Source organism: Dissulfurimicrobium hydrothermale (assembly GCF_022026155.1).
In the GTDB taxonomy this organism is placed as follows: domain Bacteria; phylum Desulfobacterota; class Dissulfuribacteria; order Dissulfuribacterales; family Sh68; genus Dissulfurimicrobium; species Dissulfurimicrobium hydrothermale.
Genome location: NZ_CP085041.1, coordinates 57,672 through 173,014, shown reverse-complemented (window position 1 = coordinate 173,014; position 115,343 = coordinate 57,672). Strand labels below are relative to the sequence as shown.

The following is a 115,343-nucleotide window of genomic DNA, read 5'->3' as shown; positions in this document are numbered from 1 at the left end:
AAGCATCTGCAAAATAACTTCTGGGGGATGTTGTAGATCGGCATCAAAAGGAATAACAGCATCTGTATCTGCATCTACATAGTCAAGCCCTGCGCTTAAAGCTATCTCTTTGCCAAAGTTTCTAGAAAAGTCTATTATTTTTACATTAGAATCAGATTTGTGTAGATTTATAAGTTTTTCTAAGGTATTATCTTTGGAGCCATCGTTAACAAAGATTAAATCATATTTACAATTTGTCTGATTTAGAATATTTACTAAGCTATTATAGCAAGCTTCAATATTTTTTTCTTCATTGTAACAGGGTATAACTACAGCAATTTTTGGATTATTTTTGTTTTCCATAGTCTAGTTTCGCTTATTAAGCTAAAATTTTTAACTTTTTTATCCTCATTTATAGTCCCTCATTTATATACATCTATCCACAGTCCAGGAGTTTAGGAAACCCCTAAAGTAAGGATTGGTTTTAATGATCTCCAAAGGAGCACTATCACACCCTTTTAGTCCCTCAGACATCATCTTACAAGCAGCTTGAGGACTTGCTTTCTCGGAGTATTTAGCTTTATCTCCCCAACAGAGCATCTCTTAGGGAGGTTTTTGTAAAATTGCTGTCCTTAAACATCTGCCACGGTTTACTAATAGTAAGCTACTCCCCATTGTCAAGACAAAAAATCGAGGGGTATTTAGTGGATCAGGCAGCCTGTCTTTGTTTTAAAGGCAGCCCCTTTTTATAAACCTCAGCCGGTGTTGCATAACCGAGGGATTGATGGAGCCGTTCATTATTATAAAAATCGAAATACCGTCTTAAGCCATCCCTGGCAGCCCTTACGTCCTGATAGTCGTTAAGATAAACCTCCTCATATTTAACACTCCTCCAGAGACGCTCAACAAATACATTGTCCAACGCCCTGCCCCGGCCATCCATGCTGACCCGTACCCCCAATGATTCAAGGCGTGAGGTAAAATCCATGCTTGTAAACTGGACACCCTGATCCGTATTGAATATCTCAGGCAAGGCTATCTTAAGGGCCAGATCAAGGGCGTTCATGCAAAACTCCTTGTCCAGCCCAGTCGATATCTCCCAACTCAGGACATACCGGCTGTACCAGTCAATAACAGCCACCAGATAAATAAAACCATGTCTAAGCCTTATGTATGTTATATCCGCGCTCCATACCTGATCAGGACGGATAATCGTTAACCCCCTCAAAAGATAGGGATATTTCTTATGCTCCTGATCGCTGACACTTAACCGAGGCTTGGGGTATATAGCCTCAAGGCCCATGAGCCGCATTAAACGCCGTGTCCGCTTCCCATTTATTCCATGGCCCTCTTTCCTTAACCACGCCGTCATCCTCGCTATCCCATAAAACGGCGTCTCTGTAAACTGCTCGTCTATAAGCCTCATAAGCTCAAGGTTATATCTGTCTTCTTCCCTCGCCTCGTAATAGTAAGACGCCCTTGATAGATCAAGCAAATCACATTGGCGACATACAGGTATCATGGAATGCCCCGGCTCTATCATGCCCCGCTTCTCGTTTAACTGAGCAGTCGAGACTTTTTTTTAAGCCACTCCAATTCCACACTGAGCTGCCCTATCTGCCGGTAAAGCTCGTCTTTAAGCCCCTCTCCCTCTTCCTCGGATTTTTTCCTCTTATCAGAAAAAAGCGTAGGGAGTCCCTCGATAAGATGCTTCTTCCATTGTCCTATCTGATTTGCGTGTACCCCATATTCACTTGAAAGCTGGGCGATGGTTTTTTCCTGTTTGACCGCTTCAAGCGCTACCCTGGCCTTAAAAACCGCATCGTGATTCCTGTGCAACCTGCTCATCCTGCCTAACCTCCTGAAGTCTCGGCAGGCTACTTTACCACTAAGTTACTCTGTCTAAAATTTGGGGAGTATTATACTCCACAACAATTTGGTAAGATATGCATCCTCCTATTTCTGATCGGCGTCCAGCTAGTATCAAAGCTACCGGCTTTAGCCGGTACGTAGTTTACTTTTTACCTTCGGCCCCCATCACAAACTCTTTTGGGAATACCATCAGCAGCAGTCCTTTGGTATCAGAGGGAATTGCTTTATTAGGCTCATATTTCGTCGGATAAGGAAAAAATATCTCCCTTACATCGGCCTTGTATCTCTCAAGAACCGGTTTTATCTCCTCAAAGGAACCGCTCAGGCCCACACCTATCTGATTCTTGTTTCCCCACATGCCCAGCCAGCCGTCCTGATGGGTCCAGTTATAGTTCGGGGCGGGCCTTTCATAGCCTCCGTATCCTTTATCAAGGCAATCAGCACTTTCGGCAGTCAAAGGATAAAGCTCCTTCACATCGAGCCCTTTATCGATGTAGCACTTTGTAGCTTTCAGAAGATCTTCAAACTGGGTTAGATTCTTCTTCACCACATCCTGAGGTTGAGACACACCAGCAGGTTGTACCTTACTACTGGCTTTTTCTTGTGCTTCCTTTTTTTGGCCACTGTCTCCACAACCGGATAGAGCAAACATTGCCACCACAACCATTCCAACCACCAAGCCCTTTGCCAAATGCTGAATGTTCATTGACTTATCCTCCTATCGTGGTCTATACTAATGTTTAATTTTTCCGTTACAAACCCTCTTTCTTCAAACCAGGTAACACCTTCCTGCACAAGGGTCAATTCCAAGGTATATTCTCCAGCCTGCTTAAGGGCTTCTACCATTGCTGTGGCCTGAACAAGCTCCCCGGGTTGAATTTCATTGCACGGAAGCGGTGTTCTAAAGCCGTCAAAGATTACAGGCTCGGCCTCTTTGTTCAGCCAATGATAGCTGAGATAGACAGGCTTGTTCCCTTCGAGATACCAGATCTGCTGACTCTGGTTCATGACCTCCACAGTTATGGCAATCTGCTGACCAGGTCTCAGTTCCAGGGTCTCAATCCTCGGCATGCAGCGAATAAATCCTCTGCAGTCCGATATGGGAGGCGTGTCATAGCCGATACGTTGCACCCCCTGAACCGAAGTCTGTTCCCACTCAAGCCGACCTTCTCCACTCATCAAACCCGCTGACATGGAAGGCATCAGTCGCACCAGGCCTTCAAAAAGCACATCGGCGAAACCGTTCACGTCAAAACTGGCAACCTTCTCCCGCCAGAGATAGCAGCGCTCCAGATGAGTCAGTCCGGAATGGGCGCTGATGTTCACAAAGTACTTTCCCAGCCCGAGGTTTACAGGGAAGAGAAAATCCACGTAGTATTCTCCACCTGCCTTTACCGAAAGCTTTTTCCCCAGAAGCCGCGTGTTAATGCCGAAAATATGCAGCCCTGAGTCATGATGGATGCTGTAGCCTACTGTCAAATCGTCTATATCCTTGACGGCTCGAAAGGCTATGCGAAGGAATGCCCGCTCCCCCGGCAGAAACGTGGGCATCTGCGGCCTGAGCTGACCGCTCACCGTCACGCTCAAAAGCTCCAGAGATCCATCCCCCTGAATGCCAGCCGGCTCAATAGGACTGGAAACGGAAGAGGCCATTTTGCAGGCCTGGGCTTCGCTCTTCGAGTCGCTGGGGAGTGAGCTCGCATCGAAGTGTTTGGTTTTGTTTTCAAAGAGCTCCTCCGCATACTGCCAGAGCTCCATGTCCACATCCACAAGTTCCAGAATGCGGGCCTGAAGTGAAGACGGCAGGTCAGAGAATCTTTCCCGCCTGGATGTAACATTGTAGCGTTTCAGCCTAACTTCTTCAGGAATATTGAATACCTTCTTCAACACCTCCACAAGCTCTTCCAGCCGTTCGGTTATGCCTACAAGATGGTATTGCTCAAGCCCTTTCTTTGCCAGGCGTAAAAACTCTGCTCTGTCAAGCTGCCATGGTGTGGAATGAAAAAAGGATGCGAAGTGAACGCTCTGGTAGTTTCGAATTCGGTCGCAAAACTCTGAGTCATGAAGTGCCTCCTCCAGGGACATGGACTTGATACGGCGTTCTATCGGCCCGCCGCCTGTATCCGGCACATCGTTAACGATATAGAAATATTCTGAAAGGGTTCGCTCTCTTGGATCCCTTAAAACCGTTGCCCATACATACCCTTCAGGCAGGCTTTCTTCGCAAGTGAAGTAGAAATGGCCAGTAATGACCTGTCGATTCGCATAGACAGATAGGGCGTGCTGATACTTTAATCCCCTTAAGGTTTCTGTCACCTTTTCTTTTCCGAAGGCCTCCACAAAAAACTGCTGCAGACTGGTTCCGGCGGTCTTTGGAATGTGGTCAAAAAACAACTTTCTATTCACTGTTTCGGCCTCCTTGTTGTGCTGATAGTATTACGAATTCTTTCAAAGCAATTGCGAGCATCCTCGAATCGGCATTATTCGGTTGCCTGGCATTGGGCAGCCTGAAAAGAAGCCTATTGAGACCTGAACAAAAAGACGCTGTTTCGATAATAAGTTCCCTGTCGACCCCTTCAATCACGCCGCTAAAGCTCAGGCTGTCGTTTAGGCATACTTCCATTTGTTGTTTTCCCAGCGTATTGAGAAGCAGGCGAAACCTTGTGCATTTCGTGACCTCCTCTGGGGCTATATAAAACCTGAGTTTAGCCTCGTGTCCGTCGGTCCAGCGAAAGTGCTTTTCTGGGTTGCTCCAGCCCCCTGACCACTCCAGCCTGTGGCTCTTATGATTACAGATCACACCTGGCCTAATCGTTCCATATGGCATGACCTCATAGGCCCACTTGTTGTTCAATATGATATTCAGAAGGTTTTGAGCGCTTTCCTTCCATGTAAGGTATGGCATTCCTTCGGATTTGGGATGCTTACCTTCCTTGTAAAGTTCAAGCCACTCCATTATGGCCTGGGCCAGCACCTCAGGCGATTTATCGTTCGGGAAATAAAAGGCGTGCTCACCCGCCACCTCTCGAAAGACCGGAATGTCCCGCGCAATGATGGGAAGTTTGTGGCGGGCAGATTCTATGAGCGGAAGCCCGAAGCCTTCGCCCTCGCTTGCCATGATCAAACATGTGGAGGCGGCATAGACCTTCTCCAGATATTCGTCGCTGATGCCCTCGAGCCAAAAGAGGTGCTTGCCAAGTTCAGGATGGGAGCGGATGGTTTGCATGATCTGAGGAATCGTCCTTCGCATAGCCTCTGGGACATCCTTCCACCCCTCTTTACCCACAATGACGAGATTGATATCAACGCCCCTATTCCACAATTGAGTAAACGCTTGCAGAGATTGCAGATAACCCTTTCGAGGCTCGATGGTGCCCACCATAAGGAAACTCGGCCGGTTGGCAAGTTCTTCCAGTACATGCTGTGCACTGTCCGGCATCCCCCGCGAAGGGATAGAATCCTTTATATCTGCGCCATGGTGATTCCAGGCTATTCTAAAGGGTCGATGGCGATGAGGGCCAAGGTTTTTCAACCATTCAACAAGTGATTCTGCCGTTGCTTTTGATACACAAACCGCTCCGTCACAAGACGTAACAGTCTGAAGCCAGGCTTCAAAGCGCGCATTCGCGCCAGGAGGGAAAAATCCAGGAAGGGTTATGGGCAATATGTCATGAACGAGAAAATATATTTTAACCCCCGAAGCCCTGCAGTGGGCAAAAAGGCCTGAACGACCGGCGTGAACAAGCGTATCTCCTGATATGTCCAAGCCAAGCACCACATCACCACTTTGCAGGTCAACTATCTCGTCGTCTAATGCGTTTTGAGGACATCCTAAAGATCCTAACGTATAGCGACGGGCATAGCGATAGTGCCAGAAACCGCCTTCATTCGTCAAATACACAGGCTCAATACGATGATCCGAAGGCGGCGATTCAATAAGTGTTCGAAGGATGGCCCTGGCAACCCTCTCAATGCCGGTTTTGAGATCATTTCGAGCCGTAGCCGTGACATCCAGCAGGATCTGCTTGATTTGGGGCTTTGCACAAATGGATCGAGCGATAGATGTTGCAATCGCAGCCAATTCATCTCTTGTTGGATGATGTCCATCAACGGTCGCAATAGCCTTGACTAAATTACAGATTTCAGTTTGCGACCTGGCATAAAAGTTTTCTATTGCCTCGAAATACTGTCTGGCGCATCCTGAAGGACTATGGCGGGTTAAAATGATCTCCTTTGCCTTTTGCCCCAGCGACCGCCGCAGGTCATCATCCTTCCACAGCGTTTCGAGCGCCTGAACAAGTTCTTTTTCTTCAAATTCATCGGGTAGCATCCATACCGCATCCTTCGGCAATTCCGCCATGCTGCCGTGGGCATTGACGATGGTGGCAAGCCCGTGATTCATGCAGTCCAACACCGTCCCTGATGTTTCTCCGCGGGAGAGCGTGCGCAGTTGCACAGCCACATCCGCCGCCTGTAGATACCGGCGGAAGGTATCGGCGTCTGCCCAACCCGTAATGCGGATACGCCTTTCAAGGCCGCTTTTTTTTATGGTCTTTAAAAGCTGGGCCCCGTAGTCACCGCCGTGATTTTGGCCCACGAACACCAGGTTGCAGCGCCCATCTTTGGACAGGGATGAGGCAAGCCATGCCTGAAGGAGACGATGGTTCAATTTGGTCGGATCGAGCATGCCAAAGCTGCACACTAGAAATGCGTCATGGGCAAGACCTAACTGCCCGCGCGCCTTGAGGCGATCCGCATCGGGCGCAGGGACGCGCAGGAGCGGAATAACAACCCAGTCACAGGCGGCGTTCTCACCATACCATTTTTTCGCCAATCGCTTAGAGTAATCGGAGTGCACTATTATCCCAAGAGCGTTCTGCAGTACCTGAAGATTGCAAGGGTAGCGCAATTTTGCTTGTTCAATCCCATTTTTAGAAAAGCGCATCTGAACAGCATTGTAACCGTGCGACTGATACAGGGCACGTGTCCACATCCCGGGTATGGCCCCTGTCATTTCTTCATGAGCCAGTACGCTGCTCAGAAAAAAGTCGTGCAGGACAACCACGCCTGGATAGGGCTGCAACAGATCAAACATGTGGGTATGAAAAGGGCTATTACCAAAGTGATAGAGCACGCGGTCATAGCTCCATGCGTTCTGCCGGAACCATTCTACGCTGCGCACCGGGCAGTTGGCCTTAATCCATGGGTCAGAAACATCCTTCTGCGCTACAATCACTTCAATGTCATAATACTTGGCAAGCTCGGGGAGGAGCTCTGCGCTGTAGTCACTGATGCCGCTTCTTTCCGGCGGAAGTGGCGAGATATAAGCCAATTTGGGACGGCGGGCAGGTTTGACAAGCACCGGTTGATCTGCTTTCTTGGCATAAAAGGCCTCAAAGGCGGCAATTGCCCACCTTGCCGACTCATCCCATGAAAACCTCTTTGCCTGCTCAATGCCGTGGTGCTGCAATTCCCTTCGAAAGTCCTCGTCAGTAAGCACCAGCTCGAGCTTCTCGGCGATTGCATCGTCCTTGTGCGGGTCAAACAGGGCATCTTCCCGGCCAATCACTTCTGGAATGCTTGTGGTATTCGAGCCAATCACTGCCGCGCCGCAGGCCATGGCCTCAAGCGCCGGCAGACCAAAACCTTCGTGAAGCGAAGGAAAAACAAATACGGTGCACAAATTATAAAGACGGACAAGATCTTCGTCGCTCACATAGCCCGTAAAGATTATTTCATTCGACTTAAGCCCATACTGTTGTGCAAGGGCCAAGAGCCTTCGCCTTTCTCCTTCCGGCATCTTGCCGGCCATGACAAGCTGATAACCGTCTCTCAATTTCTCAGAAAGCCCGGCATAGGCGCGGATCAGTCCTTCGATGTTCTTGCGGTGGTCAATGCCACCGGTATAGAGCACAAAGGGCTTCAGGATACCGAATTTCCGTCGAATCCTCTCCTCCTCTTCTTTGCTTAGAGCCAAAGGCCGGAAACATTCATCAACCGCTGTAGATACATCTACCACCGCATCTTCAGGGAATCCCAAATGCTCTATAGCCTCTTTGCGCGAAGACTCTGATATGGCAAGAAGAAGGGAGGCCTTCTTCAGATGCTCGAGCTTTCGCATGTAATATGCCTTATAAAGCGGATTGGGATCCAGATAAAGGCCGGCATGCAGCAAGGGAATCAAATCATAGAGGGTTACGCTCACAGGGGTGTCGCTGTCGAATAGGCCGATGCTGGTCACCGCATCGTCCACATAGCCCTCGAACAGACTGAAGACATGGATGATATCAGGCCTGAGGCTTGCAAGAAAGGCCTCGCGAATGTGCTCGGCCACCTTACGGCGCCACTCATTTCCGGGCTGACATTCCTGTACCGGGCCGGGTGCCTGCCAGACGCGGATATTCTCTTGCGGAAGAAGCCCGTCGAATTCCGCCCGGATGGGCTCAATGGTCTCGGGAAACAGACCGCTTAAGGCAAGGATGATTTCATGTTCTCCCCGATTGCGCGCAATGGCCTTGGCAAGCGACATGGTATAGCGGCCGATGCCGCGAAAACGGCTTTCAGTCTGCGCCCCTTGCATGTCAAGAACGATGCGCATCTATCTCCCTCTCCTATATGCATGGGCGGGTCTGTGTGTTCGCCTATGCAATTTTTATAATCCCATCAATCTGTCATTTATCGCGCAGGGCGAATCTATCGACAATCATCCCTGCCGTGTCTCTCCATGGCCTCTTTGAGTTGCAGATATATCCTGTGCGCCCGAGGGGAGAGTTGCTGCAACTCGATATCTGTAACCGGCCGTGCTGCTGCGGGCTGCGGCTCCTGCCGCCCGTACATAAAACGCCTGTAGAAGGCCCGGGTGTTATCATACAGACCAAATTTACGGATGAAGTTTATGCAACGGCTCCGGAGGGCCGGATGAGAATCAAAGAAAGTTATGGATCGGACCAGAATCGGTTTTGCAACGGATTTTACAATGGTCTTTGTACGCGCCGCAAATCCTTGACCCTTGATGAGCCTTGCCTGATGGAAGACCAGACGCAATGGCCTTGTGACGCGCCATGAACGGCTATTATAGACAGCATTAAGCTCAAGCTCCAAACGCCCGACGCGCTCCCTTTCCATCTCAGCACGCCTCTCGGAGGCTTCAGCACGCTCCCTTGCAGCCTTTACATCATCCTCTGCACGCTGCAAGCGGGACTCTGTCTCAGCTAAACGCGAACTCAACAATGCTATTGCGTTACTTGCTTCCTCAGCACGCCTCTCGGAGGCTTCAGCACGCTCCCTTGCAGCCTTTACATCATCCTCTGCACGCTGCAAGCGGGACTCTGTCTCAGCTAAACGCGAACTCAACAATGCTATTGCGTTACTTGCTTGATCAAGCTTTTCGGTCAAAGCTTTCAACAGCTGTGATTTTTCGGCTGTTCTGTCTTCATCGTATTTTAAAGCCATTTGATCTATTTTCGTGCCAACCGGTTTGCTAATGTCAAAGATAGAGTCAAATTTAGAGAGCATACCGGCATCGGAGGAACCTTTTTGCGCCACCACGGCATAGTCAGGGCTGACTCCACTAAAGACATTCCATAACGTGGTTTTCGTCGTAAGAACGTCAATGGGTTGCTGGAGTCGCAGGATTTTGTGTCTAAAAAAGCCATGATATTCCACCAGAAAACTCAAAAGCTGAGGAGGAATGGGTCTCAGGTGAGTGGGATCCAAATAAAAATTAGTGGAAGAAACTATGAGGTTTTCAGGGTTGGGCGTTTCAATAATGAGAATACCCCCCGGGACAAGGACCCTTTGAGCTTCCTTAACCAGTTTATCGACCGTCTCGAAAGGCAGGTGCTCTACTAGATGAAACGCTGTGACCACGGCTTGAGAATTATCATTGAGAGCCTCGAGGGCTTCCACGGCGTCCATTTTTTCCACTGAAAATCCGAGGCTACGGGATACCTCAAGCATTCTGTCGTTTATATCGATTCCCTTTGCGTTAAAGCCGTTTTCTGCCATGAGCTCAAGCCATTCACCTCGACCGCATCCAAGATCGACGGCAGAGGGTCGGCTGTAGAATTCCATCAGAGGATTGACAAAAGGAAGATAGATAGACAGGCGGCTTTTGATCAAGGTTCGGGATCCTCTATGGCGTTCTTCGAAGGCGTAATAAAAAGCGTCGTCAGCCATTGCCTTTGCTCCCGGGATCAGAATGTGAAGGCTCATGCCATTTAATACAAATGGGTAGGTTACAGACACCTATGCCTAATGGATGATCTCCAGGTACTACCTGAAACACTAAGGCTCTATCCCACCAGTCGTAATTTCCTGAAACATGGCTGTGGCTTTTATGAAGGGCAACTGTTAGACTGTAACTTCCTGTTCCAAATAAAAGCTGAGGGATTTGAAAGTCCACCCAAATTTGCTGGTTTACGGGAGGCCATTTCGGGGAACAACCATGATGAAAGGTGTTGGTCCCGAAGACGTCATTACCCAAACGATCTCGAAAGAGTATTCCCACGGTCAGATCTTCAATAGGCTTGTGGATTCTGGTGCCAACTCGAACGGTCACCGGTTCCCCGCTTCTTACCGCTCTTACCGCAGTGCCGTTGTTTAATAGCTCGACTGCGGTAATTTCCGCATGTCCGCTTCCGGAGCGCGTTATTTTGTGCCCAGTTTCCATTTCTACTTGGCGGATCTTCAAGTCCTCCTTTGCTTTCACTATTAATGCGTTGTAGTAATCTAGGACGGCATCTGGTGAATCGTCTTTTACCAAAAGTCCGGTGTCAAGCAATAAAGCCCGATCGCACAGAGTTTTAACCATGGCAGGGCTGTGAGAGACGAAAAGCAAGGTAGTGCCTCTGTCACTAAAGCTTCGTATACGGTCAAAACTTTTGTGCTGAAACGCGGCATCCCCCACAGAGAGCGCCTCATCAACGATCAGAATATCTGGCCTCACGCATGTTGCCACAGAGAAGGCCAGCCTCACCTGCATGCCACTGGAATATACACGCACGGGCTGATCGATGTAGTCTCCGATCTCCGCAAACTCCTCGATCTCACGCATCTTCGCCGTCACCTCGTCACGGGTCATGCCCTTTAACTGCGCAGCCATATAGACGTTCTCACGGCCTGTGAAGTCAGGGTGAAACCCCATGCCCAGCTCCAAAAGGGCAGAAACTCGACCTCCAACCTCAACCGTGCCGGTGGTAGACTTCACTGTGCCGGTAACGATCTTAAGTAACGTGCTCTTCCCAGCGCCATTTACGCCCACAATGCCCACGGCCTCGCCGGGCTGCACCTCGAAACTCACGTCCCTAAGCACCCACTTGAGCTCGTGATGTACGCCAAGCCCCAACCACTCCAAAAAACGGCCGGATTTCTTGCGATAGCGTTTATAGGCCTTGCCAATGCCGTTTACACGAATATAGCCCATTTTATAACTCATCCACGATCTCGCCGCTGAGCCTCCAGAATGCGAACATACCCAGATAAACCAGACCAATCGAAAGGACCCCGGGATAGATAAGGCTGGCCCAGTCAGGGAAACGCCCGTCGAGAAATATCGTGTGCATGGCGTTTATCAAAGACCACATCGGGTTCCACTTCAGGAATGCGGCTGCGAAGGGAGGCAGCGTCTTGTTTGCATACACGATCGGCGTCAGCCAGAACCAGAATTGCAGGACGATCCCCATAGTCTGCTCCACATCCCTGTAAAATACGTTTATGGTGCCTAGAAGAATGCCAAGCCCTATGCCAAAAGCGACAAGGATGGCTATGACAGGGATGGCCGCCACGACTGGCAGGCCCGGGAAATTGCCGCTGACGACGAGAAAGGCGATAAAGATGGCCATTACGATCGCGTAATTTATAAGGCTTGAGAAGGTCAGGATAAGCGGCAGGCAGAGCTTGGGGAAACTGATCTTTTTCAAGAGGTTCGCATTCTGCACGAATATGCCCACAGAGCGGCCCAGGAGTTCGCTGAAAAAACCCCAGGTCAGGACCCCTGCGCAGAGATATATGCTGTAGGCGAATCTGGAGTCGTGGCCTGGCAGGGACGGCTTCATGATCTCGGCGAACACCAGCGTGTATATGGTGATCATGGAAAGCGGCTGGATTATGGTCCACAGAAAGCCGAACTGGGTGTTGCGGTACCTTGTATGGAACTCGCGCTTGACGCTTGCCGCGATAAAACCGCGAAAGGCCCAGACATCCCGAAGCATCCCGACAGAGATCATATATTCAGGTTAACGGTGGATAAAATGATAAACTGGCGAAACCGCCAGATGCTTACAAGCATTGTATTCATGTCGTTATAAGCCCCTTTTCTTTAAGAAAATCCATCAACCTCATAATGCATTCATCTTTCGAATCCCGCTCTGTGTCAAGGATTATATCGGGGTTTTGTGGTATTTCATAAAGTGAGTCAATCCCTGTAAAATTTTTAATAAGGCCCTGCCTGGCCTTTTTATAGAGGCCCTTCGGGTCTCTCTTTTCGCATGTCTCAAGCGAGGCCTTTACATAAACCTCTATAAATTGATAACCCTTTGCAGCGACGATCCCTCTGGCCAAGAGTCTTTCCGCCTCAAGGGGCGCAATAAAGGCGGCGATTACAAAAAGGCCGGCATCGAGCAGGATAGCTGAGACCTCTGCCACCCGTCTAATGTTTTCCGTCCTGTGAGAGTCTGAAAAACCGAGGTCTTTGCAAAGCCCCTTGCGGATTATGTCGCCGTCGAGGAGATAAAAATGATGGTTTAATTTTTTAAGCTTTTCGCAAAAAAGGCTGGAAAGAGTAGACTTCCCTGCACCGCTCAGCCCGGTAAACCATATCAGATGAGGGACCATGGCAACCATTTGTTTGTTGTTATTTTTTATGCGCTGCACTATATTTTATAAATAATACCCGGCAAATCAGGCCTCTTCCCTTTTTACCCGCTCCAGATCCGCATCCATCATCATGACATCAGTTCATTTCATTGCCGCAATATAATTTAAGCATGATCAAGATCAAGCCAAAAAGGTATTTATTTTCAGGAGCTGCTTGGGTTTATTAAAGATTATTTTTAAATTTTCTAAAGGTATTTATTTTTTCTCTTTTGTGATATATTTTTAAAATTCAATAGATTTTAAGGGGCTTCATCCGTGTCTGTGATCGAATTGGTGAGAATGTTGGATAAGGTCGAACCCTCGCTTCGTTCCATACTTCTGGGGATCCTTGAGGAGATGGAGCGCCAACAGCGGGATCGTGTCACCAAAAATGAGTTTAACGAACTCAAGGAGGTCGTGCGCGAGCTTGCCGAGGCGCAGAAAAAGACAGAGGAACGGCTGTGCCGTCTGGAGGATACGGTAAGGGAGCTTGCCGAGGCGCAGAAAAAGACAGAGGAACGGCTGTGCCGTTTGGAGGATACGGTAAGGGAGCTTGCCGAGGCGCAGAAAAGGACGGAACAGAGGGTAGGGGAGCTTGCCGAGGCACAGAAAAGGACGGAACAGGAGCTCGGCAATCTAGCCAAACAGGTAGGCGGGCTTTCTGATGCTGTGGGATACGGCATCGAAGACAGGCTCATGCCATACATTCCAGCCTATGCGAAAAGGGTCTTCGGTCTCGAGATATTGAGGGTATCGAGAAAAAATATTGAATACGGCGCCGATAGATATGACGAGGTGAACATCCTGGCCGAGGGTAAGGATGCAAACGGCAATCCTGTATATCTTGTTGGAGAGTGCAAGGCCCAACCAGGGAAGAAGGATGCCGACCGTTTCGCAGCCATGCTGGAGCGCCTTTCTGCAGTGCTTGGTAAAAACATACAGGCAATGCTCATCGGGTACACATTCACCCCTCAAGTCGAGAAATATATGGCCGGACGATATCCAACTATCAAACCGGTCAAGACCTATGAAATTGAGATGGGGGCGATAGGCAAAGGCTTCGCCGGTTGAAGATATGACCGGACGGATCAGGCAAGTTCCCTTTTTACCCGCTCCAGATCCGCATCCATCATCATGACAATCAGTTCATTCAGGCCTGTCCTGGCCTCCCAGCCGAGCCTGGCCTTTGCCTTGGCCGGGTTGCCGATAAGCACATCAACCTCTGCCGGCCTGTAAAATTCTGGGTCGATCACCTTCAAGGCCCCTGAGCGGTGATTCGTGGTTGAAAAGGATGCCTGACGAGCACGGCAATGGCGGCAGTTACCTGAAGGCCCATGCCGCAGAAATCGTGCGTAACCTGTCGGGGCAAGGTGAACCCCTGGTCATCACCTAGAATGGCGAAGCTAAGGTCGTTATGCAGGACATCGAAAGCTATGAGCAGACCCAGGAGACCATGGCCCTTCTGAAGATTCTTGCGCTCGGCACGCTTCAGATTGAGGAAGGCAAGGTCCAGCCTGCCGGTGATGTCATTCAGCGACTTCGAAACCAGAGCAAGGGTCGCTGATGACTTTCCAAATATTTCTGACCGACGATGCGTCCCGGGACCTGGAAGAATTGAATCACACGACGCGCCGGGAAAAGCGGATTAGTTTTCTCTCAAATAGAGAAGGCCTTTTCGAGCCTCTCTGAAAATCCGGAGCGAGGAGCCTATCCGAAGGAACTGCTGGCCGTTGGACTTTGCGAGTACCGTGAGATTTTTTTCAAACCCTACCGCATCATTTACCGCGTCATGGCCGAAAATGTATACGTCATGGTGATTGCCGATGGCCGTTGCGATATGCAGACATTGCTGCAACGACGTCTTTTCAGGCATAACTCCCCCTTGCCCCCTCAATTACCCCGCTACAGCACGGTGGCTCATGGGAACCGCTTGGTGCGGACCAGCATGCTAGAATGATTGCACCTATCGAGGTTATGGTGCGTGGGTGAGAAAATCCAAAGACTGACAGCCAAAGAAGCTGAAAAAATGTTATTTGACAGCGGATTTGTGCTCATTAGACAAAAAGCAGCCATCGTATTTATCTCAAAGGAAACCATCGAATGGTTCTGCCACATCATGCGGGCGGAATCCTTCACCCAAAATCATCAAATAACTTTTAATGTTATTGAAAAGTGCAAATAATCTGTCCTGGCTCACCAGTATAATAAAGGCCTGTCCGTCCTTAGCTTCAAGAAAATAGGATAAAAAAGGACAGGCATTTTTGTGGTTTTTGTGGGGTAAGAGGGGGTAATAGATATGACAGTAGCGCGTAGGGATTTGAAATAGTATAACGTACAAATATAAACTTTAACTTGTAAATTGTACCATTTTTGTTAACTTGGATTTATGATTGAGAGAAAAATTGAGCCAGTATTAAAAAAATTATCTACTCAGTATCCCATTGTCACCATTACGGGGCCGAGGCAGAGTGGCAAAACCACACTGTGCAGAGCTACATTCCCGGATTATCAGTATGTAAACCTCGAAGCCCTGGATGTAAGGGCCTTTGCACTTAGCGACCCGCGAGGCTTTCTCAACCAATACAGCAATCGTGTTATATTAGATGAGATTCAAAGAGTTCCATCGCTACTTTCTTATTTGCAGGTTATTGTCGATGAAAGAAAAGAGCCAGGACAGTTTATAATTACAGGTAGTCAACAGTTTGAGATAATTAGTAACATAAGCCAGACACTTGCGGGTAGGACAGCACTGTTAAAATTGTTACCTCTTAGTATTTCTGAAATTCAGACTCATTATGATATAAGCTCAATCGAAAGTTTAATATTAAATGGTGGTTATCCTCGTATATATGACATGTCCTTAAATCCTAATCAGGCAATGGCTGATTATCTTGTGACATATGTAGAGCGAGACTTAAGACAGCTTGTTAACATTAAGGATTTAAGTCTTTTTGAGAAATTTCTAAAATTATGTGCCGGCAGAATCGGACAGGTTTTAAACCTCAACAGCTTAGCAAATGATGTCGGGGTATCCGGGACCACTGCCAAGGCATGGCTGACACTTCTTGAGGCAAGTTTTGTTGTTTTTCTTTTGCCCCCTTGGTTTGGCAATGTATCCAAAAGATTGATAAAATCACCAAAATTATATTTTTACGATGTGGGCCTGGCCAGTTATCTTCTTGGGCTTGAAAATGAAAATCAGGTGGAGAGAGACCCGTTGAGAGGGAATCTCTTTGAAAATTTAGTCCTGATGGAAATTTTAAAGTACAGATATAATTTGGGCAAAAGAAGTAATCTGTACTTTTATCGGGATAATAAAGGGGATGAGGTTGATATAATTTATGAGTTGGGGAGGGATCTGTTTCCTATGGAGGTTAAAGCCGGTGCCACGGTAGCTGAAGATTTTTTTAAAAATATCAGGAAGTTTTTTAAAATATATAAACATACACCATTTGGAGGTGCGGTAATTTATGGTGGTAAGACACCTCAATTAAGAACAGATATTAAAGTATATACAGTGTGGGATATTGAAAAGATGCTGGAAGGGTTGAAAGCCCCCCTGTAGATACTGTTATCCATGTCAAGTGCCATGATGTAATATAATACCGTTGGTTGAGTCAAAGATTTATCCTATTTTTGAGCCGTAGTGCTTGGGCTTCGAGGCTTATAGATGGAAACATGGCGCCAGTTAAACGCCATGGAGGGCCGGATCGAACGGCTTACCAGACTTGAGGATGCCAAAGGCAACATGGATCAGTTTGCGCATCATGGCGCCAATAATGACCATGGGCGTCTTTCCTGCCGAGGCCAGGCGATCTCTGAACGCACGTCCCCATGCGGTCTTGGTGATGGCGACCATGGCAGGCATATAGAGCGCCTTACGCAAAAGCGTATGCCCCATCTTGGACAGGCGAGGTTTGCCACGGACGCTGCTTCCTGACTCATGTTGACGCGGATCGAGTCCGGCGAAGGCGGCAGCCTGTCTGGCATTTTCGAACCGAGGCGGCCCACCGTAGTACGACAGCAGCACAGGAATGGTTTTCTCGCCCAGACCGGGAATGCTGTCGAGAATCTCACGCTGTTCCTTAAGGTCGGGATCATTGTCGATCTTTTTGCGGATAGAGTCCTCAATCTCAATGATGGCTTTTCAGATACTCAAGATGCCCCTCAATATCTTTGCGTACTGCTTCGCGGGCCACCAGTAGACGATTTTTCTCCTGTGTGCACATGGCGTCCAGCGCCTGACGCCTGGCCACCAATGCCCTGAGTTCCCTGATGGCCGCAGAGGGCGCCTGCCATGGCTCCGGATGGTGAGTCACGCAATACTCGGCGATCAGTCTGGCATCCACACGGTCGGTCTTGGTGCGTACCCCGGAGGCGGCGCCGAACGCCTTGATTCTTGCCGGGTTAACGACACTGACCGTGAAGTCTGTATCGGAGAGGTGCTCGGCCACGGCCTCCCAATATGTTCCGGTCGCCTCCATGCAGACATGAAGGTCAGAAACATCATGCTTGGTCAGCCAGGCTGTAAGGGCCTCAAAACCCTGGACGGTGTTGTCAACGATCCTGCTACGAAACTTGCCCTCTGGAAGACGCAGGGCGCAATCCAGTTTGGCTTTTGCCACATCGATTCCAAGTGTGTGTCTCATAATAATCCCTCGCGCAATCAACCTTGTAAATGCGGGCTTCCGGCTATGCCGGGCCAAAGATACTGTCCGATTTCTCGCAAAAAGAAGGGGAAGACCGGCGCATTATCTACGCGGCGAGCTTTCAGCTCAAGGATGCGCACGGCGTCCGGTCTTCTCTCTCGGTCAAACCCGAGTAAAGCAACAACACGTTCACAATACAAGGATGCGCTGAGGAACGAGGCGCATCGTTGCAGGTTCGGAACCCCTGTTTTTGGACACATTGGGGCTGATGCCTTTTCTAGAAATAGAGAGCTCTTTACCGGCGGTATCGCAATAACCCAATCACAACACGAAGGCTCTATTTCGTGCTGGAAACCTTGTTTTTGGCGAGCTCTTAAAGCACGCGAGCACAGCAGAAGGTGACTCCGCCTGATGTACTATCGGGATGCAGACAAGTTCGAGGTCGATATTTTCGGCAGTCAGCCCTGGTGTTTGACATCTGCCTGCCTGAGCGATACATTCGATGTGAGTATGCTGCTTCAGAAGGGTGAATAGGGTGAACGCCCAGGAGCAGGGCTGTTTAGCTTGCGGTTGCAGGGCGTTTGAATAGTTTTTTTGTCGGGAGGTTTTATGCTGAACACCTTTAAGATATATCAGGAGCTGATGGCCAGAATGGATCAGGCTGCTGCCGAGACCCTTACCAATATTCTGGGGCAGATTTACGAAGACCTGAAAAACACCGTGACTCAGCAGGATTTTGCTCAGCTGAAAGCCGTTGTCGTCGAGCTTGCGGAGGCCCAAAAGCGCACAGAGCAGCGTGTTGCTGAGCTTGCGGAGGCCCAAAAGCGCACAGAGCAGCGTGTTGCTGAGCTTGCGGAGGCCCAAAAGCGCACGGAAGAGCGTTTGGACCGTTTGGAACAGACTGTTGCTGAGCTTGCGGAGGCCCAAAAGCGCACAGAGCAGCGTGTTGCTGAGCTTGCGGAGGCCCAAAAGCGCACGGAAGAGCGTTTGGACCGTTTGGAACAGACTGTTGCTGAGCTTGCGGAGGCCCAAAAGCGCACGGAAGAGCGTTTGGACCGTTTGGAACAGACTGTTGCTGAGCTTGCGGAGGCCCAAAAAGAAACCGAACGTAGATTGCAAGACCTCATAGGTGAGGTGAAGGATATCAAGGTACAATTGGGCGGGCTTTCTATGGCCGTTGGTTATGGTATAGAAGATAAGCTGATGCCTTTCATGCATCGTTTTGTGCCCAGGGTATACGGTGCCATGCCCAAGATTGTGGAGCGGAAAAACGTACGCTATTCCAAAGACAGTTTTGACGAGGTGAACATCTATATGGAGGCCATAAAGGATGGCCAACAGGTGCTGATAGTGGGAGAGTGTAAGGCCCATCCGGGCAAGAAAGACCTGAAGCGGTTCGATGCAATGCTTTCGCGCCTGAGCGACCACTTCAAGATGCCGGTGCAGGGTTTTATCGTTGGCTATGCCTTTTCTCCTGAGATAGAGGACCTGTTGGCCCAAAGGTATTCGCACATCAAGGCCTTCAAGACCTATGAAATAGAACGAATAGCTGCTGAAGAGGTGGTGTAGACACGTGCTCTCCTTACGTATGCTTCGAGATGCCTGGGCCTTGTGTGAGTTTATTTTCGCCAATGTCAAGCTGGACTTTCATGTCCGCTATCGGAATACTCAGTTCGGTCTTGCCTGGACGGTCCTTCAGCCCCTGGCCACGATTCTCATTTACACCGTGATATTGCCGGGCTCATGAAGCCGTCCCTGCCAGACCACGACTCTCCATTTGCCTACAGTATCTACCTCTGCTCAGGCGTGCTCACCTGAGGGACAAGCATATTTGTTTTTATTTTGTCATATTCGGCCATTGATATGGACCTGAGAATATGTAGAATACAATAATGACTTAACTATTTACTGGGTCTATCAAAAGAGGCATGGGTCTTCAATCTCATTTTTGATCCGCAAAAAAGAAAACGTTTAAAACAAAAGAACGAAAGGGGTGTATCATGAAGAGGGCACTGATAACAGGTATTCGAGGCCAAGACGGCGCATATCTTGCCAAACTGCTTTTGGAAAAGGGTTATGAGGTCTATGGCGCGGACAGGCGAAGCGGCGACTCCAGCAACTGGAGGCTCAAGGAGCTGGGCATTGAGTCCCATGTGAAGATAGTCTATATGGACCTTCTGGAGCTCACCAACATTTTGCGCACCATCGAAAAGATCAAACCAGACGAGGTCTATAACCTGGCGGCCCAGAGCTTTGTGAAGGTCTCCTTTGATCAGCCCATTTTGACAGCAGACATAGACGCCATGGGGGTCTTGAGGCTTTTGGAGGCCCTACGCACTTACAACCCATCCGCTCGCTTTTATCAGGCCTCCACCTCCGAGATGTTTGGCAGAGTGCAGGAGGTGCCCCAGAGCGAAAAGACCCCTTTTTATCCGCGCAGTCCCTATGGAGTTTCCAAGCTCTTCGCCCACTGGATGACCGTAAATTACCGGGAATCCTACGGCATGTTTGCCTGTTCGGGCATACTGTTTAATCACGAGTCCCCTTTTCGCGGTCTGGAGTTCGTCACGCGCAAGATCACTCATGCCATAGCGCAGATCAAAAGGGGCAGGCTGGACAAGGTGGTCGTGGGCAATTTGGATTCCAAGCGGGACTGGGGTTATGCCCCTGAATATGTGAATGCTATGTGGCGTATGCTTCAGCAGGAAAGCCCTGACGACTATGTGATCGCCACCGGTGAGACGCACACGGTGCGAGAGTGGATCGAGTGCGCCTTTAAGGCCGTTGAATATGAGATAGCCTGGGAGGGTGCCGGTGTGAATGAAAAGGGTAGGGATGTGAAAACCGGCAAGGTGCTGGTGGAGGTATCGCCCGAATACTTCAGGCCTGCAGAGGTGGAACTGCTCATTGGTGATGCCTCCAAGGCTCAGAGACAACTGAATTGGCGGCCCCAGACCACCTTCAGCCGTCTATTGGAGATTATGGTGGAGGCGGATCTGAGAAGAGAGTAAGGGAGGCAAACTATTTTTATACGTGTTATCTAATTTATGTTATGTCTATCCTTTCTCTTTTTATTCTTGCACCTACGGCTGAAAGTTTTCCCTCCATATCTTCATAGCCCCTGTCAAGGTGATAAACCCTTAAAATTGTAGTTATCCCTTTTGCGGCAAGGCCTGCAAGCACTAGAGATGCGCTGGCCCTCAAGTCAGTAGCCATGACCGGTGCGCCGTTAAGCTCCTTCACCCCGCGTACTATAGCGCTTCTGCCTTCAACTTTTATATCTGCGCCGAGTCTTTGGAGCTCGGCCACGTGCATGAAGCGGTTTTCGAATATGGTCTCTGTTATGACGCTCAGACCCTCAGCCATGGACATCAAGACCATTATCTGCGCCTGGAGATCAGTTGGAAAACCTGGGTAAGGCAGTGTCTTGATATCAACACTCTGAAGCCGTCCCTTCTTTTTGACAAAAATTTGATCTCCGGATGCATTGATTTGAAGGCCTGCACATCTGAGTTTTGAGATGACTGCCTGGAGATGCTCGGCCCGTACGTCTTTAAGTGTAAGTTCTCCGCCTGCTGCACCGACCGCCATCATGTATGTCCCGGTTTCTATGCGGTCCGGAATAATGCGCCATGCCACCGGTCTGAGATCATTTACACCTTCTATTGTTATGGTCGGCGTCCCAAGGCCGCTTATGCGCGCCCCCATAAGATTCAGCATCTCGCCGAGGTGTACTACTTCAGGTTCACGCGCAGCGTTTTTAAGTACTGTTTTGCCTTTGGCTAGGGTGGCGGCCATCATAAGATTTTCCGTACCTGTGACCGTAGGGGTATCAAGATATATCTCTGTCCCTTTAAGTCTGGATGCAGAGGCCTCGACATAGCCGCCTTTGAGTTTGAGACGTGCACCCATCTTTTCAAGGCCCTTGAGATGGAGGTCGATCGGCCTTGCCCCGATTGCGCAGCCGCCGGGAAGCGAGATGCGGGCCTTTCCGGCCCTCGCGACAAGGGGCCCGAGGACCAGTATGGATGCCCGCATGGTGCGGACCAGGTCATAGGCCGCCTCCAGGCCTGAAAGATCTGATGAGTCGATATGAAGCGTACGGATATATTTATATCCGTCTTTCCCGATGTCCTTAGCCGACCGGTCCGAGGACGTTCGCCATTCCCTTTCCTGGCAGTGGGCGTCCTGTGTATCGACTGTACAGGACGAGTAGAGGCCGCCCATGACCTCCTTGTCGGTATAATAGACACCTTCAGACACATGCAAGGGCCTTTCCATTTCAGCGACATGCACCCCAAGGCCCTTGAGAAGGGTCAGGAACGTGTTTATATCCCTGAGTCTCGGGCAGTTGTCTATGTGGAATGGGCCGCCGGTCAGGATGGTTGCGGCAAGGACTGGCAGGGCTGCATTCTTCGCGCCGCTTATCCTGACCTCGCCCTTAAGGCTGTGCCCACCTTCTATCTTTAGCTGATCCATTTATTTTCTAAGGGGGGCCTGGCCCTTGTGCCATAGATATACAATTGGGCTTGCCACAAAGACCGATGAGTATGTCCCGACGATTACACCCATCATGAGCGCAAGGGCGAAGCTGTGGATCACGACGCCGCCGAAGAAGAAGAGGCTTATGGTGACGAGGAGTGTGGTCCCTGAGGCCATGATCGTCCGTCCGAGCATCTCGTTTACGCTCTTGTTGATCATCTCAGCAAAGGTCAGCTTCGGATAGCGTTTAATACTCTCCCTGATCCTGTCAAAGACAACGACCGTGTCCGTAAGAGAGTAGCCGGCAAGGGTGAGAAGCGCGGTGACTATCAGGAGCGTTATCTCGTTGCCAAGAAGATATAGGACGCCGAGGACGGCCAGGACATCATGAAAGGTGGCTATAGCGGCCGCGACGCCGAAGCTGAAATCGAACCTGAACGCCAGATAGACCAGGATTCCTGCAAGCGAGATGGCTATGGCGACAAGGGCCTTGTTTCTCAGGTCGCGGCTTACGGTCGAGCCTATCTCGGACTTACTCTCAACCGTGAACCTTGTACCGGTAACGCCCCTTGAAAGGGCGTTTGTGACCTTTTCCTCGATGCTTTCCACCCTTGTCATGGATTTTTTGACCTCGACTATGAGCACGTTTTCACTCGGGACATCCTGAAGCGTATAGTCCTTTACGTCGGCGCTTTCCATGGCTTGGCGCACCTGATCGAGCCTGAAGGGCCTGTCCGCCTTGTACTGGATCATGGTCCCACCGGCGAAGTCGACGCCTAGGTTGGCATCCCCCCTCATAATCTGCACAAAGGCCAGGAGTCCGAGGGCGACAAGCACCCCTGATATGACGAATGTGATATTGCGTCTGCCGATAAAATCAATATTCGTGTCTTTTATGATCCTCAGGAACCGTATGTCCTTTATGGCGTTTTTGGCGATGATGAAGTCATAGACGATCCTTGTCCCGAAGATGGCTGTGAAGAGGTTTATGATGATGCCTGCCGAGAGCGTGACAGCAAAGCCTTTGATCGGGCCGGTCCCGAAGAGAAACAGGGCGAAGGCGGTTATGAGTGTGGTCACGTGTGCGTCGACGATGGTCCAGAATGCCTTGTCATAGCCGCCGTCTATAAAGGCCTTGAGCGGTCTGCCCAACGCCCGCTCCTCCCTCATCCGTTCAAATATGAGGACGTTTGAGTCAACACCCATGCCTATGGTGAGTATGATACCAGCAATGCCGGGCAACGTCAGTGTCGCATGCAGGAGGGAAAGGACGGCCATCAGAAAGAGTATGTTCATGACAGCCGCCACGTCTGCGATGAGGCCGGAGAGCCTGTAGTAAATCAGCATGAGCATGATGACCATGGCCGCACCGATAAGTCCTGCCGTTATCCCCTTTTGTATGGAGTCCTTGCCGAGCGACGGCCCCACGGTGACATTTTGGATGATGTGCACCGGCGCTGGGAGGGCGCCGGCCCTCAAGACGATAGCGAGGTCGGATGCCTCTTCGTAGGTGAAGGAACCGGTGATCTGTGCGCTCCCTCCAGCTATCCTCTCCCTGATCACAGGGGCCGAGCGCGCAACGCCATCCAGGATGATCGCAAGGCGTTTGCCTACGTTGTTCCCCGTTATCTTCTCGAAGAGCCTGGCCCCGCGATCAGTGAGTTCGAGCTCGACATAGGGTTCGTTGAATTGTCCCCCTACGCGCACCCTGGCCGTCTTTACCGCATCCCCTGTCATCACCGCCTTCGCTTTGACAAGTAGAGGTCTTTTCCTCTCTCTTTCCTCTTGGAACTCCCTTTCCTTCAGGACTACGACCTCGTCATCCTTCGGGATTTCGTTCTTGAGTGCATCATTTAAGGCCTTCGTATCGTAGTCAGGTGAGAGCCTCCCTGACTCGACCGCTTCTCTTACGAGTCTGTCGAGCCCTGCGCTGTTTTCATCGTCCACCAACTTGAACTCTAGCTGCGCAGTCTGTCCGATGAGATTTATGGCCCTTTTCGGGTCCTTTACGCCGGGGAGCTGCACTACTATATTTTGCGACCCTTGTCTTACGATGACCGGTTCCGCAACGCCGAACTGGTCGATCCGGTTGCGTATGATCTCAAGGGACTGGTCGACCGCGTTGTCCCTGATGAATTTTTCCTCATGGGCCGAGAGGCCTATGCTGATCTCAGGGAAGTTTCCCTCCTGCCTTTCCCCTGTTATCCGGAGGTTTGGAAATTCCTCCTTGATTATGGCCTCCACTCTGGCAAGGGACTCGGCATTTGGAAGCAGATACGTTATTTCACCCGGCTTTGCAGTCTGTTTCATCACGACCGTGATCTGTTTCCGCCCAAGGGTGTCTTTCAGGTCTTTTGCCGCGAGTTCCGCGGCGTTTTTGACCGCCTGGTCCACATCCACCTGTAGCGTGAGATACATGCCGCCCTGGAGATCAAGCCCCAGCTTCAACCCTTCGCTATAGAGGTATTTTTTAAACCAGTCAGGGACGTTGTTCGAGAAGGACGGATAGACAATGAGCGCTGATATGATTGTAAGTGCGGCGACCAGTAAAAATTTCCATTTTAGACCTTTCGGCATGGTATTCTCCCATAAAAGACCCCTGCGTCTGGCAGGTTTTATTCTTACCTTTAGGCATTAAAAGAATACTTTTAGCCAAAAAACATGTGGATTTCAAGGATAAAAAGGCCCCTCGATGAAAGAGGGGCCAAAAAAATGAGATCTTATTTCACCCTCGCCCTGGTCCTCTTCATCAAAGAAGAGAGAGGAATACGCTGGAGGTAGCGTTCCCTGCCTCAGCATCAAGGGGGAAGGGAATGTGTGGCTTTTCGTGGCTGATTACTATTGTTTCATATTCAGGAGCTCGCTCAACATCTGGTCGGTGGTGGTTATCAGTTTTGAGTTCGCCTGAAACGCCCTCTGTGTGGTAATGAGCCTGACGAACTCAGTGCCGATGTCCACGGTGGATTGTTCAAGTGCGTTGGCTGTGACTGACCCGAGGCCATTTGTATTCGGCGGGCCTGTGATCGGCGCGCCTGATGCGGTGGTCTGCTGCCAGAGGTTTCCGCCAGCCTTGGATAGATCGGTCGGGCTGTTGAAGCGGGCAAGTTCCAGCTGCGCTAGCGGAACAATACGCCCGTTTGAGTAACTGCCCGAGATCTTTCCATCGTTATCCACGCTCAGTGTCTCAAGAAATCCGGAGGCGAAGCCGTCCTGGTCGTAAAATATGGTGCTAGACCGTGCGGCGTACTGGGTCGTGGTGATCGCCTCGGTGTTCCATTTGTCTATCGCAGTTACGGCCGGAGTGGTGCCGCCGGTCGTAACCTGCGCCTGGGTGCCGAGGTCCAGATCTATGGTCTGGAGCGCTGGATCCGTCGTACCGCCAGTGGTCTTCGGCAGGAAATAGGCGTTGAATTTGAGATATCCATTTGTATCCATGTATTGGTCAATAGTGGGTGATGTGTTCCATGTGCCAGTATCATCACGCAGGCCGGTTATGGTGATGCTCGTATTTGAACTGTCTATGTTGCCCTGGGCGTTGAACGTGATTTGGCCCTCCATGAGTTCACCCCTGGTTGCAGTGGTGTCGCCGCTCTGGTCTTCATTAGGGTTCATTGCGACCAGGAAGTTCCATTTGCCGTCCGCAGTGGTGTCGGCTTTGTCGAAGTATATCGTTATTGTATGGGTGTTTCCAAGGCTGTCATAGACGTTCAGACTGGTGCTGTATTGATAATTGGTGCCCTGCGCCATCTTTCCGTTTGGGTCGGCAGGGGTGCCGCTTCCGTCCCATGTGAGGGGGCTTGGCGACGGGCCGACCGTGGTGCTGTCCAGGTTGACGGCCACAGTCGTCTTTTTGGTTGCAACCGGCGGGGAGGTGCTCGATATCTTTATATCGGTAGGCGCGCCAACTATCTGGGCCTTATCCGGGTCCATCTTCCAGCCTTGAACCCTCATGCCCGCCGGGTTTACGAGGTTGCCGTATTGATCCGTCCTGAACTGGCCGGCCCTTGTGTAGTAGGTGTTGCCGGTGTTTGGGTTTTTGACCACGAAGAAGCCGTTTCCCGCGATTGCAAGATCTGTTGGCGAGGACGTACTCTCGAACGATCCTTGCTGGAATATCGGTGCGACGTCAGCCATGGCTGCCCCTCTGCCTACTTGAGAGCCGCCTCGGGCGGTATTTATGGATTGGGCCATGATGTCCTGGAAGGTGGCGCGGGAGGCCTTGAAGCCCGTGGTATTTACGTTTGATATGTTGTCTCCTATGACCTGCATGGCATTACCGAAGATCGTCAGCCCGTTTACCCCTGAATAAAGTGAACTTGTAAGTGACATCTTGCATCTCCTTTTTTATTTTTAACCATTTATTGTCTGGATGTCGTTTATGGATATCGTGGGGCCGTTTTTGATATTGAACTGCGGCGTCCCGTCCGCCTGATAGCTTATAGCCGAGACTGTGCCCGTGGTCAGGGTGGTAACGTTTACGGCGTTGCCCTTGTCGTCCTTTGCATCGACTGTGACCGTATAGTCCCCGGCTGGCACCTTCGCCCCGGTCGCATCTGTCCCGTCCCAATTGAGCGGATGCGAACCCTTGCCTAGCGGGCCCATGTCCCAGCTCTTTATAAGCTTCCCGTTCGAGTCTTTTATAGTGACCACGCATGATGTGCAGGCGTTGTCCAGATTTAGATCGAAGGGATTCGGCCCGTTGGCGCCGACCTCGAGTTTGTTGCCGGTGTACCTGACATCGTGGCCGAGATAGCCTATGGCATCGATCTTCATGCGCTGATTGTCGGTTGCCACCAGTTTGTTGATGGCGTCGTTGTTTTTGTACATAAGATCCACCATGTTCAGCTGGGCTATCTGGGTGGCCATCTGTCCGGTGTCAAGCGGCTGCATGGGGTCCTGATACTCCAGTTGCGTGACAAAGAGCTTCATGAAGTCGTCCTTGGTGAGCGTGGTGCGGGTATTTGGATCGACGAAGTTGGGTGTTTGGGTGGTTGACGGCGTCTGTGTATTTGAGATATTAGTTGTTGCGGTTGTAGTCATAATATACCTCTTTTATATTATTAGATTGATACCACCGTTTTGAGTCCCGTACCGGGCCGTAGAGGCGTTTTGTGCAAGGCCGTCTGTTGTGGCGTTTATATCATCCTTTCCTGTATCATTTCTTGAAAAGGGTCGCCTGATGACCTCCTGTGCCCAGTTGCCTGGGTCGCCTTGTCCTCCCTGATCAAGGGAGGTGAAGTTAGTCTGGGTACCGCCGTCGACCTTGAGCTGCGTGACATTGAAACCCTTTTGGTCAAGATGGCTTTTAAGCCCGTCCATCTGTCCCTGGATGATGTTTCTGACGTCAGGGTGATCGGCTGCAAACGTGGCCTTCAATTCATTATTGCCGGTAATGGTAAGGTCAATCCTTATCTTTCCGAGGTCAGGTGGGTCCAGGTGAAGCACCACATGTTTGTCGCCGGCGCTCAGGTTTGAAAAGACCTGATCTTTAATGACCTGCGCCAGGTCTTTTTTGTCTATCATTTCTATGTGTGTGTGGGTGACGCCGCTGGAGGTGTTGTCAGCGGCATTGTTGGCCGCCACAGCAAACTGTTGGCCGGGTGTCTGGTCCTGGGCCTTTGTAGTCTTATCATCCTGGGGTTTAGCGGTCCTTTCAGCGCTGTCCGATTCAGTGTTGATCCAGGCGCCGTCTTGCCTGTTGCCGGCGTCTACAATCTTTGGCCCAGACGCCTTGCCGCCGTCGGTTACGGATTGAGTTGCTGCAGCGGCGTCCTTTGTATCTTGAGGCGTCCTTGAAATCTTCTGGTCTTTTGGGGCTTGAATGGGTTGCACTGCAATTTCTGCCGCATTTGCTGCGCCGTCTGTCTGTGTGTCCTGCAAATTGGCCTGTCCGGATATCTGTCTGTGGCTGCCGGTTGCATCCGCTGCCGCGGACAACGGGGTCACGGCAGCCTTGTCCGCCTTTGTAACACCTTGGTTGTCCATTAACCAGGTTGTATTTTTGTCAACCCTGTCAACCCTGTTAGTTGCGCTTGTCTGAGCGGCTGGGTCTTTGCCTGGCAGCGCGGTGCCGAGAGATGTCGCAGAGGTCTGAGATGATGATTGCTGTGTCTGGTCCGCGCCTTTATCCGGTATCAGGGTGGTATCCTGGCTGGTTTTACCGGTCATAGACGGCATTGCGCCTAACTCAACGTCTGTTGATAGTAATTTTGGCGTTATATTGTGTGGTTCCATTGAGGGTTTGTCTGCCGCCATCTTTATTATTTCCTGTGATACATTCTGACTGGCCGGGCCTCTTGCCGATGTCTGTGCCGCAGGCTGTTGCATAAGAGATGCCGCTTGTGTTGCCAGGGGCGATGCATTCAGCAGACCTGAGGGCATATCGTCCTGTATATATGTTGCATCTGTGGGGATGGGATCGTTTTTTGTTGATACAGTCTTTGTCATGCCGGGTTCGGCGTTGCCGCCCTGAACATGATCTGTTGTCTGGACATTTTTCACAGTTACACCCTGCTGTCCAATGGTGATCGCTGCAAGGATAATGTCCGTGGTATCCATGCAGCCATTATCAGCCTTATCATCTTTTTTGGTCTCATCGGTCTTGCCCGCAATTTCTCCAGCCCGTTGTACCGCTGTACCTTGGTTTGTCCGGGCCGTCTCTGTGTCTTTGGGGATTTTGCCGGAAGAAGACCCGGCTTCGGATGGGCCGTTTTTGTCTGGTGACTTTGCGGCATCTTGTCCGTAGGGCTGGTTAGCGGCCATAGCCATAGGGGATGATGAAGATGCAGCCTTTTTGTTTTGATCCCATGGCTGGTTCGCCACTTTTGTATCAGCCCTTTGATTCGTCCTCAGGAGGTCTTGAAATGGGCTGTCACTTCTATTGGATGTCATTGCTGTGATGTCTGATTTTATGCCCGGCGAAACGGCGTCTATCTGGATATCAAGAACTTGTGGCAGTATTTGCATGGCGTATGTCCATTTGTTTTTTTAAGGGTGGGCTTTCCCTCGGCTAATTTAAATAGCAATAACTGTGCCTCAATCGTGATTTTTATAAAAATCAAGGTGTTGTGGCAGATTTTGTTAATTTGTCGTTGTCATGAGGGAAATGTTTGCCCAGCTGCGGGCATGTTTTTCAATCCTTGATGGCGTCACAAAAGGTCGCCAACCGCCGTGTTGCGCTGCATCCTTCGTCACTGCGGCGTACAGGTACAGGAGGTACGCCTCATTCCTCAGGATTTTCACGCCTTGCATTTGAGATTTTTGCTTAGCCATTCTATACAAGGTCTTTTTACGAGACCATCAATCATTCAGGTTGACAACAATATGTTCGGGAGACTATATAAATGTCATTTCCGGTCGGGACGTGGCTCAGTCTGGTAGAGCACAGCGTTCGGGACGCTGGGGCCGGAGGTTCGAATCCTCTCGTCCCGACCATTTTTATTGTTTTATTGCAGGATTTTATTCGGACAGAGGTCTCGGTGATGGCGATGTTGGTAAAGATAAGACGGGCTGTAATAAGCGTGACAGACAAGACCGGCGTTGCGGCGTTTGCCGGGGAACTCGGCAGGATGGGCGTAGATGTTATTTCTACCGGGGGTACAGCCAAGGCGATTCGGGAGGCTGGTGTCAGCGTGCGGGATGTATCCGAGCTAACGGGCTTTCCTGAGATGATGGATGGGAGGGTGAAGACGCTTCATCCCAGGGTTCATGGCGGTATCCTCGCCATACGGGATAATGCCGTCCACGTGCGTCAGATGGAGGAAAACGGGATATCGCCCATAGATATGGTGGTCGTAAACCTCTATGCCTTTGAAAAGACTGTGGCCAGACCTGGCGTCACGCTTGAAGAGGCTATAGAAAACATAGACATCGGCGGCCCGGCCATGCTCCGTTCATCCGCCAAGAATTTCAGATATGTGACCGTGGTGGTCGATCCTGCTGACTATGGGAAAGTGCTTGATGAGATGAGGGCCAACAGCGGCTCGACAACACTGGCGACAAGATTTGGGCTTGCAAAGAAGGTTTTTGAGGTCACATATCGTTATGACAAGGCCATCTCGGCGTATCTGAACAGCGTGGCCACGGTGGCCGATGCATATTAAGATGACATCCCCGTTGGCTCCAATCCTATGTATGGACTGGGCGTGAAGGACCCTGATAGAAAGATAGGCCCGAAGATATGTGTCTCGCTCTCAGGGTCTTCAGTGGAGGCCATGTTACAGGCGCTTAAGGACTCCACCCCCTATGCCGATCTCGCCGAAATAAGGCTTGATGCCGTTTCAGATACCAAACGCCTTGATATAGGGGTGCTGATAAAAAACAGCCCGTTGCCGCTTATCTTTACCAATAGGCCTTTCTGGGAGGGGGGAGGGTTTTCAGGGGATGAAGCGGACAGGTTGAGACCACTGCTCGAAGCTGCAAGATCCGGAGCGGAGTTTATTGATATAGAATTAAGGGCCGAGCCTCGCATCCGTTCGTCAATATTGAAAGAGGCCAGGCGTTGCGGTTGTAAGGTTATTGCCTCATTTCACGACTTTTCCGGCACCCCGGACGACAGCCTCCTTTTAAGGGCTATTGAGGAATCGTGCGATATAGGTGCGGACATCGCAAAGATAGCGGTTATGGCGAGGTCTGAGGACGATGTGAGACGTGTCCTGTCGCTTTATTTCAGGCGGCCGTCGGGGAGGACGGGCAGCATCCCCTTGATAGCCTTTGCAATGGGGCCTTTGGGCAGGGCGAGCAGGCTTGCGTGTGTCTTCCTCGGTTCATATCTGACCTTTGCATCACCGGCGGGCGGTGCAGAGACCGCACCCGGTCAGATACCCTTAAGAGAGATGAGGGCCATGGTTGATTATCTATCGGGCCGCCAGCCTGAGTTGACCTTTTAGGTTTCTGCAATCCAGAGAGGTCTCAAGGTTTCATTGTTATTATGTCATATGATAATAAATTGATAGCGGGGCGCATTAAGGAGATCTCGGCAAGGGCGGCGGAGGCTGCATTGAGGGCCGGGCGTGATCCCGGCGATGTCAGGCTTATGGCTGTGACGAAAACCGTGTCTCCAGATGCAATCGAGGTGGCGATTCTTGCAGGACAGACGCTTTTCGGCGAAAACTACGTCAATGAGGCAAGGGGTAAGATAAGCTTGCTTGCCAGCCGTCACCCAATGGTGAGTTGGCACCTTATAGGTCATCTTCAAACCAATAAGGCAGGGCCGGCTGTAGGTCTGTTTGATTGCATCGAGACGCTTGATAGCATCAAATTGGCCAGTGTCCTCGATAGCAAGGCCAGGGCCAGCGGCAGGAGGCTATCCGTTTTCATCCAGGTGAATATTGGAGAAGACGTCGCCAAATTCGGCGTGCCGCCCGGTAGGCTTGACGAATTCTTGAAGGGGCTTGCTGCATTTCCACACCTTGCCGTCTCGGGTCTTATGACCATAACGCCATGGACTGACGACCCTGAGGATGCAAGGCCATGGTTTAGGGCGCTTCGTGAGCTCAGGGACAAGGTCTCAGAGGAGGCTGGCGTCTTTATAAAGGAGCTGTCGATGGGTATGTCGCGCGACTTTGAAACGGCCATAGAAGAAGGCGCTACTATCGTGCGTGTCGGGTCGGCCATATTCGGGCCGAGGTACCGTTTGAAGATCTGATCGATGTATTGGAGGCAATGGCATGTTTGAGATATTCATCAAGACCCACTTTTCAGCAGCGCATTACCTCAGAAATTATCCCGGGAATTGTGAACACCTCCATGGACATAATTGGGATGTAGAGGTGGTGGTGGGGGCTGAAGGGCTGAATGAGATAGACGTCGGCATAGACTTTCGTGATCTAAAGAAGTCCGTACACGATGTGCTGGCCGGATTGGATCATACTAATCTAAACGATCATCCTGCATTTAAGGCATACAATCCGTCTTCCGAGAGACTTGCTGAATATATATACAAGATGGTCAAAGGTGTCATTTCAGGGTTCAAGGGCGTAAGACTCCTGCGGGTGACGGTCTGTGAGACGCCCATGACAGGTGTTACATACGTTGAGCCTTAGGAGACGGCGGTGCCACTTTTGGTTGCTGAGACCTTTTTGAGCCTACAGGGTGAAGGTGTCTTTGCGGGCCGGCCTTGTTTTTTCATCCGCCTCTCGGGATGCAACCTGAGGTGTAATTATTGCGATACGACCTATGCCTATTCGGGCGGTGAGGAGCGGGAACTGGCGTCCTTACTAGCCGAATGGCAGGCAAGTGGCGTAGGACTTGTGGAGGTTACAGGTGGGGAGCCTCTTTTACAGAAAGAGACTGTCCCGCTTATGGAGACCCTCCTGTCTTCCGGTGCGACGGTACTGTTGGAGACGAATGGGAGTCTACCCTTGGTCCGTGTTCCAAGGGGTGTGATCAAGATAGTGGACCGCAAGACCCCTGGAAGTGGCATGAAAGAGGCGTGGCATGAAGAAAATACCCGCTATATCGACATGAAAGACCAGATCAAGTTCGTCATAACCGGACGCGATGATTACGAATGGGCCGTTGCTTTGGTAAGGAATTCCTCTCTTTTTTTATATACCCAGGTCCTTTTTTCGCCGGCATGGCGGCTTTTGGATCCTGCTGAGTTGGCGTCGTGGATATTGGCTGACAGACTGGATATCCGGCTGCAACTCCAGCTGCATAAAATCTTATGGGGGGATAAAAGAGGGAAATAAAAATGCATCTAAGGCGTTGACATGTCATTTTAAATGTTGTAGAAACATCTTTAATCTTTCTGAATGAGGCTTCATTTTTAGGAGTTAAAGGTTTCTACGGGAAGGATCGGGTTATGATAAATTTAGATATTTCCTTGTGGGTAGAGGTGATCTCCGTATTGGTGCTCATGGCTATCTTGAATTCCATGCTCTTTAAGCCCATCCGCCGTATCTTGGAGGAGCGGCGTTCAAAGATGGATGCCATCCAGGCGGATGCCGATAGATTTGCGCGCAATGCGGAGCAGATCCTTGATTCATTCAACAAGAAGATGGCAGAGGCAAGGAAGTCCGGTCAGTCAGAGAAGGAACGTCTCAAGGGAGAGGCCAGGAAGATGGAGCGGGAACTCCTGGAGTCCAGCGGCAAAGAGGCCGATGCTGCAAAGCAGCGGCTAATGGCTGAGCTGTCGGCGCAGATTGACAGCACCAGAAAGGATCTTTCCGCCAAGATCGAGATGTTTGCTGCCGAGATAGCACAAAAACTGCTGGGGAGGGCTATTTGATGCTTGGGCGGAGGGGTCTGCATTGGTTGTTGTCCGGGCTGTTTGGTCTATGTGTATGTGTTTTTTGTTTGGTTTTTTCCGGTCCTGTTTATCGTGCCGGCGCCGCTGAAGAGGCCGCAGCTGTGCGGTCTGCCCCTGATGTTGCAACAGTGCCGGCGCAGCAGGTTCAGTTTGTGAAGGAGGCTGCTGCACAGGCTCCTTCTTCCGGAGGGCATGAGGCCGCAGCCAGTGGTGAAGAAGGCGAGGGTCATCACGGACTCACACACAGTCAGATAATGAATTTTATCTGGCACTGTTTGAATTTTACCATATTGGTCATAGTACTGGTCAAATATCTGCGCAAACCCATCACTGACGCCCTGAACGGCCGCCGCGAGTCCATAAAGGCTGCGTTTGATGAGCTTGAATCCAAACGGCGGGAGGCGGAGCGCAAATATGCAGAGTATGAAAAAAGACTTTCAGGCATGGATGCAGAGGCGGCAAGGATACTGAAGTCTTTTGTAGAGCAGGGTGAGGCCGAAAAGGCTAAGATTATAGCGCAGGCCAATGATGCAGCCGAGCGTATAAAGGCGCAGGTTGAGCTCTATGTACAGCAGGAGCTTTCAAAGGCCAGGGATCAGCTCAAAAAAGAGGTTGCCGAACTGGCTGTAAAGATGGCCGAAGATCTGATAAGAAAGAATATAACTGAGCAGGATCATCATCGTCTTATAACCGAATATCTAGAAAGGGTGGTGACTAAAAATTGACCAGCGCAGTGATAGCAAAAAGATACGCAAAGGCCCTTTTCTTTGTTGCAAAGGAAAGCGGCAAGCTTACGGATTTCGGTGCAACACTGAAAGAAATAAGCGTTTTCCTGGCAAGGAATCCCGATGTAGAGCTGGCCTTGGTGAGTCCTGTATATCCTCTGGGGCTCAAGCAGGATATCGTCAATCAGCTCATCAAGGCCTTCAAGGTGGAAGATGTCCTGGCTAATTTCCTGCGCCTATTAGTTGAACGCCGCAGGATCCAGAATTTCACCCAGATATGTCAGTCATTTAGTGAGCTTGTTGATGAAGAGATGGGTGTCGTCAGGGCGGTGGTCAAGACCGTAGTGCCTATGCCCAAAGATCTTCAAGGGAAATTCGCCGAGATCTTGGCGAAGATCAGCGGCAAAAAGGTTGCGCTGGAATTGCAAGAAGATCCCTCCATCATTGGCGGAGTAGTGGCCAGCATAGGTGATATGGTTTGGGATGGAAGTATAAGAAGTCAGCTTCAAGGCTTTAGAGAATCTATAGAGAGGGGTGATCTGGGATAATGGCACAGATAAGAGCAGAAGAAATCAGTGACATCATAAAGAAGCAGATACAGGGCTACGAAAAGACGATTGATCTGGCCGAAACCGGTACCGTCTTGTCGGTTGGTGACAACGTCGCGCGTGTTTACGGGGTCAGAAACTGCATGGCCATGGAGCTTTTGGAGTTTCCTGGCGGGGTCATGGGGCTTGCGCTTAACCTCGAGCAGGACAACGTGGGCGTTGCCGTTATGGGCAGTATCGAGGGGATCAAGGAGGGTGATCTGGTCAAGAGGACCGGGAGAATTGCCCAAGTTCCTGTGGGTGAGGCTATGCTTGGCCGCGTGGTCGACGCCCTTGGCAATCCGATCGACGGTAAGGGTCCTATTGCGGCAAAGGAGTTTCGCCGTATCGAAATGAAGGCCCCCGGCGTTATCGACCGCAAGAGTGTCCATGAGCCGTGTTATACAGGACTTAAGGCAATAGACGCCATGACACCTGTCGGCAGAGGACAGCGTGAATTGATCCTCGGGGATCGTCAGATCGGCAAGACCGCTATCGGCGTGGATGCCATTATTGCTCAGAAAAATACCGACGTCTACTGTATTTATGTAGCCATAGGACAGAAACAGGCGACCGTTGCATTGGTCGCCGAGGCGCTCCGCCGCAACGGCGCAATGGAATATACCACCATAGTAGCGGCTAGCGCCAGCGAGCCAGCATCCCTGCAGTATCTGTCCGCATTCTCAGGCTGTGCCATGGGCGAGTACTTCAGAGACAACGGCAAACATGCCCTTATCGTCTATGACGATCTATCCAAACAGGCTGTCGCGTATCGTGAGCTTTCCCTGCTCCTAAGGCGTCCACCGGGACGTGAGGCATATCCCGGCGATATTTTTTATAATCACTCGCGGCTCCTTGAGCGCGCGTCAAAATTGAATGATGCGCTCGGGGCTGGCAGCCTGACCGCTCTGCCTATTATTGAGACGCAGCAGGGTGACGTTTCTGCATTCATTCCGACGAACGTCATTTCCATTACGGACGGCCAGGTTTATCTTGAGCCGTCGCTTTTCTTCGCCGGTATAAGGCCTGCAATCAACGTCGGGCTCTCTGTCTCAAGGGTCGGCGGTGCTGCCCAGGTAAAGGCCATGAAACAGGTTGCGGGTACTTTGCGTCTCGATCTGGCTCAATACCGTGAACTCGCGGCCTTTGCGCAGTTCGGCAGTGATCTTGACAAGGCCACACAGCAGCAACTTAACAGGGGCGAACGCCTGGTTGAGATACTCAAGCAACCTCAATATCAACCGCTCCCGATGGAGAAGCAGGTGACTATCCTCTTTGCCGGTACAAGGGGCCTGCTTGATGAATTGCCTGTAGCGTCGCTTCAGGAGTTCGAGCAGGAACTTTACGCCTTTATTGAGAAGAAACATATCGATATATTCAATGAATTGAAAGAAAAACAGGTGATCTCCGACGAACTCGACAAAAAGATGCGTGCGGCGATTCAGGAGTGCGTCAAGGAGTTTAAGGCAAATCGCAATTTATAAAAAAGGGTGTCTATAAATGCCATCTCTCAAGGATGTAAAGATAAAGATCAATGGTGTCAAGAAAACTCAGCAGATAACCAAGGCCATGAACATGGTTGCTGCTGCCAAGCTTCGAGGGGCCCAGAAGAGGATGGAAGACTTCAGGCCCTATGCCGAGAAGTTCACGACCGTGATCTCTGAGCTGTCCGGATCGGCGAATCCTAACGCCTTCCCCCTTATGGCGTTCAGGCCTGTAAAGAAGGTCCTCTTGTTGGTCGTCACATCTGACAGAGGCCTTTGCGGGCCGTTTAATTCAAACCTGATTAATGCGGCTGAAAAGTTTGCAAAGAATCAGAAAAATGAAGGGCGCGATGTGGCCTTGGCATGCATAGGGCGTAAAGGTGTTAACTATTTCAGCAAGAGTCAATATGACCTACTCTATAAAAGCGTTGACGTCATGAGCAACGTTCAGATGCTTAATGCGAGACAGACAGGCAAAGAGGTCATGAATCTCTTTCTTGAACAGACGGTCGATGAAGTCCAGCTCCTTTACGGCAAATTCGTAAACGTGGTCGTTCAGCGGCCGTATTTCAAGAGGCTCCTGCCCATAAGTCAGAAAGGCCTTGAAGATATCGAGGCGCAGGGCAACAAGACTGCCGTTACTTATACCTACGAGCCTGAGCCGGAGCAGATATTAAACCAATTATTACCGATGTATATAAATGTACAGATAATGCATGCCATGCTTGAAACCGCTGCAAGTGAACAGGCAGCCAGGATGACGTCAATGGACAATGCAACCAGGGCGTGCAAAGACATGATCACTAGTCTTACATTGATTTACAACAAGGCCAGGCAGTCATCGATAACCAAGGAACTGATGGATATAGTCGGCGGCGCAGAGGCCCTCAAGGGTTAGAATTTGAGAGAAAATTTTTGCACAAATATGTGTGACGGGAGGTAGTGTTAGATGGCCACTGAAACAACCGGAAATGTCGGCAAGATAGCCCAGGTGATCGGGCCAGTAGTTGACGTTGAGTTTGAGCCAGGGCATTTGCCCTCGATTTTGAATGGTCTTTTGGTAACGAACCCCGCTATAAGCGATGAACCTGATAATCTGGTTATTGAGGCTGCACAACACCTAGGCGACAATATGGTGAGGTGCATAGCGATGGATACCACAGACGGTCTTGTGCGCGGGATGCCCGTTAAAGATACTGGCGAGCCCATCAAGATACCAGTCGGTGCTTCTACGCTGGGCAGGATCATGAATGTCGTGGGGAGGCCCGTCGATGGTCTTGGGCCAATAAATTCGGAGACTTATTACCCTATTCACCGTAAGGCGCCAGCCTTTGTGGAGCAGGATACCACCGTCCAGGTCCTTGAGACGGGGATCAAGGTCATAGACCTCTTGGTGCCGTTCCCGAGAGGCGGCAAGATGGGGTTGTTTGGCGGCGCTGGATGCGGCAAGACTGTCATAATGATGGAGATGGTCCATAATATCGCCATGCAGCACGGCGGCATCTCGGTGTTTTGCGGTGCCGGAGAGCGTACACGTGAAGGAAACGACCTATATCAGGAGATGAAGCATTCAGGTGTTCTTCCAAAGGCGGCGCTCATATATGGACAGATGACCGAACCGCCCGGTGCGCGTGCGAGGATAGGTCTCACAGGTCTTACCGCCGCTGAATATTTCCGTGATGAACAAGGTCAGGATGTCTTGTTCTTTATTGACAACATCTTCCGCTTTACCCAGGCTGGTTCCGAGGTGTCAGCTCTCTTGGGTCGTATCCCGTCGGCAGTCGGTTATCAGCCGACACTTGCTACAGATCTCGGTGCCCTTCAAGAGCGCATTACATCGACGACGAAGGGATCCATTACAGCAGTTGAATGTGTGTACGTTCCGGCTGACGACCTTACAGATCCGGCGCCTGCAACCACATTCGCCCATCTTGACGGTACAGTCGTCCTTTCGCGTCAGATCGCAGAGCTCGGCATATATCCGGCGGTCGATCCTCTCGATTCCACATCGCGCATACTTGATCCCAATATCCTTGGAGAAGAGCATTATAGGGTTGCACGTAGGCTCCAGCAGACACTTCAGAAATACAAGGACCTCCAAGATATAATCGCTATCTTGGGCATGGACGAACTGACAGACGAGGATAAGCTAACAGTGCAGAGGGCCAGGAAGTGTCAGAGGTTCCTTTCGCAGCCGTTCCATGTGGCCGAGACCTTTACGGGCATGAAGGGTAAGTATGTAAAGGTCGAGGATACCGTTAAGGGCTTTGGCGAGATACTCGATGGTAAGCACGACGAGCTGCCGGAACAGGCGTTCTATATGGTCGGCACCATAGAGGAGGCGGTGGAAAAGGCCGCAAAGACTGCGTAATAAAGGCATAAAATAATCGAAGGCTACGGATAAGGATATGGCTAATAAGATATTGCTTGAGGTTGTCACCCCGACGAGACTTGTTGTGAGCGAAGAAGTCGATCTCGTTACAGCCCCGGGAGCTGACGGGGTCTTTGGCGTGATGGCCAATCATACAGCTCTATTGTCCACCTTGAAGGTCGGCGAGATGCACTATAACGCCGACAACAAGACCGTGCGTCTGGCTGTATCGGGCGGTTTCTGTGAGATTTCCAACAACCGCATGACTGTTTTGGCCGAGGCGGCGGAGATTTCTACTGAAATTGATGTAGAGCGGGCATTAAGGGCAAAAGAGCGGGCCGAACGCAGGCTCCAAGAGGCGCAACAACAGAGGGAAAAGATCGATGTGGCAAGGGCACAGGCGGCATTGGCAAGGGCCATGGCGCGGCTTAAGGTGGCTGGGAGACAATAGTCATTTATTTCTCTATATCCTGTAGAGGGAGATGAATCGGTTGTGACAATATCTTACCTTGCAAACGCTAAGGGCAGAACGACCTGAACGAATGCCCGTGGAGGATGTAAGCACATCTGATTAAAAATACCATTTTTTGTAAAGTGGTGTAGTTCATCTAAAAGTGATTTATATGATCCAAAAAAGGCAAGCATATGCTTGCCTTTTTTGTTATATTTAATTGGGATTTTATCTTTTCTGCAGATTTATATTTTATGATCGATAAATGGGCCTCGATATTGCTTGCCGCAGGAAAGGGAACAAGGATGAACTCCGAACTCCCCAAGGTCATGCACACCTTGTGCGGCCGGCCTATGATCTTTTGGGTCGTTAATTTGCTGGATCAGCTTGGCATAGAGACCAGGGTGGCCGTCGTGGGTCATCAAGGGGATGTTGTGGGGGGGTATCTCTCAAAATTAAATTGCCAGACGGTCTTGCAGGATGCGCAGCTTGGTACCGCTCATGCGGTTATGTGCGCAAGGCCGATTTTAGGCGGTTTTGGCGGTGATATCCTGATCATGTACGGGGATACGCCGCTTTTCAGGGTTGACACCATTAAATCTTTTATCCATAGGCATATTGATCTGCAAAACAGCCTGTCGATCTTGTCGGCCTTGGCGGAAGATCCAGCTGGTTACGGCAGGATTATAAGGTCAGGCAGCTATAATGGAGTTTGCGCCATAGTCGAAGAGAAGGACGCATCAAGGGCCGAGAGAACCATTAGAGAAATAAACACCGGGGTATATGCAGTAAGGGCCCCTTTGCTTTTCAGGCTCTTAGAAGAAATAAGGCCGGAAAATGTCCAGGGCGAATATTATTTAACCGATATAGTCAAGATTGCAGTTTCGGCAGGGGAAAAGGTGGGTGCTATATGTTGTGCGGACAGCCTTGAGGCCTTAGGTGTAAATACAAAAGAAGACCTGGCCAGGGCCGAGGGTGTAATGTCAAAGATTTTTTTGGATAAAGGGTTGTAAAAGATTTAAAATGTTACAATATTGACGTATCTGATTCTTTAAGATTAAATTAAAATATTAATGGGGTAACGATATGAATAATGACCAAGAATTGCGTACATTGGAAGAAAAGCTTGAACAGTTGATAAGCTATTGCGAGAGACTGCGTGGGGAGCGTGAAGAGTTGATTAAAAAGAATCAAGAATTGATTGCAAAATTAAACGACGTCGAGGAAAATCTGGCCAAACTCAATGGCGAAAGGGAAGATATACGCAATAGGGTTTCGGATCTCATCTTAAAGATCGACCAGTTAGGGGCTGAATTGCCTGGATCGGCGGAATCCGTTAATTAGGTCATGTCTGTACATAAGTAAATGCATGACAACTCAAAGAATTTATTTATAAGATTGGATTTTTTTGGGCAGTCCTACGATCTCAAGGCGGATGATAATGAAATAGATGTTCAAGAATTGATCGATTATGTGCATGACAAGGTAAAGGAACAAGATATCTTAAATGGAGGGCTTGCCCCACACAAAAAGATGATTTTAGCTGTTTTGAATATGGGCAGGGATTACCTGCTTGCAAAAAAGAAATTAAAAGAAATGGAGGAAAGATATATAACGAAGGCCGAGATGCTTGTCGCCAAAATAGACTCGGTCATAGAATTGAAATAATTTTTAGGTTTCCCTGCTGTGTTCGTGATTGACAGATAGTCTTTTGAGCCAACACCCCTTACAAGGGAGACTCCTCTTCACATGGCGTGAACGAGAGAACATCTCTTTCCCAGTAGTGTGAATGAGCTACCCACCTGATTTTTATCAGGTTCAATTGACCTGTCGACACGGCACAAGCGGGGGATTTGTTTGGACCCAATCCTATTTGGATTTTATATATATGATGAATGTGGCTTGGAACGAAACAGGATCGCCTTTTAAAAGGTAGCCTTGAGGAAGGATTTATGGCCAGCGACGGCTTTATTATATTCAAGACTTTTTGTGTCATTTTTGTAATTTTATCTTTCACAGGCCTTAAAGTATCTTTAGGATAGCTATCCAACCCCCGCCTTTTCAACGGTTTCTCGGCGGGCCTTCCCTTTATCGTTCCATAGAAGACCCTGGAGGGCAAGCTGCATCTAATCATGGATAAATAAGGGGATGTCTGTACTATGGAAGTCATTTATAAAATCATCTTTATAATAATAGGCCTTGGCATCGGGTTGCTTATAGGGATGTTATATGCCAAGCGCAAGCTCAAGGGAGCGGCTAGCCTTTCAAGGGATGAAATAGAGGCCTTGCGCCGGGAGGTTGAGCAGGAGGCCCTGATACTACGCCAAGAGGCCAAGGTAAAGGCCCAGGAAGAGGCATTCAGGCTCAAAAAGGAGATCGAACAGGAGCTGAGAGATGAGAGGAATGACCTGCATGCCCAGGAAAAACGGCTCATCCAGAAGGAGCAGCAGCTTGAGCGCAGGGAAGGGCTCATAGATCAAAAGGAATTGGCAATCAGGGACAAGGAAAAGGAACTGCACAAGATTGAGCGGAGGGTGCAGGAAAGGGAGAGAGAGGCAGAGGCGCTGCTGGCGCAGCAAAAGGAAAACCTGGAAAAGATAGCAGGGATGTCGACCCAGGAGGCAAGGGATTACTTATTAAAGAAGGTGGAGGGGGAGGCCAGGCAAGAGGTAGGCATAATGCTCAAAAAGATCGAGACAGAGGCCCGCGAATCTGCCGATAAAAAGGCAAAGGAGATCATCTCCCTTGCCATAGCAAGGTACGCTGGCGAATATGTTGCAGAGAGGACCGTAACCGCGGTGCCCTTGCCAAACGATGAGATGAAGGGCCGCATTATAGGGAGGGAAGGCCGCAATATCAGGGCCCTTGAGACGGTAACCGGTGTTGATCTCATCATAGACGACACCCCGGAGGCCGTGCTCCTGTCATGCTTCAATCCTGTCCGTAGGGAGGTTGCCCGCATTGCCCTTGAGCGACTTATAGCCGACGGGCGTATACACCCTGCAAGGATTGAAGAGGTGGTTAAGAAGGTCGAAAAGGAGGTTGATGCATCTATACGTGAGGCCGGCGAACAGGCCACGTTCGATGTAGGGGTCTATGGAATAAACCCTGAACTTATCAAGATCTTGGGCAGGCTGAAGTATCGCACGAGCTATGCACAGAATGTGCTTCAACACTCCATAGAGGTGGCGTTCCTGTGCGGTGTCATGGCCAGTGAGCTCGGCATAAACGTCAAGAAGGCAAAGCGCGCTGGACTGCTGCACGATATCGGCAAGGCGGTAGACCACGAAATTGAAGGCCCTCACGCCATTATCGGTGCCGATCTCGCCAAAAAATATGGCGAGACACAGGAGGTGATCCATGCGATCGCCGCACATCACGAGGACGTAAGGCCAGAATCAGTGCTTGCGGTCCTCGTGCAGGCGGCGGACGCCCTTTCCGGTGCGCGTCCCGGCGCAAGGCGAGAGATGCTTGAGAGTTATGTGAAACGCCTGACTGATCTTGAGGCCATCGCTACATCATTTCAAGGGGTGCAGAAGTCGTTTGCTATACAGGCAGGGCGCGAGATCCGCATCATGGTGGACAGCGGCAGGATTTCTGATGCGGAGGCCGTGCTTCTTTGCAGGGATATAGCGAGGAAGATCGAGACCGAATTGAGTTATCCGGGGCAGATCAAGGTAATAGTGATCCGTGAGACAAGGACTGTGAATTATGCCAAATAATGTCTGTTTTGCCGAGGATGGCGTCATTATATATGTCAGCCTTTAAGGGCGGCATCGGCTGAATGTCTTTAAAAAAAGGGAGTTCTATGGAACGGCACGTAAGAAGGGCTTTAGAGCTCATAAAGAGGGGGGTGGTAGAGGTCATAGACGAGCAAGGGCTTGAGGCAAAGCTCAAAAAGGCAGTGGAGACAGGCAGGCCATTGCGTGTTAAGGCCGGCTTTGACCCTACCGCCCCGGATCTGCATCTCGGCCACACGGTGCTCATTCAAAAGATGAGACATTTCCAAGAGCTCGGCCACCACGTTATATTCCTTATAGGTGATTTTACAGGCCTTATAGGCGATCCCACGGGCAAGTCTGAGACCAGGCCGGCCCTTACCCGTGAACAGGTCCAAGAAAATGCACGTACCTATAGGGAACAGATATTCAAGGTGTTGGACCCGGGAAGGACCGAGATAGCCTTCAACAGCAAGTGGATGGAGGGGATGAGGTCGATAGATATGATACGTCTCTGCGCCAAACACACCGTTGCCAGGATGCTTGAGCGTGATGACTTCAAAAAGCGTTTCCATGCGCAGAGGCCCATATGTATCCACGAATTCATCTATCCATTGATCCAGGGTTATGACTCGGTCGCCCTTCATGCAGATGTGGAGTTGGGTGGGACGGATCAGAAATTCAATCTGCTGATCGGCCGTCACCTCCAAAAGGAATACGGTCAGGAACCCCAGGTGGTGATCACCACGCCCCTTCTTGAGGGGCTTGATGGGGTAAACAAGATGAGCAAGTCCCTAGGAAACTATATCGGAATAACAGAGTCTCCAAGGGATATGTTCGGAAAGCTCATGTCCATATCCGACGAGCTCATGTTCAGATATTATGAATTGTTGAGCAACCTTCCGCTTGATGTGATTGAAGATCTCAAGACCGGTATAAAAGAAGGCCGATTGCATCCGAAGGATCTAAAGCTGGACCTCGCTGCGGAATTGGTGGCGAGATTTCACGGTGAGGAGGCGGCGCAATCAGCCAGGATGGGCTTTGAGGCCCAGTTCGGTCAGGGTGAAATACCCGAAGACATCCCTGCGGTAGAGATCCCATCGGGCAGAGCGCCTGTATATCTGCCTAAGCTTTTAAAAGATGCCGGATTGGTGAAAAGTACCTCCGATGCTAGGCGTCTCATCCGGCAGGGGGCGGTAAGCCTCGGGGGGAGAAAGGTTTCGACTGAAGAGATAGAGATAGAAGACGGAGGGGGTGTTTTGAGGGTGGGGAAGATGAGATTTTTGAGGCTTATAAAGGGTTTATAAAGGGCTGACATGTTAGATGGTCAACAGTCATAGAGTTCACCCGAGCCGAGATTTGATTTCGATATATCGCGTTGTGGGGCGTTGATTTATTCTTGAATAAAAATTTTTTTATGTTACTATTTTTTATAAATAAATCCATAAGGAGGTAACATAAAATGATAAATCAAATGCCATCCGTTGAACAGATTCTAGGGATGATGTCTCAAAAGCTCGGGGGAGAGGAGAATATCCCTGCCGCCATTAAATATGCAAAAGATGTCGCGCCTGAGCTCATCATGCAGGTTGCCATGTCTTCGATGGGCAGCGTTGAGGACAAGGATTCACCCCTTGAGCCGAAGGTGAGGACCTTGATCTTCCTTTCAGCGGCGCTTGCCATGAAGGATTACGAATGTGTCAGGACGCAGTTAAGGGCGGCCTTGAATATGGGCGTGACAAAAGAAGAGTTGATAGCGGTCATAAAGATAGTCAGACACGCTGCGGCAAACGGGGTGCTCGGTGTTGCAACGCCGATCCTTGAGGCCCTGGCTGGAGGTTAACAAAGATCTCCGTAGGACGGTGCCGGCTGATATCTGCTATGAACAATGCGACAAAGCGCCTGTCTCTAAGCCTTGCTGTCACACTCCTGATACTTGCAGGAGAGGTAATAGGTGGCATATTAAGTAACAGCCTTGCCCTCATTAGCGATGCAGGACATGTCCTGACCGACGTCTTTGCCCTCGGCCTGAGCCTTGTCGCAGCCCTGATAGGGGCCAGGCCCTCTGATTACCGTGCCACCTATGGTTACCAGAGGGTTGGTCTCCTTGCAGCCCTGATAAACGGCATAAGCCTTGTGGTGATCGCTGTCTTTATTTTTGCCGAGGCATATCGCAGACTCAGATCACCTGTGCAGATCAACCCCTCCATGATGTTTTTTGTCGCAGTCCTAGGGCTTTTTGGCAATCTCCTCATGGCATGGATCCTTGGCCACAGGCATGGGGACTTAAATCTAAAGAGCGCCTGGCTCCACGTGCTTGGAGATACGGTCTCGTCGGCAGGCGTCATTATAGCCGCAGTTGTTATCAGATTTACAGGGTGGCAGCCGGCTGATGCGGTTGCGAGCATCGCTGTCGGGGTCATCATAATCATCGGGGGATGGCGCGTGGTCAAGGAGGCGATGTGGGTTTTCCTTGAGTTGAGCCCCATTGGGCTTCATGCGGGGAAGATATCGGAATCGATTTCCAGCATACCTGGCGTGCGATGTGTGCACGATGTCCATATATGGTCGATCGCCCATGCCATCCCCGCATTTTCGGCCCATGTCCAGGTGGCTGATCAGAAGTTAAGCAATGCCGACATAATAAGAAAGGAGATAGAACACAGGCTCTCTAGTTTTGGTGTCAGCCATTCCTGTATCCAGATGGAGTGTGAGGGCTGCGATGAAGATGGACTTTACTGCCGCATAAATGGCGGCAACGAAGTCCAGCGGCATCATCACTGACCCAGTTCCGGATCGCTCGATACCTTGCCTATATTTCGCCTATATTTCGAATCTTTCCCCAATTTTTGGTATGAATATCCTGGCGTTTGGCAGATACTCGCCGATCTGTTTCGCCAGGGCGCTTGATGCCCTTGGTTCGCCGTGCACAATAAAGATGTTTTCGGGCGTCGCCGCCTTCACAAATGCAGCCAGATGGCTTCTTCCTGCATGGGCCGAAAAGCCGTTTATCGTATGGATGCTGGCCCTTACGGCCACAGGTTCCCCAAAGATATGTACTGTCTTGGCCCCGTCTATGATCTTCCTTCCTAGAGTCCCTTCGGCCTGAAATCCTACTATTATGAGGGCCGTTGACTCCTTCCAGAGCAGGTGTTTCAGGTGGTGTTTTATCCGGCCTCCTGTCATCATGCCGCTTCCGGCAAGGATGATCTTGGGCCCGGGTACGTTATGTATGGCCATTGATTCCTCCACTGTCTCTGAGAGATGGAGACCCGGAAAGACAAATGGGGACCTGCCTCTTTTTATCTCCTCCATGACCGGTTTGTTGCAGAAATTGCAGTATTTGCCGTAGATCTTCGTTATATCTATGGCGAGAGGGCTGTTTAAGAATACAGGGACGTCTTTTGCGAGGAGTCCTGTCTTTTTCATATTGCCGATGTGGTATAAAAGTTCCTGCGTCCGCTCCAGGGCGAAGGTCGGGATTAGGACCGTACCCTTGTTTCGGGTCGTCTTGCTTACCGCCTCTTCGAATTCCTTCACGGATTCTTCATAACCCCTGTGTTCCCTATCCCCGTATGTTGACTCTATGAGGAGGGCATGGATACGGGTGTCTTTTTCCGGGCCCTGCGGATCATTGACAATAGGCCTTTGCCCGTCACCTAGATCCCCTGTGTAGAGAAGACGCCTTTTTTTACCGTCCGGACCAGGGTAATCGATGTAGACCTGTGCAGAACCAAGGATGTGCCCAGCGTCAGCGGTATGGAAGAAGAGGCGGCTGTCTTCGGAGAGATCGACCGCTTCTCCATATTTGACTGCCTTGTTGAAGAAATCGAGCGAGTAATAGACGTCTTCCATTGAATAGAGGGGCCCTGCAACCTGGATGCCTGCCCTGGTGAGTTTTCTCCGCTTCCACATAAATTCTTCCTTGAGCACGTATGCAGAGTCCATAAGGATCAGCCGGGCTATGTCCCTGGTGGGCTGGGTGGAGTAGATGTGGCCGCGAAAACCATGCCTTACGAGTATTGGTATGCGGCCGCAGTGGTCGAGGTGTCCGTGTCCTAATATGAGACCGTCGATCTCTTTGGCATCAAAACCAAGTGGTTTATAGTTCAGTTCTTCTATCTTCCACGGTCCCTGAAACTGACCGCAGTCCAGCAGGAATTTTTTGTCATTGAATTCAAACAGATGGCATGAGCCTGTAACTGTTTCGGCCGCACCATAAAATTTTATACTCGCCATGGCATTCCTTTTTTAAATTGTTATTTTGATCTTTCTGTTTTAAGATTCTCTTATATTTAATGCGAGATTCGTTTTTTATTTTATAAGGAGGATATATGCACAACAATCGTCTTTCAAGACATTTTTTTGAGACGGCCATGGCCGTCATACCGGGCGGTGTTAACAGCCCTGTGCGCGCGTGTAAATCAGTCGGCTGTAATCCGGTCTTTATCGAGCGTGCGGAGGGCGCGAGTATATTCGATGTAGATGGCAACCAATATATAGACTATGTCTGTTCCTGGGGCCCAATGATACTCGGGCACTCTAACCCAGAGGTCAGGGGGGCTGTAGAGGCAGCGCTCGGAAACGGCACAAGTTTCGGCGCCCCCACGTGGCAGGAGGTCGCACTTGCCAGAAAGATCGTTGAGATGGTTCCGTCCATCGAGCAGGTGAGGCTTGTAAACTCAGGCACTGAGGCCACCATGAGCGCCGTCCGCCTTGCCAGGGCCTATACGGGAAGGAAAAAGATAGTGAAGTTTGATGGATGTTATCACGGCCATGCCGACCCATTTTTGGTAAAGGCCGGTTCAGGAGTGGCTACCCTTGGGATTCCTGGAAGCCCGGGGGTCCCGGAGGAGGTTGTTGCAAACACCATCGCCGTGCCTTTCAATAACCTTGATGCCCTGAGATTGGTCCTTGAACAGGAGGGTGACGACATTGCAGCAGTCATCCTGGAGCCGGTGCCTGCGAACATGGGGGTGGTGCCGCCGCAGGAAGGCTTCCTGCCAACACTTCGGCAGTGGACGGAAGAGTTTGGTATACTCCTTGTTTTTGATGAGGTGATAACAGGTTTCAGACTGGCTCCAGGCGGCGCGCAGGAGTATTTCGGCGTGATGCCGGATATCACTTGTCTAGGAAAGATCATAGGAGGAGGGCTTCCTGTCGGGGCTTATGGTGGCAAGGAGGAGATAATGCAATATGTCGCGCCTGCCGGCCCTATGTATCAGGCGGGCACCTTGTCCGGCAATCCCCTTGCAGTTGCTGCTGGGCTTGCAACCCTTGATGTACTGTCAAGGCCTGGTGTCTATGAGGTACTTGAAGAGAAGGCCAGGGCCCTGGAAGAAGGGCTTTCAGAGTTGGCCGAACAAAGGAAGATCGGGTGTACGATCCAGCGCATAGGCTCAATGATGACCTGCTTCTTCGGGCAGTCCAGGCCGGTTGTGGATTTTGATGCCGCCTTGAGGTCCGATACGGGCCGATATGCCGAATTTTTCAAAAACATGCGGGACGAAGGGGTATATCTGGCACCGTCTCAGTTTGAAGCGGCATTTGTTTCCCTTGCCCATGGATGGGAAGAGATAGAATGGACGCTTGAGGCCGCTGAGCTTGCCTTCAGTAGGATGTCTTGAGATTTATTTTCTCCGATCGGTTGACAGCAGCCTGTCTATATGATAACAAATAATTCAAATAATGAAGCGCTGTTCATTTATAATAATTATTAGCGCCTGTTTGGAACTGGTGGGTATTTGATGGCGGGCATAGGTATAAAAGAAGAATTGGTCTCGCTTTTCAAGAGCATGAGCGTAGCCATGACTATATCCATGTCCGTTGTATTTTCAATGTTCACCGGTGTTCTTGTAGGTTATTACATGGATACCTGGCTTTTCAGCGGGCGAACTTATCCTTGGCTGACAATAATATGTTTCTTCTTTGGGTTGGGCGGTGGGGTGAAAAATTTTTTTATACTGAGCAGGCGCTTCAGTAAAGAGGCAGATAAAAAAGAGGCCTCGCAGCTATCCGATATATCCGAGGATAAGCCTGCCAAGCAACATAAAGACACCTTTATGCAAAACAAGGTCTGGGATGATGATTGATGATTAGAGATATGTTTGCAGTAAGGCTTGATGGACAATTTGTAAAGAGGTTTATCTTTTTAAACTGGGTCTTGAGCGGGTTGCTCTTTGTCTTTTTTTTGGCTTGTTTCGATGTAAAGGCTGCCATCGGTGTTGCCGTCGGCGCGATTATAGCGAATCTAAACTGCATAGGCCTTGACAGGGACTGTAAAAGGATTGTGCGTTGGCGGAATATATTTGTCTATTATGCCGGCCTTGCGGTGAGGTTGGGGCTTGTTGCGCTGGCGGTTACGGCGGCCTTTCTGATATTTCCAGGTTATATATCGCCAGTAGGCCTGTTTGTTGGTCTTTCAGTGGCGGTTATTAATTTTTATATCCTGGTCGTTGTAATGGTGATTAACAGAGTCCGTTTAAAGGAGGCGGTTTAGTTATGGAGCATCCGTTACTGTTTTTAAGCCTGCTGTTGGATGCATTGGGTCTGCCGGCACATGGAGGGAATACCACCCTTGCAAAGATACTTGCGCCCCATATGCAATACAGTTTCCTTGCCATGATTATCTGTATTGTCTTGGCAAAGATGGCTACAACCAAGATGGAGATGATCCCAAGCGGTATGCAGAACATCATGGAGGCCTTTGTGGGCAACCTTGAGGATTTTATAACTGAGCAGACACATGACAAGAAAAAGACCCTGATCATCTTCCCAATGATAGCCACATTCGCCCTCTATATCCTGATATCCAATTATATGGGTCTCATCCCCGGGTTTATGTCTCCGACGGCAAATCTCAATGTTACGCTGGGCTGTACGATTATTTCCATTTTCACTTACCATGCCCTTGGATTCAGGTTCCACGGCATCAGGTACCTCAAGCACTTTATGGGGCCTGTGCCGGCAATGGCGCCTGTTATGTTTCCAATAGAGATATTTAGCCACATAGGGCGCATACTTTCGCTCTCCATCCGACTTTTCGGCAATATGGTCTCAAAGGAGATACTCCTTGGGCTACTCTTCATGCTGGCGGGTCCTTATCTTGCGCCGCTCCCAATCATGTTCCTGGGCGTCCTGGTTTGCCTTATCCAGGCCTTTATATTCATGATGCTCTCCATAGTCTATTCAGTGGAGGCCATGGCGGAGGGGCATTAATTTTCATGTTTTATCTCGTCGATATTTAAGAAATTTTAAAGAAGGCCAATAAATATATTCCTAAAAAGGAGGGAAAGACGTGAAAAAGATCTCTTTGGTTTCGGTGTTGTCTGTAGTGATGGTACTTGTATGCGCTGGTCTTGCACTGGCAGCGGATGGTGACGTGGAGAAGGGCGGTCACATCGGGATGCTTATGGCAGCCTCGCTTTTGGCCGCCGGTCTTGCAGTGGGTATAGCCGCATCTGGTTGTGGTGTAGGCATGGGACACTGCGCAAGGGGTTGCCTCGAGGGCACGGCCCGCAATCCAGAGCTGGCTGGCAAGCTCACGGTTACGATGTTCATCGGCCTTGCCCTTATTGAATCTCTGACAATCTATGCACTCGTTATTGCACTCATCGCACTCTATGCAAACCCGCTTCTCCCGCAGCTTATGAAGATATTCGGGCTTTCATAAGGGTTAAAAGAACCGAAGAAAGATGGATCTTAAAGGCCTGGGCTTATCCCAGGCCTTTTTTGTTGTATTTTATAAAATAAGGAGCTGTTGAAGAGCCATCGGTCCTTATGATGTCCGCTGGCGTCCCTTCAGCTGTTATGCGCCCGCCTTCAGGCCCGCCTTCAGGCCCAAGTTCTACTATCCAGTCTGAAACCGCAAGTATTTCTATCTTGTGCTCGATGGCTATGAACGAGTTTCCTTGGTCTATCAGTTCGTCTATTATGCCGATCAGGTTTTCGAGATCGCTGGGGTGGAGCCCTCTCGACGGTTCGTCCATAAGATAGATTGTCGGCACACGGTTTCTTGATGCCGAGGACAGCTCCCTTGCCAGTTTCAGGCGCTGGGCCTCTCCGCCTGAGATGTTGGAAAGGGGTTGGCCGAGCCTGAGATAACCGAGGCCGATCCTTTCAAGGACCTGGAGTGTTCGCCTTATATCGGGTATCCTGGAAAAAAATTGGGCCGCCTCGGTTATGCTGAGCCCGAGCACCTCCGATATGTTAAGACCCCTATATCTTATGCTGAGGGCATCTTGATTGTACCGAGTGCCTTCGCATACGTCGCAAACCGGGTTAAATGGTGCGAGATATCCGAGATCTATAGATACGACGCCCTTGCCTTGGCATTGTTCGCATCTGCCGCCCTTGTGCATGAGGCTGAAATATCCGCTTGAATATCCCCTGGCCCTGGCCTCCGGGGTATTTGCGAAGAGCATCCTGATGTGCGGGAATATGCCCATATATGTCGCAGGCATTGAGAACCTTGTCTTTGCGAGACAGGACTGCTCAACGATGACTGCATTCGGACCTTTGGATTTGAGGCCCAGCAGGGCGATCTCGATGGCCCATTGTGTATCTTCCCGGCTGGTTCGGTATGTCCTGATGCCACGGTACAGTATCTCCATAAGCGTACTCTTGCCCGAGCCTGAGACACCAGTTATGCAGGCCAAAACGCCTAGCGGTATGGTGCATGTTATGTCTTTCAAATTGTTTTCCTTTGCATCTCTGATGGTGATAACCCCGTGCGGTATGTGTCTTTTTGCCCTGCGGTAACAGACGCCGGCGTCAAGATACCTCGCCGTATTTGAGGCCGCACATCCTTTAATCTTGTCGGGTTGGCCCTGATATATGAGCCTTCCGCCAAGCTCGCCCGCTCCTGGTCCAAGTTCGACAAGCCAGCCCGCCCGTCTTATGGTATCTATGTCGTGTTCCACCATGACTATGGTGTTTCCCTTGGCCTTGAGACGCTCGAGGTTTCTCCACAATCCATCTTGTTCCCTTGGATGGAGTCCGGCCATGGGTTCGTCAAGTATGTAGAGGATGCCTGTCAGATCTAGCCCGAGCTGAGTGGAGATCTTGAGTCTCTGTACCTCTCCACCAGAAAGCGTGCCAATGGAGCGGTTTAGTGGGAGGTACTGAATGCCCATGTCTATCATGGGTTTGATGCGCGATATGATTGCATCGCAGAGCCGTTTCGCAGCCTCTGGATTCCTGAGGCCGGATGTATCATCTTTGATGGCTTTTAGGTGTGTCAGTGCCTCTTCGATAAGCCATTTAATCGTATCCGGATAGCGCCAGTTCTTTATCCGAATATTTAAAGCAAGGCGGCCGAGCCCGGTACCTTCGCACTCTCGGCATGTCTCTCCTTTATCCGATACGCCATGCCCTCTGCACCTATTGCACATGCCGTCCGGATGCCGTGTCGAAAATACCTTTCTGGTGATCATGGGGAGGCTTATGTTACACCTCGCGCAGGTCGCCTCTTCGCTGAATTTGAATGTACGTACAGGGGAGTCATCTTGTAGGGCCTCAATTATCACACGGCCTTTGCCATATTTGAGCCCTATGGTCAAGGAGTCGGTAAGGCGCGAGAAGATCCCGTCTTTTATAATTATCCTGTCTATTACTGCGCAGAGTTCTTTGGGTTGAGTATGGCCAGGCAAGGTGTCATCCGCGGTTATGTATGCACCGTCCACCTTGAACCTTGCAAGTCCTTCACGCCTTAATTGGTTCACTACCTCATTTAGCTCCGCATTTTGACCCATGTCTATCGAGGCTAGTATGTTCACCTTTGCACCATTACCGAGGCCGATGACGGCTTTTGCCATTTCCTGAGGAGAGCAGGCCCGTATCTCGTCGCCACAGACCGGGCAGTAAACCGAGCCTGAATTTACAAACAAAAGCTTCAAGAGGTGTGATATACCTGAGGCTGTCGCTACTGTGGAGGCCGGATGGGCCCTTATAGGTTTTTGTTCAAAGGCGAGGGGTGGCGGAAGGTTTCGTATTTCCTCCACATGCGGCCTTTCCCACAGATTGACGTCAAGTTTAGCCTCGATCCCAAGGGATTCGATGTAGCGGCGTTGCCCCTCTGCAAAGAGTACATCCAGGGCAAGCGTGGATTTGCCCGAGCCTGAAGGTCCGGTTATTACAGTGATCTCGTCTATGGGTATGGAGACGTTAATCCCTTTTAGGTTGTGTTCCGATGCATTTACGACCTCGATATAACGCCTGGGCATTTCAAAAGGCCTGCTTAAATCGGATAGGAGCTGTATACGAGATGGATACCTATGAGCGTGAGAAAGAAGATGAATATCTCCTTCAGCATCCTTTCGTCTATCTGTTTTGCCAGCAGCGGCCCGATCTGCCCGCCTATTATGACACCCGGTATCGCCCATGATGCTATGCCGAGGTCCGGTCTCGCCCCCAATTTTCCATGTATGAGCATCCCTACGATGCATTCCCCGCATGTCAGGAGGACGCACGTTGCGATGGCATTCGATACCTTCAGGCCCATCTTTTCCCGCATTGATGGTACGAGCCATTCGGCGACGTTGAGGGTGAGCATCCCTGTGGCTATGGACATGACCACCGGGATCCAGAGGTGTTTAAATGCCTTTTTCAACTCCACCCTTTCAACGCCTTCATCTGTATATTTGCAATTCGATGTTACAAAAAGCAGTGCGGTCGCCAGCGATATGAGCCCAATGATCATTTCTATATGGGACAATATGATATAATGGGCAAGAAGGGCCCCGAAAAGTATGCCGGGCACCGCGATGCAAAACATGACCAAGGCCAGGCGGTTGTCTGTCTTCTTTTGTCTGATGAATGCGATGCTCCCTGAGCCGGTTCCTGCTGTCTGTATCAGGAGGGAGGTGATTATTGCGGTGTCCGGCGCCGCATGCATCACGACCAGCAGAAACGGCATCCACAGCACCCCGCCGCCGAAGCCCACAAGCATGACGATCGTCGCAATACATATGCCTGTCGGGAGCGCCGACCAATAAGGAATCATTTGTTAGCCAGCTCTCCGGTCGCCGATTCCATAGAATTTGAAATTCATGACGATGTCGTCCAGGAGTTTTGTTTTGGAGCCTAGGAGCTTCATCTCATGTCGCAGCTGCACCATCCGGTCATGGCTGATCTCCCCGGCCCCGAGCGCCGCCGAGACCCTTTTCAGAAATTGATCGGCTGTGGTCCCGACACCCTTGGAGAGCAATATGATCTCCTGGAGGTCGCTTGTTAATTTATTTATAACCTCTCCCATCTCGGCGAGCTCATTTTTAGCGGTCACGGTGATCGTATGACTGAGATCGCCGCCCCCGATCAGTTTTGATACCTCTATCATATGCTGCAACGGTTCGGTTATGTTCTTGATGAACATCATAAGCAGGATAAGGACCACGACAAGCAGGAGGACGACCATGAGAACGGCCTTTTGTGCGATTTTTTGAATCGGTTTGAAGGCCTCGTCGGGTTTTATTTGATGATCGGACAATTTCGAGAAGTTCTGCATCAGCTCATAACGGAGTTCTTTTCTGTGCACATCGTAGATAAACTCCGCCCCGATAATGGAGGAAGCAAAGCCTATCAGCAGAAAATAGATAATCATCGTCCTCTGGAGGCTGCCTTTGTATGCTATCTTCATTGTGTCTCGTCTTTATCTCATGGGTTGTAGAGATCTCAATCTTTGGTGTATCTATATTTTACCTAAAAATTTTGAGATTGGTAGGTGTAATGAAAACATGTAGCCGCGTGGTCTTGACAATGCCCTTTAAAGACCGTACAGAGAGCTTGGAAGCGGAAAGGGTGCTGGTGGCCCTCCCGGACTTCAAATCCGGTGCACGGGGTGAGGAGCCCCGTGGGTGGGTTCGATTCCCATGCGCTTCCGCCATTTTTATGACTTCGGGCCTGAAATCCCTTCAGGGATTGGGTAATTGATAGATATGAGGGATACCCTTGCAATGGTCCTGGCTGGCGGAGTGGGCAGTCGCCTGAATGTCCTTGTGAGTCACAGGGCCAAGCCAGCCGTGCCGTTCGGCGGCATCTATAGGATAATTGATTTTGCCCTTTCAAACTGCATGAACTCTGGCCTTGCAAGGGTGGCGGTGCTTACACAGTACAAGCCGCTTTCCCTCATGCGTCATATAGGGACCGGTGCCGCCTGGGATTTTACCGGCAGGACCCGTAGGATAGAGATCCTTCCGCCGAGGACGGGGGGAAAAGACTCCGACTGGTACAAGGGTACGGCTGATGCAGTGCGGCAGAATATGGACTTTATAGAGTCAAGTCCATCACGGGACGTCCTCATCCTCTCTGGTGATCACGTCTATTATATGGACTATAGGGCGATGGTCGGACATCATAGGAGGCTCGGTGCAAAGGTGACCGTAGCCATGATGACGGTCCCGTGGGAGTTGACCCATCAGTTCGGCATAGGTATCGTAGGGAGTGACGGCCGCATAACAGAGTGGGAGGAAAAGCCGAAGAAGGCCCGTTCGAACCTGGCATCTATGGGCATCTATGTATTTGATGTTGAATATCTCTTGACCGCCCTGAGGGCCACAAAAGAAGAGGACTTTGGCCACCACATCATTCCAAATGCCTTGAGGGACGGGGTCCTGTTTTGTTATCCATTCGAAGGTTATTGGCGCGACGTAGGGACCGTCCAGGCCCTTTGGGATGCAAACATGGACCTATTGGATCATCAAAGTGGTCTTGATCCGGAGTCGTGGGGGGTCGTCACGAATCTCGAGGCGGAGGGTCTGGGCTATGACCGCCCGCCTATACGCATACTTACCGGTGCAGACCTGAAAAATTCTTCCGTCGCCCCAGGATGCGTGATTAAAGGTAAGGTAGAAGACTCCATCCTGTCCCCTGGGGTTGTGGTGGAGAAGGGTGCCTATGTCGCTCAGTCGGTTGTCATGCACGATACAGTCATATTGAAGGGGGCAGTCGTCAGGCATGTCGTGTGCGATAAAAAGGCCATTATAGGAGAAGAGGCCAGGATAGGTGCAGGAAGCACAATTGCCTCGAATCGTATATGCGCCGGGCCCATGAATGGCGGCCTTACGCTTATCGGCAAATGGGCTGAGGTCCCAGCCGGTTCTGTAATCGGGACAGATTGCGTGATTTCGCCAGGGATAAAGGCCGAGCAGTGGCCGTCCAAGGTTGTTTCCGACGGCGAGACCGTCTGATTCTTCTTGCTGCAACAGACCATAAACCCTGGAATTTTTATGTCGCTTATGCTATATCAGCTTGGCAATAGCCGCAGTCGAGGATCTGTCGCGTGTCTGTCAGTCAGGGGTCTTACGTGGTCTTTCGCATGTAGCTGAAGGTCCCCGCTGCGATTTTTTAGTCTATGTGTGAGAAAGCTGATTTATCATGAATTTTCAAGAACTTATTTTTAAACTCAACAACTACTGGGGCTCCAGGGGCTGTCTTGTGCTCCAGCCTTATGACGTCGAGGTCGGGGCCGGGACATTTCATCCTGCTACCTTTATAAGATCTCTTGGCCTCGATAGATGGCGGGCGGCATATGTCCAGCCTTCAAGGAGGCCTACTGACGGCCGTTATGGTGAAAATCCAAACCGGCTCCAGCACTATTATCAATATCAGGTGATACTCAAGCCTTCACCTGACGATGTCCAGGATATGTATCTCGACAGCCTCAGGGCCTTTGGTCTCGATCTTGCCAGGCACGATGTCAGATTTGTAGAAGACGATTGGGAGTCACCGACGCTTGGGGCCTGGGGGCTGGGCTGGGAGGTCTGGCTGGACGGTATGGAAATCACCCAATTTACGTATTTCCAGCAGGTCGGCGGCATCGACGTGGGTATCGTGCCGGTCGAGATCACATACGGCCTTGAGCGAATTGCCATGTATCTCCAAGGCGTCGATAATGTCTATGACTTAAAGTGGAATGACGACGTTACTTATGGATTTGTACATTACAGGGATGAGGTGGAGTTTTCCCGGTATAACTTCGAATCCGCATCTATAGAGGTATTGAAGCAGCTCTTTGATCTGCATGAGAAGGAGGCTATCAATCTCCTTGAGCGCGGTCTTGTATTGCCTGCCTATGATCAGTGCCTCAAATGTTCTCACAATTTCAATATCCTTGACGCGCGCGGGGCAATAAGCGTGGCCGAGAGAACGGCATATATCGGTCGTGTGAGGAGAATAGCGAAGAAGGTTGCCGAGGGATATATCTTGAGCCTGGACAGACGGTTGAAGGACGGTGAGATGTGAAGACCGAGAATCTGCTTTTTGAAATAGGTGTCGAGGAGATGCCGGCTGCGTTCATCCCTGTGGCCTTGGCGGATATAGAGAAGTTTGCAGAGGAAGGTCTTAAGGGAGCAGGACTTTCTTATAAGGGGCTTAAGGCCATGGGAACCCCTAGGCGCCTGGCCCTGTTTGTAAGTGAATTGATCAGCTGCCAGCCTGACAGGGAAGAGGATATTACAGGACCTCCTGCCAAGATCGCCCTTGCCCCAGATGGTGCGCTTACAAAGGCCGGCGAGGGATTTCTAAGGGCGCAGGGGGCCGGCCCAGAGGCTGTACGGATAAAAGACACGGGCAAAGGGCCGTGCTTGGTGTTACACAAGGTCATTAAAGGTAGAGAGACAAGGGATGTCTTGGCCTCCTTTTTGCCATTGCTTGCGGCAAAGATACGCTTCCCAAGGACCATGAAGTGGGGTGCATCGTCTTTCCGTTTTGCAAGGCCTATCCGTTGGGTCGTAGCGCTCTTTGGAGACGAAGTCATCCCGTTTGAGATCGCGGGGATAGAGAGCGGGAAGATGAGCATGGGACATCGCTTTATGGCCCCTGGGCCTTTTGAGGTCAGGGCGGATCTGGCTAGTTATATAGAGGCCCTTCGCAGGCGGTTCGTGATCGTTGATATGGGCGAAAGGAGGGATATGCTTCTTAAGGGGGTGATGCAGGCTGTCGCTGGTTCTGGCGGTTCGATATTGCAGGATGACGATCTTATCGAACTAAATACGAATCTTACGGAATATCCAAGTGCCGTATGCGGTTCCTTTGATGGGCGTTTTCTGGGGTTGCCGCGTGAGGTATTGATCACCGTCATGAAGGAGCATCAGAAATACTTTGCCGTAGTTGATGGAGACGGCGCGCTCAGGCCGAATTTTGTGGCCATAAACAATATCAGGCCGGCAGACGATTCAATTATAAGGAAGGGCCATGAACGTGTCTTACGTGCACGTCTTGCCGATGCGGCCTTTTTTTTCGAGGAGGACATGAAGATCCCGCTTCATGAACGCGTGGACGCACTTTCCGGGATCGTGTTCAATCAGTACCTCGGTACCATGCTAGATAAGACGGAGCGCGTGAAGTCCCTTGCCCTATATCTCGCCAGGGGGATCGCGCCTGAGAAGGTGGCGCTGGTCGAACGGGCGGCCTATCTCTCAAAGGCAGATCTTCTTACCGGCATGGTAGGTGAATTTCCAGACCTTCAGGGCGTGATGGGCAGGGAGTATGCCTTAAGATCGGGTGAATGCGACGAGGTTGCCACGGCCATTCATGAACATTATATGCCGATAAGGGCTGGTGGGACGCTCCCAAGTAGTATGACAGGTTCGATCCTGAGCATCGCCGACAAGATAGACACCATCTGCGGTATGTTCCTCATAGGACTTCAGCCGTCTGGTACGCAGGATCCCTTCGGCCTCAGAAGACAGGCCTTGGGCGTGCTTCATATATTGGAGGCGTCCGACATAAGATTTTCTCTCGCAGGACTAATTGATCAAGGCATCAAGGGGGTCTTGCGCGACATCAAGGGCAAGGCGCGGTCAATGCAGGAGGCGGCCGGCGGGATATTGGAGTTTTTCAGAGGCCGCATGGTGAACAATATGACATCCAGGGGCTATGATCTCGGCATCGTAGAGGCGGCGATTAGGGTTGGTTTTGACGATGTTGTTGATTGCGTTCGGCGTATAAAGGCCCTGGCTGCAGTGCGTGTAAGACCTGAGTTTGAGCCGTTGAGTATCGCCTTCAAGCGCGTGATGAATATACTTAAGGGCTTTGAAGGCGGTGATGTCGATCAGACGTTGTTTGAGGCGCCGGAAGAGAAGGCCCTTTTTGACGCCTATATGTCGTTAAAGGACGATGTTTTGGCCCTTCTGCGCGATGGTTCCTATGAAGATGCCCTCATAAGACTTTTATCCCTCAAGCCACTGATAGACAATTTTTTTGACCATGTGATGGTCATGGTTGAAGAACCCCGGATAAGAACCAACCGTCTTTCCATCCTGTGGCAGATATCAAACCTGTTTCTGAGGGTCGGGGACCTGTCGGCAGTAGCCATGTAGAGGCCCGGTGTCAAAAACAATGAAGGTCTATCTTGCGCGCATCGCAGGTTTTTGTCTGGGAGTAAAAAGGGCGGTGGATATGGCCCTTTTTACCTCAAGAGAGTCCAAGGGCCAGGTTTATACCTTCGGTCCGCTTATTCATAACCCATCTGTCCTGGCGCTTCTTGAGGCAAGAGGTGTCAAGGTCTTGAGAGACGTGCCGGCCAGTGGCGAGGGCGTGGTGATCATAAGGGCGCACGGCGCCCCTCCAGATCAGAAGGAGGCGCTGGTAAGGGCCGGGTTCAATGTGGTAGATGCTACCTGTCCAAGGGTCGTGAAGGTACAGATGCTTGCACGCTACTATGCAAAAAAGGGATTTAAGTGCTTACTCATCGGTGATAAAGGTCATCCAGAGGTGGCTGGCATAATGGGTTATGCCGGTGAGGGCGGCATGCTTATAAGCAGTGAAGACGATATTAACGCCCTGCCTGCTGAGATCGGGCGATATGTCATCCTCGCCCAGACTACCCAAGATGAGGAACGTTTTCACGAGTGGTCGAGGCTTATCCTCGAAAGGTATCCAGGCGGCAGGGTCTTAAACACCATATGTGACGCCACACGCAGGCGCCAGGATGAGGCAAGGCGGCTTGCAGGGCTGGTGGATGCGGTGATCGTGGCTGGTGGCAAGGAGAGTGCAAATACCAAGCGCCTTGCCGGCATTGTAAAGGAGTGTGGCAAGGTCGCTATGGCGGTCGAGACAGAGGAAGACCTGGACAAGGCCGTGATCAGCAATTTCAGGGCCGTCGGCATAACCGCCGGTGCCTCGACGCCGAATTGGATTATAAATAGGGTGGCGAGGGAAGTAGAGGCCATGCCAGGCGCATTCGAGCCGGCGTCCCGGCGTGCCGCTTACGGTTTAATGAGGTTTTTGCACGAAAGTACACTCCTTACAGCCATGGCCGGAGGGGCGCTTGCTGCGGCCTCGGCCATGGTCCAGGGTTTCCCTTTGATCCCTGCCGCCCCTATCTCATGCCTTTATATCTTTGCCATGCATACCTTGAACAGACTTATAGATCGTGAGGCAGGGGCGTACAATGATCCACTTCGTGTCAGGTTTCTGATAAAACATAAGGTTTTTTTCTTCGGCGCCTCTGTCCTTGCCTTACTTCTGAGCCTCTTTATGGCGTTTGGTCTCGGATCAGGACCTTTCATGCTCCTTCTTGTACTTACTGCCTTAGGCGCTTTTTATGCCGCGCCTGTCATACCTGCTGGTAGGAAAAGGATATCGTTAAAAGATCTGCCCGGTTCCAAGGCCATCTTTGTCTCTATCGCATGGGCTGCGGTCGCCGTGCTCGTCCCTGGTTTGGAGCAGCCTCTTGATCCATGCCGTTTGGTCTGGTTCGTCTTGTCCGGCACCCTTGTTTATTTGAGGACAGTCCTTATGGAGCTTTTGGATGTCCAGGGGGACAGGATAGTTGGGAAGGAAAGCCTGGTGATAGCCATCGGCGAGGGATGCGCCTTGCGGCTTATCCGCACAGGCGCGGTCATCCTTGCCTTGGCCAGCATCTCTCTTTCCGTGCCCGCTCTCTTTCCGTGCCCGCTGTTTGTCTTTCTGCCGGCAGGTGTGTGGTTTTTTTATCTTTCAAGTCTCTTTTACGGGGAGAGGGTCAGGGAGAATATGAGGCTTGAGTTTATGGTGGAGTCAGTGTTTTTCATCCTTTTCGTCTCTGTCTTTATCGCCCGAATATCACATTATCTCTTCTGAAACCGCCTGAACATCCGAATCCATTTCTCGGCAATAGACCTGTTTGCCCTAGTTCTTTTGTAGCGTGATTGTAAACATCTTTAATCCCCTTTTTATATACTTAACCACAGTTACCTCTTTTTTGCTATCTATATGGATAATTAGAGAAGAATTTAAAAAAATTTGATGGCGTCGCAAGAAGTCGCCGACTGCCGTGTTGCGCTGCATCCTTCGTCACCGCGACGTACAAGAAAATACGCCTCATTCCTCAGGATCTGCGCGCCTTGCATTTACGATTTTTGCTTAGCCATCTCATATAATGACTTTTTACGAGATCATCAGTCTTAATTTTTAAAGGGGAAAAGGAGGGGCGTAAAGATGAGCCCGCTTAAGAACGATCTCAAGGCCTGCGTCCAGTGTCATGCGGAGAGCCCTGAGTGGCTGAGGCAGCAGGTCTTTAACATCCAGAACAGGACTGCATCCATGCTAAACAGGGCAGGGTACGAGACCGCAACCGTTGCCAAGCTCTTTGAGATGGCGAACAAGGCCCAGGCTGCTGGCAAGACCATCGATAGGCCGCCTATGTCAGGGCGATATCATGGATACAATCTTTGCCGATATAACCGTCAGCGTCACTGAATTAAACCGCAACTCGCGGGCGTTTTCAAACAGGCCGGCGAACGCCTATCGCCATCTTGAACCACAACCGGCCAGAGGCCTACCGGTATCCCACTATGAGTGGCCTATGGCCTACATAGAAGACCTGGAGGATGCCAATCTGGTTCGTGAACGCGAAAACGGTCCGTTTGTCTAGGTCAGCTTGGATGACCTATAAGCTGCGTTTCCACGAACTGGCCGCTTGCGGAATGGGGAAAACTGGGAGGCAATCTCTATGCTTCTTGAAGATGGTGACCGCAATTTGACTCTGAATCCCCCCTCCTTGCGGGACCCGGAACTCGAATTTCCCTACTCTCCTTGCGGAAGGGGGCTGGAGTGAGGGGGTATGGGGCGAAAAGTTTGTATATGTGAAGCAGGCAAAGATTGCAGCCTGTTTTCCGCATAGACACCGGCAACCTGCCTGCAATATCCCAAAGATGTCAATAGCAGGCCTTTAAACACCCAGGGTCGCGGTCTCTCAAATCTTGGCATTGAAATTGCTTTTAATTCAATGCAAACAGACCGATGAAAGGCCGAACTGAAAATTTAAAAGCTAACGGAGGTTGATATGAGTATTGCAAGCACTACGTTGCAGGGTCTAATCAATAAACCGGCAGTCGCTACCACCTATATCCCTAACGGAGAAAAAAAAGCAACAGCCTTTGCCGACATCATGAAAACCATCTCAACACCTTCTGCACAGACCTCTTCTTCGTCTGCATCTGCATCCTCTGACCTCTATCAACAGCCAGGGGCCGCAGGCAACATCAACAACGATCCATCGCTCTTCGGCGGATACGGCAACACGAGGGAACACATCCTGAATTCGAACCTGGACGACGCCGCCAAACAGGCGCTGCTGGATCAATTAAATGCTTCAAACAGCCGGAAAGAATTTGACGCGGTTTTGCTTGGCGGCCACAGCAATTATCCGATGGATGTCGATGCGGCGATCGATGCCGCAATCGATGCGGGCATAAAACCCGGTTCGGCATACAATACCGATGACTATGCAAGATTTGCCGCCGCATACCAAAAATATTTTCCCCTGGAAGATCTGACCCCGCCGTCAGGTTATGAAACGCCGTTCTATTCATCAGCCACGCAACAGATAACAAATCCAAACGTAAGTGATTATTATCTACAGAACGCCGGAAGCGGCCCATGGAACGACAATTTGATGGCGATGTATAGAGAGGTTATAGGCTAGACTATATGGGCGCCCAAAAATCCAATGATTTTTGTCTATAGCCAGCCGGCGCAGATACTGTTATCCATGTCAAGTGCCATGATGTAATATAATACCGTTGGTTGAGTCAAAGATTTATCCTATTTTTGAGCCGTAGTGCTTGGGCTTCGAGGCTTATAGATGGAAACATGGCGCCAGTTAAACGCCATGGAGGGCCGGATCGAACGGCTTACCAGACTTGAGGATGCCAAAGGCAACATGGATCAGTTTGCGCATCATGGCGCCAATAATGACCATGGGCGTCTTTCCTGCCGAGGCCAGGCGATCTCTGAACGCACGTCCCCATGCGGTCTTGGTGATGGCGACCATGGCAGGCATATAGAGCGCCTTACGCAAAAGCGTATGCCCCATCTTGGACAGGCGAGGTTTGCCACGGACGCTGCTTCCTGACTCATGTTGACGCGGATCGAGTCCGGCGAAGGCGGCAGCCTGTCTGGCATTTTCGAACCGAGGCGGCCCACCGTAGTACGACAGCAGCACAGGAATGGTTTTCTCGCCCAGACCGGGAATGCTGTCGAGAATCTCACGCTGTTCCTTAAGGTCGGGATCATTGTCGATCTTTTTGCGGATAGAGTCCTCAATCTCAATGATGGCTTTTCAGATACTCAAGATGCCCCTCAATATCTTTGCGTACTGCTTCGCGGGCCACCAGTAGACGATTTTTCTCCTGTGTGCACATGGCGTCCAGCGCCTGACGCCTGGCCACCAATGCCCTGAGTTCCCTGATGGCCGCAGAGGGCGCCTGCCATGGCTCCGGATGGTGAGTCACGCAATACTCGGCGATCAGTCTGGCATCCACACGGTCGGTCTTGGTGCGTACCCCGGAGGCGGCGCCGAACGCCTTGATTCTTGCCGGGTTAACGACACTGACCGTGAAGTCTGTATCGGAGAGGTGCTCGGCCACGGCCTCCCAATATGTTCCGGTCGCCTCCATGCAGACATGAAGGTCAGAAACATCATGCTTGGTCAGCCAGGCTGTAAGGGCCTCAAAACCCTGGACGGTGTTGTCAACGATCCTGCTACGAAACTTGCCCTCTGGAAGACGCAGGGCGCAATCCAGTTTGGCTTTTGCCACATCGATTCCAAGTGTGTGTCTCATAATAATCCCTCGCGCAATCAACCTTGTAAATGCGGGCTTCCGGCTATGCCGGGCCAAAGATACTGTCCGATTTCTCGCAAAAAGAAGGGGAAGACCGGCGCATTATCTACGCGGCGAGCTTTCAGCTCAAGGATGCGCACGGCGTCCGGTCTTCTCTCTCGGTCAAACCCGAGTAAAGCAACAACACGTTCACAATACAAGGATGCGCTGAGGGCATTCCACCTGTCCCTCTCCAAGAGGGGGAGAGGGACAAAGAGTCTTATAGATAATGAACATTATTAATTTTCATGAGGGGACACCATTATGGAGCCAGATAATGCAAGGCTTCCTGACGAATTAGCAAGGAACCCCTCCTGGGGGAAGATATAAGGCATGTGTTACATTCATCCCTGACAGATAAGCACAACATCCTTTTGCTCGTCGGCAGCCGCTCTGGCGCCTTCCGTACAGCTCTTGCCAAAGGCCACCCCAATCCCATCGACCCCCATGGCCTTGCCAATAATCGCAGCCCTGCGGCCTGCACGCCTGACATCTTCAACATCCACCACCTTGGAGACCTCCACTGCCAACACGACATCTCGCTGCATGCCTTCGAACAGTCGGCCGATGACCACGACATCCGCCAAAACGGCATCGGCGCGCATCTCTGCGGTAATCTTATGGGCATCAACGGCGTCGTCAAGCAATTCCGCCAACTTGTCGTGTGTAAGGGTGCGGCACCGGCGAATGATCTTGCCGAGATAGGCAGGGGCCTTTTCTCGGACACGGCGTTCCAGATCACTGCCCTGCAGATCTGCAACATCGATGTTGAGCCTTGCTACATTCTGTTTGAGAATAGCTACATCCTGCTCAATGACATCGACCTTTTTGACAAGCGGCTTGAACTCCTCTTCGCGGAAGCGATGGAACTCGGTTGCAAGCGGCTTGAACTCCTCTTCGCGGAAGCGATGGAACTCGGTTGCAAGCGGCTTGAACTCCTCTTCGCGGAAGCGAGAAAAGTCTTCGGGCAACCGCAAAAGTGCAGGGCTCAAGAGTTCCCTGCGCAAGGCCTCCCGCCACTTCTCGTTCGTACGAATGAGCTCATACAGATCATCAATAGTGCGGATCATATAACACGGCTCGGACTCGGATTTGGCAGGTTGCTCATTATCTTTTATAAGTACATCACTCATGGCGCCGCCCCCTTTCACACATAAAAGCTGGTTCACCGGTTAACCACTCCATACTTCAGCAACGAGCTCCAGCTTTGCTATCGTGGCCCAGCCCAAGCCGACAGTTTAATAGGTATCTCTTGATATTGTACTAAAAAATAAAAACAGTTTAAAATATAATAGCATTACAAGGGATTAGATGCAAGGCAAGGCGCGGATAGCGCGACCATTGGTCTCCGCGACCCTGCTCCTGGGCAGGGCATAGGTCCAAGGCGGTTGACACCCGACCGCCTGTCAATTATTCTACAGCCGTTTCAATCCCTGACAAGTCGCAAGATATCACTTCGGCAGACCGCTGAAGATCCACGGAGGCGATGCAATGTCTTCAAGATATATCTACAGCCATTTGCAAGGTCCGCGAGGCCTTTGCCGCATCATCTTCGTCTTTGTCATGTCTATCTTTACAATAACCAGTTGCTCAACAGTAGGAAGCTACAAAGAAAGAACTGGCCTGAAGGCGGCACAGGGCCCGGCATCTTCTCATATAGACCATATAGAACTCACGACCGGAAAAGACCCATACGGGGTAGCAGTTGCCGACTTCAATGGCGACGGGATCAAGGACATAGCGGTGGTTTCGCATGCCCCTGGAGATCTCCGCATCTACTGGGGCAGACCCGGAAGGCGTTTCGATACAGGGCCTGTGTATGGAGAAGCGGAGGTTGGATATCACCCCGGGATCCCTGTCGCCTATGACTGGGATGGAGACGGGCACCCTGACCTAATCATCGCATGCGAGGGGCTGCACGAGGTCCAATTTTGGAAGAATATGGGCTCATCCTTCAAAAAAGAGGCAAGTTTCCCTGTGCCGTGCGACCCCGTAGGTATAGCGGTAGCCGACCTCGACGGCGACGGCAGACCGGATATAGTCCTTGCCCCTTATTCCGGTGACAAGATATTTATCCTCTGGAACAAAGGGGGTAAAGGGGAATTCAAATTCGATATCCAGCAGATAGACGCAGGCGGCAGGAACCCGACCTATGTAAGTCTTGGCGACTGGAACGGCGACGGCAGACCGGATATCTTCTGGGCCATCAATGAAAATGATACCCTGTGGGTGGCTGTCAACAAAGGAGGACGCCGATTTGAAAGGCGTCTTCTGTACAAGGCCAAGCTAAACGGCCTTGCCAGATGGTCGCCGAGGAGCCTCTCGATGGTCAGGCTGAATGAAAAGGGCGAGGTGGCGGCCATTGCGCCGCTTGAGACAGGCAAGGGGGCGCTGGTTGTCTATGGCGACGGCAAGGGCAATGTCACACACACCGCTGTCATACCTGCCCCCGTGTGGGGCTACAGCGGCATAGGCGTCATGGATGCAGCCGATGGGAGGCCTGCGTTGATAGGCCTTGGCGAGGAAGGGAAGGTGTTTGTCGTCAGCCCGAAGGACGACGGGACGTGGCTGAACAGCGGCCCGCTGCCTGCCGGAAGCCTCCCGCTTGATCTCCAATTTTATGACCTCGACGGCGACGGCGAGCCTGATCTGATATTCGTGAATTCAGCTGGCTCGACACTCGGCATAGACTATGGGCCGCTTATAGGGCATTGAAACTGAATGGTCCCCCTTTCTCCTGTTGTGATCACTATAAAGATGGAAAGGAGAAGGTGTGGCAGAAAGACCTCAAAATCAAAAGAGGGGGATTGAAGGGACTTGACCGGCCTCCCTGATGTCTGGAACAAAGATACGCCGCCTCCGGGCATAGACTACATCGGGAAGGATGTAAGATGGGCCGAAACCGTTACATGCTATCGTCTAGGTACCACCCAGGGCCGCGGCATATCGATCGGCGAAGGCTCGGTGATCTTTGAATATGTGCGCCTGGTAACCGGTGACCTCCTGTTGAACCTGAATGCCGACATAAAGATAGGGAACCAGGTATGGATAAATACCGGCGCCTATCTTTCAGGCGAAGGCGGGCTCTATATCGGAGATAAGGTCTTGATAGGCCCTGGGGCCAAGCTCTTGAGTGCCGGCCATGTGATCGACGGCCCGCCTCAGGCTGTCATAGACCACGGTCTTACCTACGGCGCGATCCATATCGGCGACGGGGCATGGATTGGGGCAGGTGCATGCATACTTCAGGGTAGAAACATCGGCGAAGGTGCTGTGGTCGGCGCAGGTGCGGTCATCACCAAAGATGTTGACCCGTTTTCAATAGTGGCAGGCAACCCGGCCCGATTCATAAGGTGGCGCAAAGGCTTTGAACCGAAGACGTCCCTTCTGAAACGTATATTAAAGGCTCGATCCCTGATTTTCTGATAAAATCCAAAATGAAGGAGGCAACCATGCAGGAATGTATATCAAAGACATTGCCCACCGGCGTATATGTAGTGACAGCAAAGGCCGGAGACAGGATAAACGGCATGACTGCGGCATGGGCAAGCCAGGTATCGTTTAAACCGCCGCTCATCGCCGTATCCATAGCGGAACAACGCTTCACCTACGGACTTATTAAAGAATCTGGGCGGTTTTGTATAAACGCCATGGCCGAAGACGGACTCGAGCTTTCAAAGCACTTCGGCTTCAAGAGCGGCAGATCGGTCGACAAATTTCAGGGGATAGATTACACGCTTACCACCAGCGGCCTCCCGGTCTTGTCAAAGGCCTTTGCCTACATGGAATGCAATGTGGTAAATTCCTTCGAGACCGGGGATCATACCCTTTTCATCGGTTCTGTATCCGAATGCGTGGTGACGAGGGAAGACGCAACGCCCCTTATCTTTGTCTGGGATGACTTCTTTGGCAAAAAGAAATAGGGACGGTAAGACTGAAAGGAGGCTTGAGATTGAAAAAGAAAGATGCCGGATACGGTGCCGGGGCCAGCGATGCGGTTAAGGCGCTTGCTGCAGCAGGGCTCGATCAGATAACCGACATCGTCCCCGCCCGGATGATCGACTTCGCATCGGAGTATATCCGCGGGATACTGGTGGGTGTATGCGCCGTGATATTGGTCCTGGCCGTCTGGGCCGGCTATGCGACCTACAAAGGGCGTGAAGAGGCCAAGGCCTCGCTCCTCTTGGCAGATGCAATCTCCGAACCTACACATGAAAAGGCGGCCGAACTGCTCGATGAACTTGTACAAAAACACGGCCATACCCAGGCCTCTAAGGAGGCTGTACTCATACTGGCCGGTATATATAAAGACATGGGCAAGACGGATCAGGCGATAGAGGCATTCTCCAAGGCCAAGGGACAATTTCCCAAAGACAGTGCCCTGTTCGCCGCTTCCTCGCTTGGCTTAGGGTATTTAAATGAAGAAAAACACATGTTTGGGCAGGCAAAAAAGGAATTTGCAGCAGCAGGCCGCAACAAGGCCTTTTCGGCCATCGCTACCCTTGACCTCGCCAGGGTATCAGCCGCATCAGGCGACAGGGATGGGGCGCTTGAGGCCTACGACAAATACCTCTCGCTTACAAAAGAGCCGACCCAGCTGGATTTTGTGCGCTATAAGGTGATGGAACTCTCCGGGGAAGGCATAGCGCCAAAGATAAAGGAGACGCCGAGGCACTGAACTGAACCGCCGGGCCTGCCCTGCCCGGCAGACAAACCTCCCCTCGCGGCCGGGCTCTACAGCCCGGCAGGGTATTCCTTCGGCTGAATCAGGCCCTCCCCTTCGGATACGAACCCAGCCATTCAAGAAACGTACACCCGCCCTTCATCGCGTCGATCCCTTCCCTGACCTCCGGGTCATTGATGTGTCCTGTGATATCCACGTAAAAGAGATACCTCCATGGCTCGCTCTTAACCGGCCTGGACTGTATCTTTGTGAGGTTTATCCCCCGCACGGCAAGCGGTTCAAGGAGGTGCATAAGGGAACCAGGCCTGTCTTCAAGACCTAAGAGAAGGGATGTCTTGTCGTCGCCTGTAGGCCCTGGACACCCATGCCCCAGCACCAGGAATCTGGTAGTGTTGCCGGCAAAGTCCTCAATGCGCCTTGCTATGACCTGGAGATTATATATTTGGGCGGCGAGCGGGCTTGCGATCGCTGCGACCGATGGGTCAACAGCAGCCCATCTTGCAGCCTGGGCCGTGCTTACCACCTCCTCGATCGCAACGGCAGGGAGGTTCTTTTGAAGCCACATTCTGCACTGGGCAACCGCATGCGGGTGAGAGAGTATCTTTTTTATCCGATCGATCCTGCCGCTCTGGTTCATGAGGTCGTGCGATATCGGAAGATAGATCTCACCGCATACCTTCACCTTGAATTCGCAGAATCCGTCCAGGGTAAGGGCTACTGTACCCTCGATGGAGTTTTCGACAGGGACCACACCGAAGTCAATCCGCTCCCTTTCCACCTCCTCGAATACGCCCGTTATCGTATCAGAGGCAATAAATAACGGCGCATGACCGAAGAACCTGGTTGCCGCCATATGTGTAAACGTGGCCTCAGGCCCCAAAAAACCTATCTTCAACGGCATCTGGGCGTTTCTGCAGGCCGAGATTATCTCTCTAAAGATCACCTTGAGGCCGCTGGACGGAAAGACACCGCCGTTTCCCTGCAAGATATTCTCCATCACCGCCTGCTCACGGCCTACATCAAAGGCATCCAGACCGGCCTCGGCCTTCTCTTTGCCGATCTCGCAGGCGATTGCCATACGTTCCTTGAGGAGGGAGACTATTTCTCTGTCTATCTCGTCTATCCTCTTTCTGAGCCCATCGAGCCTCTGAAGCAGAATATCACCCATTGCAATAAACATCCGCCTTGATCACACCCGATCCTTTTAACCCTCAAGCATCTGCCTTATCAAAACAAGCCCGGCCCTGATCTCTGAAATGACGGTCTCATATTTCATCTTTCCGCAGTCGTGCGAAAAGAGCTCGGCCTGCACCGGAACAGCCCTTCCCTCTTCTGATAACTGCTTCTTCGCCCCAGCTATAGTGAAGCCCTTTTCATAAAGGAGTTCTTTTATACGACCGATCAATTCGATATCTTCAGGCCGGTAGAGCCTCTGTCTCGCCACCCTGTGGGGGCGTATCTGCCGAAACTCCCCCTCCCAGTAACGCAGCACATGTGCATCAACGCCGGTCAACCTGCTGACATCCCCAATCCGGTAGTATTTCTTCCCCTTTTTCTCCATTTACCATCGCCTTTAATATCCTGCTCGGGCGAAAGGTCACGCCCCGCCTCGGAGGTATCTCAACCAACCTCCTATCGATGGGATTTACCCATGTCCGCCCGGCCCTTTCAACAGGACAAAAGACGCCGAATCTTGCTATCTTTAACCGATCGCCGTTACCTAGCGCAAGACCCATCTCAAACAAAAGCCTGTCTATCAGTCTCCGGCTGACACGGATCGAAAAACCGAATTCCTGACTTATGCGTCTCGCCAGGTCGCGTCTCGTAAGCGCACCCATCTATCCCCTTAACGCCCCGCCGAATCTCTTTAAAAGCGCCTCGACAAACCCACCGTTGACCCTCGAGACCTCTTCTTCAGAGAGCGTGCGATCTTCAGCCCTGTATCTCAAACGCAGACCTATGCCCTTTGAACCCTTAGGGATCGGACTTCCGGTATAGACGTCGAAGACCTCGATATCCTCGAGGAACATCGGCCTGTTGCCCTGAACAAACTCGAGGATATCCTTTAAAACTACATGATCGGGCATGACCAACGCCACATCCCTCTCCATTGAAGGAAACCTCGGGAGAGGTTTGAACCTCACCCCAGGTGAAGTGGCGCGGCCCATGGCTTCAAGCGAGAGATCGAAGGCGAACAACGGCCCGTCTATGTCCCAGGCGGCGAGGACCTTCGGAGATATCTCACCGAACGTGCCGAGCAGCCCTCCGTTTGAATCGACTACCCTTGCCGATGCACCGGCCAGATAAAATGGATCGCCTGGGGTCCCCAGGATGAGGGACCACCCGTTGATCATGAGACCGCGAAGCAGCTCCTCCATGATACCCTTGAGGTCAAAAACATCGGCCCGCTCTCTGCCCCAGGCCCACGAAGGACAATGTCTCGCGCCGACCCATACCGCCGCCACCCTCTGCTCCTGCCGCGAGAGCACGTCTTGACCTGTCCCATGATAAAATACAGCGCCCGCCTCAAACAGCTTGACATCCATATTTCTGCGCGCCTGATTCCTAGCTGCGGCGCCAAGGAGGGACGGGATGAGGCTGGTACGCATGACCGAAAGGTCTTCACTGATCGGATTTTGAAGCCTTACCGGTCTCAGGCGCGGATCGCCCCCCTCAAGGCCGAGCCGCTCTATGTCGCCTGGGGATATGAAGCTGTAGGAGATGGCCTCGCACATCCCCTGCGAGACCAATATCTCCTTGGCCTTGTCGATTAAATCCTTTTCAGGACTGGTTGCCGGGGAACAAGCTATGATACCAGCGCAAGGGACCTCGGCCTCGATATTGTCGTAACCGTAAAGCCTTGCGACCTCTTCGATAAGGTCCGTCTCCTCGATGAGATCGAGACGATACGAAGGGACCGAAAACCCCATCGCGCTGACATCCTTCATGCCGTCAATCCTGGCTAAGCCCAAGGATTCAAGTATGGCAGCGATGTGCTCGGCCTCTATCTCGACGCCGAGAAGCCGCTTCACCCGCTCAGGCCTGATCCGTATCACGCGCGCCTCGAAGGGCCGAGGATAGACGTCCCTGACCCCACCCGCCTTGACCGGGCTGCCGCTTGGTGAGGCAAGGTCCGATATCAGGTCGACCGCCCGCTTCAGCGCAGTCATAACCCCCTCTATGTCGGTCCCACGCTCAAACCTGTAGGAGGCCTCGGTGTATATCTTGAGCGCCTTGGCCGTGCGTCTCACCTGAGAGGGCTCAAACCATGCACTTTCGAGAAGTATCCTGGACGTCTCAGGCCTTACCTCAGTCTCAGCCCCGCCCATGATCCCGGCAACCGCCACAGGCCTCTCTTCGTCTGCGATGACCAACATCCCCGCGGAAAGCGGTCTATCCTTTCCGTCAAGGGTCTTGATCGCCTCTCCGGCCCTTGCCGACCTCACAACTATGGCCGGACCCCTAAGCCTGTCCAGGTCAAAGGCGTGAAGGGGCTGGCCCAGCTCAAGAAGCACATAGTTTGTTGCGTCAACCACATTGTTTACAGGTCTTATCCCGCATGCCTCGAGGCGCCTCTTGAGCCAATCCGGCGATGGACCGATACGCACATCTTCAAGCACACAAGCTGCATATCTTGCACAGCGATCAACCGCCTCAATAGTTACGGGAACGGATACCGAGGTCTCAAGTGCACCCGGCGCGCCATCAGTCAGACAAACACTCGGGCCGAATATCAAAGGAAGTCCGTATATAGCCGAGATCTCCCTTGCAATGCCAAGGACACTCAGACAGTCGGGACGATTCGGGGTTATGCTGATATCAATGACAAAATCATCCGGACCAAACGGCTCTATAGACTCGATCTCAAGCCCGGTAAGTGTCAGATCCCGGCCAAGCCTTTCGACCCCGCAATCAAACGGCACAAACTCCTTAAGCCACGATGTAAGGATACGCATAGCCCTTCAGCTCAAAACTGATTGAGAAACCTGAGGTCGTTTTCATAAAACAAGCGGATGTCGTCTATGCCGTATTTGAGCATCGCCACCCGTTCCACCCCCAGACCAAATGCAAAACCGGTACACTCTTCTGCATCATAACCCACCTTTCTGAAGACGTTGGGATGCACCATGCCCGCACCTAGTATCTCAAGCCAACCGGTTTGGGAACAGACACGGCAGCCACCGCCGCTACACATGACGCATTGGATATCCACCTCGGCACTCGGCTCCGTAAAAGGGAAAAAACTAGGTCTGAAGCGCACAGGTATATCGCCGAACATATCGTGTAAAAAATGGGTCAACACACCTTTAAGGCCTGCGAATGTCACGCCCTTGTCCACCATGAGCCCCTCCACTTGATGAAACATCGGGGTATGGGTTACATCGGAATCGCAGCGATAGACCTTGCCAGGGGCGATTATTCTTAAGGGGGGGCTGCGCCTTTCCATGGTACGGACCTGTATGGGCGATGTATGGGTGCGCAGCAGCACCTTCTCATTCACATAGAAGGTATCCTGCATGTCACGTGCAGGGTGGTCTACTGGGATATTTAAGGCCTCGAAATTATAAAAATCAAGTTCGATCTCTGGACCGGTCTCCACGGAAAAACCCATGCGCATAAAGATCGAGGCGATCTCCTCCATCACCTGCGTAATCGGGTGCAGCCTGGCCAAAGGACGCCTCCTGCCAGGCAATGTAAGATCAAGGCCGGATACCCTGGATGTGGACCCACCGGCGCCAAGGGAGTCCCTCCTTTTAGATATCTCGTTTTCCAGTTCGTCCTTGATGGTATTGGCAAGCTGACCGATCCTTGGACGTTCCTCGGGAGATATGGCGCCCAGGCCCCTCAAAACCGCAGTAAGTTCTCCCTTGCGGCCGATGAACTCGACACGCAATCTATCAAGCTCCTGGATGCTCGAGGCATTGCCTATTGCATCCAAGGCCCTTGCCCTGATCCTCTTCAAATGATCTATCATTTCGTCTTCATGATTTACTAAAGGCCGAACATTGATGGCGTCGCAAAAAAGTCGCCCACTGCCCTGTTGCGCTGCATCCTTCGTCACTGCGGCGTACAGTAAGGTACGCCTCATTCCTCAGGATTTTCGCGCCTTACATTTACGATTTTTGCTTAGCCATCTCATATAATGACTTTTTATGAGATCATCAATATTGCATGCCTTAAAAAACCAGGCCACAGGTCACAGCGCCACACCGCTCGTAGTCACGGCGGGCAACCTCTGCTCGGCCTGTCTCCGGTCTTCCAGATCACCTGCCAGATCTGTACGCCAGGGATCCGAAACCGGGTGGATCAAGCCCCACCGTCACATGCTTCCTTGTCAAGCGGCCTTGGCTTTGTCGGCCAATGCAGAAAAGGCCGCCGGATCGGTGACGGCCAAGTTGGCAAGCATCTTTCTATCTATATCGATCTTGGCCTTTTTAAGGCCATCGATGAAACGGCTGTAGGAAAGGCCGTTTTGTCTGCATGCGGCGTTCACCCTGACTATCCAAAGCCCACGGTAGAGACGTTTCTTGACCTTTCTATCACGAAATGCATAGCTCAGGCCTTTTTCAACGGTCTCCTTGGCCTGTTTGAAACAACGATGTCTGGCCCCCATATAGCCCTTGGCCATATTTAATATCTTTTTACGGCGGCGGCGGGCCTTGAAGCCCCTTTTAACCCTTGGCATATCTAAAACTCCTGATTTTTATATAATGACTTCTTTACGAGACCATCAAGATTGATGACTCATCAAAAAAACAACCGTGTTGTTGCATCGCCTACAGATATGGCATCATACGCCTGTAAGTGCTGACCATGCCATCTGACAGCGCTATCTCTTTCTTGAGATTTCTTTTCCTCTTGCGCGACTTGTGTGTCAGGAGATGGCTCTTGCCCGCCCTGTACGACATCAGCTTGCCAGTACTGGTTGCCCTGAACCGCTTTGCAGCGGAACGTCTTGTCTTGATCTTTATCATTCATCTCTCCTTATGGCTATTCTAAAAAAACTCTCAATCCCTCTTGGGGGCCAGGATTATATGCAACGTAGGTCCTTCAACACTTGGTGCCCCCTCGCTCACCGCTACATCCGAAAGCTCTTCAGTTATCTTGGAAAGAATGGCCAAACCTAGATGTCTGTGCACTATCTCCCTCCCTCTAAAACGCACGGTAAGCTTCACCTTGTTACCTTCCTTCAAAAACTCCCTTATATGCCTCTTTTTTACCTCCATGTCGTGGGTATCCGTCCTAGGGCGAAGCTTTATCTCTTTTATCTGGACATGGACCTGCTTCTTCTTTGCCTCTTGAATCTTCTTGCTCTGCTCATATCTGTACTTGCCGTAATCCATTATACGACAGACGGGCGGCTTGGCCCCCGGTGCAACCTCCACCAGATCAAGCCCTATGCTCATCGCCCTATCGAGCGCATCTTCTACTGGCATTATACCCAACTGCTCCCCGTCGACCCCTATAAGACGGACCTCTGAGGCCCTGATCATCTGATTTATATTGGTTGAATTTTCTTTTGCTATACTACACCTCCTATTAGAAGACCTATATCTCCTACTGTTAGTACTTTTTTATAACTTTATCGCCCAAAAATAACAAGGCGGTCGGCGACAAAATAAAAAGGGCAGGACGCAAACCGCCAATGCCTAGTCTGTGTCAGGCCGTCTCTGCCTTGCAGCATCGGCAAACGCGGTGCCGCATTCCTTTACGAGCAACGCCATAAAATCATCGAGCTCCATGGCAGGCAAGGTCTCCCCTGACCTTAACCTTGGGCTCACGACCTTGTTCTCAATCTCTTTGTCGCCGATAACCAGCATATAAGGGACCTTCATGAGCTGTGCCTCGCGGATCTTTTTGCCGAGCTTCTCGTTCCTGAGATCGATCTCCACTCTGAAACCGGTCCCCTTTAGCCTATCGGCGACGGACCGAGCCCAGGCATCGGCCCTGTCTGTTACGGTCAATACGACAACCTGTACAGGCGAAAGCCAGAGAGGAAACGCCCCTGCATAGTGTTCAATCAAAACCCCGAAAAACCGTTCGATCGAGCCCATGAGCGCCCTATGGATCATGATCGGGGTCTTGGGCTGACCGTCTTCCCCCATAAAACACATGCCGAACCTCTCCGGGAGATTGAAATCAACCTGGATGGTGGAGCACTGCCATGATCGGTCGAGACAATCCTTGATCTTGATATCTATCTTCGGGCCGTAAAATACACCCTCCCCGGGATCTATCTCATAGGAAAGCCCCTGCGCCTTCAAGGCGTCTTTGAGCGCACTGGTCGCCCGCTCCCAATTCTCTTCGGAACCAACATATTTTTCAGGCCTGGTTGAGACATAGACGTCATACCGGTCGAAACCGAAGACGCGAAGGACATAGAGGGTCATATCAAGTATCTCGCGTATCTCACCCTGAAGCTGATCGGCACGGCAAAAGATATGGGCATCGTCCTGAGTGAAGCCACGTACCCTCATAAGGCCATGGAGTGTACCGGCCCGTTCGTAGCGGTATACCGTGCCGAGCTCGCACCACCTCAAAGGAAATTCGCGGTAACTACGTCTCCTTGAGTTGTAGACGGCTATGTGAAATGGACAGTTCATGGGCTTGATCTGATATGCCACGCCGTCTATTTCCATCGGCGCATACATGCTGTCCCTGTAAAAATCGAGATGGCCGCTTGTCTTCCAGAGGTCGCGCCTTGCTATGTGGGGTGTATAGAGGAGACTATAGCCGCGCCGCATGTGCTCGTCGCGCCAGAAGTCCTCTATGGCCTTTCGTACTGCGGCGCCTCTAGGATGCCAAAGGATGAGCCCTGGGCCGATCTCTTCGTCGACCGAAAAGAGCCCGAGTTCCTTTCCAAGATACCTGTGATCACGCCTCTTGGCCTCTTCAACACGTTCAAGATATGCCTCTAGCTCCTTTTGGTCGAAAAAGGCCGTACCATAGATGCGTTGGAGCATGGGCCTCTTTTCGTCTCCCTTCCAGTAGGCCCCCGCAAGACCCGTAAGCTTAAAGGCAGATATGCACCCAGTATGCGGAAGATGCGGCCCGCGACAAAGGTCTAGAAAACCGTCCTGACCGTAGAGTGAAACGGATTCAACACCCTGCGCCTCAAGTTCATCCAAAAGCTCAAGTTTGAACACCTCACCCAAGGCAAGGAATTGCGCCCTAGCCTCAGACAATGAGACCTCGCGCCTTTCTACAGGAAGGGCCCGGCTCACGATCTCGCGCATCCTGGCCTCTATCTTATCCAGATCATCCGGAGTAAAACCCCTCTCATATCCGAAGTCATAATAAAAACCATTTGCTATTGCAGGGCCTATTGCGATCCTTGTCCCAGGGAAAAGCTCTTTGACCGCCTGCGCCATGACATGGGCGGTAGTATGGCGCAGGACGTGAAGGACATCATCTCCCTCAAGGAAAACGGCCTCTATGCTGCAATCGTCAGTCAAGGAGACGGAGAGATCTCTGAGCACCCCATCAATCCTTACGAGCACGGCCTTTTCTGCCTCCCTGTCACCCAAGACTTGCTCGAGGACCTCTCCTGCCGCGATACCTTTTAAGACTTCAATTACGGTCTTGTCTGGGAGCGTGATCTTTATGAGGTCGAATCGACTGTTTTCCATTGATGGCATTAAGGTTGGATTATTTAAGTGGTAGGCACGGGCGGGATTGAACCGCCGACTTCTACCGTGTCAAGGTAGCGCTCTCCCACTGAGCTACGCGCCTTTAACCAAATTCCCTCCAACGATGGTTTTGATAACAGGATTGACGGGTTGTGTCAAGGCGCAGCATGCAATCTTAAGGTCTTTTAATAAAAATGAATCGCCGTTATTGCTTTTAAGCAACCGACTAATTAAGTTCAGACCTAACATATATAATCTAAAATCCTTAAGACAAAATTGCAAAGACACCTCTTCATCACAAGGGAATTTTTTTATGTCGCCTTTTATCTGGCTGCGCTGGGTGCAGCGACAGGGCTCTTGCAATTCCTCTCGCCAGCCTTGTCATATGCTGACAACAACATTGCGCCCAGGGTATCAGACCTGGCAGTTGCTAACACAAAGAGGTATCTACTCGCATATTTCTCGCTCAAGAACGGCCTTACCTATGAAATAGCCGCCGCTATCCAGAGCGGTATACCAATAAAATACACCTACGAGATAGAATTAAACGAGCCAAGGCTGCTTATAGACAAGACCCTATTCCATGGATATATCTCAAGGACCTTAAGCTATGACGCCCTTCGCGGCGAATACACCATCACGCTTGGTCCTAAAAATCCAAGGGCGGTCAGCGTAAAGAGCAGGGCTGAGGCGCTGTCGATGATGTTCGAGATAAACGGCACCCCTCTCGTGCCGGTTTCAAGACTGAGGCGTGGAGTCACATATAGACTCAGCGTGCGCGCGGCGGCTGAAAAGGTCGAATCTAACATCCAGTTTCCAGGCCTTATGAATATATTTTCCCCGTGGGACCTCAAGACCGATTGGAATGAAATCTACTTTACCTACTAGTGAAATAAAAAGGCGAAGGCGCGAACGTCTGTTCATACTAGCCGCCGGTGTCTTGATGGCGGTCCTGTCGATCCTCGAATACTACCTGATATCCAGACCGGCCTCATTCCCGACGCCCACCGGCAGCAACATTATAATCTTCGCGGTCATAAACCTTAACATAATATTGGTATTGCTGCTTGTATTCCTCATAGTCAGGCAACTTGTAAAGGTAATCTTTGAGGATAAAAAGAGACTCCTCGGCGCCAAGCTCAGGAAAAAACTTGTGCTCGCCTTCATATTTCTCTCCCTGCTTCCCACCTTGATGCTGTTCTTTGCATCGTTCCAATTTTTAAGGACAAGTCTTACCTATTGGTTTGACATAAAAGTCGAACGCGCCTTAGACAATGCCCTTACGGTCGGTCAGACATACTACCAAGACAGGGTGGCCCAGCTCGAACAGTCGGCACAGACTATTTCGCTGGCCGTAAGCCTAAGGTGCATAAAAGACAGCGCCATTGATATGGTATGTGCGGAGGAGATGCTCACCCCGCATCCGCTGTTGCCCAATGGGTCTTTAACAAAGACGTGCAGCCCTATAAATTCAATAGAGATATTCAGCCCCAGCCTCAAGGCGCAGCTCACAAGGACATGGCTGCCGCTTGCAGGACCGCCGCCTCGGATACCGTCTTCGAATCTTGCGAAGGCCCTTAATGAGGGTGGCCTGGTGGTTCAAAACGACAATCTACAAAACGGCTCTCTTATAAGGGTGCTTTGCCCGCTCAAAGGCCCGAACGGTCCGGCACTTGCTGTCATCGCAGTCGGCAATCTCATACCGAGCGACATAAACGGGCTCCTCGATGGGATCAAGATGGGCTATGAAGACTATCATCAGCTCCTCCTCTACCAAAATCCGATAAAGGCGACGCTGCTTCTCGCCCTCTTTCTGATAACCCTCCTCATCATTTTCGTATCCATCTGGCTGGGCTTTCGCATCGCCAAGGGCATAACGGAACCCGTGCAGATGCTGGCCGAGGCTACACACAGGATCGCGCAAGGCGACCTGGATTTTAGTCTTGAGACCCATGGAAGGGACGAACTGAGCTCGCTTGTCCGTGCATTTAATACAATGACACAAGATCTTAAGGAGGCTAGACGCAGGGCGGAAAACGCCTCGAGACAACTGAAAAAGAGCTATTACGAGATCGAGCAACGCCGCCGCTACATAGAGATCATACTCCAGAATGTGGCCGCCGGGGTCATTTCAATCGACAGGAACGGGATCGTCACCACAATGAACAGGTCTGCAGAGGCCATATTAAAGCTCAAGGCGGATGAGATCGTAGGCATGCCTTATCATAAACTACTGGACAAGGACCAGGTGAATGAATTCGAGGCCATCAGAAGGGAGATCGCCTCAACCGGCAAGGGGACGCTTCAGCGCCCGATGCGCATACAGGTAAAGGACAGGTATCTCTCTCTCATCGTAAGTTTTACAGTCCTGAGAGACCAAGACGGCATGTCGCATGGAGTGGTGATCGTATTCGACGACCTTACGGAGCTGGAAAAGATCCAGAGGCTCGCTGCATGGCGCGAGGTGGCGAGACGTATAGCACATGAGGTGAAAAACCCGCTCACACCTATCCAGCTCTCGGCCCAGCGACTCAGAAAAAAATATATGGAAGGCCTGGATAAAGAGGCAAGGGAGGTCTTTGACGCCTGCACGAATACCATCATAAAACAGGCTGATGAATTAAAAAGGCTGGTAAATGAGTTTTCAAACTTTGCGCGGATGCCGACTATTAGGCCAAGAGCAGTCAGGCTGGACGCGCTTGCCGAGGAGGTCGTAGCCCTTTATCGTGAAGCGCATCCGGCTATAGCTTTTACATTAAAGCGCCCTGATATAATGCCTGAGGCCGTGCTGGATCCGGATCAAATCAAGAGAGCGATCATAAACCTCCTCGATAACGCAGTAGCCTCAATGCCCGATGGTGGCTCGGTGGAAGTAGGCGTCTTTTTTGACTCGGAAAAGAGGGAGGTGGGTGTCTGGGTGGCCGACACTGGTACAGGCATCACCCCTGAAGACAGAGAGCGCATTTTCGAACCATATTTTTCAAAAAAAAGGGGGGGTACTGGACTCGGCCTTGCTATTGTCAATTCGATCGTCATGGACCATAATGGTCGAATTAAAGTAGAAGATAATGTCCCGTATGGGACAAGGTTTACACTGATCTTTCCTCAACAACAGTCCATTGGTGGCCATGCTCAAGAAAAAAATACTGATAACCGATGACGAACAGACCATCATTGAGACGGTGCAGGGGATCCTCGAAGACGAGGGTTTTGATGTCAAATCGGCACTCAATGGGGAGGCCGCCCTTGCCGCTATAGCGGACGACCTGCCGGATCTCGTCCTCCTCGACATCTGGATGCCAGGCATGGACGGACTCCATGTGTTAAAAAAGATCAAAGATGACTGGCCGTTTCTGCCAGTCATAATAATGTCAGGTCATGGCAATATAGAGACGGCCGTAAAGGCCACAAAGCTCGGCGCATATGATTTCATAGAAAAACCTCTTTCTTATGAACAGCTTGTCCTCACTATCAGAAACGCCCTTAATTACAAGGAGTTGCAGGAAGAAAACGTATTGCTGCGACAAAAGACCGATTTATCTAGGGAACTTGTCGGTCAGAGCCAGGCCATGCAGAAACTTAAGGAACAGATAGCTGTCGTCGGTCCTACGGATGCCTGGGTACTCATTCAGGGGGAAAACGGCACCGGCAAGGAACTAGTTGCGCAGACGATCCATAGACTGAGCAAAAGGGGGCGCAAGCCACTCGTCGAGGTGAACTGCGCGGCAATACCTGAAGAACTCATTGAAAGTGAGCTCTTCGGACATGAAAAGGGGGCGTTTACAGGGGCGACATCCATGAAGCAGGGCAAATTCGACCTTGCGAACGGTGGGACGCTCTTTCTGGACGAGATAGGCGACATGAGCCTCAAAACCCAGGCAAAGGTCCTGAGGATACTCCAAGAACAGAGGTTCGAACGGGTCGGCGGCGCAAAGACCATCCAGGTGGATGTGCGCATCATAGCAGCCACAAACAAAGACCTGGAGAAGGAGATAGAGGCCGGAAACTTCCGTGAAGACCTATATTACCGCTTGAACGTCATACCGATTGAGGTACCACCGTTGAGGGAACGCAAGGAAGATATCCATCTCCTCTTGAACGTCTTTTTGCAAGAATTTGCCCAAAAGGCTGCAAAGGGCCATAAAAAAGTTGCGCCCGATGTAATAGAGGCACTGAAAAGACACGACTGGCCTGGAAATGTGAGGGAACTCAAAAACCTTGCGGAAAGACTGGTAATACTCTCAAAGGGATCTGAAATCACCTTGGAAGACCTGCCGCTTTCATATCAAAAGGGCCTTAAAGACGAACGGGCGTCGGCAGGGTCATCAGACTACGGCGTCAGGCCATGGCTTTCCTGTGACAGCTTCCGCGACGCCAAGGCGATGTTCGAACGGGAATATTTGGCGCAAAAATTGGCCGAACATGGAGGCAATATAACCAAAACTGCAGAGGCTATAGGGCTGGAAAGGAGGCATTTGCATAGGAAAATCGCACAATTGGGACTAAGCGGCGAATAGTATCCAATACGTCTACACCATAGGCGGACCCTTCCAGCCATGCTCCTCTCCACGCAGAAGCCGCCTTATATTTTCCTTGTGCTTCCACCAGATAAGGACGGCCATGGCCCATGCCATAAGTTCGACCGGACCGCTTGGACAGAAAAAATGTACACCGGCTGGTGCAATAGCGGCTGCAGCCAGAGACCCAGCCGATACAAACCCCGTCACCCTTGCCACAATCAAGAAAATGGCGGCTGCCACACAAAGGGCTGACGGACAGACTGCCAGTAAGACACCTGCGGACGTCGCCACGCCCTTGCCACCGCGGAATCCAAGAAAGAGCGGATAGCAATGGCCGATCACCGCCCCAAGCCCCGTAAGCGCCAGGATGCCCGGATCAGATAGACCGGAACCGACCAGCCTGAGCAATACGATCGGCAAAAACCCTTTGGCCAGATCAGCCAGCAAGGTCAGGAAACCGGCACCCTTGCCCATAACCCTCATTACGTTGGTTGCACCTATATTGCCGCTCCCGCTCCCCCTTAGATCCACCCCCTTGATCCTTGCAAACAAGAGGCCGAACGGGATAGACCCAGCAAGGTACGCAAGAACCGGCCAAAAAAAATTGTTCGACATAACCATCTATCCTATCGCACGACCTGAATTGTAGAATTATGAAAGCATCACGACAATCGCTTCTTGTATAAAGACTGTCTAAAATAAAATCAAGGATGGATAATAGACATTCCTGTAAAATAAGGCGGTACATCCATTGAAAACAACCCACCTATATGATACTAACGGTCATTAGGTTATGATGACTCGGCCATGTCCACTTAAATTGATTTGCATCCTGTTGATTTGCATCCTGTCCGGGGTCAAATCTGTATCCGCAGACGGTCTGGATGCATCGCACGAACCGCCGCATCAGGCTGGAGGACAACCGTCCCCTGGGCACCCCCATCTTGATGGACCAGCCGAACCCCCCAAAGGCGTCGAGCCATGGCATATAGAGGCGGAGAAACTCACGTTCTATCAATCAACAGACGCCATCCTCGGAGAAGGGGCGGTCAACATCAGGCACGGCGAATTGAAGATATCGGCCGACAGGATCCTCTACGACACACGAAAAGGAAAGGTCTGGGCCAACGGGGCGGTTGTAATGGATATGGATCAAGGGGTCTTGAGGGGCGAGGAAGGGGAATTCGATCTGAAGACCTCAACCGGTACCATGAAAGGGGCGCATCTCTTCCTCAAGAGAAATAATGTCCATCTAGTGGCGAAACAGCTCTGGAAGACAGGGGCCGAGGAATACAGGGCTAAGGATGCGGTCATAAGTACATGCCCACTTCCGAAACAGGCATGGAGCTTCCGATGCAGCGATTTAAGACTTACCATCACAGGCCAGGCAGTCGCCAAGGATGCAAGGTTCAATATAGAAAACGTGCCGGTACTCTATTCCCCCTGGATATCCATCCCGATTAACAGATACAGAAAATCCGGCTTCCTGCTGCCCTATTTCGCCAATTCGAGCAGAAACGGCGCAGAGATCGACGTCCCTTATTTCTGGGCCATAAACGACAGCATGGACGCGACCTTTTACCAAGACCTGATGAGCAACAGGGGCTGGATGGAGGGAGTTGAATTCCGACACGTCTTTTCTCCTGAATCAAGGGGAATTATACGCTATAATCACCTGAGCGACAATCTGAAGGATAATGACTACAATAACGACGGCCAGATAAGAAGGAACTCTGAAAGATGGTGGCTCAGAGGCAAGATCGATCAGGAGCTGCCATTGGGCTTTAAAGCCAAGGTCGATATAGACCTGGTCAGCGACAGGGATTACCTCCAGGAATTTAACGGGGGGCCGATGGGTTTTGATCAGACCAACAGGACGTTCCTAAAAAACTTCGGTCGTTCCATGGCTGACATAACAGACACCATAAGGCCATCGAGTCTCCAGATCACAAGAAACGGCGAGGACAGCTTTGTAGGGGGCGAGATGCGTTACAATCAGAACCTCGTCACCGGGGAGCAATCCACCACTGTTCAGACACTGCCCAAGCTCGTTTTCCACGGTTTTGACGTCCCCCTTGCCAACACACGGCTCTACTACAACTGGGACGCCTCGTATGTAAACTATTGGCGTGACTCCGACACAAAAGAACAGCGTATAAACCTTGAACCGACCACATCCCTGCCTTTCAAGCTCAAAGGCTGGCTGAACGGTCTGGCCTCTCTTTCAGTCCAGGAGACCATGTATACGTCTAGCGGTTCCACGCAAAATATACGCCCAAAAGATACCAAGAACCGTGGTCTTTACACATTCAATACGCAGGTGAGCACAAATCTAGCAAGGATATTTGATATGGGCGACGGCCTTTCGCTGCGTCATACCATACGTCCCAAGCTCGCATATACATACAGACCCACTGTAGATCAAACGCACATCCCATTCATCGACAACCTGGACCGCCTTGATCCGCTAAATAGATTTACGTGGTCGGTACTCTCCTTCCTGAGCAGCAAAAAACCGCTTGGCAAAGACAGATATGCCTTTTCGGACCTAATAAGATTCTATGTCGAACAAAGCTACGACACGCACGGCATCCCGCCGGGTCCGCCTGAGGTACAAAACTACAGCTACGACATCTTTAACCGCAACACCCTCATACCCAAACCCATAGACACCAACCACAAGTTTTCAGATATCTACGGAGAGATTGACTGCTGGCCTATCCCTTACTGGTACATCCGTTACGACACCACATACAACCTCTATGGCGACGGCTTTACAAGCTATAATCTCTGGACCGGCGTCTCAAAGCATGAAGGCGAGGATCTGGCGCTCAGTTACCGCTATAACCGCATCGAAAAGATAAACTCACTTGATATAAATGCCATGTTCCCCATTACGGCGGCCTGGAGGGCGACATACAGGACTTCGTGGTCAGTGCAGAATGGAAATGAGGTCGAATCCGTCTATGGTCTAAGATATCAGGCAAGCTGCTGGGCGATTACATGTAGTTACAAAAAAAATAAAGATGAAAACGTCTTCGGCTTCAACCTCGAGCTCCTGGGCATAGGCGGCTGGAGCGGAGACTAAGACGATGCCCTCATGACGATAACTATGTCCTTGCCATGAACGTCTTGAAGAAGGCGCACCCTTTTTTGCCTCGCCAGCTCAAGAAGCGAAATAAAGATACAAACCGCCGTCTTTCTGTCGCCGTCTGTTAAGAGGTCACAAAAACTTACCCTGCCCGTACTAGAAACAAGACCCAATACACACCCCATCGTCTGGACAAGGTCACACCTAGCCTCTTCAATCTCAACTACCCTTGGTAGCCTTCTATTTTTTATGACCGACCTGAATGCCGAGACCAGATCAAGCAAATCCACATCCTCGTGCCGCGGAACACAGCCGGCGTTGCCTTTCGAAAGCGCTGGGAGATCGCTCTCTGTCGCCTGGCTTTCTGTATCTGCATCTCTGATGAAGACATCCCTGCCCAAAAGCTCCCTTGCATCAAGCGCCTGTGCAAGCCGGCGTATCTCGACAAGCCCTTTCAAGGGCCTTACTATCTCAGACCTTGGGTCATCTTCGGCGCCGCAAGCGCCTAATGTCGGGGCAGGGAGAAGCATCTTGGACTTTATCTGAAGCAAGGTTGCGGCCATCACAAGGTATTCGCCTGCAACAACCAGATCAAGGGCCTGCATGAACTCCAGATATTCAAGATACTGGGCCGTGACCAGGGCAATGGGTATGTCGGCTATATCGAGCTTGTTCTTGTTTATAAGATATAAAAGGAGGTCAAGAGGCCCCTCAAAGACCTCAAGTCTTACCTGGCACTGGGGCTCCAAATTGCGCTTCGCACCTCTTCCATGGTCTCTACGGCGACACGCCTTGCCTTGCCTGCGCCCTGCTCAAGGACAGAGGCCACAAGGCCAGGCTCAGAGGACATGGTGGCCCGGCGTTCTTGAATAGGGGCGAGATAATCAATCAAGGCCTCTGCGAGTTCCTTTTTACATGCGACACACCCAAGGCGCGCGGCTCTACAGTCCTCTACGATCTCTCTTATACGGTCATCGGTCATATAGAGCTTGTGGAGATTAAAGGCCACGCAGCGCCTCTCAGGATCGCCAGGATCGTCCTTTCTCGGGCGTTCAATGTCCGTGACAATAGTCGAGATCTTTTTTCTTATGACTGCAGGCGGATCGGTAATAAAGATGGAGTTTTCATAACTCTTGCTCATCTTTCTACCATCAAGGCCAGGCAGTTTTGGAACAGCGGTCAGAAGGGCGTCAGGCTCCGGGAACACCTCTCCATAGAGATAATTGAACCTCCTCGCGATCTCCCTGGTCAATTCCACATGAGGAAGCTGATCCACCCCGACTGGGACCTTGTGTGCCTTGTATATGATTATATCCGCCGCCTGAAGAACAGGATATCCAAGGAAACCGAAGGTCGAAAGGTCCTTATCTGTCAGCTGCTCACGCTGTTCCTTATAGGTTGGATTGCGCTCAAGCCACGGGACCGGGGTGATCATGGATAGAAGGAGGTATAGCTCAGCATGTTCTTTTATATCCGACTGTAAAAAGATGGTGGATTTATCAGGATCTATGCCGACAGAGAGCCAGTCAAGGACCATCTCGCCTATATTGCCATATATGGCGCTGGGATCTTCATAGTTCGTCGTAAGAGCGTGCCAATCAGCTACAAAAAAATAACACTCATAAGTCCGCTGAAGCCTTTTCCAATTCTCAAGCACCCCGTGCAGATGCCCGATATGAAGCCTGCCCGACGGCCTCATGCCGCTAAGCACCCTTTGCATAACAGTCCTCAACTAGATATAGGTATTTAGGGTATCACGCCCATGAACAATCTGTTCAAATAGATGATCAGCGGGACTATAATGCGCCCTGTGACCCCTGTAAAGACAAGGATAAGTATGAGAATAAAGCCGTAGCGTTCAAACTGCTCATACCAGATTGCAAGTTTAAGGGGCAAGAGCCCTATCAGCACCTTGCTCCCATCCAAAGGCGGGATAGGGATCAGATTGAATATCGCAAGCCCTATGTTTATCTGGACGCTCACATAGGCCATATACACAAGGGGCCGGGCAAAATACAGAGAAGGGCCCCATATCCCTTGCAGAAAACCAGCCGTCTCCCTTAAAAGCAAGGCGCTAAGGGCTGCAAGGATCAGGTTGGCCGCAGGCCCTGCCAGCGAGACCCAGATCATGTCTCTTCTTGGCGACTTGAAATAGCGCGGATCAACCGGCACAGGCCTTGCCCAGCCTATGGTCTGGGTCATAAAGAAGACAAGGGTCCCGACCGGATCCAGGTGGCGGATGGGGTTGAAGGTAAGACGCCCCTGCATCTTGGCCGTCGGGTCCCCAAGGCGGTATGCCACCCATCCGTGGGCCATTTCATGCACTGTTACGGCCAGGAGTATGGGTGGGACAAGTATGGCGAGTTTTTGTATGATATTACTAAGATCCATAGGCAGATAATATAATCGGAATAATCCGGAATCGCTAGGCCGTTCCAGATGAATTGGTGTTGTATTTGATGTCTAAATCAGCACCAAATAAATGGGGTGGCAACAAATAATTAACAGGCATCAGCAATTTTCTGCCATTCTCCTGTGTACAGATGTAATACATCAATGACAGGAGATGCACTATGAATACAGCAATATCTGTTAGGCTTCCCAAATATCTCGTCGATCAGCTCGACAGCATAGCCAAAGAAACTGAGAGGCCGCGCTCCTTTATTATCCAGAAAGCGCTAGAGTCATACATTGAAGATTTTGCCGATCTTCAGATCGCACTCGATCGGCTCTACGACAAGGGTGATGCTATCATTTCCGGCAAAGAACTGAGGGAGTCACTTGGCTTATAACGTTGTCTACAAGAAGTCGGTACATCGCGATCTCAAGAAGTTGTCAAAAGCTGAGGCCAGCCGCATCCTTGACCAAATAGAACAAGGGCTTACGAAGAAACCTGAATCGCATCCGGTACTCAAAGGTCAATTTGCCGGGCTACGCAAGTATCGTATTGGTGACTATAGGGTAATTTATGCCCTTGTGGGCGCAGATATTCTTGTTCTCCAAAGGGGTTAAACAAAAACCCGCCCATGGAGTTTCCCGCGAGCGGGGTGGATAGGTGATGAAATGAAAATAAAAAAAGGCGGGGTAAAACCCCGCCTTTTCAGGTTGTTGCTCGAACGATGCGCCGAGGAACAGGGCGCATTCTATACTACTAGTTTTGTTCGCCAGCAAGCATGGTCTGGGTGGCGCCGATCAAGTGCGAGTCAACATAGCTGAAGACCAGCATGTCGTTTGTTTCCCCTGTTGCGCAAGTAGCAGGCGCTGGCACTACGAATCTTATAAAGCCATCCACAAAGCTGGCAGGCCTTCCCACGATTGTTGATGGATCTATAGTGTTTAGCTCAGCATTTGCAAAAGGAATATTGACAGATTGGCGGTTCTCTTGATCGTCAAAGATATCAACAGTCTGATTACCGGTTATATCGCAAACTGACCAGAATTCTACAGTAGTAGTAGCACTGTATGCCGGGTCAATCCAGTAACGGACATCAAGGGTCTTGCCAGGGGCGGTAGCAGCCACAGCTGAAATGATGCTGGTTGAAGTCATCTTGGTTAGGTCGGTACCGGCAGCATAATCAGTACCTGCTAAAGGTAAAACAGGCACAAAGACGGCATCCTTGGCGGTGGTGTCAACTAAAAATGCATTAGCTGCAATATCAGAAGTAGTAGACGTTGTTGCCAAAGAGCCAGATGAGAAGACCAGATATCCTCGTGTATTTGCAAGGCCTACCCCTGAATATTTCTTCCATGAAAAAGGATAAAAACCGTTTGCTGAAATTTTGAATTGACTGTCAGTTACATGGTTGCTGTTCACATCAAAGAAGGTCCAGTAAACAGTGCATCCACTTGTATTTTTGCACGTGAGACCCACCACTGTGTCTATATTGTCCCCTTGTACCACGAAAGGCACAAGCTGTCCAGGGGCATACTCACCAAGCGTTATGGCCCCCGCCTGGCTTGACCACATTGCAAGCATCAATGCTGCAACAAGACTGAGTGAGAGAGAAAAAATCTTTTTCATCCTGAAATCCTCCTTGTTTTGTTTGTTTTTGACTTGTTTGAGAAACTTTTTTGAATCTTAGACCAAAAATCGAAATCTTACAACCTGTTAAACCTGTAAACCTTCGGACCTGCCTGTATCGGCCTGCACTCCCTCTTACCACCTCCTTTCATCGCTTTTCACCGCTTTCAATCCGTTTAAGATCTTTCATGATCCCTTCAGCGTGATGGTACCAGTCACCATCTATTATAAGCCAGACGTCTTTGGCGTCTGTATTAAACACATGCGAACCCATCGCAGGTATGATATAGCCGATCTTGACGTCAACCGTCGCCCTGTCACCCTCGATCTTTGCGCCGGTGACTTCGGCGGACTTATAGATAAGCCCGGCCTTTCTCACGTATGCACTTATGGGCTGGGCCCCTGTCTTTGAGACCTCTTCGTATTGATATGCAGAGACGTAATCACCCGCTGCCACTGCAGCCCAGTAGGACCTGGCCCTTGAAAGGAGACGTTCTTCAGAGGTCTTTTGTTGAAGACCAGCGCATGCCGAGAGGCAGACCCCTATCGCCAGGAGGCAGGTAAGCAGGTAAATTCTCGTCTTTCGGGCGTCGGTCGTCATCTTTGTGTTTTTTAATGTATTCACGTCGTGTTTGTTTTACGCCTTGATCGACACTGATACTGATTAATATTATTCGGTTGTCTGAACCCTTTAGTTTAAAATCGGGGGCCTTTCAGCCTGAATAACTGTAAAACCGTAATACAGCCACAAAACTATGTCAAACAAAACACGCTGTCAATATCTTTCTGATAGACCAGCAAAAAATCATCAACAACATCCCGACCCATTTATTGCCGGCGCGATTGCTTGTTTAGTTAAGTTATTATACAGGAACCTTTGAGTTGTCAATAAAAAATTGAGCAACCAAAGGCCCTGGACGCAATCTCAGCATCTTTACTATTTTAATACCATGTTTTTTTGTGTTGTCTAGGTGTAAAATAAAATCAAATATTGGACACGGGTGCGCGGAGCGCGATATCCCGAGTTTGTTACAGCGGTGGCCGATGAAGGAATCGAAACTTGCAGCGCCGTCCCCCGGCAGGCCTGTGGTCCTCGTGGCGGACGACGACCGGAGCCTGAGGGAGTTTCTTGAGATACTCCTTCAAAAAGATGGTTATGACGTGGTCCTTGCTGCTTCGGGTGATGAGGCCCTTGGGATATTGAAAGACAGGGCCGACGTCTCGGTGGTCTTGAGCGACATCCGCATGCCTGGCATGGACGGCGTTGCGCTCCTTCGGGAGGTCAAGAAGGTGCGGCCGCAGACGCCGGTCATCCTCATCACGGCCTTCGGTTCCATGGACTCGGCCGTCTCGGCCATGAAAGAGGGCGCCCTGGACTACATTACCAAGCCCTTCCGCATAGACGAGATACGCAAGGTGATAAGGCAGGCCGTTTCGTTCAACGCAGGCAATAAGGGCGGCACTGTTTCGGGGGGCGCAGAGGCTGTGGGGGCATATCTGCCTGAAAAGGCCCCGAAGGCGGCAAGGTGTGACCGGATGCTTGCCGCAAGCCCGGCCATGCTCAAGATCTTTGAACTCATACCAAGGGTTGCATCGAGCCCGTCGAGTGTCCTCATAACCGGGGAGAGCGGCACGGGAAAGGAGCTTGTAGCCAGGGCCATCCATAACCTTGGAAACCGGGCCGGGATGCCCTTTGTGGTGGTGAATGCGAGCGGTATACCTGAGAACCTCCTTGAGAGCGAGCTCTTTGGCCATGAAAGGGGGGCGTTTACAGGGGCGCTCGCGGCAAGGCGTGGTCTCTTTGCACAGGCCGATAAGGGTACGATCTTCCTGGACGAGATAGGTGAGCTCTCAATGGCGCTTCAGGCTAAGCTCCTGCGGGTCGTGCAGGAAAAGACCTTTACGCCCCTTGGCGGCGAGCGCGAGGTCCGGGTGGATGTGAGGATCATATCCGCCACGAACAGGGACCTCGAAGAAGAGGTCATGGCAAGGCGTTTCAGGGAAGACCTGTACTTCAGGCTGAATGTCATCCATATCCACATGCCCCCCTTGAGGGAACGCCCGGAGGACATCCCCATTCTTGTGCAATATTTTCTGGACAAGTACTCCAAAGAACAGGGCAAAGAGGTACAGGGCATCTCAAGCTATGCCATGGAGGCCCTGACAGGCTACCATTTCCCTGGAAACGTGCGGGAGCTTGAAAACATCATCGAGCGCAGCGTTACGCTTGCGGCCTCGAATCTCATCCTGCCGGACAGCCTCTCCATATCGAGATTTAAAGAGGGGGGCAAAAGAGACCCTGATACAAAAGATGCTGACACCCTGCAAATCGACCCTGATATTCCTGACGAAGGGCTGGATATGGAGGCCTTTCTGGCCGAGATCGAGAGGAGGCTCCTTTTGAAGGCCATGAAGAGGGCGAACGGCGTGAAGACCGAGGCCGCGGCCCTCCTCGGCATGAATTTCCGCGCCTTCAGGTACAGGCTGGCAAAACATGGCCTCTAGCGGACAGGCCCCGATTGAACCGCGCTGGTTTTACTGGCTCATTGCTGTAAGGGTGCTCCTGATCGTCTTTGCCGCCCTGATAGGCTATTTCATGCCTGGGCAGTTCGCCGGAGGGCAGGGTCGTCTCTGGGGGGTCATGCTGACAGGCGCGGCCCTTTTCCTTACCCTCTTTTATAACCTCTGGTACAGGGCTGGCAGGGGCGGAAAGTGGCTCTTCAAGGCCCAGATCGCGTTGGACGCCCTGATGGTGGGGCTTGCCATATTCTTGACGGGCCGGACCTCAAGCCCGTTCACCTTTCTCTATCCGCTGGTCATAGTCTCGGCCTGCCTAGTCGAGGGCAGGGTCGGAGGGACCATGGCTGCCCTCTTGAGCACCGTCTTTTACGCCATGGCATCCCTGTGGGGTGTCAGCGGGGAAAGGGATATTATTGACGCCGCGCTTACCTTTTTTATCCACATGGCGGCCTTCAATCTTACGGCGTTTCTAGGGATACTCCTTGTCCAGCGCCTGATGCGCGCTGAGGCCAGGCTTTCAAGGGCGGTTGTTGACCTGAAGAGGATAGAAGAGGTCCACCGCCACCTGGCCGACAGCCTGAGCTCGGGCCTTATAGTTGTAGATGAAAACGGGTTTGTGCTTACCGTCAACCGCTCAGCCGTGCAGATACTCGGTAAAGACGTGCAGGACCGTCTCGGCGCGCCGCTTTCGGAGGTCTGGCCTGAGGGCGCGAAGAGGCTTTTCGACGACAAGGGCGCGGCTGTGAGGGGCGGGAGGCTTGAACTCGGGCACAAAGGGCCTGACGGCCAGGCGAAGATAGTGGGTATGTCGCCTTTCCCTCTCCTGGGTGATGGTGGGAGGCTGTTGGGCTTTGGCCTCATATTTCAGGACATCACAGGTGAAAAGGCCAGGGAAGAGGCGCTGAGGCGTATGGATCGCCTCGCCGCACTGGGCGGGATGGCGGCAGGGCTTGCGCACGAGATCCGGAACCCGCTTGCATCTCTTTCCGGGGCGGTGGAATTTTTAAGGGAACAGGGCCTTGTGCACCCGGACGGCGAACGGCTCTTTGACATAATAGCAAGGGAGGCGGAGCGGCTGAACGGACTTACCAGGTCATTTCTGCTCTATGCAAGGCCCGAGGGCAGGGAGAGCGCCAGTATAAATGTGCGGCGGGAGTTTGAATCGAGCCTCGCCGTTGCAGGTTTGCGCAGGACCGCGCCTGGGGCTGGCGGATCATCAAAAGATCCCGGTGTCGGGATTGAGATCGATATCCCTGATGACCTCGTTATGGATATTGATCCAGGTCAGTTCAGGCAGGTCATACTCAATATCATCTTGAACGCACATCAGGCTATACAGGGCAAGGGGGGCAGGATCAAGGTCAAGGCCATGGAGGAGGACGGCGTTGTCATGATAACCATCGAAGACAATGGCTGCGGTATTAAAAAGGATGACCTCATCCGGATATTCGACCCGTTTTTCACCACAAGGCCGGACGGAACAGGCCTCGGGCTTGCGATAGTCCATAGGCTCGTTCAGGGATGGGGCGGAGAGATAGGTGTTCAATCGGAAGAGGGCAAGGGGGCGAGATTCACCCTGCGCATACCAAAAAAGGCATGATAAGATAAAAATTATGCTATAATTTAAAATGTTGGAGGCGATATTATGCTTACTATTTATAAAAAAATTATAAAGGGCAGGCCTGCCGGGGTAATTATTTCATGGAAGGATTATAGAAATGGAAGAATTGTTGGGGTTGGATCTGGATAACGAGGTGACAGAAGACCTTAGACAGGCAAAAATGGATAGAGACAAGGGTAAAAAAGAGGCCTACATAGAACTTGATTCTCTATGAGATATAAACATATAGGCCCTAGAGGGGATGTATATAAAACTTAAAGGAGGCGTGCTGCAATGGATATAACCGATTACAAGGCCGATGAGGGCTTCATGTTCGAGATCATAAACGCCGTCCCGTCCGGTATATTCGTTACAGACCTTGAGCACAATATCCAGATCATCAACAAGGGCGCGGCAGCCCTGGTGGGGCGTACGCCAGGGGACTGTTTTGACCGCAAGTGCAGCGAGATATTCGATACCCCCATGTGCGGCACGGACAAGTGCGCCTGCCTTGTCGCAACAGATACAGACGAGGCCTGCCATGGTCAGACGGTGCTCCGCCATGACGGAAAAGAGATCCCCATAGAATATGCGGCCAGGCCTTTAAAAAACCACGAAGGCAAGGTGGTGGGCTGTGTCGAGCACTTCATCGATATCTCGGACCGCCTGGAAAAGGAGAAACTGATCCAGCGGCAGCAGGAGGAGATTATAAAGAAGCGCGAGGAATACATCCGCCACCTACAGGATGAGATACTCGAGCTTTCCACGCCGGTGATAGAACTCTGGGAAGGTGTACTGGCCCTGCCGCTTATCGGGACACTAGATAGCCACAGGGCGCGTCTCGCCATGGAGCGTCTCCTGGAGGTCATCGAGCGCACAAGGTCCCCATTTGTCATCATTGATATAACAGGGGTGCCGACCGTGGATACGGAGGTTGCGAACCGGCTCCTGCAGACGGTGGAAGCCGTGCGCCTGATGGGCAGTGAGGCCATACTTACAGGCATCTCCCCGCACATAGCCCTTACCATGGCGCACCTTGGCGTGAATATGTCCAACATTACGGTACGTAGCCGTATGAGCGACGCCCTTCATCTGGCCATAGTTGAGATACAGAGGAAGAGGAGCTCTATAGATCTGGTCACTGACGGAGAGCTTGGGCGGGGTTAGCACGCAATGGAGCCATTTTCCATCTTTTCGCTGGGTGACTGCCTTCTGGTTTCGGTCCAGGAGGAGATTGACGACCGGAGTATAAAGTCCCTTACCGGGCTCCTTGGCGAACGTGTGGCTGAAAAAAATGCAAGGGCTGTGATAATCGATCTCCATGACGTCGAGATAGTTGATACCTTTCTTGCCGAACACCTGGCAGGGCTTGTCTCGTTCCTCAGTCTTCTTAGGGCAAAGGTCATGGTGGCCGGGCTTCAGGCGCCGGTGATCCTCACCCTTATCGACTTTGATATCAGGTTGAAAGGGGTGGGATTTGCACTTGATGTCGAACAGGCGCTTGCAAAACTGAACAGGTGACGGCGGCATATGCTTAGGTCCTTTCCATATTTAGTATAGTCTGCTGATGTTCGGGCTGGATATAGAGAAAGAGACCTGCGCCGTGGTTGATCATGCCCATGGGCTGAGCCTGATCCGGGCGGAGGCGAGGGGGTTTTTCAAGATATTGGGCATAAGGGAACCGGTGCGGACGGAGATATTTACCATTATAAACGAGCTTGGGCAGAATATCCTGAGACATGCTGGAGGCGGCGGCGAGATATGCCTGAGCGTTCTGAAAACGGGCAAAAGGACCGGCATTAGGATTGTAGCTAGGGATTCGGGCCCAGGGATAATTGACCTCGAAAAGGCCCTTGAACCGGGTTTTTCAGAGGACAAGGGCCTTGGTCTCGGGATGTCCGCCATCGGCAACCTCTCTGACGACGTCCGCATCTCGACACTGCTTCCGCACGGTACACAGGTGGAGGTCATAAAGTGGATCATCTGAAGACGCCGCCTGTATGGGCTGAAATCAGGATAACAGGGCCTGAAGATGTGGTCATCGCAAGGCAGCTTGCGGCCGTGGCTGCGGATCGGTTGTCTTTCTCTGGGGCAAGGATAAAAGAGGCTGTGCTTGTGGCGAGCGAACTTGCGCAAAATCATCTTGAACACCATACCAGAAACGGCCTGATCCGCATAAGCGGCCTGGTCCTTAACAGTACCCCGCAACTTGGCATAGCAAGCCTTGACGAAGGCCCTGGGATCCAGGATGTAAAGGAGGCCATGAAGGATGGTTTCAGCACATCAGGCGGGCTCGGGGTCGGGCTTGGGACGGTAAGGCGCCTTTCTGACAGGTTTTACATCTGCTCGACGATGGTCGGGACCTCTCCATGTCCTGACCTCGGTGTTGATTTTCGTTTCGGTACGGTGGCGATTGCGGTTCTCTTTGACCATGCGACCAAGACCTGCCTGGATGTCTGCCCGCTGAATGAAGAGACCAATGACTTTGCAGGGTCGCAGATACAAAAAATAGACGAGGTCGATGTCTCGGCACTGATCCGTCCTTATCCAGGCGAGACATATTCTGGTGACGCATTTTACTGCCAGGACGACGGCTGTTTCTGCCGCATGGCGCTTATCGATGCGACGGGGCATGGGATATCCGCTGCCAGGACGGCTCAGACGGTCATAGACGTCCTGGCAGCGCTTCCGTTGAATATTGGGCTGGATAGGGTCCTTGAGGCTGCCGGCGAGGCCCTTGCTGGCTCAGACGGGGCGTCTGTCCACGTCCTGGTGCTTGACCGAGGTCTTTCAAAGGTTGCTGCTGCGGGCATAGGCAATGTGAATTGCACATTATATCTGGACGGCATAAGGCGCGGGCTGACATCAAGACCGGGCGTGCTCGGAAACGGCCGTTTGGCTCGAAAGGGATTTGAGATATACAATTTCAGTTCACAGGTACTTTGCTTCATGCATTCGGACGGGGTCAGGCCCATGCCGGATCTCCCTCCGGAGATTGCGCTCAAGCCCATCCCGTCCGGCATATGGGCGCATCTTTTTTTCAATCCCGAATCATCCTCTGAGGATGACGCATCGCTGGCGGTATGGAAGTGGCGACGAACAAAGACAAAGACATAGACAAGATAGACAAGAGGCTCCATGTCCTTACGCTCGTCGTGAAGAGACAGGACGATATCCCAAAGGTTCGCATGAAGGCCAAATTGCTTTGCCGGATGTGTGGTCTGGACCGGGTGGCGACAGCACAGGTCGGGACGTCAGCGTCGGAGATGGCCCGCCTCATCGTTAGGATGTCGGGTGGAGGGATCGTTACTTTTAGGATCGTCTGTTGCAAGATCGGACCCGCTATAGGCCAGGACCAGGGTGGGATAGAGCTTTTTTTCGAGGGGAAAAGGGCTTGCGATCCATCGGCCTTCAGCGACGGGACGTGTCCGCTTGACATAGAAGATCTGGGCAAGCTGCGCGCCGTCTCCGGCCTCAAGCGCGTTCTTGATTATGTGGAGATCCAATCAGGCGTCCATGGGGCGCCGCTCAAGGTCAAGGCGATAAAATGGGGGATAAGACGGCCGTGGGAGGAGATAAGTCAGAAAGAGGTCTCCCTCAGAAATGAACTTTTCAGAGACACTGAGGAGTCTTATATTGAGAACCTGAGGCTCAAACATGAAGAGGTCTTGAGGCTTCTTGAACAGACCACCGTTCAAAACAGGGAGTTGGATAGGATGAATTCGGAACTCCTGCAGCTCGGCCAGGACCTTGAAATAATGGCCAGGGAACACGCCACCATCCAGATGGCCCTGAGGATAGCCGACCGGATACGTAATCCTGTGACGGTGATCGGCGGCCTCATAAGGGCGATACTTAAAAAAGATCCGGCTGTCGGACAGGAGACCAGGCGCAGGCTCGAGGTTATTCGACAGGGTGTTGTTGAGCTCGAGGAATTTGTAAAGAGTTTTGAGGAGCTGGCCGAGAAAGAAGTGAGGTCTTTTGCCAGGGAGGATTTAAAGGGGATTGTGAACGAGGTGTTGAATACCTGGCGGCCGAGTCTTTTGAAGAAGGGCGTAACCCTTATGGCGGACATGCCAGAAGACCGCATAGAGATCATGGCCAACAGGAGGGTTTTGAAGACCGCCCTTCTTCACATATTGAGAAACGCCCTTGAGGCGTCGCCTGGCGGTGGGGTTGTCCGTGTGGCAATCACGCGACAGAAGGGTAAGCCCGCGGTAGTAATCTCAGACCAGGGCCCAGGGATACCGCCTGACGTGCAGAAGAGGCTCTTTGCCGCCCCTGTTACCACCAAGCCTGGAGGTACAGGCCTAGGGCTTTTTCTGGTAAAGGAGATATTGGAAGAACATCAGGGTGATATCGAGATAGAGAGCGTTCAGGGCAAGGGGACTACGGTGACCTGCCGCTTCCCTATCAGATGGAGGGAAGACACGGGATGGAGGTCGACGGTCGCTCAGTGAGAGGGCATGTAGGTTTTGTTTCGTCGTCTCGCTGTCTCTTCGTAGAGATCAGCGCCTGTTGCATCGTTTATTACGACGGCTGGGAGGTCTCTTACCTGGAGACGGTACATGGCCTCAGGGCCGAGCTCAGGAAAGGCCGCGAGTTCGCATCTGGTTATGCAGTGTGAAAGATAGGCCCCTGCCCCGCCTATCGTGGCGAGATAGATCGCACCATGGCGTTTCATGGCCTCACGCACCTCCAGGGAGCGGCGGCCCTTGCCGATCGTGGCGACGATCCCCTCCTCCAGAAGCCTTGGCATATAGGCGTCCATGCGGTAGCTGGTGGTTGGGCCTGCCGAGCCTATAACCCTTCCAGGTCTGGCCGGAGACGGCCCGGTATAGTAGATAGTCTGGCCTTTGAGATCCACAGGCAGGGGTTGGCCCTGATCCAGGAGTTTGACAAGGCGCCTGTGGGTCTGATCGCGGCCAGTATAGAGCAGACCATTCAAAAGGACCCAGTCACCCGCCCTTAGACCGGAGAGTATCTCCTTCCGGGCTGGGAGTTCAATGCTTATGACCTTGTCTTGACTAAAGGGCGCATATCTGCATTCTACATCCGTTTGGTCGGCGGTGGGGCTGACATCCGTCCCCACGGTCCATCGGCCGTCATGCCAGACGGCCTTCGCATGTCTAGCCGCATGGCACTGGATGTTTACGGCCACGGGCAGGCTTGCAATGTGGCACGGACAGGCCTCGATCGCCACGCCAAGGGTGGTTATATGCCCGCCAAGCCCTTGCGGGCCAATCCCCAAGCGGTTTATCTCGTCCAGGAGTCTGGCTTCAAGCCTTGCAAGCTCGTCCCTCGGGCTGGGTGTCCCTATGGGTCTCAAAAGGGCCTTTTTGGAAAGGATAGCGGCACGTTCCATGGTCCCCCCGATCCCGATGCCAATCACCCCAGGCGGGCATGGATTCGGGCCTGCCTTTAAGACAGTGTCCACAACTGCCTTCACTATGCCGTCAACGCCGGTTGAAGGCGGCAGCATGAAGAGGGCGCTCATGTTTTCGCTCCCGCAGCCCTTTGGCAGGCATTCTATAACGAGGTCATCCCGGTCTGTAAGTTCAACGTGGATTACAGCCGGGGTGTTGTCGCCCGTATTCTTGCGTGTTATCGGGTCACAGACAGAACATCTCAGATATCCCTTGCGTGTGCCTGACGCCACCCCCTGGTTTATCGCATGGATGAGGCCGCCGTCGATCGAGATAGACCTTCCTATCTCAACGAAGAGTACGTTGATCCCTGTATCCTGGCAGATGGGGAGGTGGTCCCGCCTCGCAATGCGGCTGTTTTCAAGGATCATATTAAGGATGAGTCTGCCCGTAGGCGATGATTCCCTTGCAAGGGCCTGAGATAGCACGGCCAAGACGTCCTCGGGGAGGTAGAAATTTGCGAGCTGCACCAGCTCCTCTGCAACTTCCGTTATCTCTTTTGCGGGTATCTTCATAAAGCGATTGATGCTATTTTGAGGGCCTTTTCGACCACTCCGGCAGGGTCCTTCCCAAGGAGCCGGATCATGGGTTCCTTGCCCGCTGCGCCCCGGTCGAATATCAGATCAGGCACCCGGCCTGCCCTCTCTATGGCCGTTCTTACCCCCCAGGAGAGGGTCGAACCCTCTCTTACGCGCATGTCTTCCGGCTCTTCATCCCTTGAAAATTCTTGAACCGCAAGCCCAAGTCCGGCAGCCTTTTTAATATAATCCTCGTCGAAGCGGATATTCATGGCCGATCTGAATGCCGGATCAAAACCCATGGCGGTCAGTATTATGCGGGCGACATGGCTCGATGCCCCGAATTCAGGACATGAGACCACCTTGACACCGTTCTTGAAACCTATGATGCGCCCCGGAAACGCAGCCACATCCATGATGGAATCAGGCCAAGGGAGGCTATAGCCGATATTTATTTGCACCTCAGGCGCAAGCGCCCTGCATGGAATAGAAGAGAGGCGACTTGCAGCCTCTTCGAGACATTTGATGACATCAAACCTCTCAAGTTTGTTTTCAAGTGGGGCGATGGGGTTGGTGGGCCCGATACCGCGGCCTATTTTAAACGCCCCCCTGATTGCCGTTGTCACAAAGGCCTTGGCCTTTCCGGCGGCCTCAATCACGTTGCAGCCCTTGGCAAGGAATACAGCGAGCGCGGATGCGAATGTGCAGCCGGTACCGTGTGTGTGCGTGGTATGGATGCGGTCGTGCGGCAATTCAGTTACACCGTTTGGGGTTGCAACCACATCCAGCGCCATGCCGTCTTCAAGGTGACCGCCCTTCAAGACCACCGCGCCACCTTTTTTGACCAGATGCAGGAGGTCAAGCGCCGCCCTGGACATGGCTCCGGCATCCGGTATCCGTCTATCGAGCAGGGTCTCTGCTTCAGGGATATTCGGCGTTACGACATCAGCAAGGGGCAAGAGGCGGTCTTTCAGGGCGAAGACCGCACCCTTTTCAAGGAGGGCCGCACCGCCCTTTGCAGTCATCACAGGGTCAACAACCAGCATTGCATCCCTTGCTAATGACGAGACAGTGCGGGAGACGGCCTCTACAGTCTCCGGGTTGGCGAGCATCCCGGTCTTTATGGCGTCGGGCCTTATGTCTTCGAGTACCGCCTCGACCTGTCTTGCAACAAGGTCTGCATCTATGGGCACAACGTCCTTTACACCAAGGGTGTTTTGGACGGTCAGGGCCGTGATCACCGCTGCGCCGTATGCGTCCAGGGCCGTAAAGACCTTTATGTCCTGTTGGATGCCGGCCCCGCCGCTCGGATCAGAGCCTGCTATCGAGAGCAGGCGTTTTTTAGACCGCATCGCCTCCCTTTTTGTCACACCTTGAGATAGCCCGCCTGAATGTCTTTATGGCGCAGTACTCACCGCACATGGTACAGGTCGGACCCTTGTAGGCCCCGCCTTCTTCCCAGTAGAGTCTGGCCTTGATCGGATCTATGGAGAGATCGATTTGTCTCTGCCAGTCAAGCCTCTGACGCGCCTCGGCCATCTCTCTATCTTTTTCAGTTGCCCCTGGCACCCCCTTTACGATATCCGCAGCATGGGCTGCAATCCGTGAGGCTATAATCCCTTCTTTGACATCGTCCAGGGAGGGGAGCTTCAGGTGCTCAGCTGGGGTGACATAGCATAAAAAGTCTGCGCCAGAGGCGGCGGCGATCGCCCCACCTATGGCACTTGTGATGTGGTCGTATCCAGGGGCGATGTCCGTCACCAGGGGGCCTAGGACATAGAATGGCGCCCCGTGACAGAGCCGCTTTTGAATAAGCATGTTTGCAGGGATCTGATCCATGGGCATGTGGCCTGGCCCCTCGATCATCACCTGTACGCCTTTTTCCCAGGCCCGCAGTGTGAGCTCGCCGAGGATGATGAGTTCGTGTATTTGTGCGCCATCGGATGCATCTGCGATGCAGCCCGGCCTCAAGGCGTCACCCAGGCTCAATGTGACCTCATGTTCCCTTGCTATGGCCAGGATGTCGTCGAAACGTTCGTAGAGCGGGTTTTCCTTCTTGTTGTGGACCATCCATTCGAAGACGAATGACCCGCCTCGGCTTACGATACCCATGGTGCGCCTGTCGGACTTGAGCCGGTCAAGCGCCCCCAAGGTGAGGCCACAGTGGATGGTCATGAAGTCCACGCCTTCTATGGCCTGTTCTTCTATGACGCGCAGGATGTCGTCAGGTTCCATTTCGCGGATGGCACGCTTGTGGACCTCGACCGTCTCGACCGCCGCCTGATATATAGGTACGGTGCCGAGCGGCACGGGGCACGCCTCTCTTATGGCCTGCCTTATTTCCTTTATTGGGCCGCCGGTGGACAGATCCATGACCGCATGCGCCCCTGCCTCGAGCGAGACCTTGAGTTTTTCAAGTTCAGTATCGATGTCTGGATGATCTTTGGATGTGCCGATGTTGGCGTTTATCTTTGTCGAAAGGCCCCTACCGATAGCCGCTGGGCGCTTAAGGTTCGCGTGGCGGTTGTGTGGGATCACTGCAACGCCTGAGCCGACATCGCGGGCGAGATCTCTCGGATCGACCCGTTCATCTCTGGCGCATTGATCTATGAGTGGTAAGATGACGCCTGATTTTGCCTTGTCTTTTATAGTCATAAAATAACGTTATCATGGGCGGCCAGGCTTTTCAAGATGATTAAGGCGGGTTATTAAACAAGGGCTATGACGAATAAAGAGATCGGAACAGAAGGGGAGGGTTTTTTTAAGATCAAGGGGATCGTCAAGAGGCTCCGTGCGCCTGACGGCTGTCCGTGGGACAGGGAGCAGACCCCGCGGTCCGTGTGCAAATATATCCTTGAAGAGGCCTATGAGCTTGTTGAGGCCGTTGAAGACGGCGATGCCGAGGCGGTCAGGGAAGAGCTGGGAGACCTCTTTTTCATCCTCATTTTTGTGGCGGAGATGTATGAGGAGAAGGGGTGCTTCGGCATAAAAGACGCCATGGATTCCGTGTCGGTAAAAATGATAAGGAGACACCCGCACATATTCGGGGATGTCAAGGTAAAGGGGACCCAGGATGTCATTGACAACTGGCAGGTCATAAAGGCCGAGGAATCCAGACAAAAAGGCGGGACCGAGAGTGCGCTTGGAGGGCTTCCAAAGGTCCTTCCGGCGCTTCAGAAGGCGTTTCGAGTGGGCGAGAGGGCGTCAAGGATCGGTTTTGACTGGAAGGGGGTCGAAGATATCTGGAAAAAAATAGAGGAAGAGGAGACGGAACTCAAGGAAGCCATCGGCTCAGGAACGCATGAAAATATAAAGGATGAGCTGGGAGACCTTCTGTTTGCCGTCGCGAACATGGCGAGACTCCTTGAGATAAACCCGGAAGAGGCGTTAAGCAAAACAGTGGATCGCTTTATAAGACGTTTTAAGACCATGGAGGAGCTGGCAAGGATTAACGGAATAAAATTTTCCGGTCTGCCGCAGAACGAATTTGACAGGCTGTGGGAAGATGCGAAAAGGCTTGTTGATCCAGAAAAAACAGGATTAAGATAAATACCATGGCTCAACTGACCGAACAGGAAAAACAGGAGATTGTCCGCTTTATCGAGGCGGGCAGCCCCCTGCCGGACAAGTTTCGTTTCCTGCTGTTCGAGGATAGGCGCGAGGTCGAGCTGGTCTGGAACGGCAAGACCGGCGAGGTCTGCAACGTGGTGCTGCCCTTTCAGGTGATCGAGCAGGTGGACGAGCCGCGGGCGGAAAAGCCCGCCTCCCTGCAACTCGGGCTTTTCGATATGGACAACCGGGGCGGCCAGCTCAAGGGTTGGACCAACAAGCTGATCTGGGGTGACAACAAGCTCATCCTCTCTTCCCTTAAAAACGGCCCCCTGCGCGAGGAGATCGAAAAGCAGGGCGGTCTCAAGCTGATCTACATTGACCCGCCCTTTGACGTGGGCGCGGATTTCTCAATGGACATCGAGATCGGCGGCGACACCTTCACCAAGAAGCCCAACATCCTAGAAGAGATCGCCTACCGCGACACCTGGGGCAAGGGCGCGGATTCCTTCATCGCCATGATCTACGAGCGGCTCATCCTCATGCGCGATCTGCTGGCGGATGATGGGAGTATTTATGTCCATTGCGACTGGAGGGTGCATCACTATCTTCGTGGAGTGTTGGATGAAGTTTTTGCGTCAGACTGTTTTTTAAACGAAGTCATATGGTCTTACTTCTCATTTAAGCGTAAAACGGCCAAAAAGTTTCCTCAGAAACATGATGACATAATCTCATATCGTAAGACGAGAGACCGTTTCATTTGGCATACCCAATTTCGGCCTCATAGCGAAGAATATTTGAAGCGTTGGAAGACTGACACGGATGGACGTAAATACAGAGATGATGTCAATCCGACGGGCGGTGGTACTCGAATCATCTATTTGGACGAAGTAGAAGGCGACATTGTTGATTCGGTATGGGATGACATCCCGCCCGTCAATCCTCAAGCCAATGAGCGCGTTGATTATCCCACCCAAAAACCCGAAGCCCTGCTCGAACGCATCATCAAAGCCTCATCCAACGAAGGCGATCTCATAGCCGATTTCTTCTGCGGTTCGGGGACGATGGCGGCCGTGGCGGAGAAGCTGGGTCGCAAGTGGATCGTCAGCGACCTAGGCAAGTTCGCCATTCACACCACGCGCAAGCGGATGATCGGTGTCCAGCGCCAGCTCAAGAAAGAAGGCAAGGACTACCGCGCCTTCGAAATCCTCAACCTGGGCAAGTACGAGCGCCAGCACTACATCGGAGTCAACCCCAACCTGCGTGAGGCGGAAAAACAAAAACAACTGGAGGAGAAGGAGGCCGCCTTCGTTGACCTGATCCTGCGCGCTTACCGCGCCGAGAAGACTGATGGCTTCCAGACATTCCACGGCAAGAAGGCCGGGCGGCTGGTATCAGTGGGGCCGGTCAACCTGCCTGTTACGCGACTGTTTGTGGAGGAGATCATTCTGGAATGCCGCAAGAAGCACATAAGCCGCGTGGACATCCTGGGCTTTGAGTTCGAGATGGGCCTGTTTCCCAACGTGCTGGACGAAGCCCGCGCCAAGGGCATCGACATCGCGCCCAAATACATCCCGGCTGAATTGTTCGACCGGCAGGTGGAGTTGGAAGACCCTAATACCTTGCGCAATCTCTCGGAACTGGCCGCTACCAAGACCCTGATCGAAACCTTCAAGAAGGCGATCAATGCGCTGACCGTTCGGGACAAGGGCGACGCCGGGATTCGCGACACGATAAAACTCAGGCAGACGCGTCCCTTCGTGGTTAAAGATCAGGGCTACCTTATCTCGAAGAAGAGCATCTTCAACCGCATTATTGGCGACAGCCATTTTGAACTGCTCTTCGCCCGCTTCCTGGAAGACTGCGACGACGTGGTCTCCTACGCCAAAAATTATCTGGCAGTGAATTTCAATCTGGACTATGTGAATGCAGATGGCGACATCTCCAACTACTACCCGGATTTTATGGTCAAGCTGTCCGACAGGAGAATTGTCATTGTCGAAACGAAAGGGCAGGAAGACTTGGATGTGCCGCTGAAGATGGAACGGCTTAGGCAGTGGTGCGAGGACATCAACAGGGTGCAGTCGAATGTGACCTATGACTTTGTTTACATAGACGAAGAAAGCTTTGAGAAATACAAACCCACCTCATTCAGACATCTGGTTGAGGGCTTCAGGGAATATAAACACCAAATCTAGCACAAAAGATAAAACGGTATATCTGTGTCAATTCATCCCAAAAAATATGGCGTAATAGTTATCGGTGCAGGGCACGCAGGCTGCGAGGCCGCACTTGCGAGCGCGAGGCTTGGGGTTGAGACCCTGCTTCTGACTATAAACCTGGATACCATAGCCGCGATGAGCTGCAATCCGGCGGTCGGCGGGCTTGCCAAGGGGCATCTGGTCCGTGAGATAGACGCCCTTGGTGGTGAAATGGCCCGAAATATCGATGAAACTGGCATCCAATTCAGGAGGCTCAATACCTCGAAGGGGCCTGCCGTAAGGGCCACAAGGGCCCAGGCCGACATGCTCCGCTATCGTCTCAGGATGAAGTCTGTGATCGAATCCCAAAAAAATCTTTACATCTACCAGGCCATGGCAGGACACATACTCGTGCACGACAACAGGGTCAAGGGTGTGGTCACTACGATAGGCGAGGAGATATACTCAAGGGTCGTAATCGTCACCACCGGTACGTTCTTGAACGGTCTCATACACATCGGCCTTGAGCATTTCCCGGCCGGCAGGCTTGGGGACCCGCCGTCGAACAGGCTCGGTAGGTCCTTGAGGGGGCTGGGTTTCAAGATGGGAAGGTTGAAGACTGGCACTACGCCGAGGCTCCATAGGGATACGATAGATTTTGAATGTCTTGAGATCCAGGAGGGTGATCCGAAACCATATCCTTTTTCTTCTGTTACAAAAGAGATACCTCTGCCCCAGAGACCATGTTACATCACTTATACGAATGAAAAGACCCATGAAATTATCCGCTCGGCCCGTGACCGCTCTCCGCTTTTTACAGGCGTTATCGAGGGCGTCGGAGCCAGGTACTGCCCATCCATCGAGGACAAGGTTTTCCGTTTTCCTGATCGCACGAGGCACCAGATATTCCTTGAACCACAGGGGCTTGATACCGTCGAGATATATCCGAACGGCATACCAACGAGCCTCCCGATAGATGTCCAGTCCAAGATGGTGAGGAGTATAAGGGGGCTTGAAAAGGCCATGATCCTGCGCCCGGGTTATGCAATCGAATATGACTATGCAGACCCTGTCCAGCTCAAACCGACACTTGAGACACACCTTGTCAAAGGGCTCTATTTTGCAGGCCAGATAAACGGGACGTCAGGATATGAGGAGGCGGCGGCCCAGGGCCTCATTGCAGGGATCAATGCGGCAAGGGCGATCAAGGACGAGGGGCCTGTGGTCATCGGCCGTTCCCAGGGCTATATAGGCGTCATGATAGACGATTTGATCACGAAAGGCACAAACGAGCCTTACAGGATGTTCACATCAAGGGCTGAATTCAGATTGCTTCTCAGGGAAGACAATGCGGATCTGCGCCTTTCAAGATTGGGTAGGGCGATAGCGCTCCTTGATGACGACAGATGGGCCTCTTACAAGGCGAAAGAAAAGGCCTTGGGCAGCGCAATGGCCCTTTTAAGGGAAATAAGGCTCAGGCCTGGTCCGGAAGTGAATTCATGGCTTCGATCCATTGGATCGAGCCCGATCGGTCAGCCCATGACGCTTGAGGAGCTTTTGAGAAGGCCTGAGATAGGCATCGATGACATTGCGGATTATCTGCCTGCCGTAAGAGGTATCCCAGGGGAGGTTGCATCGCTTGTGGAGGTCGAGGCGAAATACTCAGGCTATGTGGCGAGACAGGAGGTCGAGGCGACAAGGGCTTCAAGATGGGAGTCCGTCGAACTTCCGGCCTTAATCGATTATTCCAGGATACCTGGGCTTTCGACAGAGATAAGGGAAAAGCTCATGAAGCAACGGCCCGGCACCCTCGGAATGGCCTCGCGGATCCCGGGCATGACCCCTGCCGCCATTACGGCGTTAAGGGTTTATCTAAGAAAATGTGGGGCGGATCCCTTGCAACAACAGTACGCAGTGGGCCGGACGGCGTCTGCGTCTATCTAGAGTTTTCCTTGACCGTTTTTGCGTATTCTGGATCCCTGGAGGGCATCCCTGACCCAGGGGTGTGGAGGAGAACAAACGCCAAACAAACGGAGAGCTACACATCTATACAGGTCACAGCTGGTCTTGCCTTGCACAGGCGGCAGCGAGTTTCAATTCAAAAGAGGTACCGGTTTGCCCGCTTTTTTTAAGGGTAAGCGTAGCCCCGATACGTTCGGCGAGATCTTTTGCAAGGAAGAGCCCGAGGCCCAGACCGCCTTGCCTTGTTCCGGTAAATGGTTCGAACAGACTTTGGCTTATCTGCGCAGGGATGCCACACCCATCGTCTTCAATCGAGATCACTATCCAGTCGTTTTGGAGGGCGGCCCTCAATGCTACCATACCGGCCCCGACCTCCGGCGCCAGGGCGTTTTGTCCGACAAGAAAGAGTATGTCCGAAAGGATCGCCGGATCTGTGAAGGCCTTGATTCCATGAGGGCAATCCACTGAGATGGCGGCCGTCTCGGTCTCGTTTTCAAGCCTTGCCTTTACCAGCTCCAGCGTCAGGCATATCTCGGTCAAAATCGGTTGTGCGGTGTTGCCGGCGTAAAACATTGTTATTTCGTTTACCTGTCTGGCAAGTGACTCGGCCTCCATGTAAAGGCCGTTGGCTTTTTTTTGGAGGTCTGGGCGGTCGTCGAGCTCCCTCGCTAGCATTTGAGCAGAGCCAGCGAGTACTGAAAGGGGTGTCTTGATCTGGTGTGCCATCCTGGCGCTCATCTTGCCGAGAAGGGCCAGCTTTTCCTGTCCTTTTAACCTATTGGCAGCCATAAAGGTCTCGGTTACATCCTGTATAAGAAAGATCTTGCAGTCGTTTCTCTGGAGGATCTTTGTAAACTGGAGGACCTTATTTGAAATCCGTCGGCTGACCGGTTCGTTTCCAGATATATCGTTGAGGAGACGGTGCAGCCCATCGTCTCCGTATTCAACGGATGGCAGGAGGTTTGAGCCGATTTTGTTTATTTTTTTTGTCTTTCTGCCCCTCCCGTCGCCGCGGATCTCAACAAGACCGACCCCGAGGGCGTCGGCCACGGCTAGGAGCCTTTCCGTTGCGTCTTTCGCCTCCTTGGACTTTTCCGTCGCCAGGGTTAATAATAGATCGACCGGTGTCTTTCTGTCCCCCAGGGCGAGATGACACCTGCGCCAATGCACAAAAAAGGCGATGGATGTCAGGAGCCAGCAGACAAGTATTACACTTATGGAGAATAGACACGTATCGGCCAAAGCGGTTTCCCTCTGTCCTGCCCTGCCGGCGCCAGGAGATCTTTGTCTGTGGCATCCGGATTGCTTTATTCTATCATAGATATAGATTCTAATTTAAGATGCCGATGTACGCAAAGATAGGGTTAAGGTCAAGATGTATCATGCATAGAGTATTGACAGGTCTTTTGTGCCTGGTTTTTTCTGTGACCGTCTGCCCTTGCAGGGTCTGTGCCGCATCGCCCGAAAAGGACGTGTCCGCACAAGGATCGCCAAGCGACCTCGGACGGGTCAGGGCGAGGATCAAGGCCCTGCAAGAAGAGATCGAGTCATCCCCTGTCTCTGACAGGCATAAGGCCTTTGAGCTGGTCTCCCTGCTTCGCAAGATACTTCCGGCGGTTGCAAACGATCCGGTTGAATTCGCCGAGACGAACTGCCTGCTTGGCGAGGCCTATTTCAAGGCCGGTTATCTCCCGGAGGCCGTGACCTATCTCAAGACTACGGCGAAACGTTTTCCTGATAGCCCGTGGGGACAAAAGGCCCTTTTGATACTTATGAAAAATTCCAAGCTGTTGAATATTAAAAAAGACGAAAATGATTATTATAAGGAACTTATACGTCAATTTCCTGACACCTTAGTTGGTAAAACGGCATGGATAGCGCTTGCCGTCAAGGCGGTTGAAGGCGGGAATATCAACGAGGTGTCCGTAGAGATGGCAAGGCTTGAGGATGCAGACCCTGACATCGGCCTCAGTGTCCCTAAATTCCTTGATTTGAAGGCGAAGGTCTTGGCTGCCAAAGGGAAGGAGGCGGAGGCGAGGGCGACATGGATGCGTTATCTGAACCTGGTGCAGTCGCCAGATCAGGACGCTGAGGCGCTTTACAACATAGCTGAGTCGTACAGACGAGAGAAAAGACTGCTCGACGCCGTCCGGATCTATCTTCTTTTGAACAAGAGGTATCCTGATTCCTTGGAGTCTGTTTTTGCAAAATACAGGGTCATGGAGATCGAAAAGGGGACAGGGGCCTTGAATATCCTGTTGATGGCCGGGCCCAGGATAGCACGCCTTGGTTTAGATAAATACCCTGTAAAGGAACAGATATTATCAACGATCATCCGGGAGGCCCCTGGCCTCCCGATTGCCAAGGAGGCCATGATTGATTACATGTCGCTCAAGGTCGAAAACGGGAGATATCTTGATGTATTGAAGATGGTGGCGGATGCATCGAGACTTGGTGGAGACGATGCCTTTGTCAAGGCGGTCTCGAAGGAGGTCTCGATGGCCGCCGACGCTATCCTGGCAAAGGCCGATGTCTCGGGGCTTAAAGGCGGCCTGGATGCCGCAAGGGGGTTTCTTGACGGAAATGACAAGCAAAGTCCTTTTTGGCCTGTGATGTCAGATATCGCTCAGAGGGTCTGGGCAGGTCTCATAGACCAGTATATGGCCAAGGATGAATTTGTCGAGGCAGTGGGCGAGGCCAAGGCATTTGTCAAGATATTCCCTGACGGTCTCGGTGTTGGGCATGTAAAAGAGGCCGGTGCAAAGGCGGTCCTCGCCCTTGACAAGGCCTTTTTTGATGCGCATAGACCCCTTGCGCTCTTAAATTATCACTTTTCGTCTATAAACGGCTCGGATTGGCTTTCCACGTCCGAACATCTCATTTATGTCGGTCTTGCATGGGATAGTCTCGGATGTCCTGAGGCTGCCATGAGGGCGTTTTATCAGGCATGGAAGGCTGGTCCGTCGAACGGGCACAGATTATTCCTTGCGTGGGCCCGGACGGCTGTGGATTCAGGCGATATGGAATCGGCCGAGGCCGTCTATGCCGTCATGGAGGCCAGATATCCAAAGAGGCTTGAGCAAGACCAGGATGCCCTGTGGATCAGGTCTGCAATCGCCCAATCGAAAGGGGATTGGAATTTGGTCTGGCGGATGGCAAAAAAGGCCATCGGTCTCGGACCGTCCGCCCATATGATGCAGGCGCTGGAGACAATGCTCTTCAGGGCCGACATCCATCTCGGCCGGTGGGACGAGGCGTCGTCTTTGTGGCAGGGCATAAAGGGCAGGCTCTCTGGGGTCGAGAAGGCACGTTTTTTGACAGAATGGGGCGACGAGGCATTTGGACGCGGAGATTATACCCAGGCTAGGGCAATTTACAGCGAATTGACGACCCTAGAGCCGAACGATCCATCCTGCACCTTCAGGCTTGCCGTTGCCGAATACCGCGCAGGCATGACCGATGCCGCTATGAAGAGGTTGGGCGAGGTCTCGAAGGGCAAAGGACAATGGGCCGAGGCCGCCGCCGCTGTCTTGGGGGCCGATGATCTCCTGAACGGACCAGCCAAACACCTCTTTCATACAAAAAAAGACGCCCAAAGGGGGACTGGGCAGGACAGCGGCGGGGGCGGCAGATGAGCCAGGGGGTGTTTGCAGCCGAGGCGAAGCAAGGCGGCGTTTTGCTGGTCTCTTTTGGCGATGACGAGGTGCGGGATATGCGCGATCGCCTAAAAGGGCTTGGTTTGGATACGGTAAACGCTGGCGACGCTGCAGGCGCAGCGGATGTCTTGAGAAAAGCCCGGGCTGTACTGGTCATAATAGCCCATGATCCCAAAAGAGGGATAAATGGTATCGAGTTGCTAAGGGCCTTGCAGGATATCTATAGAGGGGTTGGCTTTATATTGCTTGCCAGGAACGCTGTCATCGAAGATGCGGTGGCGGCCATGCAGATAGGGGCCTCCGATTTTTTGTGTCAACCAGTTGACATGGAGGCGTTTGTCCTGGCTGTAAAGAGGGCGCTTGGCAGACCTTCTCCGGTTAAGTTGAAAGGCGTCGGTCAGAAAGGGGCCGGCTGCGGGCTGCCGGCGGGCAACGGCAATGTTGTCGGTTCAGGAGATTGCCACGAGATCATCACTGCAAATCCCAGGGTCAAAAAGATACTGTCCCAGGCGGCAAATATTGCCCCAAGCCGTGTCCCCGTCTTGATTATGGGGGAAAGCGGTACCGGCAAGGAACTGTTGGCCAGATATATACACCGCATGAGCCAAAGAAGCGGTCCGTTTGTGGCGGTCAACTGTGCAGCCCTGCCGGAAACGCTGCTAGAGAGCGAACTTTTTGGCCACGAGAAGGGGGCCTTTTCGGGTGCCATATACAGAAGACTGGGCAAGTTTGAGCTAGCGAATGGCGGCACCTTGTTGCTCGACGAGATAACGGAGATGGCGGCGCAGCTTCAGGCAAAGCTCTTACGGGTCCTTCAGGAGGGCGAGGTAGACAGGCTCGGCGGCACCGGTCCTGTAAAGATCGATGTGAGGGTAGTGGCCACCACGAACAGGGATGTAAAATCGTTCATATCCTCTGGACGATTCAGGGAGGATCTCTATTTTAGATTGAATGTTATCTCCTTCAAACTCCCCCCGTTGAGGGAGCGTAGAGAGGACCTCTTGCTGCTTGCCGGGTGTTTTTTAAGGTCTTTTTCTGAGCAATATGCAAAAGTTGGACTGGAATTTGCAAAGGATGCAATCAAGGCCATTACTTCGATGCAGTGGCCAGGAAACATAAGGGAGTTGAGGAATGCGGTGGAGAGGGGCGTGCTCCTTGCGTCAGGAGGCGTTGTGACGGCAGCCGACATGTTTGGCGATGAATCTGATGCCGATGTCATGATTGATACGACGGCCGGTGGCGTCAGTTCTTCCTTGGACGTTGTGGCGTCTCAAGGCGAGATCGTCAATCTCGGCGTCCTCGAACGCGAGATGATAAAGCGGGCCCTTTCAAAGACGGCCGGCAATAGGACGCATGCAGCAAAGCTCCTCGGCATCAGCGTAAGGACGCTTAGAAACAAGCTGTCAGAATACCGACAGATGGGGGTGGTGCTGTGAAGCAGCTTTTCGGCAGGATATTCAATACGTTAGAGCGGGCTATCGAGCTTGAGACCCTGAGGAATACGGTCATCACTTCAAACATAACAAATCTCGATACGCCAGGTTACAAGGCAAAAGATGTCCCTTTTAAGGAGATAATGGCACGTTATTTGGACAATCCTCCGGGCGGGTTGGCTATGTCCTTGAAGGCGCCATCGCAAGGTCATATGATTTCTATGGGGGGTTCTTCGCTGGCGGTTACTGACAAGGCCCATATCCAGACAGCAGGCGGTAGTTATGGCGCAGATGCGGTTGTTGTCCGTTCAGACGAGAGAGGGACGCCCAATAACGTTGACCTTGATAGCGAGATGGCTGAGCTCGCTATAAACAATATCCGGTTCCAGGAGACCGTACAGTCCTTGATTAAACAGTTTGAAATGTTAAAGACAGCTATTACTGAAGGAGGCAAGGTATGAATCTCTTTACAGCCATTAAGATAAGCGCCTACGGGCTTTCCGCAGAGAGGACGAGGCTTGGTGTGGCAGCGATGAACCTAGCCAACGCGGACGTCACAAAGACCGTTGACGGTGGACCTTACAGGCCCAAGTCGGTGGTCTTTTCGGCCGAGCCGTATAACAAGACGGGTCAGGGAGGCGGCGGGGTGTCTTTTGCCGACAGGTTCTCGCAAGGGCTTGACGCGCTTCAGGTCGTAAAGGTCGCCAAGATAGTAGAAGACAAAGATCCTTTCAGGGAGGTCTATGACCCCAACAATCCCGATGCAGATCAGAATGGCATGGTGAAGCTGCCGAATGTGAATGTTATGGAGCAGATGGTGGACATCATGACCGCTTCAAGGGCCTATGAGGCGAATGTCACCGCCATAAATACGGCCAAGTCAATGGCGCTTAAGACACTTGAGATAGGCAAGTAAGCAAGTAAGGAGGGAGGTTGCAATGAAAATAAGCGGTCCTGCCGAGATGTCGACGGGTGGCAATAAGGGCGCATCGGGGATTGGAAACGGGGAAAACGGTACGCAGAGACGCGGTGGATTTGGCGATATTTTGACCAAGGCCGTCGAGGGCGTAAATAGCGATATGGTCCGCGCACAAGAGCTCGCGGAACTGAGTGCAGCCGGTCAGCCTGTGGATACGGCACAGGTAATGATAAGCGCAGCCAAGGCCGACATCTCGTTTAATCTCCTCGTGCAAATGCGGAATAAGATCATTTCTGCATATGAAGAGGTAATGAGGATGCAGTTCTAGGGTAATCAGTGAAGAACTTCCCCCTCGCCTTGCGAGAGGGGGGCAGGGCGAGGGGGATATTTCAGATGTATGTTTATGAATTCACAGATGAAATGTGAGGGTTGATATGCCTACTCCCCAGGAGGCGCTTGAACAGATAAAAAAACTTTCTCAGAACCTGACACTGCGCCAGAAGGTTGTCGCTGCGAGTGTTGTCGCCTTGGCGTTTGCGGTCTTCGGGGTCATCTTTTTTATTGCAAACCGCCCTGTCTACAAACCGCTCTACTCTGATCTCTCACCCCAGGATGCAGCTGAGATTACCGCATGGCTGAAGAAGGAATCCGTGCCCTATCAGTTGTATAACGACGGCACCGCCATACGTGTTCCAGAGGAAAAGATCTATGATGTAAGGCTGTCTTTGGCTGGCGCCGGGCTTCCGAGGGGAAGTGTAGGTTTCGAGATATTTGATCTGACCAACCTCGGCGTCACTGATTTTGTGCAGCATGTGAATTACCAACGGGCGCTTCAAGGGGAGCTTGAAAAGACCATCTCGAGGTTTCCTCAGATACGCAGCGTAAGGGTACTGTTGGCCCTGCCGCAGGAATCGCTTTTTACAAGCGAGAAAAAGGAACCAACGGCCTCTGTTGTGCTCCAACTGAAACCAGGCGAAGAGCTTTCCAGAAATCAGATAAAGGGTATAGTCCATCTGGTGGCTAGCGCCGTCCCAAGGCTTAAGAAAGAGAACGTGTCTGTGGTCGATACAGATGGAGGCGTGCTTTATGACAGTAAAGATCAGGAAAACGACCAGTCTTTGATGACGAATACCCAGCTTGCATATCAGAAAAAACTGGAAGATTACTACAGGCATAAGATTCAAAGCATGCTGGAAGATGTTTTGGGGCCTAACAAGGCCGTCGTGAGGGTTGCGACTGATGTAGATTTTGACCAGGTCCAGACAAGTGAGGACCGCTACGACCCTGATCAGACGGCGGTACGAAGTGAACAAAAGATCAGCGAGATAGATACGTCGCAAGAAAATGCTGGCGGCGTGGCTGGCGTAAAGGGGGGGCTTGCGGACAAGCTGCAGGGCAACGTCACAGGCCCTGCCGCGACCAATACTGGCGCCGGTGGCGCGCCTCCCGCCTTGATCAGACAAAAGACCCAGGATACCTCAAATTATGAGATCACTAGGATACAGAGACAGATAAACGCCTCCATTGGCAAGCTCAAAAAGATATCGGTCGCCGTCATGGTCGATGGTTCTTACCTTCCAAAGGGCAAGGAGCTTGTGTATACGCCGAGGTCTCAGGAGGAGTTGGCCAATCTCGATCGTATCGTAAAGGCCGCCATTGGATTTGATCCCAAACGTGGGGACGAAGTAAGTGTTGTCAACGTGCCGTTCAAGGCCCAGCAGCCCGAAGGAAAGGCCCCGTCGAAGTTGTTCGAGCTGGCCTCGTACTTTGCGACGCCTTTCATGAATATTATCTTAGCTGTCCTCTTCATTGTATTTGTGTTGCGCCCGCTGTTCAATCGCTACGTCCTCAAACCTCGCGGCAAGGAAGAGGCGGGGGCCGTTCCGTCTGGTGCACGCACGGGCGAGGGTGAGACTGGAGAAGGGGAGTTTGAGTTTCCACCACCGCCGGTCATCCATCCGATACCAGACGCTAGAGAGAGATTGAGGGAGATGGCGAATGCATATCCTGAAAGGGCGGCCGCTTTGGTAAAGATATGGCTGAGAGAGAAAGCTGAGGCGGGTGGTACAAAAAATGCCTAGCAAGACGTCGGATTCCAATCAGATAGACCTGAGCAATCCGGCAGGTGCCGTCAAGGCCGCTATATTTCTCCTTGCAATGGGGGAGGAGTTTGCGGCCGAGGTGTTTAAACACCTCCACGAGGATGAGGTCCGAAGGGTTTCTCGCCTTATGGCGCAGATACAGAATATCCCTGGGGACGCGGTCGAGAAGGTGATGAATGAGGTGCAGGAGAAGATGGGGCTTGTCCGCGGCGAGGTGGCGGTGCCTGTGGAGGACTTCTTGAAAAAGGTCCTGTTTTCTTCAATGCCCTATGAGCAGGCGCAAAAGATCTACGAAGAGATCGTCAGGCAGCTCCATCCCTCTACGTTTCAAAAGCTTTCACACCTTGAGCCAAAGGCGATCGTCGCCTTCCTCAGAAACGAGCACCCGCAGACCATTGCTGTCATCCTGGCACACCTCGATTCCTCCCAGACGGCCGCCATATTGCGTGAGCTTCCTGAGAATCTGCAGGCCGACGTCATAATGCGGATCGCCAAACTTGACAAGATCAGCCCTGATATAGTGGCAGAGATAGACAAGGTCCTTGAGGAGGAGCTCTTTTCTGTAGAGATGAGTGATGCCAAGAAGGTAGGCGGGGTGGCTAAGGTCGCCGATATACTCAACAACCTCGACAGGCAGATGGAAGACACCTTGCTTGAGAAGATAGAGGCTGCGTCTGAGCCTTTGGCCGAGGAGATCAAGAAGCTGATGTTTAAGTTCGAGGACCTCATAAATGTCGATGACGCGGCCATCATCATGATACTTAAAGAGGTGAGCATGGATGAGCTCAAATTTGCCCTTAAGGTTGCCTCGGACGATCTGAAGGCCAAATTTTTCAAGAACATGTCGGAGAGGGCTGGTGCCTTGCTTAAGGAAGACCTTGAGATAATGGGTCCGGTGAGGCTGAGGGATGTGGAGAAGAACCAGCAGGCCATCCTGAAGGTGGCAAAAAGGCTTGAGAGTGAAGGCAAGATAGTCTTGAGCGCAAAGGGAGGGGAAGACGTCC

At 51.7% G+C, this 115,343-nt stretch carries 100 protein-coding genes, 3 tRNA genes, 1 other RNA gene and 8 pseudogenes (2 of these 112 cut by a window edge); 70 read left to right on the top strand and 42 right to left on the bottom strand.

All coding sequences use genetic code 11. The features are described from left to right. From LGS26_RS00835 to cysC, 9 genes are all read right to left on the bottom strand, one after another. A protein-coding gene (locus LGS26_RS00835) for a glycosyltransferase family 2 protein (protein WP_237888796.1) crosses the window boundary here: on the bottom strand, nt 1–342 show its start. 618 nt of this gene lie to the left of the window's left edge; the window shows 342 of its 960 coding nt (coding positions 1–342); it begins with the start codon at nt 340–342; its stop codon lies off the left edge, out of view. 346 nt (nt 343–688) lie between these two features. Then, nucleotides 689–1,827, bottom strand: a protein-coding gene (locus LGS26_RS00830; protein WP_237888795.1) for an IS3 family transposase whose coding sequence is annotated in 2 segments (ribosomal slippage) — nt 689–1,539 and nt 1,539–1,827 — 1,140 coding nt in all. Because the reading frame shifts where the segments join, the coding sequence is not laid out codon by codon here. A 166-nt stretch (nt 1,828–1,993) separates the two neighbouring features. Continuing rightward, complete coding sequence (locus tag LGS26_RS00825) at nt 1,994–2,557, bottom strand: hypothetical protein (protein WP_237888794.1); 564 nt, start codon at nt 2,555–2,557, stop codon at nt 1,994–1,996. Further along, nucleotides 2,554–4,257 carry a Wzt carbohydrate-binding domain-containing protein gene (locus LGS26_RS00820; RefSeq protein ID WP_237888793.1) on the bottom strand — a complete coding sequence of 568 codons (1,704 nt, stop codon included), beginning with the start codon at nt 4,255–4,257 and terminating at the stop codon, nt 2,554–2,556. The genes LGS26_RS00825 and LGS26_RS00820 overlap by 4 nt, the downstream gene beginning before the upstream one ends. Further along, the gene (locus LGS26_RS00815; protein ID WP_237888792.1) at nt 4,250–8,449 is read right to left on the bottom strand and encodes a glycosyltransferase; all 4,200 of its coding nucleotides are present in this window, start codon (nt 8,447–8,449) and stop codon (nt 4,250–4,252) included. Before LGS26_RS00815 ends, LGS26_RS00820 begins: the two co-directional genes overlap by 8 nt. Nucleotides 8,450–8,544: 95 nt before the next feature. Further along, nucleotides 8,545–10,029, bottom strand: a complete 1,485-nt coding sequence (locus LGS26_RS00810; RefSeq protein WP_237888791.1) for a methyltransferase domain-containing protein — start codon at nt 10,027–10,029, stop codon at nt 8,545–8,547. Further along, nucleotides 10,022–11,275 carry an ABC transporter ATP-binding protein gene (locus tag LGS26_RS09700; protein WP_407932046.1) on the bottom strand — a complete coding sequence of 418 codons (1,254 nt, stop codon included), beginning with the start codon at nt 11,273–11,275 and terminating at the stop codon, nt 10,022–10,024. Before LGS26_RS09700 ends, LGS26_RS00810 begins: the two co-directional genes overlap by 8 nt. 1 nt (nt 11,276) lies before the next feature. Beyond that, nucleotides 11,277–12,077 carry an ABC transporter permease gene (locus LGS26_RS00795; RefSeq protein WP_237888790.1) on the bottom strand — a complete coding sequence of 267 codons (801 nt, stop codon included), beginning with the start codon at nt 12,075–12,077 and terminating at the stop codon, nt 11,277–11,279. A 67-nt stretch (nt 12,078–12,144) separates the two neighbouring features. After that, on the bottom strand, nt 12,145–12,684 hold the full coding sequence (gene cysC, locus LGS26_RS00790; protein ID WP_237888789.1) for an adenylyl-sulfate kinase: 540 nt from the start codon (nt 12,682–12,684) through the stop codon (nt 12,145–12,147). Nucleotides 12,685–12,981: 297 nt separating this feature from the next. Here cysC and LGS26_RS00785 point away from each other — a divergent pair, with 297 nt between their 5' ends. Next, a complete protein-coding gene (locus LGS26_RS00785) occupies nt 12,982–13,776 on the top strand; it encodes a coiled-coil domain-containing protein (protein ID WP_237888788.1) in 795 nt (264 codons plus the stop codon). 17 nt (nt 13,777–13,793) lie between these two features. Here LGS26_RS00785 and LGS26_RS00780 read toward each other — a convergent pair. Then, a pseudogene (locus LGS26_RS00780) lies at nt 13,794–14,016 on the bottom strand (GDP-mannose 4,6-dehydratase); the annotation flags it as partial. Between LGS26_RS00780 and LGS26_RS00775 the strand changes: the two are divergent. From LGS26_RS00775 to LGS26_RS00760, 4 genes and pseudogenes are all read left to right on the top strand, one after another. Then, nucleotides 13,997–14,269, top strand: a pseudogene (locus LGS26_RS00775) (type II toxin-antitoxin system Phd/YefM family antitoxin). The pseudogenes LGS26_RS00780 and LGS26_RS00775 sit on opposite strands and share 20 nt — an antisense overlap. Then, nucleotides 14,269–14,569, top strand: a pseudogene (locus tag LGS26_RS00770) (type II toxin-antitoxin system RelE/ParE family toxin); the annotation flags it as partial. The pseudogenes LGS26_RS00775 and LGS26_RS00770, both read left to right, overlap by 1 nt. A gap of 162 nt (nt 14,570–14,731) precedes the next feature. After that, nucleotides 14,732–14,865: pseudogene (locus LGS26_RS00765) on the top strand (type II toxin-antitoxin system HicA family toxin). A gap of 226 nt (nt 14,866–15,091) precedes the next feature. After that, nucleotides 15,092–16,270 carry an ATP-binding protein gene (locus LGS26_RS00760; protein ID WP_237888787.1) on the top strand — a complete coding sequence of 393 codons (1,179 nt, stop codon included), beginning with the start codon at nt 15,092–15,094 and terminating at the stop codon, nt 16,268–16,270. Nucleotides 16,271–16,393: 123 nt separating this feature from the next. On the opposite strand, the pseudogene LGS26_RS00755 reads toward LGS26_RS00760, so the two are convergent. Next, nucleotides 16,394–17,354 (bottom strand): annotated as a pseudogene (locus LGS26_RS00755) (IS110 family RNA-guided transposase). 29 nt (nt 17,355–17,383) lie between these two features. On the opposite strand from LGS26_RS00755, the gene LGS26_RS00750 reads away from it, so the two are divergent. The 3 genes from LGS26_RS00750 (at nt 17,384) to gmd (ending at nt 20,365) form a co-directional block, all read left to right on the top strand. After that, nucleotides 17,384–17,530, top strand: a complete 147-nt coding sequence (locus LGS26_RS00750; protein ID WP_237888749.1) for a hypothetical protein — start codon at nt 17,384–17,386, stop codon at nt 17,528–17,530. A 433-nt stretch (nt 17,531–17,963) separates the two neighbouring features. Beyond that, a complete protein-coding gene (locus tag LGS26_RS00745; RefSeq protein ID WP_237888786.1) occupies nt 17,964–18,923 on the top strand; it encodes a hypothetical protein in 960 nt (319 codons plus the stop codon). A 431-nt stretch (nt 18,924–19,354) separates the two neighbouring features. Continuing rightward, a complete protein-coding gene (gmd, locus tag LGS26_RS00740; RefSeq protein ID WP_237888785.1) occupies nt 19,355–20,365 on the top strand; it encodes a GDP-mannose 4,6-dehydratase in 1,011 nt (336 codons plus the stop codon). Nucleotides 20,366–20,399: 34 nt separating this feature from the next. Here the strand turns inward: gmd and murA are convergent, their stop codons facing one another. The 5 genes from murA to LGS26_RS00715 all read right to left on the bottom strand — a co-directional run bounded on the left by murA (nt 20,400) and on the right by LGS26_RS00715 (nt 28,802). Next, nucleotides 20,400–21,833: a UDP-N-acetylglucosamine 1-carboxyvinyltransferase gene (gene murA / locus LGS26_RS00735; RefSeq protein WP_237888784.1), complete on the bottom strand. Its 1,434-nt coding sequence runs from the start codon at nt 21,831–21,833 to the stop codon at nt 20,400–20,402. Further along, nucleotides 21,834–24,413, bottom strand: a complete 2,580-nt coding sequence (gene secD / locus LGS26_RS00730) for a protein translocase subunit SecD (RefSeq protein ID WP_237888783.1) — start codon at nt 24,411–24,413, stop codon at nt 21,834–21,836. 261 nt (nt 24,414–24,674) lie between these two features. Continuing rightward, nucleotides 24,675–26,165 carry a flagellar hook protein FlgE gene (locus tag LGS26_RS00725; protein WP_237888782.1) on the bottom strand — a complete coding sequence of 497 codons (1,491 nt, stop codon included), beginning with the start codon at nt 26,163–26,165 and terminating at the stop codon, nt 24,675–24,677. A 21-nt stretch (nt 26,166–26,186) separates the two neighbouring features. Beyond that, nucleotides 26,187–26,876 (bottom strand): flagellar hook assembly protein FlgD, encoded by a 690-nt coding sequence (locus LGS26_RS00720; RefSeq protein WP_237888781.1) that lies wholly within the window; start codon nt 26,874–26,876, stop codon nt 26,187–26,189. A gap of 12 nt (nt 26,877–26,888) precedes the next feature. Further along, nucleotides 26,889–28,802, bottom strand: coding sequence for a flagellar hook-length control protein FliK (locus tag LGS26_RS00715; RefSeq protein ID WP_237888780.1), 1,914 nt, complete (start codon nt 28,800–28,802; stop codon nt 26,889–26,891). A gap of 391 nt (nt 28,803–29,193) precedes the next feature. Between LGS26_RS00715 and LGS26_RS00710 the strand changes: the two genes are divergently transcribed. The 21 genes and pseudogenes from LGS26_RS00710 to LGS26_RS00610 all read left to right on the top strand — a co-directional run bounded on the left by LGS26_RS00710 (nt 29,194) and on the right by LGS26_RS00610 (nt 45,208). Next, nucleotides 29,194–29,270: transfer RNA gene (locus tag LGS26_RS00710), tRNA-Pro, on the top strand. Nucleotides 29,271–29,326: 56 nt separating this feature from the next. Next, nucleotides 29,327–29,929: pseudogene (locus LGS26_RS00705) on the top strand (IMP cyclohydrolase); the annotation flags it as partial. A gap of 36 nt (nt 29,930–29,965) precedes the next feature. Then, a complete protein-coding gene (aroD, locus tag LGS26_RS00700) occupies nt 29,966–30,724 on the top strand; it encodes a type I 3-dehydroquinate dehydratase (protein ID WP_237888779.1) in 759 nt (252 codons plus the stop codon). 41 nt (nt 30,725–30,765) lie between these two features. Beyond that, nucleotides 30,766–31,482: a YggS family pyridoxal phosphate-dependent enzyme gene (locus tag LGS26_RS00695; protein WP_237888778.1), complete on the top strand. Its 717-nt coding sequence runs from the start codon at nt 30,766–30,768 to the stop codon at nt 31,480–31,482. 22 nt (nt 31,483–31,504) lie between these two features. Further along, nucleotides 31,505–31,879: a 6-carboxytetrahydropterin synthase QueD gene (queD, locus tag LGS26_RS00690; protein ID WP_237888777.1), complete on the top strand. Its 375-nt coding sequence runs from the start codon at nt 31,505–31,507 to the stop codon at nt 31,877–31,879. Between the two features lie 9 nt (nt 31,880–31,888). Then, nucleotides 31,889–32,527 (top strand): radical SAM protein, encoded by a 639-nt coding sequence (locus tag LGS26_RS00685; RefSeq protein ID WP_237888776.1) that lies wholly within the window; start codon nt 31,889–31,891, stop codon nt 32,525–32,527. A gap of 113 nt (nt 32,528–32,640) precedes the next feature. Then, entirely contained in the window at nt 32,641–33,066 is a 426-nt protein-coding gene (locus LGS26_RS00680) for a F0F1 ATP synthase subunit B family protein (RefSeq protein WP_237888775.1), read from the top strand. Continuing rightward, nucleotides 33,066–33,812, top strand: a complete 747-nt coding sequence (gene atpF / locus LGS26_RS00675) for a F0F1 ATP synthase subunit B (protein WP_237888774.1) — start codon at nt 33,066–33,068, stop codon at nt 33,810–33,812. Before LGS26_RS00680 ends, atpF begins: the two co-directional genes overlap by 1 nt. Then, entirely contained in the window at nt 33,809–34,360 is a 552-nt protein-coding gene (gene atpH, locus LGS26_RS00670; protein ID WP_237888773.1) for an ATP synthase F1 subunit delta, read from the top strand. Before atpF ends, atpH begins: the two co-directional genes overlap by 4 nt. Beyond that, entirely contained in the window at nt 34,360–35,883 is a 1,524-nt protein-coding gene (gene atpA / locus LGS26_RS00665; RefSeq protein ID WP_237888772.1) for a F0F1 ATP synthase subunit alpha, read from the top strand. The genes atpH and atpA overlap by 1 nt, the downstream gene beginning before the upstream one ends. Before the next feature lie 16 nt (nt 35,884–35,899). Then, complete coding sequence (gene atpG, locus LGS26_RS00660; protein WP_237888771.1) at nt 35,900–36,781, top strand: ATP synthase F1 subunit gamma; 882 nt, start codon at nt 35,900–35,902, stop codon at nt 36,779–36,781. A gap of 51 nt (nt 36,782–36,832) precedes the next feature. Next, nucleotides 36,833–38,254 (top strand): F0F1 ATP synthase subunit beta, encoded by a 1,422-nt coding sequence (gene atpD / locus LGS26_RS00655; RefSeq protein ID WP_237888770.1) that lies wholly within the window; start codon nt 36,833–36,835, stop codon nt 38,252–38,254. A gap of 37 nt (nt 38,255–38,291) precedes the next feature. Beyond that, nucleotides 38,292–38,705 (top strand): F0F1 ATP synthase subunit epsilon, encoded by a 414-nt coding sequence (locus LGS26_RS00650; RefSeq protein WP_237888769.1) that lies wholly within the window; start codon nt 38,292–38,294, stop codon nt 38,703–38,705. A 254-nt stretch (nt 38,706–38,959) separates the two neighbouring features. Then, nucleotides 38,960–39,718 (top strand): sugar phosphate nucleotidyltransferase, encoded by a 759-nt coding sequence (locus LGS26_RS00645; protein WP_237888768.1) that lies wholly within the window; start codon nt 38,960–38,962, stop codon nt 39,716–39,718. 73 nt (nt 39,719–39,791) lie between these two features. Next, nucleotides 39,792–40,049, top strand: coding sequence for a cell division protein ZapB (gene zapB, locus LGS26_RS00640; protein WP_237888767.1), 258 nt, complete (start codon nt 39,792–39,794; stop codon nt 40,047–40,049). A gap of 54 nt (nt 40,050–40,103) precedes the next feature. After that, complete coding sequence (zapA, locus tag LGS26_RS00635) at nt 40,104–40,373, top strand: cell division protein ZapA (protein WP_237888766.1); 270 nt, start codon at nt 40,104–40,106, stop codon at nt 40,371–40,373. 7 nt (nt 40,374–40,380) lie between these two features. Continuing rightward, nucleotides 40,381–40,560, top strand: a non-coding RNA gene (ssrS, locus tag LGS26_RS00630) — 6S RNA. 304 nt (nt 40,561–40,864) lie between these two features. Further along, nucleotides 40,865–42,427 carry a ribonuclease Y gene (gene rny / locus LGS26_RS00625; protein ID WP_237888765.1) on the top strand — a complete coding sequence of 521 codons (1,563 nt, stop codon included), beginning with the start codon at nt 40,865–40,867 and terminating at the stop codon, nt 42,425–42,427. Nucleotides 42,428–42,513: 86 nt separating this feature from the next. Next, entirely contained in the window at nt 42,514–43,731 is a 1,218-nt protein-coding gene (gene tyrS, locus LGS26_RS00620) for a tyrosine--tRNA ligase (RefSeq protein ID WP_237888764.1), read from the top strand. A gap of 155 nt (nt 43,732–43,886) precedes the next feature. Beyond that, nucleotides 43,887–44,267: a carboxymuconolactone decarboxylase family protein gene (locus tag LGS26_RS00615; protein ID WP_237888763.1), complete on the top strand. Its 381-nt coding sequence runs from the start codon at nt 43,887–43,889 to the stop codon at nt 44,265–44,267. A 38-nt stretch (nt 44,268–44,305) separates the two neighbouring features. Then, complete coding sequence (locus tag LGS26_RS00610; RefSeq protein ID WP_237888762.1) at nt 44,306–45,208, top strand: cation diffusion facilitator family transporter; 903 nt, start codon at nt 44,306–44,308, stop codon at nt 45,206–45,208. A gap of 39 nt (nt 45,209–45,247) precedes the next feature. Here the strand turns inward: LGS26_RS00610 and LGS26_RS00605 are convergent, their stop codons facing one another. Then, nucleotides 45,248–46,663, bottom strand: a complete 1,416-nt coding sequence (locus LGS26_RS00605) for an MBL fold metallo-hydrolase RNA specificity domain-containing protein (protein ID WP_237888761.1) — start codon at nt 46,661–46,663, stop codon at nt 45,248–45,250. 95 nt (nt 46,664–46,758) lie between these two features. On the opposite strand from LGS26_RS00605, the gene hemL reads away from it, so the two are divergent. The 5 genes from hemL (at nt 46,759) to atpE (ending at nt 50,096) form a co-directional block, all read left to right on the top strand. Beyond that, nucleotides 46,759–48,051 carry a glutamate-1-semialdehyde 2,1-aminomutase gene (hemL, locus tag LGS26_RS00600; RefSeq protein ID WP_237888760.1) on the top strand — a complete coding sequence of 431 codons (1,293 nt, stop codon included), beginning with the start codon at nt 46,759–46,761 and terminating at the stop codon, nt 48,049–48,051. 120 nt (nt 48,052–48,171) lie between these two features. Continuing rightward, entirely contained in the window at nt 48,172–48,516 is a 345-nt protein-coding gene (locus tag LGS26_RS00595) for an AtpZ/AtpI family protein (RefSeq protein ID WP_237888759.1), read from the top strand. After that, nucleotides 48,516–48,923: an ATP synthase subunit I gene (locus LGS26_RS00590; RefSeq protein WP_237888758.1), complete on the top strand. Its 408-nt coding sequence runs from the start codon at nt 48,516–48,518 to the stop codon at nt 48,921–48,923. Before LGS26_RS00595 ends, LGS26_RS00590 begins: the two co-directional genes overlap by 1 nt. Before the next feature lie 2 nt (nt 48,924–48,925). Continuing rightward, nucleotides 48,926–49,642 (top strand): F0F1 ATP synthase subunit A, encoded by a 717-nt coding sequence (gene atpB / locus LGS26_RS00585; protein WP_237888757.1) that lies wholly within the window; start codon nt 48,926–48,928, stop codon nt 49,640–49,642. 118 nt (nt 49,643–49,760) lie between these two features. Continuing rightward, nucleotides 49,761–50,096, top strand: coding sequence for an ATP synthase F0 subunit C (atpE, locus tag LGS26_RS00580; protein ID WP_407932056.1), 336 nt, complete (start codon nt 49,761–49,763; stop codon nt 50,094–50,096). Between the two features lie 43 nt (nt 50,097–50,139). On the opposite strand, the gene LGS26_RS00575 is transcribed toward atpE, so the two are convergent. The 3 genes from LGS26_RS00575 to LGS26_RS00565 are packed head-to-tail and all read right to left on the bottom strand — an operon-like array spanning nt 50,140 to nt 54,059. Next, nucleotides 50,140–52,647, bottom strand: a complete 2,508-nt coding sequence (locus tag LGS26_RS00575) for an excinuclease ABC subunit UvrA (protein ID WP_237888756.1) — start codon at nt 52,645–52,647, stop codon at nt 50,140–50,142. Between the two features lie 14 nt (nt 52,648–52,661). Continuing rightward, nucleotides 52,662–53,426, bottom strand: a complete 765-nt coding sequence (locus LGS26_RS00570; RefSeq protein WP_237888755.1) for a sulfite exporter TauE/SafE family protein — start codon at nt 53,424–53,426, stop codon at nt 52,662–52,664. Between the two features lie 3 nt (nt 53,427–53,429). After that, on the bottom strand, nt 53,430–54,059 hold the full coding sequence (locus LGS26_RS00565; protein WP_237888754.1) for a HAMP domain-containing protein: 630 nt from the start codon (nt 54,057–54,059) through the stop codon (nt 53,430–53,432). Nucleotides 54,060–54,207: 148 nt separating this feature from the next. On the opposite strand from LGS26_RS00565, the gene LGS26_RS00560 reads away from it, so the two are divergent. The 8 genes and pseudogenes from LGS26_RS00560 (at nt 54,208) to LGS26_RS00525 (ending at nt 62,330) form a co-directional block, all read left to right on the top strand. Beyond that, nucleotides 54,208–54,305 (top strand) — tRNA-Sec (locus tag LGS26_RS00560). Nucleotides 54,306–54,357: 52 nt separating this feature from the next. Beyond that, on the top strand, nt 54,358–55,608 hold the full coding sequence (locus LGS26_RS00555) for a glucose-1-phosphate adenylyltransferase family protein (protein ID WP_237889970.1): 1,251 nt from the start codon (nt 54,358–54,360) through the stop codon (nt 55,606–55,608). A gap of 187 nt (nt 55,609–55,795) precedes the next feature. After that, nucleotides 55,796–56,662 (top strand): glycine--tRNA ligase subunit alpha, encoded by an 867-nt coding sequence (locus tag LGS26_RS00550; protein ID WP_237888753.1) that lies wholly within the window; start codon nt 55,796–55,798, stop codon nt 56,660–56,662. After that, nucleotides 56,659–58,740 (top strand): glycine--tRNA ligase subunit beta, encoded by a 2,082-nt coding sequence (gene glyS, locus LGS26_RS00545; protein WP_237888752.1) that lies wholly within the window; start codon nt 56,659–56,661, stop codon nt 58,738–58,740. The genes LGS26_RS00550 and glyS overlap by 4 nt, the downstream gene beginning before the upstream one ends. A gap of 7 nt (nt 58,741–58,747) precedes the next feature. Continuing rightward, on the top strand, nt 58,748–60,484 hold the full coding sequence (gene ispH / locus LGS26_RS00540; RefSeq protein ID WP_237888751.1) for a 4-hydroxy-3-methylbut-2-enyl diphosphate reductase: 1,737 nt from the start codon (nt 58,748–58,750) through the stop codon (nt 60,482–60,484). A 357-nt stretch (nt 60,485–60,841) separates the two neighbouring features. Further along, nucleotides 60,842–61,039 (top strand): annotated as a pseudogene (locus LGS26_RS00535) (ammonia-forming cytochrome c nitrite reductase subunit c552); the annotation flags it as partial. A gap of 22 nt (nt 61,040–61,061) precedes the next feature. Continuing rightward, nucleotides 61,062–61,277, top strand: a complete 216-nt coding sequence (locus LGS26_RS00530; RefSeq protein ID WP_330873298.1) for a prevent-host-death protein — start codon at nt 61,062–61,064, stop codon at nt 61,275–61,277. Nucleotides 61,278–61,688: 411 nt separating this feature from the next. Continuing rightward, nucleotides 61,689–62,330 (top strand): hypothetical protein, encoded by a 642-nt coding sequence (locus tag LGS26_RS00525; RefSeq protein WP_237888750.1) that lies wholly within the window; start codon nt 61,689–61,691, stop codon nt 62,328–62,330. Nucleotides 62,331–62,507: 177 nt separating this feature from the next. On the opposite strand, the pseudogene LGS26_RS00520 reads toward LGS26_RS00525, so the two are convergent. After that, a pseudogene (locus LGS26_RS00520) lies at nt 62,508–63,468 on the bottom strand (IS110 family RNA-guided transposase). 29 nt (nt 63,469–63,497) lie between these two features. Between LGS26_RS00520 and LGS26_RS00515 the strand changes: the two are divergent. Next, entirely contained in the window at nt 63,498–63,644 is a 147-nt protein-coding gene (locus tag LGS26_RS00515) for a hypothetical protein (protein ID WP_237888749.1), read from the top strand. Between the two features lie 207 nt (nt 63,645–63,851). Here the strand turns inward: LGS26_RS00515 and LGS26_RS00510 are convergent, their stop codons facing one another. Further along, nucleotides 63,852–64,640, bottom strand: a complete 789-nt coding sequence (locus LGS26_RS00510; protein ID WP_237888748.1) for a hypothetical protein — start codon at nt 64,638–64,640, stop codon at nt 63,852–63,854. Between the two features lie 358 nt (nt 64,641–64,998). Between LGS26_RS00510 and LGS26_RS00505 the strand changes: the two genes are divergently transcribed. From LGS26_RS00505 to LGS26_RS00490, 4 genes are all read left to right on the top strand, one after another. Continuing rightward, nucleotides 64,999–66,222: an FG-GAP repeat domain-containing protein gene (locus tag LGS26_RS00505; protein ID WP_237888747.1), complete on the top strand. Its 1,224-nt coding sequence runs from the start codon at nt 64,999–65,001 to the stop codon at nt 66,220–66,222. A gap of 102 nt (nt 66,223–66,324) precedes the next feature. Next, nucleotides 66,325–66,933: an acyltransferase gene (locus tag LGS26_RS00500; RefSeq protein ID WP_237888746.1), complete on the top strand. Its 609-nt coding sequence runs from the start codon at nt 66,325–66,327 to the stop codon at nt 66,931–66,933. Nucleotides 66,934–66,959: 26 nt separating this feature from the next. After that, entirely contained in the window at nt 66,960–67,430 is a 471-nt protein-coding gene (locus tag LGS26_RS00495; RefSeq protein WP_237888745.1) for a flavin reductase family protein, read from the top strand. Between the two features lie 29 nt (nt 67,431–67,459). After that, nucleotides 67,460–68,185, top strand: coding sequence for a YfgM family protein (locus LGS26_RS00490; protein ID WP_237888744.1), 726 nt, complete (start codon nt 67,460–67,462; stop codon nt 68,183–68,185). An 88-nt stretch (nt 68,186–68,273) separates the two neighbouring features. On the opposite strand, the gene pheA is transcribed toward LGS26_RS00490, so the two are convergent. The 10 genes from pheA to LGS26_RS00440 all read right to left on the bottom strand — a co-directional run bounded on the left by pheA (nt 68,274) and on the right by LGS26_RS00440 (nt 76,924). After that, nucleotides 68,274–69,359 (bottom strand): prephenate dehydratase, encoded by a 1,086-nt coding sequence (gene pheA, locus LGS26_RS00485; RefSeq protein WP_237888743.1) that lies wholly within the window; start codon nt 69,357–69,359, stop codon nt 68,274–68,276. A gap of 36 nt (nt 69,360–69,395) precedes the next feature. Beyond that, nucleotides 69,396–69,752, bottom strand: a complete 357-nt coding sequence (locus LGS26_RS00480; RefSeq protein WP_237888742.1) for a MerR family transcriptional regulator — start codon at nt 69,750–69,752, stop codon at nt 69,396–69,398. Next, nucleotides 69,691–70,029 carry an HU family DNA-binding protein gene (locus LGS26_RS00475; RefSeq protein ID WP_237888741.1) on the bottom strand — a complete coding sequence of 113 codons (339 nt, stop codon included), beginning with the start codon at nt 70,027–70,029 and terminating at the stop codon, nt 69,691–69,693. The genes LGS26_RS00480 and LGS26_RS00475 overlap by 62 nt, the downstream gene beginning before the upstream one ends. Further along, nucleotides 70,030–72,147: a phenylalanine--tRNA ligase subunit beta gene (pheT, locus tag LGS26_RS00470; RefSeq protein WP_237888740.1), complete on the bottom strand. Its 2,118-nt coding sequence runs from the start codon at nt 72,145–72,147 to the stop codon at nt 70,030–70,032. An 11-nt stretch (nt 72,148–72,158) separates the two neighbouring features. Further along, nucleotides 72,159–73,166 (bottom strand): phenylalanine--tRNA ligase subunit alpha, encoded by a 1,008-nt coding sequence (pheS, locus tag LGS26_RS00465; protein ID WP_237889968.1) that lies wholly within the window; start codon nt 73,164–73,166, stop codon nt 72,159–72,161. A gap of 360 nt (nt 73,167–73,526) precedes the next feature. Next, nucleotides 73,527–73,877 (bottom strand): 50S ribosomal protein L20, encoded by a 351-nt coding sequence (rplT, locus tag LGS26_RS00460; RefSeq protein WP_237888739.1) that lies wholly within the window; start codon nt 73,875–73,877, stop codon nt 73,527–73,529. Between the two features lie 91 nt (nt 73,878–73,968). Then, nucleotides 73,969–74,166, bottom strand: a complete 198-nt coding sequence (gene rpmI, locus LGS26_RS00455; RefSeq protein ID WP_237888738.1) for a 50S ribosomal protein L35 — start codon at nt 74,164–74,166, stop codon at nt 73,969–73,971. Between the two features lie 33 nt (nt 74,167–74,199). After that, the gene (gene infC / locus LGS26_RS00450; RefSeq protein WP_407932016.1) at nt 74,200–74,685 is read right to left on the bottom strand and encodes a translation initiation factor IF-3; all 486 of its coding nucleotides are present in this window, start codon (nt 74,683–74,685) and stop codon (nt 74,200–74,202) included. A gap of 156 nt (nt 74,686–74,841) precedes the next feature. Next, on the bottom strand, nt 74,842–76,821 hold the full coding sequence (thrS, locus tag LGS26_RS00445) for a threonine--tRNA ligase (RefSeq protein WP_237888737.1): 1,980 nt from the start codon (nt 76,819–76,821) through the stop codon (nt 74,842–74,844). A 28-nt stretch (nt 76,822–76,849) separates the two neighbouring features. After that, nucleotides 76,850–76,924 (bottom strand) — tRNA-Val (locus LGS26_RS00440). A 173-nt stretch (nt 76,925–77,097) separates the two neighbouring features. On the opposite strand from LGS26_RS00440, the gene LGS26_RS00435 reads away from it, so the two are divergent. The 3 genes from LGS26_RS00435 to LGS26_RS00425 are packed head-to-tail and all read left to right on the top strand — an operon-like array spanning nt 77,098 to nt 81,338. Further along, nucleotides 77,098–77,709, top strand: coding sequence for a DUF4390 domain-containing protein (locus LGS26_RS00435; RefSeq protein WP_237888736.1), 612 nt, complete (start codon nt 77,098–77,100; stop codon nt 77,707–77,709). Beyond that, on the top strand, nt 77,687–79,981 hold the full coding sequence (locus LGS26_RS00430) for a sensor histidine kinase (RefSeq protein WP_237888735.1): 2,295 nt from the start codon (nt 77,687–77,689) through the stop codon (nt 79,979–79,981). Before LGS26_RS00435 ends, LGS26_RS00430 begins: the two co-directional genes overlap by 23 nt. Beyond that, nucleotides 79,950–81,338: a sigma-54-dependent transcriptional regulator gene (locus tag LGS26_RS00425; protein WP_237888734.1), complete on the top strand. Its 1,389-nt coding sequence runs from the start codon at nt 79,950–79,952 to the stop codon at nt 81,336–81,338. Before LGS26_RS00430 ends, LGS26_RS00425 begins: the two co-directional genes overlap by 32 nt. 12 nt (nt 81,339–81,350) lie before the next feature. Here LGS26_RS00425 and plsY read toward each other — a convergent pair whose 3' ends face one another. Next, complete coding sequence (plsY, locus tag LGS26_RS00420) at nt 81,351–81,956, bottom strand: glycerol-3-phosphate 1-O-acyltransferase PlsY (RefSeq protein WP_237888733.1); 606 nt, start codon at nt 81,954–81,956, stop codon at nt 81,351–81,353. 220 nt (nt 81,957–82,176) lie between these two features. On the opposite strand from plsY, the gene LGS26_RS00415 reads away from it, so the two are divergent. After that, nucleotides 82,177–84,429 carry an LPS-assembly protein LptD gene (locus LGS26_RS00415; RefSeq protein ID WP_237888732.1) on the top strand — a complete coding sequence of 751 codons (2,253 nt, stop codon included), beginning with the start codon at nt 82,177–82,179 and terminating at the stop codon, nt 84,427–84,429. On the opposite strand, the gene LGS26_RS00410 is transcribed toward LGS26_RS00415, so the two are convergent. The 3 genes from LGS26_RS00410 to LGS26_RS00400 are packed head-to-tail and all read right to left on the bottom strand — an operon-like array spanning nt 84,426 to nt 86,823. Then, entirely contained in the window at nt 84,426–85,181 is a 756-nt protein-coding gene (locus LGS26_RS00410) for a segregation and condensation protein A (protein WP_237888731.1), read from the bottom strand. The genes LGS26_RS00415 and LGS26_RS00410 overlap by 4 nt on opposite strands. Beyond that, complete coding sequence (trpS, locus tag LGS26_RS00405) at nt 85,160–86,152, bottom strand: tryptophan--tRNA ligase (RefSeq protein WP_237888730.1); 993 nt, start codon at nt 86,150–86,152, stop codon at nt 85,160–85,162. The genes LGS26_RS00410 and trpS overlap by 22 nt, the downstream gene beginning before the upstream one ends. 26 nt (nt 86,153–86,178) lie before the next feature. After that, a complete protein-coding gene (locus LGS26_RS00400) occupies nt 86,179–86,823 on the bottom strand; it encodes a site-2 protease family protein (protein ID WP_237888729.1) in 645 nt (214 codons plus the stop codon). 182 nt (nt 86,824–87,005) lie between these two features. On the opposite strand from LGS26_RS00400, the gene LGS26_RS00395 reads away from it, so the two are divergent. Then, on the top strand, nt 87,006–87,224 hold the full coding sequence (locus LGS26_RS00395; protein WP_237888728.1) for a ribbon-helix-helix protein, CopG family: 219 nt from the start codon (nt 87,006–87,008) through the stop codon (nt 87,222–87,224). Next, nucleotides 87,214–87,444: a type II toxin-antitoxin system RelE family toxin gene (locus tag LGS26_RS00390; RefSeq protein ID WP_330873297.1), complete on the top strand. Its 231-nt coding sequence runs from the start codon at nt 87,214–87,216 to the stop codon at nt 87,442–87,444. The genes LGS26_RS00395 and LGS26_RS00390 overlap by 11 nt, the downstream gene beginning before the upstream one ends. Before the next feature lie 139 nt (nt 87,445–87,583). Here LGS26_RS00390 and LGS26_RS00385 read toward each other — a convergent pair whose 3' ends face one another. Then, nucleotides 87,584–88,453, bottom strand: coding sequence for a hypothetical protein (locus LGS26_RS00385; protein ID WP_237888727.1), 870 nt, complete (start codon nt 88,451–88,453; stop codon nt 87,584–87,586). 148 nt (nt 88,454–88,601) lie between these two features. Then, nucleotides 88,602–89,078 (bottom strand): hypothetical protein, encoded by a 477-nt coding sequence (locus tag LGS26_RS00380; RefSeq protein WP_237888726.1) that lies wholly within the window; start codon nt 89,076–89,078, stop codon nt 88,602–88,604. Between the two features lie 419 nt (nt 89,079–89,497). Between LGS26_RS00380 and LGS26_RS00375 the strand changes: the two genes are divergently transcribed. The 7 genes from LGS26_RS00375 (at nt 89,498) to LGS26_RS00345 (ending at nt 97,033) form a co-directional block, all read left to right on the top strand. Beyond that, nucleotides 89,498–90,958 carry a sigma-54-dependent transcriptional regulator gene (locus LGS26_RS00375; RefSeq protein WP_237888725.1) on the top strand — a complete coding sequence of 487 codons (1,461 nt, stop codon included), beginning with the start codon at nt 89,498–89,500 and terminating at the stop codon, nt 90,956–90,958. Next, nucleotides 90,948–92,573: an ATP-binding protein gene (locus LGS26_RS00370; RefSeq protein WP_237888724.1), complete on the top strand. Its 1,626-nt coding sequence runs from the start codon at nt 90,948–90,950 to the stop codon at nt 92,571–92,573. Before LGS26_RS00375 ends, LGS26_RS00370 begins: the two co-directional genes overlap by 11 nt. A gap of 294 nt (nt 92,574–92,867) precedes the next feature. Further along, a complete protein-coding gene (locus LGS26_RS00365; protein ID WP_237888723.1) occupies nt 92,868–93,740 on the top strand; it encodes a PAS domain-containing protein in 873 nt (290 codons plus the stop codon). A 6-nt stretch (nt 93,741–93,746) separates the two neighbouring features. After that, nucleotides 93,747–94,094 carry an STAS domain-containing protein gene (locus LGS26_RS00360; protein WP_237888722.1) on the top strand — a complete coding sequence of 116 codons (348 nt, stop codon included), beginning with the start codon at nt 93,747–93,749 and terminating at the stop codon, nt 94,092–94,094. Nucleotides 94,095–94,140: 46 nt separating this feature from the next. After that, nucleotides 94,141–94,560, top strand: coding sequence for an ATP-binding protein (locus LGS26_RS00355; RefSeq protein ID WP_237888721.1), 420 nt, complete (start codon nt 94,141–94,143; stop codon nt 94,558–94,560). Beyond that, entirely contained in the window at nt 94,548–95,690 is a 1,143-nt protein-coding gene (locus LGS26_RS00350) for an ATP-binding protein (RefSeq protein WP_237888720.1), read from the top strand. Before LGS26_RS00355 ends, LGS26_RS00350 begins: the two co-directional genes overlap by 13 nt. Further along, a complete protein-coding gene (locus LGS26_RS00345; RefSeq protein WP_237888719.1) occupies nt 95,663–97,033 on the top strand; it encodes a sensor histidine kinase in 1,371 nt (456 codons plus the stop codon). The genes LGS26_RS00350 and LGS26_RS00345 overlap by 28 nt, the downstream gene beginning before the upstream one ends. On the opposite strand, the gene LGS26_RS00340 is transcribed toward LGS26_RS00345, so the two are convergent. The 3 genes from LGS26_RS00340 to thiC are packed head-to-tail and all read right to left on the bottom strand — an operon-like array spanning nt 97,027 to nt 101,172. Further along, nucleotides 97,027–98,514 (bottom strand): fumarate hydratase, encoded by a 1,488-nt coding sequence (locus LGS26_RS00340; RefSeq protein WP_237888718.1) that lies wholly within the window; start codon nt 98,512–98,514, stop codon nt 97,027–97,029. The genes LGS26_RS00345 and LGS26_RS00340 overlap by 7 nt on opposite strands. Continuing rightward, nucleotides 98,511–99,869 (bottom strand): bifunctional hydroxymethylpyrimidine kinase/phosphomethylpyrimidine kinase, encoded by a 1,359-nt coding sequence (thiD, locus tag LGS26_RS00335; RefSeq protein ID WP_237888717.1) that lies wholly within the window; start codon nt 99,867–99,869, stop codon nt 98,511–98,513. The genes LGS26_RS00340 and thiD overlap by 4 nt, the downstream gene beginning before the upstream one ends. After that, complete coding sequence (gene thiC / locus LGS26_RS00330; RefSeq protein WP_237888716.1) at nt 99,859–101,172, bottom strand: phosphomethylpyrimidine synthase ThiC; 1,314 nt, start codon at nt 101,170–101,172, stop codon at nt 99,859–99,861. Before thiC ends, thiD begins: the two co-directional genes overlap by 11 nt. A 66-nt stretch (nt 101,173–101,238) precedes the next feature. On the opposite strand from thiC, the gene mazG reads away from it, so the two are divergent. From mazG to mnmG, 3 genes are read left to right on the top strand one after another with little or no spacing between them, the layout of a single operon-like run. Then, entirely contained in the window at nt 101,239–102,066 is an 828-nt protein-coding gene (mazG, locus tag LGS26_RS00325; protein WP_237888715.1) for a nucleoside triphosphate pyrophosphohydrolase, read from the top strand. A 5-nt stretch (nt 102,067–102,071) separates the two neighbouring features. After that, nucleotides 102,072–104,264, top strand: coding sequence for a DNA methyltransferase (locus LGS26_RS00320; RefSeq protein ID WP_237888714.1), 2,193 nt, complete (start codon nt 102,072–102,074; stop codon nt 104,262–104,264). An 18-nt stretch (nt 104,265–104,282) separates the two neighbouring features. Continuing rightward, a complete protein-coding gene (mnmG, locus tag LGS26_RS00315; RefSeq protein ID WP_237889955.1) occupies nt 104,283–106,211 on the top strand; it encodes a tRNA uridine-5-carboxymethylaminomethyl(34) synthesis enzyme MnmG in 1,929 nt (642 codons plus the stop codon). 111 nt (nt 106,212–106,322) lie between these two features. On the opposite strand, the gene LGS26_RS00310 is transcribed toward mnmG, so the two are convergent. Beyond that, complete coding sequence (locus LGS26_RS00310; protein ID WP_237888713.1) at nt 106,323–107,471, bottom strand: sensor histidine kinase; 1,149 nt, start codon at nt 107,469–107,471, stop codon at nt 106,323–106,325. A gap of 140 nt (nt 107,472–107,611) precedes the next feature. On the opposite strand from LGS26_RS00310, the gene LGS26_RS00305 reads away from it, so the two are divergent. The 7 genes from LGS26_RS00305 to fliG form a co-directional block, all read left to right on the top strand. Beyond that, nucleotides 107,612–109,864 carry a tetratricopeptide repeat protein gene (locus tag LGS26_RS00305; RefSeq protein ID WP_237888712.1) on the top strand — a complete coding sequence of 751 codons (2,253 nt, stop codon included), beginning with the start codon at nt 107,612–107,614 and terminating at the stop codon, nt 109,862–109,864. After that, nucleotides 109,861–111,321 carry a sigma-54-dependent transcriptional regulator gene (locus LGS26_RS00300; protein ID WP_237888711.1) on the top strand — a complete coding sequence of 487 codons (1,461 nt, stop codon included), beginning with the start codon at nt 109,861–109,863 and terminating at the stop codon, nt 111,319–111,321. The genes LGS26_RS00305 and LGS26_RS00300 overlap by 4 nt, the downstream gene beginning before the upstream one ends. Next, nucleotides 111,318–111,779: a flagellar basal body rod protein FlgB gene (gene flgB, locus LGS26_RS00295; RefSeq protein ID WP_237888710.1), complete on the top strand. Its 462-nt coding sequence runs from the start codon at nt 111,318–111,320 to the stop codon at nt 111,777–111,779. Before LGS26_RS00300 ends, flgB begins: the two co-directional genes overlap by 4 nt. Beyond that, the gene (gene flgC / locus LGS26_RS00290) at nt 111,776–112,234 is read left to right on the top strand and encodes a flagellar basal body rod protein FlgC (protein ID WP_237888709.1); all 459 of its coding nucleotides are present in this window, start codon (nt 111,776–111,778) and stop codon (nt 112,232–112,234) included. Before flgB ends, flgC begins: the two co-directional genes overlap by 4 nt. A 22-nt stretch (nt 112,235–112,256) precedes the next feature. Next, nucleotides 112,257–112,565: a flagellar hook-basal body complex protein FliE gene (gene fliE, locus LGS26_RS00285; protein WP_237888708.1), complete on the top strand. Its 309-nt coding sequence runs from the start codon at nt 112,257–112,259 to the stop codon at nt 112,563–112,565. Nucleotides 112,566–112,671: 106 nt separating this feature from the next. After that, the gene (fliF, locus tag LGS26_RS00280) at nt 112,672–114,318 is read left to right on the top strand and encodes a flagellar basal-body MS-ring/collar protein FliF (RefSeq protein ID WP_237888707.1); all 1,647 of its coding nucleotides are present in this window, start codon (nt 112,672–112,674) and stop codon (nt 114,316–114,318) included. Then, nucleotides 114,311–115,343, top strand: partial view of a flagellar motor switch protein FliG gene (gene fliG / locus LGS26_RS00275; protein ID WP_237888706.1) — the 5' portion only. It continues 8 nt past the right edge of the window; only the first 1,033 of its 1,041 coding nucleotides appear in the window; it begins with the start codon at nt 114,311–114,313; its stop codon lies beyond the right edge, outside the window. Before fliF ends, fliG begins: the two co-directional genes overlap by 8 nt.

Bases quoted from the DNA above. Each gene is read 5' to 3' on its own strand.
- LGS26_RS00400 (WP_237888729.1), bottom strand. From the start codon at position 86,823: ATGGATCTTAGTAATATCATACAAAAACTCGCCATACTTGTCCCACCC.
- LGS26_RS09700 (WP_407932046.1), bottom strand. From the start codon at position 11,275: ATGGGCTATATTCGTGTAAACGGCATTGGCAAGGCCTATAAACGCTAT.
- secD (WP_237888783.1), bottom strand. From the start codon at position 24,413: ATGCCGAAAGGTCTAAAATGGAAATTTTTACTGGTCGCCGCACTTACA.
- LGS26_RS00745 (WP_237888786.1), top strand. From the start codon at position 17,964: ATGCTGAACACCTTTAAGATATATCAGGAGCTGATGGCCAGAATGGAT.
- LGS26_RS00530 (WP_330873298.1), top strand. From the start codon at position 61,062: ATGGATACAATCTTTGCCGATATAACCGTCAGCGTCACTGAATTAAAC.
- LGS26_RS00680 (WP_237888775.1), top strand. From the start codon at position 32,641: ATGATAAATTTAGATATTTCCTTGTGGGTAGAGGTGATCTCCGTATTG.
- LGS26_RS00825 (WP_237888794.1), bottom strand. From the start codon at position 2,557: ATGAACATTCAGCATTTGGCAAAGGGCTTGGTGGTTGGAATGGTTGTG.
- LGS26_RS00715 (WP_237888780.1), bottom strand. From the start codon at position 28,802: ATGCAAATACTGCCACAAGTTCTTGATATCCAGATAGACGCCGTTTCG.
- LGS26_RS00355 (WP_237888721.1), top strand. From the start codon at position 94,141: ATGTTCGGGCTGGATATAGAGAAAGAGACCTGCGCCGTGGTTGATCAT.
- LGS26_RS00425 (WP_237888734.1), top strand. From the start codon at position 79,950: ATGCTCAAGAAAAAAATACTGATAACCGATGACGAACAGACCATCATT.
- LGS26_RS00815 (WP_237888792.1), bottom strand. From the start codon at position 8,449: ATGCGCATCGTTCTTGACATGCAAGGGGCGCAGACTGAAAGCCGTTTT.
- atpF (WP_237888774.1), top strand. From the start codon at position 33,066: ATGCTTGGGCGGAGGGGTCTGCATTGGTTGTTGTCCGGGCTGTTTGGT.
- pheA (WP_237888743.1), bottom strand. From the start codon at position 69,359: ATGGGTGATATTCTGCTTCAGAGGCTCGATGGGCTCAGAAAGAGGATA.
- LGS26_RS00430 (WP_237888735.1), top strand. From the start codon at position 77,687: ATGAAATCTACTTTACCTACTAGTGAAATAAAAAGGCGAAGGCGCGAA.
- LGS26_RS00510 (WP_237888748.1), bottom strand. From the start codon at position 64,640: ATGAGTGATGTACTTATAAAAGATAATGAGCAACCTGCCAAATCCGAG.
- queD (WP_237888777.1), top strand. From the start codon at position 31,505: ATGTTTGAGATATTCATCAAGACCCACTTTTCAGCAGCGCATTACCTC.
- LGS26_RS00575 (WP_237888756.1), bottom strand. From the start codon at position 52,647: ATGCCCAGGCGTTATATCGAGGTCGTAAATGCATCGGAACACAACCTA.
- LGS26_RS00395 (WP_237888728.1), top strand. From the start codon at position 87,006: ATGAATACAGCAATATCTGTTAGGCTTCCCAAATATCTCGTCGATCAG.
- LGS26_RS00610 (WP_237888762.1), top strand. From the start codon at position 44,306: ATGAACAATGCGACAAAGCGCCTGTCTCTAAGCCTTGCTGTCACACTC.
- LGS26_RS00695 (WP_237888778.1), top strand. From the start codon at position 30,766: ATGTCATATGATAATAAATTGATAGCGGGGCGCATTAAGGAGATCTCG.
- atpG (WP_237888771.1), top strand. From the start codon at position 35,900: ATGCCATCTCTCAAGGATGTAAAGATAAAGATCAATGGTGTCAAGAAA.
- thrS (WP_237888737.1), bottom strand. From the start codon at position 76,821: ATGGAAAACAGTCGATTCGACCTCATAAAGATCACGCTCCCAGACAAG.
- LGS26_RS00340 (WP_237888718.1), bottom strand. From the start codon at position 98,514: ATGAAGATACCCGCAAAAGAGATAACGGAAGTTGCAGAGGAGCTGGTG.
- murA (WP_237888784.1), bottom strand. From the start codon at position 21,833: ATGGATCAGCTAAAGATAGAAGGTGGGCACAGCCTTAAGGGCGAGGTC.
- atpD (WP_237888770.1), top strand. From the start codon at position 36,833: ATGGCCACTGAAACAACCGGAAATGTCGGCAAGATAGCCCAGGTGATC.
- LGS26_RS00645 (WP_237888768.1), top strand. From the start codon at position 38,960: ATGATCGATAAATGGGCCTCGATATTGCTTGCCGCAGGAAAGGGAACA.
- LGS26_RS00810 (WP_237888791.1), bottom strand. From the start codon at position 10,029: ATGGCTGACGACGCTTTTTATTACGCCTTCGAAGAACGCCATAGAGGA.
- LGS26_RS00300 (WP_237888711.1), top strand. From the start codon at position 109,861: ATGAGCCAGGGGGTGTTTGCAGCCGAGGCGAAGCAAGGCGGCGTTTTG.
- LGS26_RS00555 (WP_237889970.1), top strand. From the start codon at position 54,358: ATGAGGGATACCCTTGCAATGGTCCTGGCTGGCGGAGTGGGCAGTCGC.
- LGS26_RS00525 (WP_237888750.1), top strand. From the start codon at position 61,689: ATGAGTATTGCAAGCACTACGTTGCAGGGTCTAATCAATAAACCGGCA.
- atpE (WP_407932056.1), top strand. From the start codon at position 49,761: ATGGTACTTGTATGCGCTGGTCTTGCACTGGCAGCGGATGGTGACGTG.
- LGS26_RS00505 (WP_237888747.1), top strand. From the start codon at position 64,999: ATGTCTTCAAGATATATCTACAGCCATTTGCAAGGTCCGCGAGGCCTT.
- zapB (WP_237888767.1), top strand. From the start codon at position 39,792: ATGAATAATGACCAAGAATTGCGTACATTGGAAGAAAAGCTTGAACAG.
- rny (WP_237888765.1), top strand. From the start codon at position 40,865: ATGGAAGTCATTTATAAAATCATCTTTATAATAATAGGCCTTGGCATC.
- LGS26_RS00595 (WP_237888759.1), top strand. From the start codon at position 48,172: ATGGCGGGCATAGGTATAAAAGAAGAATTGGTCTCGCTTTTCAAGAGC.
- LGS26_RS00365 (WP_237888723.1), top strand. From the start codon at position 92,868: ATGGATATAACCGATTACAAGGCCGATGAGGGCTTCATGTTCGAGATC.
- LGS26_RS00750 (WP_237888749.1), top strand. From the start codon at position 17,384: ATGCGGGCTTCCGGCTATGCCGGGCCAAAGATACTGTCCGATTTCTCG.
- LGS26_RS00795 (WP_237888790.1), bottom strand. From the start codon at position 12,077: ATGATCTCTGTCGGGATGCTTCGGGATGTCTGGGCCTTTCGCGGTTTT.
- pheT (WP_237888740.1), bottom strand. From the start codon at position 72,147: ATGCGTATCCTTACATCGTGGCTTAAGGAGTTTGTGCCGTTTGATTGC.
- thiC (WP_237888716.1), bottom strand. From the start codon at position 101,172: ATGACTATAAAAGACAAGGCAAAATCAGGCGTCATCTTACCACTCATA.
- LGS26_RS00725 (WP_237888782.1), bottom strand. From the start codon at position 26,165: ATGTCACTTACAAGTTCACTTTATTCAGGGGTAAACGGGCTGACGATC.
- LGS26_RS00305 (WP_237888712.1), top strand. From the start codon at position 107,612: ATGCATAGAGTATTGACAGGTCTTTTGTGCCTGGTTTTTTCTGTGACC.
- LGS26_RS00650 (WP_237888769.1), top strand. From the start codon at position 38,292: ATGGCTAATAAGATATTGCTTGAGGTTGTCACCCCGACGAGACTTGTT.
- infC (WP_407932016.1), bottom strand. From the start codon at position 74,685: ATGATCAGGGCCTCAGAGGTCCGTCTTATAGGGGTCGACGGGGAGCAG.
- LGS26_RS00565 (WP_237888754.1), bottom strand. From the start codon at position 54,059: ATGAAGATAGCATACAAAGGCAGCCTCCAGAGGACGATGATTATCTAT.
- cysC (WP_237888789.1), bottom strand. From the start codon at position 12,684: ATGGTCCCTCATCTGATATGGTTTACCGGGCTGAGCGGTGCAGGGAAG.
- mazG (WP_237888715.1), top strand. From the start codon at position 101,239: ATGACGAATAAAGAGATCGGAACAGAAGGGGAGGGTTTTTTTAAGATC.
- atpB (WP_237888757.1), top strand. From the start codon at position 48,926: ATGGAGCATCCGTTACTGTTTTTAAGCCTGCTGTTGGATGCATTGGGT.
- LGS26_RS00475 (WP_237888741.1), bottom strand. From the start codon at position 70,029: ATGGGTGCGCTTACGAGACGCGACCTGGCGAGACGCATAAGTCAGGAA.
- rpmI (WP_237888738.1), bottom strand. From the start codon at position 74,166: ATGATAAAGATCAAGACAAGACGTTCCGCTGCAAAGCGGTTCAGGGCA.
- thiD (WP_237888717.1), bottom strand. From the start codon at position 99,869: ATGCGGTCTAAAAAACGCCTGCTCTCGATAGCAGGCTCTGATCCGAGC.
- atpA (WP_237888772.1), top strand. From the start codon at position 34,360: ATGGCACAGATAAGAGCAGAAGAAATCAGTGACATCATAAAGAAGCAG.
- LGS26_RS00495 (WP_237888745.1), top strand. From the start codon at position 66,960: ATGCAGGAATGTATATCAAAGACATTGCCCACCGGCGTATATGTAGTG.
- fliF (WP_237888707.1), top strand. From the start codon at position 112,672: ATGCCTACTCCCCAGGAGGCGCTTGAACAGATAAAAAAACTTTCTCAG.
- aroD (WP_237888779.1), top strand. From the start codon at position 29,966: ATGTATGGACTGGGCGTGAAGGACCCTGATAGAAAGATAGGCCCGAAG.
- LGS26_RS00360 (WP_237888722.1), top strand. From the start codon at position 93,747: ATGGAGCCATTTTCCATCTTTTCGCTGGGTGACTGCCTTCTGGTTTCG.
- LGS26_RS00515 (WP_237888749.1), top strand. From the start codon at position 63,498: ATGCGGGCTTCCGGCTATGCCGGGCCAAAGATACTGTCCGATTTCTCG.
- LGS26_RS00320 (WP_237888714.1), top strand. From the start codon at position 102,072: ATGGCTCAACTGACCGAACAGGAAAAACAGGAGATTGTCCGCTTTATC.
- trpS (WP_237888730.1), bottom strand. From the start codon at position 86,152: ATGCAAAGGGTGCTTAGCGGCATGAGGCCGTCGGGCAGGCTTCATATC.
- LGS26_RS00760 (WP_237888787.1), top strand. From the start codon at position 15,092: ATGATTGAGAGAAAAATTGAGCCAGTATTAAAAAAATTATCTACTCAG.
- LGS26_RS00590 (WP_237888758.1), top strand. From the start codon at position 48,516: ATGATTAGAGATATGTTTGCAGTAAGGCTTGATGGACAATTTGTAAAG.
- flgC (WP_237888709.1), top strand. From the start codon at position 111,776: ATGAATCTCTTTACAGCCATTAAGATAAGCGCCTACGGGCTTTCCGCA.
- LGS26_RS00375 (WP_237888725.1), top strand. From the start codon at position 89,498: ATGAAGGAATCGAAACTTGCAGCGCCGTCCCCCGGCAGGCCTGTGGTC.
- pheS (WP_237889968.1), bottom strand. From the start codon at position 73,166: ATGATAGATCATTTGAAGAGGATCAGGGCAAGGGCCTTGGATGCAATA.
- LGS26_RS00385 (WP_237888727.1), bottom strand. From the start codon at position 88,453: ATGAAAAAGATTTTTTCTCTCTCACTCAGTCTTGTTGCAGCATTGATG.
- LGS26_RS00370 (WP_237888724.1), top strand. From the start codon at position 90,948: ATGGCCTCTAGCGGACAGGCCCCGATTGAACCGCGCTGGTTTTACTGG.
- gmd (WP_237888785.1), top strand. From the start codon at position 19,355: ATGAAGAGGGCACTGATAACAGGTATTCGAGGCCAAGACGGCGCATAT.
- LGS26_RS00570 (WP_237888755.1), bottom strand. From the start codon at position 53,426: ATGATTCCTTATTGGTCGGCGCTCCCGACAGGCATATGTATTGCGACG.
- LGS26_RS00605 (WP_237888761.1), bottom strand. From the start codon at position 46,663: ATGGCGAGTATAAAATTTTATGGTGCGGCCGAAACAGTTACAGGCTCA.
- LGS26_RS00720 (WP_237888781.1), bottom strand. From the start codon at position 26,876: ATGACTACAACCGCAACAACTAATATCTCAAATACACAGACGCCGTCA.
- plsY (WP_237888733.1), bottom strand. From the start codon at position 81,956: ATGTCGAACAATTTTTTTTGGCCGGTTCTTGCGTACCTTGCTGGGTCT.
- hemL (WP_237888760.1), top strand. From the start codon at position 46,759: ATGCACAACAATCGTCTTTCAAGACATTTTTTTGAGACGGCCATGGCC.
- rplT (WP_237888739.1), bottom strand. From the start codon at position 73,877: ATGCCAAGGGTTAAAAGGGGCTTCAAGGCCCGCCGCCGCCGTAAAAAG.
- LGS26_RS00550 (WP_237888753.1), top strand. From the start codon at position 55,796: ATGAATTTTCAAGAACTTATTTTTAAACTCAACAACTACTGGGGCTCC.
- fliE (WP_237888708.1), top strand. From the start codon at position 112,257: ATGAAAATAAGCGGTCCTGCCGAGATGTCGACGGGTGGCAATAAGGGC.
- LGS26_RS00615 (WP_237888763.1), top strand. From the start codon at position 43,887: ATGATAAATCAAATGCCATCCGTTGAACAGATTCTAGGGATGATGTCT.
- tyrS (WP_237888764.1), top strand. From the start codon at position 42,514: ATGGAACGGCACGTAAGAAGGGCTTTAGAGCTCATAAAGAGGGGGGTG.
- LGS26_RS00480 (WP_237888742.1), bottom strand. From the start codon at position 69,752: ATGGAGAAAAAGGGGAAGAAATACTACCGGATTGGGGATGTCAGCAGG.